The organism is Prevotella sp. P6B1 (assembly GCF_000702825.1).
In the GTDB taxonomy this organism is placed as follows: domain Bacteria; phylum Bacteroidota; class Bacteroidia; order Bacteroidales; family Bacteroidaceae; genus Prevotella.
Genome location: NZ_JNKF01000013.1, coordinates 173,015 through 288,357, shown reverse-complemented (window position 1 = coordinate 288,357; position 115,343 = coordinate 173,015). Strand labels below are relative to the sequence as shown.

Annotated in this window: 98 protein-coding genes, 3 tRNA genes and 3 pseudogenes (2 of these 104 running past the window's edge); 76 read left to right on the top strand and 28 right to left on the bottom strand. The window is 49.3% G+C overall.

What is annotated here, in order from left to right:
• The 5 genes from T495_RS0110480 to T495_RS0110460 form a co-directional block, all read right to left on the bottom strand.
• On the bottom strand, positions 1-124 hold the 5' portion of the coding sequence (locus tag T495_RS0110480; protein ID WP_033148616.1) for a phosphatidylserine/phosphatidylglycerophosphate/cardiolipin synthase family protein. The gene continues 1,112 nt to the left of window position 1, outside the view; only the first 124 of its 1,236 coding nucleotides appear in the window; it begins with the start codon at positions 122-124; its stop codon lies beyond the left edge, outside the window.
• Positions 121-3,903 (bottom strand): two-component regulator propeller domain-containing protein, encoded by a 3,783-nt coding sequence (locus tag T495_RS0110475; protein ID WP_081832094.1) that lies wholly within the window; start codon positions 3,901-3,903, stop codon positions 121-123. The genes T495_RS0110480 and T495_RS0110475 overlap by 4 nt, the downstream gene beginning before the upstream one ends.
• The gene (locus tag T495_RS0110470; RefSeq protein ID WP_028903135.1) at positions 3,900-4,850 is read right to left on the bottom strand and encodes an SIS domain-containing protein; all 951 of its coding nucleotides are present in this window, start codon (positions 4,848-4,850) and stop codon (positions 3,900-3,902) included. Before T495_RS0110470 ends, T495_RS0110475 begins: the two co-directional genes overlap by 4 nt.
• A 4-nt stretch (positions 4,851-4,854) precedes the next feature.
• Positions 4,855-5,616 (bottom strand): 3-deoxy-8-phosphooctulonate synthase, encoded by a 762-nt coding sequence (gene kdsA / locus T495_RS0110465; RefSeq protein ID WP_255327031.1) that lies wholly within the window; start codon positions 5,614-5,616, stop codon positions 4,855-4,857.
• A 74-nt stretch (positions 5,617-5,690) separates the two neighbouring features.
• Positions 5,691-8,024: a mechanosensitive ion channel domain-containing protein gene (locus tag T495_RS0110460; protein WP_081773268.1), complete on the bottom strand. Its 2,334-nt coding sequence runs from the start codon at positions 8,022-8,024 to the stop codon at positions 5,691-5,693.
• Between the two features lie 117 nt (positions 8,025-8,141).
• Here T495_RS0110460 and T495_RS0110455 point away from each other — a divergent pair, with 117 nt between their 5' ends.
• Positions 8,142-8,984 carry a hypothetical protein gene (locus T495_RS0110455; protein WP_028903138.1) on the top strand — a complete coding sequence of 281 codons (843 nt, stop codon included), beginning with the start codon at positions 8,142-8,144 and terminating at the stop codon, positions 8,982-8,984.
• Here T495_RS0110455 and T495_RS0110450 read toward each other — a convergent pair.
• Positions 8,981-9,955, bottom strand: a complete 975-nt coding sequence (locus T495_RS0110450; protein WP_033148614.1) for a hypothetical protein — start codon at positions 9,953-9,955, stop codon at positions 8,981-8,983. The genes T495_RS0110455 and T495_RS0110450 overlap by 4 nt on opposite strands.
• Positions 9,956-10,312: 357 nt before the next feature.
• Here T495_RS0110450 and T495_RS16380 point away from each other — a divergent pair, with 357 nt between their 5' ends.
• The 21 genes from T495_RS16380 (at position 10,313) to T495_RS0110345 (ending at position 36,498) form a co-directional block, all read left to right on the top strand.
• On the top strand, positions 10,313-12,592 hold the full coding sequence (locus tag T495_RS16380) for a glycosyl hydrolase (RefSeq protein ID WP_081832093.1): 2,280 nt from the start codon (positions 10,313-10,315) through the stop codon (positions 12,590-12,592).
• 50 nt (positions 12,593-12,642) lie between these two features.
• Positions 12,643-13,812: a glycoside hydrolase family 130 protein gene (locus T495_RS0110440; RefSeq protein ID WP_033148613.1), complete on the top strand. Its 1,170-nt coding sequence runs from the start codon at positions 12,643-12,645 to the stop codon at positions 13,810-13,812.
• A 6-nt stretch (positions 13,813-13,818) separates the two neighbouring features.
• The gene (locus tag T495_RS0110435) at positions 13,819-15,162 is read left to right on the top strand and encodes an MFS transporter (RefSeq protein ID WP_028903141.1); all 1,344 of its coding nucleotides are present in this window, start codon (positions 13,819-13,821) and stop codon (positions 15,160-15,162) included.
• Complete coding sequence (locus tag T495_RS0110430; RefSeq protein ID WP_369793249.1) at positions 15,159-16,436, top strand: AGE family epimerase/isomerase; 1,278 nt, start codon at positions 15,159-15,161, stop codon at positions 16,434-16,436. Before T495_RS0110435 ends, T495_RS0110430 begins: the two co-directional genes overlap by 4 nt.
• 58 nt (positions 16,437-16,494) lie before the next feature.
• Positions 16,495-18,009 carry an alkaline phosphatase family protein gene (locus T495_RS0110425; protein ID WP_033148612.1) on the top strand — a complete coding sequence of 505 codons (1,515 nt, stop codon included), beginning with the start codon at positions 16,495-16,497 and terminating at the stop codon, positions 18,007-18,009.
• A gap of 54 nt (positions 18,010-18,063) precedes the next feature.
• On the top strand, positions 18,064-18,414 hold the full coding sequence (locus T495_RS0110420) for an NADH-quinone oxidoreductase subunit A (RefSeq protein WP_028903144.1): 351 nt from the start codon (positions 18,064-18,066) through the stop codon (positions 18,412-18,414).
• Positions 18,405-19,118 (top strand): NADH-quinone oxidoreductase subunit B, encoded by a 714-nt coding sequence (locus tag T495_RS0110415; protein ID WP_033148611.1) that lies wholly within the window; start codon positions 18,405-18,407, stop codon positions 19,116-19,118. Before T495_RS0110420 ends, T495_RS0110415 begins: the two co-directional genes overlap by 10 nt.
• Positions 19,115-20,728 (top strand): NADH-quinone oxidoreductase subunit C, encoded by a 1,614-nt coding sequence (locus T495_RS0110410; RefSeq protein ID WP_028903146.1) that lies wholly within the window; start codon positions 19,115-19,117, stop codon positions 20,726-20,728. The genes T495_RS0110415 and T495_RS0110410 overlap by 4 nt, the downstream gene beginning before the upstream one ends.
• A gap of 39 nt (positions 20,729-20,767) precedes the next feature.
• Positions 20,768-21,856, top strand: a complete 1,089-nt coding sequence (nuoH, locus tag T495_RS0110405) for an NADH-quinone oxidoreductase subunit NuoH (protein ID WP_033148610.1) — start codon at positions 20,768-20,770, stop codon at positions 21,854-21,856.
• Positions 21,857-21,865: 9 nt separating this feature from the next.
• The gene (locus tag T495_RS0110400; RefSeq protein ID WP_013064037.1) at positions 21,866-22,411 is read left to right on the top strand and encodes a 4Fe-4S dicluster domain-containing protein; all 546 of its coding nucleotides are present in this window, start codon (positions 21,866-21,868) and stop codon (positions 22,409-22,411) included.
• 6 nt (positions 22,412-22,417) lie between these two features.
• Complete coding sequence (locus T495_RS0110395) at positions 22,418-22,933, top strand: NADH-quinone oxidoreductase subunit J (protein ID WP_013065044.1); 516 nt, start codon at positions 22,418-22,420, stop codon at positions 22,931-22,933.
• Positions 22,930-23,238, top strand: coding sequence for an NADH-quinone oxidoreductase subunit NuoK (gene nuoK / locus T495_RS0110390; RefSeq protein ID WP_028903150.1), 309 nt, complete (start codon positions 22,930-22,932; stop codon positions 23,236-23,238). The genes T495_RS0110395 and nuoK overlap by 4 nt, the downstream gene beginning before the upstream one ends.
• A 37-nt stretch (positions 23,239-23,275) precedes the next feature.
• Positions 23,276-25,264, top strand: a complete 1,989-nt coding sequence (nuoL, locus tag T495_RS0110385) for an NADH-quinone oxidoreductase subunit L (protein ID WP_197018811.1) — start codon at positions 23,276-23,278, stop codon at positions 25,262-25,264.
• A 4-nt stretch (positions 25,265-25,268) separates the two neighbouring features.
• Positions 25,269-26,789, top strand: coding sequence for a NuoM family protein (locus T495_RS0110380; protein WP_051651994.1), 1,521 nt, complete (start codon positions 25,269-25,271; stop codon positions 26,787-26,789).
• A gap of 20 nt (positions 26,790-26,809) precedes the next feature.
• Positions 26,810-28,249 carry an NADH-quinone oxidoreductase subunit N gene (locus T495_RS0110375; RefSeq protein WP_033148608.1) on the top strand — a complete coding sequence of 480 codons (1,440 nt, stop codon included), beginning with the start codon at positions 26,810-26,812 and terminating at the stop codon, positions 28,247-28,249.
• A gap of 262 nt (positions 28,250-28,511) precedes the next feature.
• Positions 28,512-29,054 carry an outer membrane beta-barrel protein gene (locus tag T495_RS0110370; protein ID WP_033148607.1) on the top strand — a complete coding sequence of 181 codons (543 nt, stop codon included), beginning with the start codon at positions 28,512-28,514 and terminating at the stop codon, positions 29,052-29,054.
• A 150-nt stretch (positions 29,055-29,204) separates the two neighbouring features.
• Positions 29,205-30,662 (top strand): methyl-accepting chemotaxis protein, encoded by a 1,458-nt coding sequence (locus T495_RS0110365; RefSeq protein WP_033148606.1) that lies wholly within the window; start codon positions 29,205-29,207, stop codon positions 30,660-30,662.
• Positions 30,659-32,590 carry an ATP-binding protein gene (locus tag T495_RS0110360; RefSeq protein WP_081832092.1) on the top strand — a complete coding sequence of 644 codons (1,932 nt, stop codon included), beginning with the start codon at positions 30,659-30,661 and terminating at the stop codon, positions 32,588-32,590. Before T495_RS0110365 ends, T495_RS0110360 begins: the two co-directional genes overlap by 4 nt.
• Positions 32,591-32,671: 81 nt before the next feature.
• A complete protein-coding gene (locus T495_RS0110355) occupies positions 32,672-34,039 on the top strand; it encodes a PTS galactitol transporter subunit IIC (protein ID WP_028903157.1) in 1,368 nt (455 codons plus the stop codon).
• A gap of 12 nt (positions 34,040-34,051) precedes the next feature.
• Positions 34,052-35,038 (top strand): 5-dehydro-4-deoxy-D-glucuronate isomerase, encoded by a 987-nt coding sequence (gene kduI / locus T495_RS0110350; protein WP_033148604.1) that lies wholly within the window; start codon positions 34,052-34,054, stop codon positions 35,036-35,038.
• A gap of 2 nt (positions 35,039-35,040) precedes the next feature.
• The gene (locus T495_RS0110345; protein WP_033148603.1) at positions 35,041-36,498 is read left to right on the top strand and encodes an MFS transporter; all 1,458 of its coding nucleotides are present in this window, start codon (positions 35,041-35,043) and stop codon (positions 36,496-36,498) included.
• Positions 36,499-36,559: 61 nt separating this feature from the next.
• On the opposite strand, the gene T495_RS0110340 is transcribed toward T495_RS0110345, so the two are convergent.
• The gene (locus T495_RS0110340; protein WP_033148602.1) at positions 36,560-37,324 is read right to left on the bottom strand and encodes a nitroreductase family protein; all 765 of its coding nucleotides are present in this window, start codon (positions 37,322-37,324) and stop codon (positions 36,560-36,562) included.
• Between the two features lie 304 nt (positions 37,325-37,628).
• Here T495_RS0110340 and T495_RS0110335 point away from each other — a divergent pair.
• The 5 genes and pseudogenes from T495_RS0110335 to dnaA form a co-directional block, all read left to right on the top strand.
• Positions 37,629-38,072: pseudogene (locus tag T495_RS0110335) on the top strand (ribonucleoside-triphosphate reductase); the annotation flags it as partial.
• 47 nt (positions 38,073-38,119) lie between these two features.
• Positions 38,120-38,491: a dihydroneopterin aldolase gene (folB, locus tag T495_RS0110330; protein ID WP_033148601.1), complete on the top strand. Its 372-nt coding sequence runs from the start codon at positions 38,120-38,122 to the stop codon at positions 38,489-38,491.
• A 20-nt stretch (positions 38,492-38,511) separates the two neighbouring features.
• Positions 38,512-39,741 carry an N-acetylmuramoyl-L-alanine amidase gene (locus T495_RS0110325; RefSeq protein ID WP_231495088.1) on the top strand — a complete coding sequence of 410 codons (1,230 nt, stop codon included), beginning with the start codon at positions 38,512-38,514 and terminating at the stop codon, positions 39,739-39,741.
• A 15-nt stretch (positions 39,742-39,756) separates the two neighbouring features.
• Positions 39,757-40,659, top strand: coding sequence for an MlaD family protein (locus tag T495_RS0110320; RefSeq protein ID WP_033148599.1), 903 nt, complete (start codon positions 39,757-39,759; stop codon positions 40,657-40,659).
• A gap of 321 nt (positions 40,660-40,980) precedes the next feature.
• Positions 40,981-42,402, top strand: a complete 1,422-nt coding sequence (gene dnaA, locus T495_RS0110315) for a chromosomal replication initiator protein DnaA (RefSeq protein ID WP_028903165.1) — start codon at positions 40,981-40,983, stop codon at positions 42,400-42,402.
• 77 nt (positions 42,403-42,479) lie between these two features.
• Here the strand turns inward: dnaA and T495_RS0110310 are convergent, their stop codons facing one another.
• Complete coding sequence (locus tag T495_RS0110310) at positions 42,480-44,534, bottom strand: TonB-dependent receptor (RefSeq protein WP_033148598.1); 2,055 nt, start codon at positions 44,532-44,534, stop codon at positions 42,480-42,482.
• A gap of 188 nt (positions 44,535-44,722) precedes the next feature.
• Here T495_RS0110310 and T495_RS0110305 point away from each other — a divergent pair, with 188 nt between their 5' ends.
• The gene (locus T495_RS0110305) at positions 44,723-46,051 is read left to right on the top strand and encodes an inositol-3-phosphate synthase (RefSeq protein WP_033148597.1); all 1,329 of its coding nucleotides are present in this window, start codon (positions 44,723-44,725) and stop codon (positions 46,049-46,051) included.
• Between the two features lie 106 nt (positions 46,052-46,157).
• Here the strand turns inward: T495_RS0110305 and T495_RS15930 are convergent, their stop codons facing one another.
• A complete protein-coding gene (locus tag T495_RS15930; protein ID WP_155950054.1) occupies positions 46,158-46,259 on the bottom strand; it encodes a smalltalk protein in 102 nt (33 codons plus the stop codon).
• 66 nt (positions 46,260-46,325) lie between these two features.
• Positions 46,326-46,871 carry an HU family DNA-binding protein gene (locus T495_RS0110300; protein ID WP_033148596.1) on the bottom strand — a complete coding sequence of 182 codons (546 nt, stop codon included), beginning with the start codon at positions 46,869-46,871 and terminating at the stop codon, positions 46,326-46,328.
• Positions 46,872-47,337: 466 nt separating this feature from the next.
• Between T495_RS0110300 and eno the strand changes: the two are divergent.
• A pseudogene (gene eno / locus T495_RS0110295) lies at positions 47,338-47,583 on the top strand (phosphopyruvate hydratase); the annotation flags it as partial.
• Positions 47,584-47,611: 28 nt separating this feature from the next.
• Positions 47,612-47,758, top strand: a complete 147-nt coding sequence (locus tag T495_RS15615; protein WP_081832091.1) for a hypothetical protein — start codon at positions 47,612-47,614, stop codon at positions 47,756-47,758.
• Positions 47,759-47,861: 103 nt separating this feature from the next.
• Here the strand turns inward: T495_RS15615 and T495_RS16190 are convergent.
• Together T495_RS16190 and T495_RS0110290 are read right to left on the bottom strand one after the other, a co-directional pair.
• Positions 47,862-48,128, bottom strand: a pseudogene (locus T495_RS16190) (death-on-curing protein); the annotation flags it as partial.
• A gap of 67 nt (positions 48,129-48,195) precedes the next feature.
• On the bottom strand, positions 48,196-49,632 hold the full coding sequence (locus T495_RS0110290) for a DKNYY domain-containing protein (RefSeq protein ID WP_033148594.1): 1,437 nt from the start codon (positions 49,630-49,632) through the stop codon (positions 48,196-48,198).
• Positions 49,633-50,076: 444 nt separating this feature from the next.
• On the opposite strand from T495_RS0110290, the gene T495_RS0110285 reads away from it, so the two are divergent.
• Entirely contained in the window at positions 50,077-50,553 is a 477-nt protein-coding gene (locus T495_RS0110285; protein ID WP_033148593.1) for a GNAT family N-acetyltransferase, read from the top strand.
• A 109-nt stretch (positions 50,554-50,662) separates the two neighbouring features.
• Complete coding sequence (locus T495_RS0110280) at positions 50,663-51,310, top strand: lipocalin-like domain-containing protein (protein WP_051651993.1); 648 nt, start codon at positions 50,663-50,665, stop codon at positions 51,308-51,310.
• A gap of 56 nt (positions 51,311-51,366) precedes the next feature.
• On the opposite strand, the gene T495_RS0110275 is transcribed toward T495_RS0110280, so the two are convergent.
• Both T495_RS0110275 and T495_RS0110270 read right to left on the bottom strand, forming a co-directional pair.
• Positions 51,367-51,711 (bottom strand): HigA family addiction module antitoxin, encoded by a 345-nt coding sequence (locus T495_RS0110275; protein WP_033148592.1) that lies wholly within the window; start codon positions 51,709-51,711, stop codon positions 51,367-51,369.
• Positions 51,712-51,718: 7 nt separating this feature from the next.
• Positions 51,719-52,036: a type II toxin-antitoxin system RelE/ParE family toxin gene (locus T495_RS0110270; protein ID WP_033148591.1), complete on the bottom strand. Its 318-nt coding sequence runs from the start codon at positions 52,034-52,036 to the stop codon at positions 51,719-51,721.
• 250 nt (positions 52,037-52,286) lie between these two features.
• Here T495_RS0110270 and T495_RS0110265 point away from each other — a divergent pair, with 250 nt between their 5' ends.
• The 7 genes from T495_RS0110265 (at position 52,287) to T495_RS0110235 (ending at position 58,026) form a co-directional block, all read left to right on the top strand.
• Positions 52,287-53,189 (top strand): YafY family protein, encoded by a 903-nt coding sequence (locus tag T495_RS0110265; RefSeq protein ID WP_033148590.1) that lies wholly within the window; start codon positions 52,287-52,289, stop codon positions 53,187-53,189.
• 147 nt (positions 53,190-53,336) lie between these two features.
• On the top strand, positions 53,337-53,636 hold the full coding sequence (locus T495_RS0110260) for a hypothetical protein (RefSeq protein ID WP_028903210.1): 300 nt from the start codon (positions 53,337-53,339) through the stop codon (positions 53,634-53,636).
• A gap of 10 nt (positions 53,637-53,646) precedes the next feature.
• Positions 53,647-54,039, top strand: a complete 393-nt coding sequence (locus T495_RS0110255; RefSeq protein WP_033148589.1) for a hypothetical protein — start codon at positions 53,647-53,649, stop codon at positions 54,037-54,039.
• A gap of 140 nt (positions 54,040-54,179) precedes the next feature.
• Positions 54,180-54,464, top strand: a complete 285-nt coding sequence (locus T495_RS0110250) for a hypothetical protein (RefSeq protein WP_033148588.1) — start codon at positions 54,180-54,182, stop codon at positions 54,462-54,464.
• A gap of 91 nt (positions 54,465-54,555) precedes the next feature.
• Positions 54,556-55,254, top strand: a complete 699-nt coding sequence (locus T495_RS16185; protein WP_081832089.1) for a BRO family protein — start codon at positions 54,556-54,558, stop codon at positions 55,252-55,254.
• 18 nt (positions 55,255-55,272) lie between these two features.
• Complete coding sequence (locus T495_RS0110240; protein ID WP_033148587.1) at positions 55,273-57,615, top strand: DUF3987 domain-containing protein; 2,343 nt, start codon at positions 55,273-55,275, stop codon at positions 57,613-57,615.
• Positions 57,616-57,735: 120 nt separating this feature from the next.
• Complete coding sequence (locus T495_RS0110235) at positions 57,736-58,026, top strand: hypothetical protein (RefSeq protein ID WP_033148586.1); 291 nt, start codon at positions 57,736-57,738, stop codon at positions 58,024-58,026.
• Here the strand turns inward: T495_RS0110235 and T495_RS0110230 are convergent.
• Genes T495_RS0110230 through T495_RS0110215 form a run of 4 tightly spaced genes read right to left on the bottom strand, consistent with a single transcriptional unit; the run spans position 58,010 to position 61,420 of the window.
• Positions 58,010-58,774, bottom strand: coding sequence for an ion transporter (locus T495_RS0110230; protein ID WP_081832087.1), 765 nt, complete (start codon positions 58,772-58,774; stop codon positions 58,010-58,012). The genes T495_RS0110235 and T495_RS0110230 overlap by 17 nt on opposite strands.
• Positions 58,775-58,790: 16 nt before the next feature.
• A complete protein-coding gene (locus T495_RS0110225) occupies positions 58,791-59,273 on the bottom strand; it encodes a dihydrofolate reductase (RefSeq protein WP_033148584.1) in 483 nt (160 codons plus the stop codon).
• 41 nt (positions 59,274-59,314) lie between these two features.
• Positions 59,315-60,109 (bottom strand): thymidylate synthase, encoded by a 795-nt coding sequence (locus T495_RS0110220; RefSeq protein ID WP_033148583.1) that lies wholly within the window; start codon positions 60,107-60,109, stop codon positions 59,315-59,317.
• A gap of 21 nt (positions 60,110-60,130) precedes the next feature.
• Complete coding sequence (locus T495_RS0110215; RefSeq protein WP_033148582.1) at positions 60,131-61,420, bottom strand: hypothetical protein; 1,290 nt, start codon at positions 61,418-61,420, stop codon at positions 60,131-60,133.
• A 103-nt stretch (positions 61,421-61,523) separates the two neighbouring features.
• On the opposite strand from T495_RS0110215, the gene T495_RS15265 reads away from it, so the two are divergent.
• From T495_RS15265 to T495_RS15605, 4 genes are read left to right on the top strand one after another with little or no spacing between them, the layout of a single operon-like run.
• Entirely contained in the window at positions 61,524-62,216 is a 693-nt protein-coding gene (locus tag T495_RS15265; RefSeq protein WP_155993579.1) for a DUF6249 domain-containing protein, read from the top strand.
• Positions 62,209-62,406 (top strand): PspC domain-containing protein, encoded by a 198-nt coding sequence (locus tag T495_RS0110205; RefSeq protein ID WP_033148581.1) that lies wholly within the window; start codon positions 62,209-62,211, stop codon positions 62,404-62,406. The genes T495_RS15265 and T495_RS0110205 overlap by 8 nt, the downstream gene beginning before the upstream one ends.
• A gap of 7 nt (positions 62,407-62,413) precedes the next feature.
• Positions 62,414-62,953, top strand: coding sequence for an RNA polymerase sigma factor (locus T495_RS0110200; RefSeq protein ID WP_028903292.1), 540 nt, complete (start codon positions 62,414-62,416; stop codon positions 62,951-62,953).
• Positions 62,943-63,326, top strand: a complete 384-nt coding sequence (locus T495_RS15605) for a DUF5056 domain-containing protein (protein WP_197020385.1) — start codon at positions 62,943-62,945, stop codon at positions 63,324-63,326. Before T495_RS0110200 ends, T495_RS15605 begins: the two co-directional genes overlap by 11 nt.
• Here T495_RS15605 and T495_RS0110195 read toward each other — a convergent pair.
• On the bottom strand, positions 63,238-65,277 hold the full coding sequence (locus tag T495_RS0110195) for an OmpA family protein (RefSeq protein ID WP_033148580.1): 2,040 nt from the start codon (positions 65,275-65,277) through the stop codon (positions 63,238-63,240). The two genes, T495_RS15605 and T495_RS0110195, sit on opposite strands and share 89 nt — an antisense overlap.
• A 25-nt stretch (positions 65,278-65,302) precedes the next feature.
• Positions 65,303-67,192 carry a DNA topoisomerase 3 gene (locus T495_RS0110190; RefSeq protein ID WP_051651990.1) on the bottom strand — a complete coding sequence of 630 codons (1,890 nt, stop codon included), beginning with the start codon at positions 67,190-67,192 and terminating at the stop codon, positions 65,303-65,305.
• Positions 67,193-67,301: 109 nt separating this feature from the next.
• Here T495_RS0110190 and T495_RS0110185 point away from each other — a divergent pair, with 109 nt between their 5' ends.
• From T495_RS0110185 to T495_RS0110155, 7 genes are all read left to right on the top strand, one after another.
• Complete coding sequence (locus tag T495_RS0110185; protein ID WP_033148579.1) at positions 67,302-68,618, top strand: glycosyl hydrolase family 8; 1,317 nt, start codon at positions 67,302-67,304, stop codon at positions 68,616-68,618.
• A 14-nt stretch (positions 68,619-68,632) separates the two neighbouring features.
• A complete protein-coding gene (locus T495_RS0110180) occupies positions 68,633-69,217 on the top strand; it encodes an HD domain-containing protein (protein WP_197020384.1) in 585 nt (194 codons plus the stop codon).
• 213 nt (positions 69,218-69,430) lie between these two features.
• A complete protein-coding gene (locus T495_RS0110175) occupies positions 69,431-71,548 on the top strand; it encodes a TonB-dependent receptor (RefSeq protein ID WP_231495092.1) in 2,118 nt (705 codons plus the stop codon).
• A 12-nt stretch (positions 71,549-71,560) separates the two neighbouring features.
• The gene (locus T495_RS0110170) at positions 71,561-72,790 is read left to right on the top strand and encodes a DUF4374 domain-containing protein (RefSeq protein WP_369793252.1); all 1,230 of its coding nucleotides are present in this window, start codon (positions 71,561-71,563) and stop codon (positions 72,788-72,790) included.
• 112 nt (positions 72,791-72,902) lie between these two features.
• Complete coding sequence (locus T495_RS0110165) at positions 72,903-73,991, top strand: hypothetical protein (RefSeq protein WP_028903286.1); 1,089 nt, start codon at positions 72,903-72,905, stop codon at positions 73,989-73,991.
• A gap of 2 nt (positions 73,992-73,993) precedes the next feature.
• The gene (locus T495_RS0110160) at positions 73,994-75,517 is read left to right on the top strand and encodes a sodium:solute symporter (protein WP_028903285.1); all 1,524 of its coding nucleotides are present in this window, start codon (positions 73,994-73,996) and stop codon (positions 75,515-75,517) included.
• A gap of 33 nt (positions 75,518-75,550) precedes the next feature.
• Positions 75,551-76,105, top strand: a complete 555-nt coding sequence (locus T495_RS0110155; protein ID WP_369793248.1) for a peroxiredoxin family protein — start codon at positions 75,551-75,553, stop codon at positions 76,103-76,105.
• Between the two features lie 34 nt (positions 76,106-76,139).
• Here T495_RS0110155 and T495_RS0110150 read toward each other — a convergent pair whose 3' ends face one another.
• The 3 genes from T495_RS0110150 to T495_RS0110140 are packed head-to-tail and all read right to left on the bottom strand — an operon-like array spanning position 76,140 to position 79,025.
• Entirely contained in the window at positions 76,140-77,288 is a 1,149-nt protein-coding gene (locus T495_RS0110150) for a cytochrome d ubiquinol oxidase subunit II (RefSeq protein ID WP_033148575.1), read from the bottom strand.
• Entirely contained in the window at positions 77,285-78,808 is a 1,524-nt protein-coding gene (locus T495_RS0110145; RefSeq protein WP_033148574.1) for a cytochrome ubiquinol oxidase subunit I, read from the bottom strand. Before T495_RS0110145 ends, T495_RS0110150 begins: the two co-directional genes overlap by 4 nt.
• 4 nt (positions 78,809-78,812) lie before the next feature.
• Entirely contained in the window at positions 78,813-79,025 is a 213-nt protein-coding gene (locus T495_RS0110140; RefSeq protein ID WP_028903281.1) for a DUF4492 domain-containing protein, read from the bottom strand.
• Between the two features lie 200 nt (positions 79,026-79,225).
• Between T495_RS0110140 and T495_RS0110135 the strand changes: the two genes are divergently transcribed.
• Genes T495_RS0110135 through T495_RS0110115 form a run of 5 tightly spaced genes read left to right on the top strand, consistent with a single transcriptional unit; the run spans position 79,226 to position 84,974 of the window.
• Positions 79,226-80,098, top strand: a complete 873-nt coding sequence (locus T495_RS0110135; RefSeq protein ID WP_028903280.1) for a hypothetical protein — start codon at positions 79,226-79,228, stop codon at positions 80,096-80,098.
• Positions 80,099-80,104: 6 nt separating this feature from the next.
• Positions 80,105-81,562 (top strand): TolC family protein, encoded by a 1,458-nt coding sequence (locus T495_RS0110130; RefSeq protein ID WP_081832098.1) that lies wholly within the window; start codon positions 80,105-80,107, stop codon positions 81,560-81,562.
• A gap of 46 nt (positions 81,563-81,608) precedes the next feature.
• The gene (locus T495_RS0110125; protein ID WP_028903278.1) at positions 81,609-82,601 is read left to right on the top strand and encodes an HlyD family secretion protein; all 993 of its coding nucleotides are present in this window, start codon (positions 81,609-81,611) and stop codon (positions 82,599-82,601) included.
• A 20-nt stretch (positions 82,602-82,621) separates the two neighbouring features.
• Positions 82,622-83,791, top strand: a complete 1,170-nt coding sequence (locus T495_RS0110120) for an ABC transporter permease (protein WP_028903277.1) — start codon at positions 82,622-82,624, stop codon at positions 83,789-83,791.
• The gene (locus tag T495_RS0110115; RefSeq protein WP_033148572.1) at positions 83,775-84,974 is read left to right on the top strand and encodes an ABC transporter permease; all 1,200 of its coding nucleotides are present in this window, start codon (positions 83,775-83,777) and stop codon (positions 84,972-84,974) included. Before T495_RS0110120 ends, T495_RS0110115 begins: the two co-directional genes overlap by 17 nt.
• Here T495_RS0110115 and T495_RS0110110 read toward each other — a convergent pair.
• The gene (locus T495_RS0110110; protein WP_033148571.1) at positions 84,969-87,017 is read right to left on the bottom strand and encodes a HAMP domain-containing sensor histidine kinase; all 2,049 of its coding nucleotides are present in this window, start codon (positions 87,015-87,017) and stop codon (positions 84,969-84,971) included. The genes T495_RS0110115 and T495_RS0110110 overlap by 6 nt on opposite strands.
• A 180-nt stretch (positions 87,018-87,197) precedes the next feature.
• The gene (locus T495_RS0110105; RefSeq protein WP_155993578.1) at positions 87,198-87,590 is read right to left on the bottom strand and encodes a hypothetical protein; all 393 of its coding nucleotides are present in this window, start codon (positions 87,588-87,590) and stop codon (positions 87,198-87,200) included.
• 243 nt (positions 87,591-87,833) lie between these two features.
• Between T495_RS0110105 and T495_RS0110100 the strand changes: the two genes are divergently transcribed.
• Positions 87,834-89,345: a DNA methylase gene (locus T495_RS0110100; RefSeq protein ID WP_033148569.1), complete on the top strand. Its 1,512-nt coding sequence runs from the start codon at positions 87,834-87,836 to the stop codon at positions 89,343-89,345.
• 28 nt (positions 89,346-89,373) lie between these two features.
• Positions 89,374-89,778 carry a hypothetical protein gene (locus T495_RS0110095; RefSeq protein ID WP_033148568.1) on the top strand — a complete coding sequence of 135 codons (405 nt, stop codon included), beginning with the start codon at positions 89,374-89,376 and terminating at the stop codon, positions 89,776-89,778.
• A 6-nt stretch (positions 89,779-89,784) separates the two neighbouring features.
• Here the strand turns inward: T495_RS0110095 and crcB are convergent, their stop codons facing one another.
• Positions 89,785-90,177, bottom strand: coding sequence for a fluoride efflux transporter CrcB (crcB, locus tag T495_RS0110090; RefSeq protein WP_033148567.1), 393 nt, complete (start codon positions 90,175-90,177; stop codon positions 89,785-89,787).
• A gap of 80 nt (positions 90,178-90,257) precedes the next feature.
• Positions 90,258-90,342 (bottom strand) — tRNA-Ser (locus tag T495_RS0110085).
• Between the two features lie 131 nt (positions 90,343-90,473).
• On the opposite strand from T495_RS0110085, the gene T495_RS0110080 reads away from it, so the two are divergent.
• Both T495_RS0110080 and T495_RS0110075 read left to right on the top strand, forming a co-directional pair.
• Positions 90,474-93,032 carry an endonuclease MutS2 gene (locus T495_RS0110080; RefSeq protein ID WP_033148566.1) on the top strand — a complete coding sequence of 853 codons (2,559 nt, stop codon included), beginning with the start codon at positions 90,474-90,476 and terminating at the stop codon, positions 93,030-93,032.
• Between the two features lie 197 nt (positions 93,033-93,229).
• The gene (locus T495_RS0110075; protein WP_028903270.1) at positions 93,230-93,673 is read left to right on the top strand and encodes a transglycosylase SLT domain-containing protein; all 444 of its coding nucleotides are present in this window, start codon (positions 93,230-93,232) and stop codon (positions 93,671-93,673) included.
• Positions 93,674-93,799: 126 nt separating this feature from the next.
• On the opposite strand, the gene T495_RS0110070 is transcribed toward T495_RS0110075, so the two are convergent.
• Positions 93,800-93,872, bottom strand: a tRNA-Met gene (locus T495_RS0110070).
• 215 nt (positions 93,873-94,087) lie between these two features.
• Here T495_RS0110070 and T495_RS0110065 point away from each other — a divergent pair.
• From T495_RS0110065 to coaW, 17 genes are all read left to right on the top strand, one after another.
• Entirely contained in the window at positions 94,088-94,681 is a 594-nt protein-coding gene (locus tag T495_RS0110065) for a TetR/AcrR family transcriptional regulator (protein ID WP_028903269.1), read from the top strand.
• A gap of 33 nt (positions 94,682-94,714) precedes the next feature.
• Positions 94,715-95,452: a 3-oxoacyl-[acyl-carrier-protein] reductase gene (gene fabG, locus T495_RS0110060; protein ID WP_028903268.1), complete on the top strand. Its 738-nt coding sequence runs from the start codon at positions 94,715-94,717 to the stop codon at positions 95,450-95,452.
• 9 nt (positions 95,453-95,461) lie between these two features.
• Positions 95,462-96,133, top strand: a complete 672-nt coding sequence (locus tag T495_RS0110055; RefSeq protein ID WP_028903267.1) for an RluA family pseudouridine synthase — start codon at positions 95,462-95,464, stop codon at positions 96,131-96,133.
• 4 nt (positions 96,134-96,137) lie between these two features.
• Positions 96,138-100,832 carry a translocation/assembly module TamB domain-containing protein gene (locus T495_RS0110050; RefSeq protein WP_033148565.1) on the top strand — a complete coding sequence of 1,565 codons (4,695 nt, stop codon included), beginning with the start codon at positions 96,138-96,140 and terminating at the stop codon, positions 100,830-100,832.
• Positions 100,822-103,158, top strand: coding sequence for a BamA/TamA family outer membrane protein (locus T495_RS0110045; protein WP_033148564.1), 2,337 nt, complete (start codon positions 100,822-100,824; stop codon positions 103,156-103,158). Before T495_RS0110050 ends, T495_RS0110045 begins: the two co-directional genes overlap by 11 nt.
• Before the next feature lie 89 nt (positions 103,159-103,247).
• Entirely contained in the window at positions 103,248-104,189 is a 942-nt protein-coding gene (locus tag T495_RS0110040) for a nucleotidyltransferase (protein ID WP_028903264.1), read from the top strand.
• Entirely contained in the window at positions 104,190-105,224 is a 1,035-nt protein-coding gene (locus T495_RS0110035) for a bifunctional oligoribonuclease/PAP phosphatase NrnA (RefSeq protein ID WP_033148563.1), read from the top strand.
• Between the two features lie 60 nt (positions 105,225-105,284).
• Positions 105,285-105,932 carry a DUF4827 domain-containing protein gene (locus tag T495_RS0110030; RefSeq protein ID WP_033148562.1) on the top strand — a complete coding sequence of 216 codons (648 nt, stop codon included), beginning with the start codon at positions 105,285-105,287 and terminating at the stop codon, positions 105,930-105,932.
• A gap of 21 nt (positions 105,933-105,953) precedes the next feature.
• On the top strand, positions 105,954-107,327 hold the full coding sequence (gene glmM / locus T495_RS0110025) for a phosphoglucosamine mutase (protein ID WP_028903261.1): 1,374 nt from the start codon (positions 105,954-105,956) through the stop codon (positions 107,325-107,327).
• 149 nt (positions 107,328-107,476) lie between these two features.
• A complete protein-coding gene (locus T495_RS0110020; RefSeq protein WP_028907353.1) occupies positions 107,477-107,749 on the top strand; it encodes a co-chaperone GroES in 273 nt (90 codons plus the stop codon).
• A 28-nt stretch (positions 107,750-107,777) separates the two neighbouring features.
• Positions 107,778-109,409: a chaperonin GroEL gene (gene groL / locus T495_RS0110015; protein WP_028903259.1), complete on the top strand. Its 1,632-nt coding sequence runs from the start codon at positions 107,778-107,780 to the stop codon at positions 109,407-109,409.
• Positions 109,410-109,721: 312 nt separating this feature from the next.
• The gene (sppA, locus tag T495_RS0110010) at positions 109,722-111,518 is read left to right on the top strand and encodes a signal peptide peptidase SppA (RefSeq protein ID WP_033148561.1); all 1,797 of its coding nucleotides are present in this window, start codon (positions 109,722-109,724) and stop codon (positions 111,516-111,518) included.
• A gap of 16 nt (positions 111,519-111,534) precedes the next feature.
• Positions 111,535-112,728, top strand: a complete 1,194-nt coding sequence (gene lpxK / locus T495_RS0110005; RefSeq protein ID WP_033148560.1) for a tetraacyldisaccharide 4'-kinase — start codon at positions 111,535-111,537, stop codon at positions 112,726-112,728.
• The gene (locus T495_RS0110000; RefSeq protein WP_231495087.1) at positions 112,658-113,485 is read left to right on the top strand and encodes a purine-nucleoside phosphorylase; all 828 of its coding nucleotides are present in this window, start codon (positions 112,658-112,660) and stop codon (positions 113,483-113,485) included. The genes lpxK and T495_RS0110000 overlap by 71 nt, the downstream gene beginning before the upstream one ends.
• Positions 113,476-114,540: a thiamine-phosphate kinase gene (gene thiL / locus T495_RS0109995; RefSeq protein WP_033148559.1), complete on the top strand. Its 1,065-nt coding sequence runs from the start codon at positions 113,476-113,478 to the stop codon at positions 114,538-114,540. Before T495_RS0110000 ends, thiL begins: the two co-directional genes overlap by 10 nt.
• 123 nt (positions 114,541-114,663) lie before the next feature.
• Positions 114,664-114,736: transfer RNA gene (locus tag T495_RS0109990), tRNA-Phe, on the top strand.
• An 84-nt stretch (positions 114,737-114,820) separates the two neighbouring features.
• Positions 114,821-115,343 carry the 5' portion of a type II pantothenate kinase gene (coaW, locus tag T495_RS0109985; RefSeq protein ID WP_028903255.1) on the top strand. The gene runs 302 nt beyond the window's last position, so only the first 523 of its 825 coding nucleotides appear in the window; it begins with the start codon at positions 114,821-114,823; the stop codon falls past the right edge of the window.

Below are 115,343 nucleotides of genomic sequence, written 5' to 3'. Positions count from 1 at the left end.
TTACTCCCACCTCTTTCATCTGACTCACTATCAGCGAGTCACTCGTCTGAGCTTGTCCTATTAGAGAAATCAGCAGGAATAGTATGGTAACTATTCCTGTCTGACAATGCTTTCTTATGATCATTTACGATGTTTCAGTCTATATTCGAGTGGCGTCATGCCGAATTTTTCCTTGAAGATGTTGATGAAGTTCTCGGCAGTCATGAATCCAATGTTGGATGCCAACTCACTCATATTAATATTCGTACGCTTCAACAGAATACAAGCGTGTTTCAGTCGCATGTCTCTCACGAGTTCAGCTGGGGTCTTGTTGGTCAGACTGCGTACACGATGGAAGAATGGTACACGTCCCATACCCATCGCGTTAGCCATCTCTTCCAGACTAATCTGTCCGCGACTCATATTCTGCAGTACATATTGCTCAATATTCTTCAGCAGCTGGCGGTCCATAGCATCAACCATCGAGAAATCGGCACCACCGCCTTCGTCCTCGTCGTCGGCACCCTTGATGCCTTCTGGCAGATTGCTGGTTACCGCCTGGTTGCGTGGATTCTTCACAACAGCAGTGTCGACCTTGTTCATAGGGTCATCGGCACTAACCTCAGTCAAAGCGGTTGGGCTTATCTCGCCTGCATCCATGGTCTCTGTTGCTGTGGTCATACTACTGCTCTGACCTTCGAGCTTACGTGTCTCTGCACCTTCAATCAGGTTGTTGTCCATCTGTACGGCACCCAGACCCAAAACCTTGTTGAATCGCATGGTAGCTTCCTGCATATTGAAAGGCTTAGCCAGATAGTCGTCTGCACTCAGAGTGATATTCTTTGAACGCATATCTTGTGGCGTCAGCACGGTATCTGTCATCAGGATAAACTTCATGTTCTGAGTCACGTAGTTGGTCTTCAACTGGTTACACAGATCACTACCTGTCATGCCGTACATGTCCTGCTTACAAACTACCAGGTCGCATTTCATCTGCTCTAAGTCTTCAGCAGCTTTCTCAATATCGTTATAAACGTGGAAGTTATAGACAAACTTCAGTCGGGCTGCGGCAAACTCCAGGAACTGTTCGTTATCATCAATCATGATGACTGTAAACTTGGTAGTAGGTGAGTCCATTGCAGTACGCGAACGTGTGGTTTCTGATGTCAGAACCTCGCTGGCAATCTCTGGCAGTTCAATCTCTCCCTTGCTGTTGATGGTCAGGCGATCCTGAACATTATTCTTTGCTCTCTCTTCAGGATGTTCCAGATTCATTTGCATATCGGCTACGCGAGTGATAATCTGCAGCATCTGTGAGTGGAGGGCATTCAATTGCTCTTTCTCTTCGAGCGACTTTTCTTTTTCAGAGAGGTTGCCTATGATAGATGTCATGCGAGCCATAGGTTGGCGCAAGTCGTCGCTGGCAGCTTTGATCTCCTCGCGCTGCAAGTGCAACTCTCTGATGACGGCCTCTTTTCTGTGCTTGATGGCTTTCAGTTGATTCAAACCGATACGCCAGAAATAGATAATCACTACCAATACGATGATGTAGGCAGTTATCATCCACCATGATAGCAAGAAATGGCGTTCTACATTAATCTCCAATACGCGCTCCTGATTACTAACTGCACCTTCAGCATTGATGGCTTTGACGTGCAGGATGTAATTGCCGGCTTTCAGATTGTTGAATGTCACACCATGAGTCAAAGCATCGCCATTACGCCAATCCTCGTCGCGACCTTCCATCCAGTACATGAACTGCAGGCGCTCACTCTGATTGTAGTTACCTGCGGCAAATTTAATGGTGAAGGTGTTCTGACTATGACTGAGCTCGATACGGCTGGTCTCGTTTAGAGCCTGCGATAGAATCACTTTGCCGTGATACTCATGGCCGGTTATCACTTCTTCTTCACCAATAAACATCTGTGTCAACATGACGCGAGGAAGTTCTTCTTTCTCGGCGCCATCTCTGTGCAGTACCCAGTTTACACCATACAGACCACCCAGTAGAACCTCGCCGTCCTGCTTGGTTAGGATTGAGCCAGTATTAAATTCGTTGCTCTGCAAGCCGTCGGCAGTGCTGTAGTTATACAGTCCATAGTTGTTACTGCTTTCTTCGTGATTACGCTGGATCACAATTCGACTTACCCCTCGGCTGGTAGTTACCCATATACAGTGGTTCTTGTCTTCGGCTATACCACAGATGTTATTATTACAGAGCCCTTGTTTTTCTGTCAGATAGTCCAGCTCGTCGGTCTCCAGATTCAAAATGTTCAGACCTTCGCGTGTTCCTACCCAGATAAGTCCGCGAGAGTCCTGGAAAATCTGTGTGATATAGTTGTTCGTGAAACTCTTAACATTGGTACTATTACCTGTATATACCTTCTTTTCTGTTGTCGATAGGTTCAAGATAATCAGACCTTCGCTGGTACCAATCAACAGGTTGTTGGCATTGGCATCTTTCTTGTAGAACAAGCATGTAATGCTATTGGTGCTCAGCTTTCCGTTCTCGCGTGTGTATGACGAGAATGAATTCATTCTTGGGTTGTAAACCTGAAGTCCGCCGTTGGTGGCTATCCATAGGTTACCGATTTTGTCTGTAGTCAGTGCGTTAATGTGGTCGTCAATAATGGTGCGAACACTATCTCTCGCTACAGAATAGATGGTTGATACACCATCCTTGATGCGGGTCAGTCCATTGCGCTTAGAGCCAATCCATATACTACCATCAGGTGTGTTGCCCATGCATGATACCTTCAGGCTGGCCAGCTGGCCGTTAAACCCAATCACACCTTTGTCGCTCGTACCATACCAAATGGATCCGTCGGAATGCTGAGCCATAGCTGTCACATCGCCCAAAAGATTAGACCCGAATCGGTAGATGTATTTGCCGGTATAGGCCACGCCCGATTTCTCGGTTCCAACCCAAAGAAGACCAGTGTCGTCCATATAGACACTCTGTATGCTGACATTATCAGAAATCAGCTGTTTCTCATTGATGTTTCGTGGCTGGACTGACTGTATTTCGTGAGTGTTTGGATCCATTCTGAGCAGTCCTAACTGGTCGCTACCAATCCAGATGCTGCCATTATTTCCTGCCATACCGTTGATGTTACGATCAACGCCCAAACCTGTAACGTCCAGTCTTTCGCTGATGGTGTAGTCCCAAGTGCCTTTTTTCTTGTCCCACATAACCAGAGTGCCCTGTCCGTATAGCCAGACGTTACCATTACTATCGGCATAGGCACGCAAAGATTTGGTTTTGTGGTTCTTCAGTGTTGCTGGACCCTCTGCTACCCAAATGGTGTTTTGTTGGTGCATCACGTCGCTGCAGGCTATCTTTCCATCGTCGTAGACTATCAGGGCGCCATCGTTGCATTCGCTGATTGAGCAGACTACGCCTTGTGGAACGCCTTTGGAGTCGTCAGTATATCCGAATTCGTATAACAGTTGTTGCTGCTGATTATAGCATACTACTCCCTTATTTGGGATGGCTCCCCACAGATTTTTATGCTTGTCGACATATACCACTGATGGGATAGTTTCGATACCCATACGTGCGAAAGCTTGTTTCATGTCGCGCTCAAAGCTCTCCGTTTGTGGATGATAGATACAATAACCTTGGGCCGTTTCTATCAGCAGATTGCCATCAAGTGTCTCTTGAATGGAGTTGATATAGCTATCGCTCAACGAACTACCGTTCTGCGAGTCGCTCTGGAAGTTGCGGAAAGTGTAGCCGTCGAATCGGTACAATCCTGCGGGCGTACCAAACCACATATAGCCACGCGAGTCTTTTAGTATGCAGTTTACCTGGCTGGATGTCAGGCCGTCTCGTGCTTCCAGCGTCTTAAACAGATAGTCGGCCACCACTCCTAATGGAATAAGTAGCAACAAAACGATCAGTATTTTCTTTATAGCTCTCATATCATACAAGAATAATGGTCAACTACGCCCAACAGATGATCCTCACCGTCGGTTACCAGTACTGAATGTACTTTAAATTTATTCATGATTCGTTGAATCTCTGTAATTTTCGTCTCAGGTTTTACCATCTTAGGTGTACGTGTCATGATATCACTGACAGTGCGGTCGAAGAATTCTGCCTGCCATTTCTCCATGGCACGGCGGATGTCACCATCGGTAATAAGCCCTGTAATCTTATCGTCAACCATGGCTATACCCAGCCCCAACTTACCCTTGCTGACCAGAATGATGGCTTCGCCAAGATGCATTTCCGGTGGGAGTATAGGCATATCTTCTGTACGCATAACATCCTGAGCGGTGGTCAGCAGTCGTTTACCTAATTCGCCCCCCGGATGGAACTGGGCAAAATCGCGTGGCTGGAAGTTGCGTTTCTCCATCAGTGCAATGGCCAGAGCATCACCTACAGTAAGTTGGGCGGTGGTGCTGCTGGTTGGAGCCAAATTCAGGGGACATGCCTCTTTCTCTACTTGCACATTGAGGTGGTAGGTTGAGTATTTTGCCAATAGTGATTTGGGGTTGCCGCTCATCCCGATGATGGGAATTTGCATGTGCAATACCATGGGGATGAAGCGCAGCAGTTCATCGGTTTGTCCTGAGTTTGATATAGCCAATACAACGTCGTCCTGCGTCATGACTCCCAAGTCGCCATGAAATACGTCAAGCGGATTGGTAAAGAACGAAGGAGTGCCAGTACTTGATAGGGTGGCTGCAATCTTGGCACCAATGTGGCCGCTTTTGCCCACTCCAGTAACAATTACCTTTCCTTTGCAGTGCAGTATTAAATCTACTGCCTTGTCAAAGTTCTCGTCAAGTTGCGGAATCAGTCCTAATACTGCTTCTGCCTCGTCCTTAATACATTGTATAGCTATTTCTCTTGTAGTTTTCATTATATTATGCTAATAGTTTCTTCACAAGCTCCTCCAGCTTATCGAGTTCCAACATGTTTGCTGCGTCACTCAATCCGTGATCTGGGTCGGGATGCACTTCAAAGAAGTAGCCTGTAGCGCCGAATGCTTTGGCTGCCAAAGCCATCTGTGGGACAAATCGGCGGTCGCCCCCCGTTTTACCATTGCTGCCACCAGGGCGCTGCACACTGTGGGTACAATCCATAATGACGGTTGGCACAATCTCCAGCATATCAGGGATGTTGCGGAAATCAACAACCAAATTGTTGTACCCCATCATGTTGCCGCGTTCTGTCAGCCATACTTCCTTGGCGCCGGCATCTTTAGCTTTCTGAACAGGATAAATCATATCCTTGCCCGAGAGAAATTGGGCCTTCTTGATGTTTACAATGCGCCCTGTTTTTGCGGCGGCTATTATCAGATCTGTCTGTCTGCACAAGAATGCTGGTATCTGGATGATGTCGCACACCTCACCGACAGGCTCTGCCTGACAACTCTCGTGTATGTCTGTCAGTATGCGAAGACCGTATTTTGATTTTATATCAGACAGCATCTGTAGTCCGCGGTCAATGCCTGGTCCACGGAACGAGGTGATGGAAGTACGGTTGGCCTTGTCGAATGAAGCTTTGAAGATGATATTAATTCCCAGTTGCTTGTTAATCTCAACCAACTTCTTGGCCACTGTGTCGAGAAGTTCTGCCGACTCAATGACGCATGGCCCTGCTATGATGTTTGTCATGTTGCTCATATTAATGCTGCAAAAATACGTATTTTATTCAAATCCGCCAAATTATTTGCTTAAATTCTTTATTTTTTCAATGTTTATTGATTCACTATGTGAATATCCCTCTGCGGGAATGGAATGTTGATATTGTTCTGGTTCAACGTATCGTAGATACATTTCAGAACCTCGCTGATGACATACGAACGCTTAGGTGCTTCAGCCCAAACAAACATCTTGAAGTTAATGCTGGAATCGGCCATCTCTGCTACTACGCACTTTGCACGTTTCTCTTGGTCAATAAACTCATTATGCATGTCGTTGACAGCGTCTTCTACCATGGTGGTAACTTCTTTGAGATTTGAACCGTATGCAACGCCAAAGGGAACCACAGCCAAAACATAGCCGTGGTTGCGCGTTAGGTTCTTGTAGTTCTTTGCAAAGAGCTGAGCGTTCTGAAATGTGATAACTTCACCTTGCATGGATTCAATTACCGTTGATGTGTAGCTAATAGAAACAACCTTACCCATGGTGCCGTCAACATCAATCCAATCGCCAACTTTTATACGCCCAGCCATGAGTGAGGCGCCGTAATAGATATTCTCAATGATGTCCTTAGAGGCAAAACCGATACCGGTTGACAGACCTCCTGAGATAGCCAGAAGCCAAGCTAAGCTGATGTTGAGTAGTGACAATGAAAACATGAGCCACATACCCCAAACCAGAACCTGAATCACGTTGCGCCCCATAACCTCGCGGCTGGCTGCAGTTGATGGATCGCTTATTTCATAGTGTATTCTGAGGAAAGCTAATATTGTCTTGGATATATAGCGGAATAAGAACCACATAGTAATGACCATAGTAAGTTTTGCCATGGAAAGTTTCAGGTTCTCCAGATCTATTACGTTGTATACGAATATCTTCATACACATATCGGTCAGATTGAACACCTTGGCTGCCCAATATATACTCAGCAGGACAGAATGTACCCCCATGACGGGTATGATGACTTTTTCTACAAGATAATATGCCCATGTCTTGGTGATGGGCTTCTGAGTCAGGCGCTTCCGCTTGGCATAGATTTCCAGATATCGGCTGATACAGTTGATGGTTAGGATGCAAGTTAACTGCATGATCCACCAGATTATGAGTTGTACGGCAAATAATGTGTAACCAATAAGCGAGCAGATTACTGATGTGACGAAAACAATCAGTGAAACGTAGGTGTAGAAAATATCACTACGGGGAATGTTCTGATTATGACGACGAATCACACCCCACTGCCAGAAGGCACTCAGAAATAAGATTGGTGGTAATGCTAAATTGACTAATTCGTTTGGTATCAGAATGATACGACAACCGATAACGATGAATCCTACGGCTATTAATGGGGCATAGATGCGGAAGGCACTCTTAATCTGTTCACCTTTTACGCGGAGTAGTAGTGATATGAGAATGACACCTAGCAGCCATGCGTATTCAACTAGCAGATTGGACGCCATAATCAGGAAGTTCTGACTTGTGGTGCTGATGACTAATCCTTGAATAATTGCAAAAGTAACGGTTGTCGTGGCCAGGATGATACACGTTCGTTTCTTTAGGAATTCTTCAGTTTTTAATCTGTTGGGGAGGATAAACTTGAAGAAAAGGAGATTGAGTATAATGGCTACGACTACATAAAATATAATTCCAAGGAACATGCCGAAAATCCATTGTGGACTCCATTGTGAATTAACATTGGATTGGAAGCTGTATTTCTTCTGCAGGTTGTCCGATAGTTGTTGCCAGCGACGGCTCATATTTTTCAGTAGAGTGGGGTAACTGTCTCCACCATTGATAAAAATGCTTTGTTGGATGTCATTATAGCGTTTCTGTGCGTAGTCGTTCAATTCGCTTAAACGATTCTCTGCTTTGGTGTAAAGGTATATGTTGCGGCGTAGTGTACTTGCGTTTTCTTCCAGCTTTCCACGAATGCTCTGAGCCAACAGTAAGCATGAGTCGCGGTTTTGTGCACCATATTTCGTCATGATGCGTTCAGGGATGCCTTGCAAGTGGTTTATCAAACTGTCATATCTAACGATTTCGTTTTCTGTTTTTGATAGAAAACTAGTAAATGGTAGCTGTTGACGATGAAAGTCGCGATACTGCTGCGTGGCTTCATGGCAGGCGTAGGTCAGGTCAAACACGTTGTCTTGTTGCTGTGAATAAAGCATTAATGCATTTTGGTCGGCTCGCTTCATAGTTGACATCAGTTGCAGGATCAGGCGCTTAGTTCGGTCTTTGCGTGCAGACGATCTACGATCCAACTCGTTATTGTACTGCTTTAACTCTGTGCGTAATATGCCCAGCGTTTGTTCCAAATCCTTTTCTTTAAGTACAGCTCCAGCCTCTATGATGCTTAGGGCGAAAATGCATAATAACAGTAATCGTTTCATATTCAATGCAATGTTCGTTTTACATTTTGCAAAATTACATTTTTTTTCTCGTTTTTCTGCATTTTCTCCTTTTTTTTTGCTACTTTTGCGCCAAAATCACTTAAAATTGCGTGTGTTATGATACTTATTGCTGATAGTGGTAGCACTAAAACCGATTGGATATGTCTTAATCCAGATAATATATCCACCCCGATAGAAGCTCATACGATAGGGCTTAATCCTTTTCATGTGGCAGATGACCATATTCGAAATGTTCTTAATAATGATCTGATGCCTCAATTGGGTGATGTGTCTGTTGATGCTGTGTATTTTTATGGTAGTGGGGTTCGTCCTGAGGTTGAAGGCCGTGTGGAAAATCTGTTGCGTGAATCCTTTGTTGACTCCCAGGTGGTAGAGGCTCATAGTGACCTGTTGGGTGCGGCACGTGCCTTGTGTGGTCGTAGTGAGGGGATCGCTTGTATTCTCGGAACGGGGGCTAACTCGTGCGTGTATAATGGTAAAGAAATTGTTCATAATACGCCTGCTTTGGGGTATATCCTAGGTGATGAAGGTAGTGGTGCAGTATTGGGTAAGCATCTTTTACATGATATCTATACAGGTGTACTCGACTACCAAATACGTGTGTTATTTGAACGTGAAATGGGATTTGGCTTGTCCGAAATTATCAATAGGGTCTATCGAGAGCCTCAGGCTAATCGTTTTTTGGCGTCATTATCTGAATTTATTTATCGGCACATGGATTATGAGGCCATCCGTCAGTTAGTGTACAATGCATTTAATGATTTTGTTAATTATCATCTTTCACGTTATGCGCGTCGTGATCTGACCGTTTCTTTCGTGGGTAGTATTGCTTGGTATTATCAAGAACAACTCAACCTGATACTCCAGATGCAGGGGTATCAGGTTGGCGTTATATTGAAGAGTCCCTTAGATGGACTTGTAAATTATCATCAGATCTAGTTGATGCCTAAACGCTCTACTTCAAAATCTGCTGCAGAGAACCATTGTGACTTGCAGGCTTTACCACTGAATTTTTGGTCAGTAGTTACACCATAAATAAGTGTGTCGTGTTCCTTGATTTCGACGGTGACAACAACTTTGCTCCAGCCGAATCCGTTACCCATGTTGACGTCTCTTTCTGCTGAGCCCTCAGGGGCGTTTTCCCAGATTTCACCTTCGGTATTGCCGTAATGGGGAATCTCAACAAACTTCAGGACGCTATTACTGGTTGTTTTGGCGAAAATATAACAACCGGGACCTTCGGCACGTGCGCTGCAGATGATGCGATATGTGCCGGCTTCAACTGGTTGACTCTTCTCTGCTTGATACAATTGCTGTCCGTTGGGGTTCCATGCATCCAAGTATGCAACGTCCTGGTCGCCAGTGTAATATTCTCCTTTGCGAACGTAATTGTCAAAACAATTCTCGTGTTTAGTCAGCGACCATCCGTTCTTGCTAAGGTAACTTTTGCTTAGCTCATCCATTTGAATACCCATATAGGAGTTGCGGTCTTCCTGTTTAGCCTCTAATGCATGTTTACTTTCTTTTAATACTGTTTTTGTGGTGGGTATCAATACGCATAGCGATATGCCGAAAACAGCGCCAGTGACAATAAGTTCAATTTTGCCCATGGCTTTGACTCTATTACAAGTGGTGCGGAATAGTACGTGCATCAGTGCGTAAGTAGCGGCCAGTAAAGTAGTTGTAAGTGTTACAACGTAGGTGGTCAGTATGCCTGGATTGTTGGTTTCCAACCCGTCTAGCCCGAATCTCTTAAGGGGAAAGGGAAGCTCCATGGTTTCTGGCGCCATTCTGGATCCAATAATCTCCCATGCCAGCATAATCATTGGTATGGCTGCAAATACACCAAATGCTATTGCAATGCCAGCTAAAACTTTTGTACAAATGTAAATAAGATCTTTTTTTTCCATATTTAAAATATAATATGGGGACAAAATTACATATTTATTGTGAATGTGTGTCTATGAATTTGGTTGAATTCTCTTGAAATTACATTTTTTTAACAATGTTCGACTTTTTGTTTTTTGTAATATGCCAATTTTATTGTGTTGTCTTGGTTGGTTTACTTTCTCTATCATTAGTTGTTTATTATTTCTAACTAATATGTGTATTTTACAACTTTTTTTTGGATAAGTGAATTACTTTGTCGGGAAAATGGTGGAAAAGTGTAATGATTGAGCAAAAAAAAGTATAGCAGTTTGAGAAAGTTGTAGTAACTTTGCAGCGGTAAACTTAAAATTGAATAAAACGACAATCAGTAATTAAAAATGAAAAGGCTACTTGCTTTCTTTTTCTGTGTTGGGGCGGTACTGATGCTGCAGGCGCAGATTCGTGGAAATAGTGTGGTGGTGACCGTGGTGCCCGACCATACTGACTGGCGATACAATACAGACGAAAAAGTGCATTTTACTATAGAAGTGCGCCAGGAGGGAACATTACTTAAAAACGTTGCTATAGATTATGCGATGGGGCCTGAGATGTATCAGAACATCCGCAAAAGCGTGACCCTGAAGGACGGAACCCTGAAGCTGCAAGGCACGATGACGAAACCGGGATTCTATCGTTTGGATGTAACGGCCCATGTGAACGGACAGGATTACCATGGGGCCTGTGGGGCTGCCTTTAATCCTGAAAAACTGCAACCATCGACCGTGATGCCCGAGGATTTTGAGCAGTACTGGCAAAAATCGATCACAGATGCCCGAAAAACCGACCTGAACCCCACCAAGCGTTTGTTGCCTGAGCGTTGTACCAAGGATGTGAACGTGTACGAAGTAAGCTTTAACAACGAGCGCTGGGGCTCACGTACCTATGGAATTTTATGCGTGCCCGTGCGCGAGGGCAAATATCCCGCTTTGTTGCGTGTGCCAGGCGCTGGCGTGCGTCCCTATGGTGGCGATGTATATTCGGCCTCTCAGGGTGTCATCACGCTTGAGATTGGTATCCACGGCATCCCCGTGACGATGGAGCAGGGTGTGTACGACAATCTGGGCAATGGCGCGTTGCAGGGTTACTGGGAGTTCAATATGGACAACCGCGACAAGCATTACTATCACCATGTGATCATAGGCTGTATCCGTGCGATGGACTATATCGAGCAGTATACCCCCTGGAACGGTGAGAAGGCTGGTGTGACAGGATCGAGTCAGGGTGGATTCCTGACCCTGGTGAGTGCCGGGCTGGATAAACGCATGACCTGCTATGCCCCTGTGCATGCGGCTCTTTGCGATCATACCAACTCGCTGAAAGGGACTGCCTGCGGATGGCCTCATTACTTCTACTGGAACAAAGGCAAGGGGCAGGAGAAGCAAATTGAAACATCGCGCTATTATGATGGCGTGAACTTTGCGCGACTGATTGATGGCAAGCAGAAGGGCTGGTTCTCGTTCGGCTATGACGACGATGTGGTGCCGCCAACAAGTGCGTGGGCTACCTATAATATCGTAAAGGGACCTAAGGAAATCAAACCTTATCAGGCTACCTGGCACTTCTGGCATCAGGAGCAGTGGGACACCTGGGAGGCTTGGTTGCTGAAGGAATTGAAATCGACCACCGCCACCGAGCTGGCCGACAGACTGCAGACCTTGCAGCAGAAAGGCTATATGGCAGGACACCAGGATGACCCGTTCTACGGTATTGGTTGGGCTTACGAGGATGGTAAGAGCGATGTGAAACTAACCGTGGGTGATTACCCGGCTGTGATGGGCTTTGAGTTGGGTGGCATAGAGATGGGTGACGAGAAGAATCTGGATAGTGTACCCTTTACCCGCATACGCGATGAGTTGCTGGCCCATGTGAAGCGTGGGGGTGTGGTGACCATCAGTTGGCACCCTCGTAACCCGCTGACAGGTGGCACGGCCTGGGATGTGACCAGTAATAAGGTTGTGAAAAGTATTCTGCCAGGAGGTGTGATGGCAGACAAGTTCAAGTTGTGGATGATGCGTGTGGCCGACTTTATCGAGAGTCTGAAGGATGAAGCAGGACAGCCTGTGCCTATCATCTTCCGCCCCTGGCACGAGAATAATGGCTCGTGGTTCTGGTGGGGCCAGAAACTATGTACCGACAGCGAGTTCAAGGCGTTGTGGAACCTGCTGCAGGATTATATGAACGCGCGTGGGTTCAGTAACCTGTTGTGGAGCTACTCGCCTAACTTGGATGGTGGTTGGACATTGGAGCGCTTTATGCAGCGCTACCCTGGCAACGATCGTGTGACGCTGATAGGTGAGGACGCCTATCAGTGGGGCACTGAGCAGGATTTTATCAAAGCCGTCAACAACGACCTGACCTTCCTGGCTAAGTTTGCAAAAGATAATGGCAAACTTTTGGCCATGACCGAGTGTGGCTTTAAGAATATTCCTGATGCTACATGGTTCGGTAGGGTGCTGAAGCCCCAGATGGATAAGTATCCTATCTGCTATTTCCTGCTATGGCGCAACTACGAAAATGAGTGGTTCGGTCCTGTGCCCAACACGCCTTGTGGCGATGATTATCGCAAAGCATTTAAGAATGCCAAGAACGTGATGTTCTTAGGAGAATGTGATAATTAAAAATGTAAGAATGCAAAAATGCTAAATGATAAAAATTGAAAAATTAAGATATGATCGAATTTGAACAGAAGGTGGCAGCTCTGAGAAAACATCATGAGGAGCTACTGGCCCAGAAAAACGAGCCCCTGGAGTGGGGAAATGGAATTTACGAGAAGTACAAAAATCCTGTGTTAACAGCTGAGCATGTGCCCTTGGAGTGGAAGTACGACTTCAGTGAGCAGGACAACCCGTACCTGATGCAACGTATTATGTGTAATGCCACGCTGAACGCTGGTGCCATTAAGTGGCAGGGTAAGTACTGCTTGGTGGCGCGTGTTGAGGGTGCTGACCGCAAGAGTTACTTTGCTGTGGCAGAGAGTCCCAATGGTATTGATAACTTCCGTTTCTGGGAGGAACCCATCACCATGCCAGATGATGTGGTGCCTGCCACCAATATTTACGATATGCGTCTGACCCAGCATGAGGATGGTTGGATATATGGCGTGTTCTGTGCTGAGCGTCATGACGACTCGCAGCCAGGTGAGCTGAGTGCTGCTACAGCTACTGCAGGTATCGCCCGTACCAAGGATCTGAAAACCTGGTACCGCCTGCCCGATCTGAATACCAAGAGTCAGCAGCGTAACGTGGTGCTGCATCCCGAGTTTGTAAACGGGAAATACGCCTTCTATACTCGTCCGCAGGATGGTTTTATCGACACTGGTAGCGGTGGTGGGATTGGCTGGGCGCTGGTGGATGACATCGCCCACGCTGAAATTAAGGACGAGACGATTATCTACGAGCGCAAATACCACACGATTGCCGAGGTGAAGAATGGTGAGGGACCACACCCTATTAAGACGCCTAAGGGCTGGCTACACTTGGCACATGGTGTGCGTGCCACGGCTGACGGACTGCGCTACGTGCTGTATATGTATATGACGGCTTTGGACGATCCCACGAAGGTGATTGCACGTCCGGGTGGCTACTTCCTGGTGCCTGAGGGTAACGAGTATTATGGTGATGTGATGAATGTTGCTTTTTCCAACGGCTGGATTGCTGATGAGGATGGAAAGGTGTTTATCTACTATGCCTCGGCCGACACCCGCATGCACGTGGCTACATCGACAATCGATAAGCTCATAGATTACTGTATGAACACCCCAGAGGATGGTTACTACACTGCCGCTAGTGTGGAGACTATCAAGAAACTGATTGCAAAGAACAAAAAATGTAAATTGTAAATTATCATGGCTAGTTTAAAAGAAAAAATAGGTTACGCTTTAGGCGATGCGGCGGCTGGTGGTATTACATGGAAAATTATGTCGATTGCCTTCCCGCTGTTTTTTACAAATGTGTTTGGACTGACATTTGCTGATGCGGCAACGCTGATGCTGATTGCACGTATGTTTGATGTGGTGACCGACCCGCTGATGGGTTCGCTCGCTGACCGTACACAGAGCAAATGGGGTACTTATCGTCCCTGGCTGATATTCGGGGCCATCCCCTTCGGACTTGTGTTTGCTCTGCTGTTGTATACACCCGACTTCGGATTGACAGGTAAGCGCATCTGGGCTTATAGTCTGTATCTGCTGATGATGGCCCTGTACACCGCTGTGAACGTGCCTTACGGCTCGCTGCTGGGTGTGATGACCGATGACGACAACGAGAAGAACCAGTTCTCGAGTTTCCGTATGGTAGGTGCCTATGCGATGGGCTTTATCACCCTCCTGTCGTTCCCTTACCTGCAGCGACTGGTGGGTGGTACCGAGCAGCACCAGTATGCAGTACTGGGTGCCTTCTTTGGTGTGATAGCTGCTGCCGGCACCTTGGCTTGCGGCTTCCTGACCAAGGAGCGCCTGAAGCCCGTACGTGCCGAGAAATTCGAGTTCAAGCAGTTTGGCGATCTGTTTAAGAACAAGCCCTGGATTATCCTGACACTTATCGGTATTTGTACGAACTTTTTTAATGGTTTCCGCTACGCTGTGGCTGGTTATCTGTTGGAATACTGTCTGCATGGCGATGTGACGGTGAGCGGACTGATTATCAACTACACCGTGTTTATGACCTTTGGTGAGCTGACTTGTATGATTTTCGGTGGTGTATCACCTAAGTTCACTGAGATTATCGGTTCGAAGCGTAAGGCCTTTATGGCAGCTGCCCTGATTTGTGTAGTTTTTTCGGTGGCTTTCTTCTTCGTGCCCATGGACCCCAGCTATATCTGGGTGATGGTGGCCCTGGTGGTGCTTACCTCGATCGGTATCGGCTTGTATTCGCCCCTGCTGTGGAGTATGTATGCCGATGTGGCTGATTATGCAACCGAAAAGAACGGTACCTCGAGCACCGGATTGATCTTCTCATCGGGTACCATGGCCCAGAAGTTCGGTACCGCCATCTCTGGTTCGCTGGTAGCCCTCTTCCTGGGTCTGGCTGGTGCCAGCATGATTACCGACGACATGGGTAACACCATGGTGGACCCTGCCTCGATTACCGACTCGGTGCTCTCGATGGTATGGAGTCTGTTCTCTCTGTTCCCAGCTATTATTGCCGGCCTGATTATTGTACTGACCTGGATTTATCCGATTAAGAAATGATGGGACATACAGATATCATGAAGCGAGAAATGCAGGATGTGGTGGAGAATAACATCCTGCGTTTCTGGCTCGACCAGATGATGGACTATGAGCATGGTGGCTTTTATGGTCGGATGGATGGTGAGGGTGAGCTGCACCCCGAAGCCGAGAAAGGCGCTATCCTGAATGCGCGTATCCTGTGGGCCTTCTCGGCTGCTTTCCGTGTGCTGAAACATTCGGAGTATCTGGAGGCCGCCACCCGCGCCAAGGACTATATCATTGAGCATTTCATTGATCAGGAGTATGGTGGCGTGTACTGGAGCGTGGATTGCGAGGGAAACCCGCTTGACACCAAGAAGCAGTTCTATGCCATCGGCTTTATGATTTACGGACTCTCGGAATATGCCCGTGCTACGGGCGACAGAGAGGCGCTGGACTATGCGCTTGAACTGTACGACTGTATAGAGGAGCACGCCTTTGACAGTGAGCATAACGGCTATATTGAGGCCTGCACGCGCGAGTGGGGCGAGATAGCTGATATGCGTCTGTCGGATCTGGATGCCAACTACCCCAAATCGCAGAACACCCACTTGCACATTATCGAACCATACACAAATCTTCTCAGATGCTTAAAAGAAGTGCAAGCCCAGGAAAACTGTGATTATGTGCCTGCTCTAGGTGCTGTGCTGCCTGTTGGTATCAGTGTGCCTCAACAGACCATTAGCGAGGTGAAAGGTTCGCTCAGAAATCTGGTAGATATTTTTACAGATAAGATTCTGAATAAGGAGACCAACCACCTGGACCTGTTCTTCGGGATGGACTGGACGCGAGGGGCCGGACACCTGGAGAGCTATGGGCACGATATCGAGTGCTCGTGGCTGTTGCATGAGGCCGCTCTGGTACTGGGTGATGCCAACGTGCTGGCCAAGGTAGAGCCTATTGTACAGGCAGTTGCAGAGGCTTCGGCCAAGGGCTTGCGTCCTGATGGTGCACTGATACATGAGGCCAATCTGGATACAGGGCACGTGGATGACGACCTGCACTGGTGGGTACAGGCCGAGAACGTGGTGGGCTGGTATAATATCTGGCAGCATTTCGGTGATGAAGAGGCTTTTAATCGTGCTGAAAAATGCTGGCATTATATCAAGAAACAGCTGATAGACTTTGAACATGGCGAGTGGTACTGGAGCAGGCATGCTAACGGACTGTTGAACACCACCGACGATAAAGCGGGTTTCTGGAAGTGCCCGTATCACAACACGCGCATGTGTTTGGAAATCATCGAGCGCTCGTAAAAAAATCCGCCAGAGAATTTGGAACTTTGGCGGATTTTTCGTACCTTTGCAACCAATTATGAGAAGATTGATACTATTCGTTGCAATAGCGTTGTGCTATATCGTTGATAGTCAAGCACAAACGCAGTTTAACGAGCGTCCTAAGCTCGTGATAGGAATCGTAGTCGATCAGATGCGTTGGGATTATCTAGGCAGATATTACAATCAGTATCAGGAGGACGGACTGAAGCGCCTCATAAACCAAGGATACTCGTGTAATAACTGCCTTATTAATTATCTGCCCACCGTAACTGCTATCGGACATACCAGCGCTTATACAGGTACAACTCCCGCTTTTCATGGTATTTGCGGTAACGCCTTTTACAAGAATGGCGTGAAAATCAGCAGTTGCGAGGATCACGACGTGACGACCGTGGGCAGCAACAAGAAAGATGCTTCGTCGCCCGTAAACCTGTTGGCCACCACCATTGGCGACCAGCTGCGATTGCATACCGACTTTAAGTCGAAGGTGATTGGCGTGAGCTACAAGGACCGTGCAGCCATTCTGCCAGCCGGACGTAGTGCCAGTGCTGCCTACTGGATTGATACCAAAGCCGGTCAGTTTGTCAGTAGTACCTGGTATATGCAGGAACTGCCACAGTGGGCCAAGGATTACAACGCCCAGCTGAAAAAAAACAAGGAGCTGCAGAAGGTGGGTAAGAACGTAGGACTGTATCCATTGTGTGGTCATATCACTGCTGATATGGCCATTGCTGCTTTAAAAGGCGAACAGCTTGGTAAGGGTGAAGAGACGGATATGCTGTGTATCAGCTTCTCGCAGACAGATGTCATCGGTCATGAGTATAGCACCCGTGGTGAACATACCGACGAGGCCTATCTGGAACTGGATAAGGACATTGCCAAACTGCTGAAGGCTTTCGACGAGCAGGTGGGTGAGGGTAACTACCTGGTGTTTCTGACTGCCGACCATGGTGCTGCGCATAACCATCAGTTTATGCAGGACCATAAGCTGAATGGCGGTCCCTTTAAGTGGGACGAGGAATATGTGGTGAATGCGGCTAACCGACTGGGTGTCAGATTCGGTCTGACCAAGAATGTGATTAAGGACTGTCTGGATTACCGCCTGGTACTGGACAAGGACGCAATACGTGAGCAGGGTGTTGATGAACAGAAGCTTCGCGATGGTATCGTAGAGGAGCTGCTGAATACCCCACATGTGGCTTTTGCCTGCGACTTTAAGAAGGCAGCCACAGCACCTATCCCCGCCTTTCTGAAGGAGCGCGTGCTGAAGGGCTATCACCACGACCGTTCGGGTGATATCATCTTCATGCTGGAGCCCGGCTGGTACGGCTTTAACAGCAAATACTCGTCGCCCATCGGTACCACCCATGGCGAGTGGAACCCCTACGATGCCCACATCCCCCTGCTGTTCTACGGCTGGAAGGTGAAGCACGGCGAAACCAGCCGAGAGGTACACATTACCGACATTGCGCCCACCGTTTGTCACAAGCTGCACATACAGCAGCCAAACGCCTGTGTGGGTGAGCCAATCACAGAGGTGATGGGTGAGTAACTACTTGATAATGGAATAATTAAAACATTAATAAATAATTATAGTTAGCTTTTTATGAACTTTACTTTGTTAATTACCGTCTTGGTGACGGCTATTACATTGGTGGTAGCGGCTTACGTGATGGCCAAGCTGTTGGGACCAAGGTCCTACGCAAAGGTCAAAGGTGAGCCGTATGAGAGCGGTATTCCTACCCGCGGCAGCTCGTGGTTGCCTGTTTCGGTAGGTTTCTATCTCTTTGCCATCTTGTTCCTCATGTTCGATGTGGAAACGGTGTTTCTGTATCCATGGGCTGTGGTAGTGAAGGAGTTCGGTTCGATGGCATTGCTTAGCATCGGCTTCTTCTTAGTAGTTCTGGTATTAGGCTTGGCTTATGCCTGGCGGAAAGGAGACTTGGAATGGAAGTAAGAAAGCCCCACATCAAGAGCATTCCTTACGAGGAGTGGAACGACAACGAGTCGTTGGAGAAGATTATCGACGAGCTGCATGAGGGTGGTGTGAACGTGGTTACAGGTTCGTTGGACCAGTTGATTAACTGGGGACGTAGTAACTCACTGTGGTCGCTCACCTTTGCTACATCGTGCTGTGGTATTGAGTTTATGGCTTGTGGTTGCTCACGTTACGACTTTGCCCGATTTGGTTTCGAGGTAACACGTAACTCACCACGACAGGCTGACCTGATTATGTGTGCAGGTACCATCACCCACAAGATGGCCCCAGCCCTGAAACGCTTGTACGACCAGATGGCTGAGCCAAAGTATGTGATTGCTGTTGGTGGATGCGCCATCAGCGGTGGACCTTTCAAGTCGAGCTACCATGTGGTTAAGGGTATCGAGGAGATTGTGCCCGTGGATGTGTTTATCCCTGGCTGCCCCCCACGTCCCGAGGCCATTATGTATGGTATGATGCAGCTGCAGCGTAAGGTGAAGGTAGAGAAATTCTTTGGAGGTGCTAACCACAAGCAGACCGCTGAGGAGCGCGAACTGGGCGTATCGAACGAGGAGTTGACATTCCGTAACAACCTGGGCGATCATCGCCGCGAGCCAATCGTGGTAACTGCTGTACCCGAGGATTTTGTTAAGGAGTTAAAGAAAGAGGAGGACAAGGCATGAAATTAGAATTTTTGAGTTTTGATTTTGACAAGTTCGCCTCAGAGATGCTGAACTTGAAGAGCAAGAAAGGTTTCGACTATCTTGTGACTATCGTAGGCGAGGATTTCGGTGCTGAAGAGGGGCTGGGTTGTGTGTACATTTTGGAGAACACCAACACCCATGAGCGTTGCTCAGTTAAGCAGCTTGCTAGAACTAAGGTTTGTGGTGATGGCATGTCATCGAATGGCACAGGCGAGACTGATGGTCAACTGATTCCATACATTCCTACTGTATCAAATATCTGGAAGGTAGCTGAGTTGCTGGAGCGCGAGGTTTACGATTTCTTTGGCATCGTATTCCTGGGACATAAGGATATGCGTCGCTTGTTCCTGCGTACCGACTTTAAGGGTCACCCCTTCCGTAAGGACTGGGAGTTTAACGATAAGTACACCCTTGAGGACGATGTAGAGCCTAACTACGGACTGGAGTACTATCTGGATAAGGATGGTAACCTGCAGTGCAAGCAGAATAAGCTGTTTGAGGCTGACGACTATGTGATTAACATCGGTCCTCAGCACCCTGCTACCCATGGTGTGCTGCGTTTGCAGACTGTGTTGGACGGTGAGACCGTAAAGCGTATCTATCCTCACTTTGGTTATATCCATCGTGGTATCGAGAAGATGTGGGAGGGTATGACCTATCCTCAGACACTGGCGCTGACCGACCGACTGAACTACCTGGGTGCCATGCAGCATCGTCATGCACTGGTAGGTGTGATTGAAGAGGCCATGGAGGTTGAGCTGACCGACCGTATCAAGTATATCCGTACCATTATGGATGAGTTGCAGCGTTTGGACAGTCACCTGCTGTACACTTCGTGTGTGGCTCAGGACTTGGGTGCACTCACTGCCTTCCTGTATGGTATGCGCGATCGTGAGCATGTACTGAACTGTATGGAGGAGACCACCGGTGGACGTCTGATTCAGAACTATTATAGAATAGGTGGACTGCAGGACGATATCGATCCTAATTTTGTATCAAACGTAAAGGCACTGGTGAAGTATCTGCGACCCATGATCAAAGAGTATATGGATGTGTTTGGTGATAACGTGATTACCCACAACCGACTGGAGAAGTGCGGACCAATGAGTCTGGAGGACTGTATCTCGTATGCAGTAACCGGTCCTGCTGGACGTGCTTCGGGTTGGAAGAGCGATGTGCGTAAGAATCACCCATACGATATGTACGACAAGGTAGAGTGGGAGCAGTGCACACTGACTGGTTGCGACTCTATGGACCGCTACCTGGTTCACATCAACGAGATGTACCAGAGCTTGAACATTATCGAGCAGCTCATCGACAATATTCCCGAGGGCGACTTCTACGTGAAGCAGAAGCCTATCATCAAAGTGCCCGAGGGCCAGTGGTACTACTCGGTTGAGGGTGTAGCTGGTGAGTTTGGTGTTTATCTCGACTCTCGTGGCGACAAGAGTCCATACCGCATGAAGATGCGCCCAATGGGACTTTCGCTGGTAGGTGCTTTCGACCCCATGCTGCGTGGTCAGAAGATTGCCGACCTGATTGCCACCTGTGCTGCCATTGACGTTGTAATTCCTGATATCGACCGATAGTCGAAATGTAATAATGTAAAAATGTAAAAAGTAAAGATTATGTTTGACTTTTCTATATTTACAACATGGTTCGACGCTCTCCTGCGCGATACACTCGGCTTGGGAGATTTCTGGTCGATATTGATTGAATGCGTGCTGGTTGGCGCTGGTATCCTGGCTGGATATGCGCTGATTGCCATGCTGATGATTATGATGGAGCGCTGGGTATGCGCTTATTTCCAGTGCCGACTGGGACCTACCCGTGTAGGTTTCCATGGTACCCTGCAGATTTTTGCCGATGTACTGAAGATGCTCGTGAAGGAGATCTTCTTCGTGGATCGTGCCGATAAGCTGCTGTATGCTGTAGCTCCACTGCTGGTAATCATTGCTTCGGTAGGTACATTCAGCTTCCTGCCTTGGAACAATGGTGCCAATGTGCTTGACTTTAATGTAGGAATCTTCCTGGTAACAGCCATCTCATCGATTGGTGTGGTAGGTATCTTCCTGGCTGGTTGGGGTTCGAACAACAAGTACTCGGTGGTTTCGGCCATGCGTGCTGCTGTTCAGATGATCTCGTATGAGATGTCGCTCTGCCTCTGCCTGATTACTGCTGTGATCCTGACAGGTACCATGCAGATGAGTGGTATCGTGGAGGCTCAGACAGGTGCCTTTAAGTGGTTAATTTTCCAGGGGCATATCCCTGCTATCATCGCCTTTGTGGTGTTCCTGATTGCAGGTAATGCCGAGGCTAACCGTGGCCCGTTTGATATGGCTGAGGCTGAGAGTGAGTTGACTGCCGGTCACCACACTGAGTACTCGGGTATGGGCTTTGGTTTCTTCTACCTGGCTGAGTTCCTGAACCTGTTTATCATCGCAGGACTGGCTTCGGCTGTATTCCTGGGTGGTTGGGCGCCTATCAACATTGGTGTGGATGCCTTTGATACAGTAATGAACTATATCCCCGGTATCGTATGGTTCTTTGGCAAGACCCTGCTGGTGGTATGGTTGCTGATGTGGGTGAAGTGGACTTTCCCACGTCTGCGTATCGACCAGATCCTGAAGCTGGAGTGGAAGTACTTGATGCCTCTGGGACTTATCAACCTGGTAATTATGACTGTTGTTGTGGCCCTGGGCCTATATATTAAATAAGGTATAGCAATGGAAGATAACAAAACATATTTCGGAGAAATCGGACACGGTCTGAAGACTTTGGCTACAGGTATGAAGATTACTTGGAAGGAGTATTTCAAGGATTTCTTCACCAATAAGTCGACAGAGCAGTATCCCGAAAACCGCAAGACTACACTGCACGTATCAAAGCGTCACCGTGGTCGCTTGACCTTTAAGCGCAACGAGGATGGCAGCTACAAGTGTACTGCTTGCACATTGTGCGAAAAGGCCTGTCCTAACGGAACCATCAAGATTACTGCCCACATGGCCGAGGATCCTGAGACAGGTAAGAAAAAGAAGGTGCTGGATGATTACGCGTACGACCTGGGCGACTGTATGTTCTGCCAGTTGTGTACCAATGCCTGCAACTTCGACGCCATCGAGTTTACAAACGACTTTGAGAACGCTGTGTTTGACCGTTCTCGTCTGGTACTGCACCTGAACGAGGAGGTTTACGCTGGTGGCTCGCTGCCCAATCTGATTGAGGGTGGTGCCGAATGGCAGGTCGGTAAGTTTAACACTAAAACCAAGTAACGCATTATGGGTAATACAGTTATGTTTATCATTCTCGCGGTATTCATCATTGCTTCGGCACTGATGTGTGTGACCACGACGAAGATTATGCGAGCCGCAACATTCATGTTGTTTGTGCTCTTTGGTGTAGCAGGCATCTACTTCCTGCTGGATTACACCTTCCTTGGAGCCGCTCAGATTAGCGTATATGCCGGTGGCGTTACGATGATCTATGTGTTTGCCATCCAGTTGGTAAGCAAGCGTACCCTTCAGGGTTTGGAGGAGCGAGTTAAGAGTAGCAAGATGATTACTGGCGCCCTGGCTGCTTTGGCCGGACTGGTGGTAGTAGGCCTGATTCTGCTTAAGACTGGTTTCTATACACAGGAGATTGCCGGCGTAGAGGTACCTATGAAGGAAATCGGTACTGCTCTCGTTGGTTCGGGTAAATATCAGTATGTACTGCCTTTCGAGTTCATCTCAGTATTCCTGCTGGCATGTATCATCGGTGGCTTGGTTGTAGCAAGAAAGGAGGATAAAGCATGATTCCAGTAGAATGTTATTTCGCACTGAGTGCCCTGTTGTTCTTTATCGGTGTATATGGTTTCACCACGCGTCGCAACCTGATTGCCATGCTCATCTCGGTTGAGCTGGTACTCAACGCCGTTGATATCAACTTTGCCGCCATCAACCGTTTGCTTTATCCAAACGGTATGGAGGGCATGTTCATGACACTCTTCGTGATTGGTGTAGCTGCTGCCGAGAGTGCAGTTGCCATCGCCATTATCATCAACGTGTATCGCAAGTTCAAGAGCGACAGCGTTGAGGCTATCAAGAATATGAAACGATAAGTAGTAATTGAAAATTGATAATTGAAAATTGATAATTATGTTTAGTTACACAATATTTATCATGCTTCTGCCGCTGCTGTCGTTCATTGTTCTTGGACTGGCTGGCATGAAGATGCAACATAAGGTGGCCGGACTGATCGGTACCTGCTCATTGGGAATGGTTACGATACTCTCTTATATCACCGCTTTCCAGTACTTCTTCGGACTGGACCGTGTGAATGGTGTTTATCAGACCTTTGTTCCGTATAACTTCACCTGGTTGCCTCTGGGTAACCTGCATTTTGACCTCGGTATCCTGTTGGATCCTATCAGTGTGATGATGCTGATTGTGATCTCGACTGTATCACTGATGGTTCATATCTACTCATTTGGCTATATGCATGGCGAGAAGGGATTCCAGCGTTACTACGCATTCCTCTCACTGTTTACGATGTCGATGCTGGGTCTGGTACTGGCCACCAACATCTTCCAGATGTACATGTTCTGGGAGTTGGTAGGTGTCAGCTCATACCTGCTCATCGGCTTCTATTATCCTTTGAAGCCCGCTATCGCTGCCTCAAAGAAGGCATTCATCGTGACCCGCTTTGCCGATATGTTCTTCCTGGTAGGTATCCTGACATTCGGTTACTTTGTTGATTCGTTCAGCTTTAACTTTGCTGGCGACATCGTGATGGGCCAGGGTACCACACCTTTCATCGAGGGTAACCTGGCTAAGGCTGTGGCTGCCGGTGGTTTCATCATTCCTACTGCACTGGTACTGATGTTTATCGGTGGTGCCGGTAAGAGTGCTATGTTCCCACTGCACATCTGGCTGCCCGATGCCATGGAGGGCCCTACACCTGTATCGGCTCTGATTCACGCTGCTACCATGGTTGTAGCTGGTGTGTTCCAGATCGCACGTATGTTCCCCTTGTGGATTGAGTACGCCCCACAGGCTATGAGCATTGTGGTTTGGGTGGGTGTGATCACCGCTTTCTATGCAGCTGCTGTGGCTTGTGCCCAGAGCGATATCAAGCGTGTGCTGGCCTTCTCGACCATCTCGCAGATTGCCTTCATGATGGTGGCTCTGGGTGTATCACTGCCCGGACATCATGGTGCTATCCTCGACAACCACGCTCAGCTGGGTTATATGGCTGGTATGTTCCACCTATTTACCCATGCCATGTTCAAGGCTTGCTTGTTCCTGGGTGCCGGATGTATCATCCACGCTGTGCACAGCAACGAGATGGCTTTGATGGGTGGCTTGCGCAAGTATATGCCTATCACACATATCACCTTCCTGATTTCATGTCTGGCCATCGCTGGTATCCCCTTCTTCTCGGGCTTCAGCTCAAAGGATGAGATTATCACTGCCTGCATGGAGTACAGTCCGGTGGTAGGTTGGATTATGACAGGCATCGCTGCCATGACAGCCTTCTACATGTTCCGTTTGTACTACGGTATCTTCTGGGGTACTGAGAATAAGGAGGCTCACGAGCACCATACACCACACGAGGCTCCGCTCACCATGACCATCCCTTTGATTGTGTTGACAGTGATCACCGTTGGTGTGGGTGTTTACACTACTATTGCAGGTTTTGCTGAGTGGGGCGGTTCGTTCGGTAGCTTCGTAAGTGCTGCTGGTACCGATTACACCATCCACTTCAACATGCAGATTGCTGCTACCTCTACTGTGATTGCGATCCTGAGCATCTGTCTGGCCACCTATATCTATAAAGGTGAGCAGCAGCCTATTGCCGACCGTCTGTATGCAACCTTCCCCAAGCTGCATCGTGCAGCCTACAAGCGTTTCTATCAAGACGAGATCTGGCAGTATGTTACACATCGCATCATCTTCCGTCTGGTATCTACACCTATTGCCTGGTTCGACCGTCATGTTGTTGATGGTACCTTTAACTTCCTGGCTTGGGGTGCTAACGAGGCTGGTGAGAGTATCCGTAGCTGGCAGAGTGGCGATGTTCGCCAGTATGCCGTTTGGTTCATTACGGGTTCAGTTGCTTTGACATTAATCCTTTTATGCATCTAAAGATATGAGTATATTAAGTGTTTTCGTAATAATTCCCGCCCTGATGCTGCTGGGTCTTTGGCTTTCAAAGAGCCTGAATCAGGTGCGTGGTGTGATGGTAACGGGAGCTTCGTGTCTGCTGGCCCTCTCTATTTGGTTGACCATCTATTTCATCCAGGAGCGTGCAGCTGGTAACACCGCTGAGATGCTGCTTACTTATAGCACGCCTTGGTTCAAGCCTCTGAACATTGCTTACAGCGTAGGTGTCGATGGTATTTCTGTTGTCATGCTGCTGCTGTCAAGCATCATTGTGTTCACCGGTACATTTGCCTCTTGGCAGCTCAAGCCACTCACCAAGGAGTACTTCCTTTGGTTCACCCTGCTTTCTACAGGTGTGTTCGGCTTCTTTATCTCTACCGACCTGTTCACCATGTTCATGTTCTACGAGGTAGCTCTGATTCCTATGTACCTGCTCATCGGCGTGTGGGGTTCTGGCCGCAAGGAGTACTCGGCCATGAAGCTTACTCTGATGCTGATGGGAGGTTCGGCCCTGCTCATCCTTGGATTGCTGGGTATCTACTACTTCAACGGTATCTACAGCGGTAACTATACATTCGAGCTCACTACCATTGCAGCTAACCACTGTATTCCTGGACACATCCAGAATATCTTCTTCCCATTCATCTTCATCGGATTCGGTGTGCTGGGTGCGCTGTTCCCATTCCACACATGGAGCCCTGATGGTCACGCATCTGCGCCTACAGCCGTATCAATGCTGCACGCTGGTGTGCTGATGAAGCTGGGAGGTTACGGCTGCTTCCGCGTAGCTATGTACCTGCTCCCTGAGGCTGCTCAGGATCTGTCATGGATCTTCCTCATCCTCACTACTATCTCAGTAGTTTACGGTGCTCTGAGTGCTTGTGTACAGACCGACCTGAAGTATATCAATGCTTACTCATCGGTTTCTCACTGCGGACTGGTATTGTTTGCTCTGCTCATGATGAGTCAGACAGCTGTGACCGGTGCTGTACTGCAGATGCTCTCACACGGTCTGATGACAGCCTTGTTCTTCGCCCTCATCGGTATGATCTACGGTCGTACACATACTCGTGACATCCGCGAACTGGCAGGTCTGATGAAGATTATGCCTTTCCTGGCTGTTGGTTATGTGATTGCCGGTTTGGCTAACCTCGGTTTGCCTGGTTTCTCTGGCTTCATTGCTGAGATGACTATCTTCGTTGGTTCGTTCGGTGCTCACCCACTCAGTGGCGATCCCAATACTTCGTTCCGTATGGTTGCTACCATCATCGCATGTATGAGTATCGTTGTAACAGCGGTTTACATTTTGCGTGTTGTTGGTAAGATTCTGTATGGCGAGGTAGAGAACAAGCACTTCCTCGAGCTCACCGATGCTACATGGGATGAGCGCGTGGCTGTTATCTGCCTGATTTTCTGTGTGGCCGGTCTGGGTTCGTTCCCATTCTGGGTAAGCGATATGATTTCGCCTGCAGCAGGTACAATCTTGGAGTCAATTGGTGTAATGTAAAGTAAGGAGGTAGAAAAGATATGAATTATTCTGATTTCTTACAGATGACGCCAGAGGTATTTCTGGTTATAACGTTGATTATCGCGTTCTTTGCTGACTTCTGTCTGTTTAAGAGCGAGTCGAAAACAAATATCCTTGGTTCTGCTTTGGCGGGTCCACTGGTTATCGTGCTGGGTACATGTGTCTTAGCTGCTTCAAACCATCCAGAGCCCATCAGTGCTTTTGGTGGACTGTATGTAGTCACACCAGCCATCAATGTGATGAAGGCGATCCTTACCTTCGGTACATTGGTCGTAGTTATTATGGCCCAGAAGTGGGTTGAGAGCCAGAAGCGCCTTGCTGGCGAGTTCTATATGCTGATTCTGAGTACCCTGTTGGGTATGTTCATGATGATGTCATCTGGCTCGTTCCTCATGTTCTTCCTTGGACTTGAGATGGCCTCAGTGCCTCTGGCATGTCTGGTGGCTTTCGACCGTCATCGCAAGGATTCGGCCGAGGGTGCTGCTAAGTATATCCTTGTAGCTACATTCTCAAGCGGCGTGATGCTGTTCGGTATCTCGTTCATCTATGCTGCTACAGGTACTCTGTACTTCGACGATGTGGCTCAGGCTATCAGCAACTCACCTCTGTGCATTATGGGGCTGGTATTCTTCTTCAGTGGTCTTGGCTTCAAGATTTCGCTGGTTCCTTTCCACTTCTGGACAGCCGACACCTATCAGGGTGCTCCAACTCCAGTAACCGGATACCTGAGCGTTATCTCTAAGGGTGCTGCCGCCATCACACTGTGCACCATCCTGATGAAAGCCTTCGGCCCTATGGTTGAGTACTGGAACTACCTGCTTTATATCGTTATTGTACTGTCAATCACAGTAGCCAACCTGTTTGCCATCCGTCAGAGCGAGCTCAAGCGTTTCATGGCGTTCAGCTCAATCTCTCAGGCCGGTTATATCATGCTGGCAGTAGTTGGCAATGGTCAGTTGGGCGTAGCCGCACTGACTTACTATGTGCTGGTTTACATCGTAGCTAACATGGCTGTATTCACCGTGATTAACGTGGTTGAGCAGAATAATGGTGGCCGTACCGATATGGCTGCCTACAACGGATTCTATCAGACCAACCCCAAGCTCTCGTTCCTCATGACGCTGGCTTTGTTCTCGTTGGCTGGTATCCCACCATTTGCAGGTATGTTCTCAAAGTTCTTCGTGTTCATGGCTGGTGTGCAGAATGGCGAGCCCATGGCCTATGGCGTGGTATTTATCGCCTTGGTTAACACCGTAGTATCACTTTACTACTATCTGCTCATTGTCAAGGCCATGTACATCACCAAGACCGACAGTCCACTGCCCACATTCCAGAGCGATGCTAACACCAAGATGGCCCTGGCCATCTGCACGGCAGGTATCGCCTTGTTCGGTGTAGCAAGCTGCGTTTACGAGTGGATTGCTGCTGCTGGTATCTAATCTTGAGTTTTTACTAAAATTCATAGAATTCCAGTAACTCGTAAGAGTTGCTGGAATTTGCTTTTTTTGAAAAAGTTACAACGAATGTCCGATTTTTGACGATTTAATGACTTTAATCAAGGATTTGGTTAAAAACTGTAAATTTCGAAAACTTATTAAATGCCTTTGGGTTTTTCTGCTTATCTTTGCACCGCATTTAGGATAATGGCAGGCGGTCTGTTAAGGACCAAATGTCGATGTTTAACAAAAAAAGAATTGAATTATGAAAAAGATTTTAATGACTATCGCAGCTGCTTTCGTTGCAACTGCCATGAGTGCTCAGGTTTATGTAGGTGGTAGCTTTGGTATCAACGCTTGGAATAGCCAGAAGAATGCTGGTGACAAGAGTGAGACTACTTTCAAGATTTTGCCTGAAATCGGTTACAACATCAACGATGCTTGGGCTGTAGGTACTGTTATCGGTTACGAGAGTGATAAGTGGGCTGGTGTAGAAGGTGTGAGTGAGAATGCTTTCACTATCGCTCCTTATGCTCGTTACACTTTCGCTAAGTGTGGTAAGGTTAATTTCTTTGTTGACGGTGGCTTTGGTTTCACGACTGCTTCTAAGGCTGATTGGACAGCGTTCAATGTAGGTTTGAAGCCAGGTCTGGCAGTTGCACTTTCAGAGAAGGTTAGCTTTGTATCTCACTTCGGCTTCTTGGGTTATAATGTGCTCAATCCAGAAGGCGAGAAGAACAACACCAGCAAGTTTGGTTTAGACCTCGATGGTAACAACCTCACCTTTGGTCTCTATTTCAACCTTTAAATAAAGACAAAGAAAGTACTTTGTTAAATAAAAATGAAGGAGCCTGCGCTTGAGTCGCAGGCTCCTTTTTTTGCGTGTCAGCAAAAAAAAGTGTAAAATATTTGGTCATTCGTAATTTTTTTGTATATTTGCAGCAGAATGATGTAACGAATGAAACCTAAGAAAGTACTATATATATTACTCAGTTCGTTCTCTGCTAAACTTAGTATGTGGTTGGGAATGTTTGTTGCCATGTTGTTCTTGGCAACCTTCTCGCTGATGTTCTATTATGCGCGGGAGGCTGTGAGAGAGGAGTCGTTAGGAAAGGCTGAGGATGTACTTGATAAGTTTGAGATAACCATTGGAAACACACTCCACGAGAAAGAAGTCATCGCCAAACAGGCACACTGGACTATAGAACAATGTCTTGATGATCCACGCGAGGTGGAGCATCACGTACTTCATGTTTTGGATAATATGCCTGATATTATTGGTGTAGCTGCAGCATTCGAACCAGGCACTTATCCTGATCAGCAAGGCGATTTTATGATATATTATCACAGAAATCGTGGCAAAATCGTGAAAAGCAATCAGTTTGCTGGTGAATCATATATGCACCAGCCTTGGTATGATGAAACCAAACAAAAGGATAGCGACTATTGGTCGGATCCTAAGGAAGACTATCGTACGGATGGCGAGCCGATTATCAGCTACGCTATTCCATTGAAGATGAAGGGGAAGACAGTAGGTGTGTTTGCCATCGATATATCACTCTATTGGTTGACAAGGGCGGTAGATTCGAAACGTCCTAGTTCAACGATGTACGGTTCGATGGTGACGAAGAATGGTGCATTTATCATTCACCCAGATACCACGTTGCTGAAACCTCGTGCTATGTTTAGGATGATGGATATGTTTCCTGAAAACCAATACAGCTATCTGGTCTATAAAATGCTGGGTGGCGAGAGAGGTCATGCACTGATTGATTTTAGGGGTAATACAAGTTTTGTGGTGTATAAGCCCTATGGAGATACGGAGTGGGCAATTAATATTGTATGCCCGGAAGAGGAGATTATGGGGCATTACAACCATTTGATTTCGCTGATGGGAGTCATTGTGTTCGTAGCAATTCTAACGATTGTAGCCTTCTGTTTCTTCTTTATCCACCGTCAACTAAACCCGTTGCGTGTGCTTGAAAGATCGGCCAAACGTATGAAACGCGGTCATTATAATTCCATTGTTGCACAGAGTTGGCGAAAGGACGAGGTGGGAAGCCTGACTAACAGTTTTGCTGCGATGCAACTTTCAATTAAGAAGCATTTGTCTCAGATAGATCAGCAGAAAGAGCAATTGAACCAGCAGAATAAAGCCTTGAATGAGGCTAATGATCATATTATGGAGGCTGAACGAATAAAGATAGCCTTCTTACAGAATATGACCGACCAGATGAACGAGCCGGTGATGGAGATCTCTAAGATGGTGAATACTCTGGCCGCGCATCATCAGGAGATGGAGCATGGGCAGATTGTCGAGATGTCAAACCAGATGGATGCCACCTCGCGTATCATCACCAATCTGCTTGAAAGAGTGCTCGAAGTGTCAACGCAAAAACAGGAGGAAAAGTCATGAATACACTTATCAGGCGTATAAATCGGGACCTCTCGTTGAAGTTGAGTTTGGGCATCATGTTGTTCTTAATCGTGGTGTTTTTCCTCTCGCTGGGTGTACTTTTCATGCGCTCCCGTCAGCTGGTGAGACAGGAGGCGATAGCTCGTGCCGAATTGGAGCTTGACAATATGACACAACGTGTTGACGGACTGATGAATGAAGTAGAAGCCTCTACCTATTCGGCTCAGTGGCATCTGTTGGAATTCATTCAGCCTGATTCGCTTTTGAGCTACGTACGCCGTATTGTAACGATGAATCCCAATTTCGATGGATGTTCTATTGCCACCGTTCCTGATTATTTCCCTCAAAAAGGTCGCTATTTCTCTGTTTATGCCTATCATAAGGGCGATACGGTGGTAGCTAAGATAGAGGATCCTTACGACTATTTTGACAAGTCGTGGTATAAAACTCCTGCCACATTAGGCAAAGACTGTTGGGTAGAGGCCTATTCTGAATACATTGATGGAACGGTATCACAATCGTATTCCGATATGATTGTTTCGTATTGCGTACCTTTGTATACCAATCAGAAAATGGTGGGTGTGATTTCTACCGACCTGTCGATGCCTTGGTTGTCGAGTGTGATATCTGAGTTCAAGCCTTATGCTCATTCGTATAGTATCATGCTGGGTGCAGATGGGCAGTACTTTATTCATCCCGACTCAACCAAGGTGTTGCGTCATTCTATTTTCTCTGATGCCGATGTGAATACGCAACAGGATATCATCGCTTTAGGCCATGAGATGATAGCTGGCAAGAAAGGTATCTTTAATGTGAAGATCGATGGTCAGCGTTGTGTGGTACTGTACCAACCTCTGAAACGAGCTGCTTGGAGCATTGCTTTAGTTGTATACGAAAGTGATATTCTTGCAGGCTATACCAAGCTGATTTATATCTTGATTCCGTTATTGGTGTTCGGGCTTTTAGTGATTTTGGCTTTCTGTCTGAACGTAATGACTCACATGGTGAGACCGCTGAGGCAGTTGACCGAGCAACTGAGCTATATCACCCATGGCCATTATAATGAGCCAATAGATTTCAGTCATCGTAGGGATGTAATCGGGCGTTTGCAGAATAATTTTGCCGAGATGCAACTTGCGTTGTATTATCATATAACGAACCTGCAACGTGTGAATGAGGAAACCGAAGAGATGAACCGTGAACTGAAAGAGGCCAGCAATCTTGCTCGTGAGGCTGATGAAAGGAAAAACGAGTTCTTGTTGGATATTGCTCACCAGATTCGTACACCGTTGAATATCATCAATGGTTTTACACAAGTGCTGCGCGACGATTACGAGTCGATACCACCAGAGGAAATTCAGGATATCATTGAGACGATGCAGAATAATGCGATTAGCATCAGCCGAATGACCAATATGCTGATGGTGGCGGCCAATTCAGAAAAGGGTGTGAAAATCAAGACCAACGAACGTGTGAATATCCATGATATGGTAGAGGAAATCGCTCAGATTTATGCCTCGCACCCTCCGCACACCGTTGATTTGATTACTGATGTCAGAGTACTTGATACTTTTACCGTTAAGACCAATCGGGATTTCCTGATGAAGGCCATCAATGAGCTGCTTTTCAACGCCAAGAAGTTCACGACCGAGGGCTATGTAAAGTTGGAGGTGATCGTGAGCGGCATTAAGTTGGCGTTTGTCATTGAAGATACAGGTCCTGGCATCAGCGAGTCAGATCGTGAAAAGATTTTCCTGAGTTTTTCTAAGCTCGACGTTTTCGGTGAGGGGTTAGGACTTGGCTTGCCAGTATGCCGGCGGATGGTCCGGATGTTGGGAGGTGATCTGAAACTTGACAGTGAATACGTTAAAGGCTCACGATTCTTCATTGTGATACCTAATGACGAGGGTGGAGGAGATTTACGTTAACGTTTGAGTAAAAAAAACGCAAACATTGTAGATTGGTTCGGCAAAAATGTGTATCTTTGCACCAAAATTTACTAAAAACAAATGGAGCAAGTATTCAGTTACATTATCAGCCTGGGCGCATCGGTAATGATGCCTATTCTTTTTACCATTATTGGTCTTTGTATTGGGCTGAAGTTCGGGAAGTCTTTAAAATCAGGACTTTATGTTGGTGTTGGTTTCGTAGGTCTGGGCATTGTGACCGCCCTGCTGACCAATAATTTTGGTGATCCCTTGTCAGAAATTTCAAGGTTGTATCATCTTCAGTTAGGCGTGTTCGACATGGGATGGCCAGCTGCCGCAGCTGTGGCTTACAATACAGCTGTGGGGGCATTGATTATCCCCATCTGTCTGGGTGTAAACTTCCTCATGCTCATCACCAAAACCACCCGCACCGTTAATATCGACCTGTGGAACTACTGGCATTTTGCCTTTATCGGTGCCGTTGCCTATTTCGTGATGGATCAGAGTCTGGCATGGGGCTATTTCGCCGCTATCGTCTGCTACATCAACACACTGGTAATGGCCGACCTTACAGCGCCTAAGTTCCAGGGCTATTACGAGGGTATGGAAGGTATTTCTATCCCACAGCCTTTTGTGCAGAGTTTCACCCCGTTTGCCATGCTCATCAATAAGGGCTTGGATATGATTCCTGGTTTCTCGAAGCTGGATATCGATGCCGAGGGCTTGAAGAAGAAGTTTGGTGTGCTGGGCGAGCCTCTGGTATTGGGTGTTATCGTAGGTGCGCTGATTGGTGCGCTGGCTCAGTTGGATATTAAGAAGATCCTGTTCCTGGGTGTTACTATGGGTGCTGTGATGGAGCTTATCCCACGTATCACCAAGCTGTTTATCGATGGCTTGATGCCTATCTCTGAGAAGACTCAGGAGGTGGTGAAGAAGAAGTTCAATGGTAAGAAAGTATATATTGGTATGTCGCCTGCTTTGGTGATAGGCCATCCCACTACGCTGGTAGTATCGCTGCTGTTGATACCTGTAACCTTGGGCTTGGCTGTTATCCTGCCAGGTAACGAGTTCCTGCCATTGGCCTCGTTGGCTGGTATGTTTTATGTGTTTGTGATGGTGCTGCCTTACACCAAGGGTAATGTGGTTAAGACGTTTATCGTAGGTTTGGTGGCTTTGGCCATCGGCCTGTGGTTTGTAACCGATATGGCACCGGCTTTCACTCAGGCCGCCCACACCGTGTTTGAGCAGACTGGCGATAGCGCCGCCAAGATTCCTGAGGGCTTCGAGGCAGGTGCGCTCGACTTTGCCTCAAGCCTGTTTGGCTGGACCATCTACAAGTGCGTCAATAATCTGCAGTGGATTGGTATGGGTGTGCTTACCCTCTTTACTGCAGCCATGATGTGGTTCAATCGTCAACGCATTGTGAAGGATGAGAAAAGTAATCAATAATAACATAAAACAATGAAGAAAACAATTTTTACACTGATGCTTATGGGAAATCTTGCAACGGCCTTCGGCCAGCAGAACATGACGTTCCAGACAGCTTGTCACCCTGCCGATGTTAAACACTATGACACGCAGACTCTGCGCGACCGTTTTGTGATGGAGAAGGTGATGGCGCCCAATGAGATTAACCTCACTTATTCGTACTACGATCGCTTTATCTTTGGTGGCGCTATGCCTGTAACCAAGGATTTGAAGCTGGAGACTCATCCTCAGTTGCGTGCCGACTATTTTATGCGTAATCGTGAGTTGGGCATCATCAATACTGGTGGCGATGGCGTTGTTATCGTCGATGGTCAGGAGTATCCACTTGGCTATAGCGAGGCACTCTATGTGGGGCGTGGCTGGCTTGGTAAGGATAAGAAAGGTAATGATATTGATACCAATAAGGAGGTGATTTTCCGTTCGAAAGATCCTAAGAATCCCGCCAAGTTCTATCTGAACAGTGCCACTGCTCATCAGCACTATAAGACCCAGTGGGTTACACTTGATGGCCGTAAGAATGGCAAGGTCAAGAGCCTGAAGGCAGTGATTGTAGGTACCAAGGAGAAACCTCTGGGCACCAAGGCCGAGAGCAACCAGCGTACTATCAACCAGCTGATAGTAAATACCGCCCTTGAAGAGGGCCCCTGCCAGTTGCAGATGGGACTGACCCAGTTGCAGGAGGGTAGTGTGTGGAACACCATGCCACCTCATACCCATGGTCGTCGTATCGAGGCTTACTACTATTTCAATCTGCCCGAGGGGCAGCAGATCAGTCATGTGATGGGTGAGCCTCAGGAAACCCGTGTGGTATGGCTCAAGAACGAGCAGGCTATTATGAGTCCGGAGTGGAGTATCCATTGCGCATCGGCCACCTATTACTATACCTTTATCTGGGGTATGGCAGGCGAGAACCTGAACTATAACGATAAGGATAATATTGAAGTTAAAGACCTGAGATAATTATGACACCAGTACAGACTACAAAAATGTCCAACTTCCGTTGGGTTATCTGTGCGCTGCTGTTCCTGGCAACCACAGTGAACTATATGGACCGTCAGGTTCTCTCGTTAACTTGGAAGGATTTTATTGCAGTAGATTTCCATTGGACCGATGCCGACTATGGTAAGATTACGGGTTTGTTCTCGTTGTTCTATGCCATTGCCAACCTTTTCTCGGGTAAGTTCATCGACTGGATGGGCACCAAGAAAGGTTATCTCATTGCCATCTTTGTATGGAGCACAGGTGCTGTCATGCATGCTGGCTGTGGATGGGTGGCTATGAATATCGAGGGCTATGACAGCATCGAGGCTTTGCGTATGGTGCAGGCTGGTAGCGATGCTGCTGTAGCTATTGCAACCATTTCTGTATGGTTGTTCCTCTCTTGCCGTATGATTCTTGCTGTGGGTGAGGCAGGTAACTTCCCTGCAGCTATCAAGGCCACTGCCGAGTACTTCCCCAAGAAGGACCGTGCATTCTCTACCTCTATCTTTAACAGTGGTGCATCGGTAGGTGCCTTGGCTGCTCCTGCCACTATTCCCCTCTTGGCACGTGCCTGGGGATGGGAGATGGCTTTCATCATCATTGGTGTACTGGGTTATGTATGGATGGGCTTGTGGATGTGGCTGTACGAGAAGCCACGCAGCAACAAGTTCGTTAACCAGGCCGAGCTGAACTACATTGAGCAGGATAACGACCTGTCGGAGGTTCAGAATCGTGAGACTGTAAAGGAAGAGAAAGCCATTCCATTCCTCAAGTGCTTTACTTATCGCCAGACATGGGCATTCCTTGTTGGTAAGCTCATGACCGATGGTGTTTGGTGGTTCTTCCTGTTCTGGGCGCCTGCTTACTTCAGCGACCAGTACGGCTATACCTCTGATTCGGCTATGGGTATTGCGCTCATCTTTACGCTCTACCTCATTGTAACCGTTCTCTCTATCGGTGGTGGTTATCTGCCTACCTATTTTGTTGACAAGAAGGGCATGAACCCCTATCTGGGTCGTATGCGCGCCATGCTGATATTTGCTTGTTTCCCTGTATTAGGCTTGTTGGCTCAGCCTCTTGGTGCTTATAGCGCTTGGTGGCCAGCTATCCTGATCGGTCTGCTGGGTGCAGGTCATCAGGCTTGGAGTGCCAACCTGTTCTCAACCATCGGCGACATGTTCCCCAAGAGTACCATCGGTACCATCGTTGGTCTGGGTACCATGACTGGTGGTTTCGGTTCGATGGCCATCAACATGGGTTCGGGTGAGTTCTTTACCTGGGCAGCCAATCAGGGTACCGCCTTCCAGTTCTTCGGTTTCGAAGGTAAGCCTGCTGCCTACATGGTTGTATTCTGTATCTGTGCTGTAGCCTACCTGATAGGCTGGTGTATCATGAAGGCACTGGTACCAAAGTACAAGCCCATTACGCTCGAAGACTAATTAGCATGTCATCATAAAAAGAAATGAGGGCGCCTCGGTGTGAGGGCCCTCGTTTTTTTATTTAGAACAGCTCGAAGCGTCGGGCATAGGGGAAGAACCCTTGGCGGATGAGGGCCTCGAAGAGTGTCTGCGACATCGCCTCGTTGTCTTTGCGGGTGTAGCGGATATCGGTGAAAATCTGGGCGAGTGTTTCCTTGTTGTTGATACGTACAAAGTTCTGGTTCTCTTCCAGGTTCTCCTTATAATTATAATAGGTGTCGATATCAGCAGCCAGATAATCCTGATACGTTTCCTGATGCACAAAACTCTCCAGCGGCAGACGGTCGGATAGTGCGGGCTCTTCGGCTGGCCATCCCACGGTGAGGGTAGCCACAGGCATCACCAGCTTTGGCAACTGCAGCACGTCGATAATCTGCTGGGGTTGATAAACGGTGGTGCCGAGATAGCAGTAGCCCAAGCCTTCCTCGTCCATCAGGTTGCAGAGCGTCTGCGTATAGAGCAGGGCATCGGTGGCGGCATTGATATATGAGAGGAAGTTGTCGTAGCCGGGTTCTGCGTTGCGGCATTTTGCCCAGAAGCTGGTACGGTTGAAATCAGCGCAGATGGTCAGCACCACAGGCGCCTCTTTCACCATGGGTTGGTTGAAATGGGCGGGTGCGAGCCTGGCTTTCATGTCGGCAGAGCGCGTTACAATGACACTGTAGAGCTGCAGATTTCCCATGGTCTGGGTGCGTGCAGCCTCGTTCATCAGCCGGTTCAGCAATTCCTCGCTCACGTCCTGCGAGGTGTATTTTCTAATGGTTCGTCGTGTCAATAAATTCTTCATATCTCTTAATTTTGCTTATAAAAATCTGATATTTAGTAAGTTTTGGATGCAAAAATACAAATATTTCCTCATTTATTATTAACTTTGCACACAAAAATATAAAGATATGGAAGAAAACTTGCGTAGTGAACTCATTCATCGTATAGCTCGCGAATTGACATCTGTGGGCAGGCGATCCGATAGCACGCTTAGCGAAGAGCGTGTCAATGCTATTTTGGATCAGTGCCTTCAGAAGATAGCTCCTGATGATGCGGAGTTGTTGGTCAACCTCTCTATGCAGGCTATCGATTTGTTCACGCACGAACGTCGTCCCGATGTGACCGAAGTTCGCCCACAGGAGCTCGAATGTGATGTAGTACGATTCCAGAATAACCGTGAAAAGTGGGTGGCTCTGGTAGGTTTGCTTGATGGCTATCCTTATGAGATATTTACGGGCTTGGCCGATGACGAAGAAGGTATTGTGCTCCCCAAGAATGTGGTGAAGGGAAAGATTATCAAACAGCTCAATCCCGACGGAACCAAGCGCTACGACTTCCAATTCGAGAATAAGCGTGGCTACAAGACCACCGTGGAGGGGCTCTCTGAGAAGTTCAACCCCGAGTATTGGAACTATGCCAAGCTCATCTCGGGCGTGTTGCGCTATCGTATGCCTATTGAGCACGTCATTAAGCTGGTGGCATCGTTGTCATTGAAGGACGAGAGTATCAATACCTGGAAGACGGGTGTTGAGCGTGCCTTGAAGAAGTATGCTCCCGGCAATCATGACGATTTGGAACAAGACGTTGTTGAGGAGGCATGAGACTGGCATCGGCATATATCTATCTGAATCAGGCGCGTTTCTATGCCTTCCATGGGGTGCTGCCTCAGGAGAATCGGGTAGGCGGCGAGTTCTTCGTCGACCTTCGTGTGGGCTATCCCATTGCTGAGGCTATGAAGAGTGACGAGGTGGCTGATACCTTGAACTATGCCGAGTTGTATGCCTTGGTGGAAACAGAGATGGCTAAGCCGTCGCGCCTGTTGGAGCATGTGGCAGGCCGTATAGCAGATGCCATCCAGCAGCGTTTCCCGCAGGTATCGTCTATCGATTTGAAAATAACAAAGAAAAACCCGCCGATGGGTGCCGATTGCGAAGGCGCAGGCGTGGAAATACACTATCTGAGTGAATAGTGAAGAATTAGAATTGAATAGTGAAGAGGATTAAATATATATTTGGAATATTGATGCTGTGTGGGGCTTTGGTGGCTCATGCAGGAAATACTAATCAGTTTACGCTCGTGGTCGATGCCGGACATGGTGGCCACGATACTGGTGCTGTGGGTGCTATCTCCAAGGAGAAGAATCTCACCCTGAAGTTTGCTTTGGCTTTTGGTCGCTTGGTCGAGCAGAACTGCCCTGACGTCAAGGTGGTCTATACCCGTAAGACTGATAAGTTTGTTGAGTTGTACCGCCGTGCCGATATTGCCAATCAGAACAAGGCCGACTTGTTTATCTCGATTCATATCAACGCCTTGCCCAAGGGTAGGGTGGCACGCGGATTCCAGACCTACACTCTGGGAACCAGCAAGCGTACTGGCAAGCAGACGGGTGTGCTGCAGAATCTGGAAGTGGCCAAGCGCGAAAACTCGGTGATCTTCATGGAGAAGGACTACAAGCAGACCTACCATGGCTATGACCCCAATTCGCCCGAGAGTGATATCATGTTCGAGTTCATTCAGGACAAGAATATGGAGAACAGCGTTGAGCTGGCGAAATATATGCAGAAGTATGTGTGCCAGGCCACAGGCCGCCAGGATATGGGTGCCCAGCAGGATAATCTGGCCGTACTGCGCCTCTCGTCGATGCCTGGAGCGCTGTTGGAGTTAGGCTTTATTTCGACCCGCGACGAAGAGGACTTCATGAACTCTGCCAACGCCGAGAGTCTGTATGCCCGCGGCATGTTCAATGCCTTCCTGAATTACCGTAAGCGTCATGGCGGCAATATCACCATACCTTATATGAAGATGGACGACCCAGTGCCCGAAGCTCCTGTGGCTGAGGCTAAGGTCGAACCGATAGAGGTCAAGACGGTGGCAGAGCCCGCCCCCGAGGTGGTGGCTCCCCAGCCCGTGCCGGCTCAGACACAGCCTGCCGTGAGCGCCACTCCAACCGATGCACCGATATTCAAGGTGCAGATTCTGTCGAGCTCATCGCGACTCAAGGCCACTGATGCCCGTTTCAAGGGCCTGGAGCATGTCGATTTCTATCAGGATGGCGGTGTGTATAAGTACACCGTAGGTGCATCAGCCAATTACAACGAGATTTATCGTTTGCGTAAGGAGGTGGCCACCAAGATTCCTGAGGCTTTCATTGTGGCCTTCAAGGGAGGTCAGCGTGTAGATGTGAATGCTGCCATTCGTGAGTTTAAATCAAAGAAATAATAAAGAGATAAGAATATGAAGAAGTTTTCGAAAGAAATTCGGATTGCCCTTGTGGCTGTAGCAGGAGTACTGGTACTCTATTTCGGTTTGCAGTTCTTAAAGGGAATGACGCTGTTTTCTACCGACAACCGATATTTCGTGAAGTTCCAGGATGTGAGCGGACTCTCCGTAGCCAGTCCTATCTATGCTAACGGTTATCGTGTGGGAGTGGTCGAGGGCATTGATTTCAAATACGATCATACAGGTGAGATAGTGGCCACTATTGGCGTGAATCCCCAGTTGAATGTGCCCCGGGGCAGTCGTGCAGAGATTGCTACCGACCTGATGGGCAATGTCAAGGTGATGCTTGTCTTAGGCGATGCTTCCAGTGGTATGGTGGCTCCTGGCGATACCATCAGTGGTGGTCAGCAGGTAGGCGCCATGGGAAAGGCTGCCGACATGATTCCCGCCATCCAGCAGATGCTGCCCAAGCTCGATTCCATTCTGGCCAGTGTCAATACGCTCCTGGCCGATCCAGCTATTGCCCACTCGTTGCACAATGTTGACCAGATAACATCCGATCTGACACGCACCTCGCGCGACCTGAGTCAGCTTACTGCAGCGCTGAACCAGCAGATGCCGCAGATGCTGAAGAATGCCGATGGTGTACTGGCTAATACCAACCAGATTACCAAGAATCTGAACGACCTCGACATAGCTTCGACCATGAGCAGTGTGAATACCACCCTGAAGAATGTTGAGCAGATGACTGCCAAGCTGAATAGCAAGGAGGGTACGCTGGGCTTGCTGATGCGCGACCCTGGTCTGTACAATAATCTTAATGCCACAATGATGCATGCCGACTCGTTGATGATCGACCTGAAGGCCCATCCAAAACGCTATGTACACTTCTCGGTTTTCGGCAAGAAAGATAAGTAATATAGATTTTGTCTAAATAACAACAATAGGTCGTTGGTACTTTTTTTAGTGCCTCGGCCTTGTTTTTAAAAGGTGTTTATTTACGTAACTACCTGATAATCAGAGAAGATTATATCTGCAAGAGGGCGTAGAGAGCAATGAAAGTGTGAAACATCGTAACTATCACAGTTATAAGTAGTTACAAAAAGTGTACACACGAAAGGGGATTCCCCCGATTTGCAAGTTCCGAAAAATTGTACTACCTTTGCACCACAGTTATCAACTCTACAAGCCTAAGTCTTGTATCAGTGAACATATTAAAAAAAGAATTTTTATCGCCAAATGAATAGTAATCATCAGGCGCTCTGGGACGACTGCCTACGTTTAATCCGGGCTAATGTAACTGAGCAGCAATTTAAAACGTGGTTTGCACCGATTGTCTTCGAGTCTTACTCTGAGGCAACCAATAAGGTATTGGTGCAAGTTCCAAGTATGTACGTGTACGAGTACTTGGAGCAATACTACGTATCTCTGATGGGTAAGGTACTATCGCGAGTGTTTGGCGCCAATGTCGGACTGAGTTACCGTGTCGTAGAGGTAAAGGCTCAGGAGGGCAAGGGTCATGATGTGACTACCGATGTGGATAGTGACGGCCCCCGCCTTGAGACCGCTCCTATGCGCCAGCACCTCAACAAGTCGCCTCGTGTGCTTGATGTGCCTCGTCAGCAGCAGCTCAATCCGCAACTTGACAACAAGAAGAGCTTCAACAATTACATTGAGGGCGTTTCAAACAAACTGCCCCGTACTGTTGGTCTCTCTATTGCCGAGCATCCAGGAAAATCTACTTTCAACCCTTTCTATATTTATGGCCCTTCAGGTTGCGGTAAGACTCACCTGATCAATGCCATCGGATTGAAGTGCGCTGAGACCTATCCCAACAAGCGTGTGCTCTACGTGAGTGCCCGATTGTTCCAGGTTCAGTTTACTGATTCGGTTCGTCAGAATACCACAAACGATTTCATCAACTTCTATCAGAGCATCGACGTGCTGATTGTCGATGATATTCAGGAGTGGATGAATTCGCCGAAAACGCTCGATACCTTCTTCCACATCTTTAATCACTTGTTCCGTACTGGCAAACAGATTATTCTGGCCAGCGACCGTCCTCCAGTTGACCTTCAGGGTATGAAGGACCGCCTGCTGACGCGTTTTGCCTGCGGACTGATAGCCGAGCTCGAGAAGCCCAATGTGCAGTTGTGTGTCGATATCCTAAACGCCAAATGCCGTCGTGATGGTCTGAAGATACCTGCTGATGTCATAGAGTTTATCGCTCAGACCGCCAACGGCAGTGTGCGTGACCTCGAGGGTGTGGTTAACTCGCTGATGGCTTATTCGATAGTTTATAATTCGAACATCGATATGAAGCTGGCCGAGCGTGTCATCAAGCGTGCGGTGAAGGTGGACAACCATCCGCTGACCATCGACGATATCCTTGAGAAGGTTTGTAACCACTATGGTGTGAGCCAGCAGAATGTGTTCAGCAAGAGCCGCAAGCGCGACTATGTGCAGGTGCGCCAGATATCGATGTATCTCGCCCAGAAGCACACCAAGATGCCGGCATCGCGTATTGGGCAGCTCATTGGCGGCCGCGATCACTCTACGGTGATTCACAGTTGCAACACGGTAGAGAAGCGACTCAAGATCGACAAGGCCTTTGTGGCTGAGTTAACCAGTATCGAGACATCGTTCAAACTCAAGAAATGATTGTCCGGCTCAAGCAGTCATTGTCCGAACCCAAAAGATAAGAGGCCCGCTGAAAAGCGAGCCTCGTTTTTTTTTGCCTATAGATTCAGGTTGAATCCGGCTATCAGCCATCTGCCAGGCTGGGTCACCCGTCCCAGGTCGGCATACTGCTTATCCAGCAGGTTGTTGGCCTCTACATATATTCTCCATTGCGGTTGTTGCCATGCCAGTCGGGCGTCGACCAGGGCGTAGGGCTGGTAGTTGTGCGCGTGGCCGTCGAAGTCGGTGTACTGCCCCACGCGGTCCTGCCACCTCATGTTGAGTCCTAATGTCAGCCTGTCGGTCAGGGGCAGCTGTGCGTTGGCGGTGAACTTGTGGCGCAGGTACTCGAGTGCGTATTGCGACACGATGTCCGGCTCGCGCTCTTTGTCCTGGTTGATGTAGCTGTAGCTGACATTGAGCGTTGAACGCTTGATTTTGAACTGCAGGGCTATTTCAGCGCCGATGCTGTTCAGCTTGGTGTGGTTCACGCTCTGCCACACGGCTTCGTCGCCCATCGAGGTGTCCATGATCCAGTCGATCATGTTGCGTCCGTGGTGATACCAAATCGTTAATTGACTATTGACTATTGACCATCGACCATTGACACCGACTTCTACGGCCGTCATTTCTTCGGGTTGCAGATGCGGGTCGGCCTTGTAGCCTTGCAGTTTGTAATACATCTCGGTGAATGATGGCATGCGTAGCGAGGTGTTGCATGCCGCATGGAGCCGCCACGTGGGGGTGGGGCGGTAGCTGATGTCGATGCCCGGGTAGACGGTCATGTGCTTGTTGCTCCACGTGTTTTTTACGGCCACCAGTCCGGCTGAGATAGTGAACTGCTCCAGCAGGATGTTATGCTCCAGATAGGCGCTGATGTTGGTGCGGTTCAGTCCCAGCGTGTAGTCGCGATCGGTGCCATTGATGTGGTGGGGCTTGCTGAGTGGTTCGCCCAGGTTGCCGCTCACCAGGTCCTCGTTGCGCAGCTCGGCGCCCAGGGCTGTTCGCCCGGCTTGCCAGTCGAAATAGGCGTTCAGGCTGACGCCGTACACGTCGGTACGGTTGTAGTTGAACTTCATCTTCTCCGGTTCGCCCCGATAGCCTTCGTAGCGGTCGCGGTTCTGGTTCCAGTAGATGGTGGGTGCGAAGTGCAGGCTTCCGCGCTTGGTTTCGCCCTGGATGGCAGAGTAGAGCTTGGTGGTGTGCTCGTACTGGTTGTCGGCCTGCCATTTGGGTGTGGCGTAGGCGATGCCCTCTCCCCAGCCTTTGTCGGCGATGCCCAGGTGCCAGTTCAGCCGCACGTCGTCGTCGTCGTACTGTCCCTGATAGAAGGCTTTCGAGCCGCTGAAGTCGGTGTTGAGCGTGCCTGCCTTGGCGCGGCTGTAGCCATCGCTTCGGCTGTAGCCGGCGCTCAGCTGGTTGTTCCATCTGCCTTGCTTCAGATTGGTTCTGCCGCTCACCTTGGCGTAGCCGTAGCTACCGGCTTCCATGGTTACGCTGGTGCTTGATTGCTGGGCTGGTCGCGTCACGATGTTGATGGCGCCTACCAGACTTGACGAACCGTAGATTCTGCCTGCCGGTCCCTCGATCACCTCGATGCGCACTACCTCGCTCAGGTCGATGGGCAAGTCCATGGCGTTGTGGCCCGTCTGCGGGTCACAGATGTTGATGCCGTTCAGTAGCAGGATTACCTGATCTTGCGTGCCTCCCCGGATGGAGATGTCGGTTTGTGCGCCAAGGGGGCTCCTTTGGCGTACGTCAACGCCGATGGCGTATTTCAGCAAGTCGTTAATACTTTGTACGGGCGCCTGCGCAATATCGCGGCGATCCAGTACAGTTACCATTCTCGCAGCCTGACTCTTGGTCAGTGGCGCCCTCGATCCCGTCACGCTGACTTCGTCGAGCATCATCTCGCGTGCCGTGTTTGTCGAGGCGGAGTCGGTCACCACGGGATGCGTGCTGACGCTTTCGGCAGAGGCATAGGTGAGTGTGGCTACCGAGAGCACACTGCAAACCACCTCGCGGCCCAGACAAGCAAAGAGCGAGTAGCCTTTGTTTCCGAAATGACGGAATACCAGGCGCTGGCGCTTCATGTTGAATGTTTGTTTGTACATTGTGTTAAATAACTATTAAAATGTTGTGCATTATTGCAAAACGGCTGCAAAGGTATACATTTTCCGGCAAATTTCATACATTTTAATGAAAACTATGTTTATTTTTATGGTTTCCTTTGTTTTTTCCGATTATTATTTGCACCTTTGTACCCAACTTATTAGATTTTTATTTCAACCAAACTAAGGAAATGAACAAAACAAATGTAAAGCCAGCCCAGGGGAAACTGGGTATTCTGGTAGTAGGTTGCGGAGCTGTTTCTACAACCTTCATGACAGGTGTGCTGATGGCTCGCAAGGGGCTTGCCAAACCTGTGGGTTCGATGACCCAGTACGACAAGATGCGTGTGGGCCGCGGTGCCGACGCCAAGTATCTGCATTATGCCGATATCGTGCCGCTGGCCAAGTTGGACGATATCGTGTTCGGCTGCTGGGATGTGTATCCCCAGAACGCCTATCAGGCAGCGATGTATGCCGAGGTGCTGAAGGAGAAGGATATCGAGCCCGTGCGCGATGAACTCGAGCAGATAGTGCCCATGAAGGCCGCCTTCGACAAAAACTATGCTAAGCGCCTGGACGGCGACAATGTGAAGACGGGGCTCACCCGTTGGCAGATGGTGGAAGCCCTGCGCGAGGACATCCGCCAGTTCAAGGCCCAGAAGGGTTGCGACCGCGTGGTTGTGCTCTGGGCAGCCTCTACCGAGATATACGTGCCTGTGGACGAGTCCGTACACTACCAGCTGAGCGATCTCGAGGCCGCGATGAAGGCCGACGACCGCGAGCACATCGCTCCCTCGATGTGCTATGCCTACGCCGCACTCACAGAGGGTGCGCCATTCATCATGGGTGCACCAAACACCACCGTTGACATCCCAGCCATGTGGCAGCTGGCCGAGCAGACCAGGATGCCTATCGCGGGTAAGGATTTCAAGACGGGGCAGACGCTCGTCAAGTCGGGCTTCGCTCCCATCATCGGCACCCGTTGCCTGGGCTTGAGCGGTTGGTTCTCAACCAACATCCTGGGTAACCGCGACGGACTGGTGCTCGACGAGCCTGCCAACTTCCGTACCAAGGAGGTGTCGAAGCTCTCAACCCTCGAGACCATCCTGAAGCCCGATGTGCAGCCCGACCTCTACGGTCATGGCAACGACGAGGACACCCAGTACTATCACAAGGTGCGTATCAACTACTATCCCCCGCGTAATGACAACAAGGAGGGATGGGACAATATCGATATTTTCGGTTGGATGGGCTATCCCATGCAGATCAAGATCAACTTCCTTTGCCGCGACTCCATCCTGGCGGCTCCGCTGTGTCTCGATCTGTGTCTGCTGAGCGATCTGGCTGCCCGTGCCGGTCGCTATGGCACTCAGCGCTTCCTGAGCTTCTTCCTCAAGTCGCCCATGCACGACTATACTCAGGGCGAGGAGGCTGTCAACAACCTTTATCAACAGTACACCATGCTGAAGAATGCTATCCGCGAGATGGGTGGCTACGAGGCTGATGAAGAACTGGATTAAGTTAGTTTTCTAACTTAGAATTTGGTTTTTATTTAGTTAAGAGGGGGCTGTTTGCGTGAGCAAACAGTCCCCTCGATTTTTTTTTGCGCTCTTGTGCGCGTGTGTGTCAATACCCCATGCACGAGGTGGTGCCCAGTGCAGTCAGGATTGCTGTTGCGATGGAGGCAATCATCTGCACGATAAACTTGATGGTTTCTTTCTTACTCATAACTTTGAACTTTGAACTTTGAACTGTGAACTTTCTTTAAAGCGCTGGGGCTTTCGCCCCTAAGCGCTAATCCTCGTTGCTTCCGTCGGGATTGGGCTCGCCGCCGCCGGTGTTGCCGCCGGTGTTGCCGCCCTGGTTGTCGCCGTTGGTGTTCTCGTTGTCGGGCTCCTCCACGGTGCCTGGGTCGTTGCTGGTCACGCGCTTCACCTCCTGACCGTTGCGGTCGTAGCAGGTAATCTGGATGGCGGTGTCGGCCAGCTCGTCCTTCAACTCAACTGCGGGGGTGAAGATGATGCGGCGACTGGTAATCAGTCCGGTCTTCACGTCGTTCACGTTGGCCACGCTCTTGGCGCGCAGTCCGAATCGCATGGTGCCCAGTCCTGGCAGTGCCACGCTGTGGCCCTCTGTGGCCCACGCCTTGATCACCTCGCCGGCAGCGTCCCAGCAGGCCTGCATGATACCCTTGCTCACGCCGCTGCGCATGGCTGCCTCCTTGATCACCTTCTCCTGCGAGAGCGAGGTGTAGAGTTCGGGCATCATGATGTAGCGATAGGTGCCCTCATACTTGCCGATCTTCTGCAACTTCTCCTGTGCTTTAACTTTCAATGCCATAATGCTGATTTTTTTTGGTTTGTAATAATAATTCTGAAATGCGATATTTCGTCGTCTGTGTCTCGATGCTGAGCCGGATTTGCTGCCACACGTGAGCGTATTTCTTGGTGCACGTGGGAAATGGTTCTGCCGCGTGTGGCGGTCGTCTGTCTCAATCATTTCAACGTTGCAAAGGTACGATATTTTGATTGCGGTCTGCGAATCTTTGTGCGCTAAAAATCTATCTCACCTACAGTATGTTCAGTCAATAGTCAATAGCGGTCAATAGTCAATAAGCCCCGAACACACCGCATCATACTATAGTAGTATATATATAATATATTATATATATACTACTATTTCTCTTTCCGCATTCCGTCACCCTTAATGACTAATGACTACTGACTGTTAATGACTGAAAAAGAGCTACGCAGGTGTGTCTCACGTGTGATACCTACTTCTGATTAACCGGCTTTTGTAGGTTTTCGCGGGTGCATCGACTGGCGAGAACGAGGCGCTGGAACTGCGCGATGGCGACAAAGAGCGCTATCTGGGCAAGGGTGTGCTGAAGGCTGTGGACAACGTGAACCAGGTGATTGCGCCTGCACTGAAGGGCGACTGCGTGCTGGAGCAGCGCGCCATCGACTATAAGATGCTGGCCCTTGACGCCACTCCCACCAAGTCGAAACTGGGAGCCAACGCCATCCTCGGCGTATCGCTGGCTTGCGCCCAACACCAAGTTCCTGGAGAAGGGCATCAAGATGGGCGCTGCCAACTCGATACTGATTAAAGTGAACCAGACTGGTTCGCTTTCTCGTACCGACCGTATGGCCAAGTACAACCAGCTGATACGTATCGAGGAGGAGCTGGGCAGCACAGCTGCTTATGGCTACCAGCGACTGAAGTAGAATTCATTAACTTTTTGAGTAAATCATTTATAATAAAACAACTTTTTGAAAAATGCAGATAAGCTGTGAAGCTTGTCTGCATTGTATTTTTTCTGCACGGATGCTTGCAATTTACATCTCTATTACCCTCACGACGAACTACTGAAATTTTCTCGGTAGTTGCCTCCCTTTTTAGTTCATCCGTATCATAGATGTTCTGCAAATGTACACTTATATTGTCAGAGGTACAGTCGAATAACATACCCATCGCCTTCTGGGTACACCACACAGTCTTGTCCTTATAGTATACCTCTACCCCCTGTTCCTTTCCTTCTATTTGAAAGATGAGAAACTCTGCCGTACTGTTTCTTATTTCTCTTCGTTTTGCCATTTATTGATATAACGTTTTTGTTCAATTGTTCCGTTTTACTACTTCTAAACAAAAGAAGGAGGGTCAATCATTCGCTGTCAACTCGACATTTGCCTTGACGAAGTTTTTCGAGACGCGGATTGGGCCTCCCCTGATAATAACGGTTCTTGTCGAAGGCAAATGAAATGGAGTCAACATAATCATAGCCACAAATGAAGGAGGCGACATCTACCCCATGCATTAATGAATCACGATAATATACGCGATTGCCGTCATAGGAGTAATCGAAATCTTTATTATTGTTTGACACATAATCCTTTGACACATAGTGTATCGGAAAGACCTTGAATGCCTGGGGGGTGGCTTCAGGTAAAAGACGGTTTTCATAGTAAACCCGGTTTTTGTCTGCATACCAGTCGCGATAACGTTCTACCCTGTGGATAGTCGAAAAGTCTGTGCCAACGGGCATTGCCATCAGCTCAGGATTATATACCGTCTTACCATCGGTATGGAATGTCTCATACAGGCCGTTGCCCATATTCCTGTGCTTCAAAGCATCGAGGTTTCGTATTGTTGTTCCACAATCTTGATAATAGACGCGATTTTTATCTTGTCCATAGTCATTTCCACCATCCAGCACGACAAAAGTCTTTGGGTCAGCCCCTTCTACTACCTTATTCTTGTAATACACATATTTAGCATCAGCTGCATAGAAATCATTCAAGACCCTGAACGTGCGGAAATCTCCTATAGGCACAATGTCTTTTCCTATTTCGGCTTCATGTCCAATATAATAGACATTCTGACGGTCCACAGCCCAACTGCCATCTATCTGCCTGAAACTGCCCATATCTGCAACGTGAAGAGGATTGTTCTGGTTATAATAATCGTGGTCATCATGAGCAAGATCGATAGAAATATCAAGAGAGTTGTTTTTCTCTGGTGCTACAAAAGTCTGTGGATTTGCGCCTTCGATTTTATTCTCTCTATACCAGACATACCGACTATCAGCAGAATATTCTTCGCTTAAAGCGCGGAAAGTTTTTGGATCCGCATCTTCCAGAATCTCATTACAATAATATACATGATTGATGTCTTTGGCGAATGATTCGTTTATGCGTTTGAATGTCGCTGAATCATACCCTTCAGGTTTCCTTGCTGCATATTCGCTTGAGGCTAATTCCACAAACGAGAAGAATATAATAATAGGTATCAGAGGGCATAGATAGAAAAGCCAGGTTGCCCGCAGACATTTTGACAATTGGAACCACGATCTCATTAAGGGCAGCAAATAGAGGGGATAAAGCCAAATGGTCAGCACCATACCCCAACGGCTGATTTCGTCAACAGTCGTACGGATAGGAGCATCGAAGAAGAATAAAGACCCGAAGAACAATAACGGCCACAACGTGAGCGATAGGATCATAAGCCAGAAAAATGTTTTCTGAAGACCTATAGGCTGCTCTCCCAATATGCGAGCAGCTAATCCTTTTGGTTTGGAACTATCTGTCATTTCTCGCTCCATACATTCATTTAATTAGCATTCCTATCATTTGGGCGCTATCATGACTGCTCAGCCCCATGGATACAATACCAGCGGTAATAGAGAGTATGAACAAAAACTCTATCACCCGGTAAGAATATCGAAGGAGTGATTTAATTTTCATTTCTGCTTCAATTGGAGTTTCGTGTGCAAATTTAGTATTTTATTCTTGAAGTAACAAACAATTTGGCATTTATGTGCAAAAATAGTTCAGATGCAGCACTAGGGGATAGCTTAATACCCCCTGCTTGCAGGGAGTGCCACAATTGTGGTAGCCTAATCCCACCCTTCGGATTAATGCCACAATAGGGGTAGCACAAGGATTTCCATATCTGTGTTAAAAACCAAGAACTATTTTTCAGCGCAGTATCGTTTGTTTGTTTTGATGTACCTTTGCCCGCAAATTCACAAAAACTAAGTTTGACTATGGAGGTTATATCAATAGATCGCAGTACCTACGAGCCACAGTACAAACAGGACTTTATCCAGTTGAACAAGCAATGGATAGAGACTTATTTCGGACTGGAACAGTCTGATTTGGACACCTTTGCGCATATTGACGACTGCATTATTGGGCGCGGTGGGCAGATATTCCTGGCTGTTGATGACAGTGGACAGGTGGTAGGTTGCTGTGCACTAAAACCGCATCCAGAATCAGACATCTATGAATTAGCTAAGATGGCCGTATCACCTGAGGCACAAGGCAGAGGTATAGGCTATGCCCTGGGAGAGGCATTACTCAAATATGCGCGCCAACACGACATCAAACGTATCTTCCTTGAAGGCAACACACAGTTGAAAGCTTCCATCTCCTTGTATCGCAAACTGGGATTCAAGGAAATTCCACTGAAGGGCAAAGCCTATGAACGTTGCGACATCCTGATGGAGCTCAATTTAACGTAAAGAAATGCAGATAAGCTGTGAAGCTTGTCTGCATTGTATTTTTTTCTGCACGGATGCTTGCAATAATCGCCGGAAAGTATTATCTTTGCAGAGAAAAATCTTAAATAGGATGAAAAAGAATATTTTAAGGGTAGCCGTTCTCGGTTTTGCCATGTTGCTTACAGGCAACGCACAGGCCCAGATTAATTTGGGCAATGTTTTGGGAAAAGTGGTTAAATCAGCTTCGTCCGACAGTTCATCATCGGGCGACGATCTGATTTCCAGTCTCACCACCGTTTTCTCAAATAACAAACAGGCCACGTCGAAGAACATTGTCGGTACGTGGGTGTATGCAGAGCCCGCCATCGTGCTCGAGTCGGACAATATCCTCACGAGTGCCGCCTACAAGCTGGCCGCCGGCAAGGTGGAAAGCAAGCTGCAGAGCTATCTCACGCAGTGTGGTTTCACGCCCGGCACGTTTACCATCACGTTCAATGAAGACGGCACGTTCACCGAGACCTTGAAGGGCAAGACCATGAGTGGCCAGTGGAAAGTAGTCGACTCGAAGCTTCAGCTCACCATCGCCACTATTCAGGCGCTATCGATCACCACCCAGTTGAGCGGTAAGAACATGCAGTTTGTGACCGATGCTACGAAGTTGCTGACCATGTTCCAATCGTTAGGCTCCAACTCCACAAACAGCAGCATCAAGACGATCTCCTCGTTGCTGAAGACCGCTAAGGGCATGCAAGCCGGCATCACCCTGAAAAAGCAGTGATCCCCTCGACTATAGCAGTGGTAGTCGCAAATTTTGCGACTACCATTGTTGCAGGGTTAAAATACCGCTGCGATTCTAGGTATGTCCTTTAGTCGCTCCAAGAATGATTTGTTGCGTTTTACCGATAGCAGGTTATAATTCATTTGCAGCGTTAATAATGGCGTAGCATCCAGTCCTAAAGCCTGCTCGATGAGCAGTGCCATCTCTGTGCTCAGAGGTCGTTTGGCGTTCAGCACCTCGTTCAGCTGACTGGCAGGCACGCCAATCTCAGCTGCCAGGCGGCGCTGACTGATGCCACGAAACTCCAGTTCGTCCTTAATCACTTCGCCCGGGTGAGTCAGGTAGTGCGGTTCTAAATTGTTGGCAACCATTCTGTCGTCTTTTCCCTCTACGTGTACCATATCTTTTCTATTTATAATGGTTCGACAATTCTGTTAAACTAACCACTTCTGCAATGGTTTTATCGCCTTCAAGAATTTCTCGGAATTCTAAGCGATATTGATCGTTTATCTTAACCGATGAGATACCTTCTTTGTCACCGTGTAGATGTTCGTAATGCAACCCGCCATATTTTGTCAGCCCCATCACGTTTGCCTGAGCCTTCATCAGGTCAACCACTCTGGTGTACTTTCTGACAATCTGAGGCTGGAAGCGATGTTGTTTATCGCTGGCCTTCCCATCTACGTAGAGCTCTCTTAGATAATCTTCTTCGAAAGTAACGATCATAACTTGTATATTGTTTCGGTGGCAAAGATAATACTAATATTTGATATTCACAAATTTGTGAACGTTTTTTTTCGTTTTTGATCACATTTATAGAAAAAAATCGGAAAAAAACAAGTCTTGGTTACAATTCTGGTTACAAAAAATGGTGACTCTGCTTAACGAAATCGCGCGGATTGTTTGGCGGTTTCGCTTATTTGTTGTACTTTTGCCAGCCGAAGATAGAATGATAAACTGATTATTTAAAAAACCTATGAGACCAGCGCAGATTTTCCATCAGTACATCTGGATCATCCATACGCTCAGCAGACACGGAGAGCTGACGTTTGAGGAGCTGAGCCAGAAGTGGTGCGACGATAGGGTGGCCGAGGGTAACCTGTTGGTGCGATCGTCGTTCAACCGCCATCGCGATGCCATCGCCGACATGTTCGGCATCGACATCCGCTGCACACCGAATACTTACCGCTACTATATCGCCAACCCCAGCAGACTGGGCGACGACAGTCTGGAGCGCTGGATGTTCTCAACGCTGGCGGTGCATGGCGTGCTGAGCGACAGCATGTCGATCAAGGACCGTGTGGTGCTTGAGAGTGTGCCTGCCGGCGTAGAGTTCCTGGCCACCATCATACAGGCCATCAAGTTGGGCAGGAAGATACTGATGCGCTATCAGCGCTTCGGTGCCGAGAGCTACGACAAGGTGGTTGAGCCCTATGCCATCAAGCTGTTCCGCCAGCGATGGTACCTGCTGTCGTTCACCGGTCGCCACTACGCCATCTACGCGCTCGACCGCATGCAGGATGTGCAGCTGACCGACGAGAGTTTCCTGCTGCCCGAGGGATTCAGCGCGCAGGACTATTTCGGTGAGTACTACGGCGTGATGACTACCGACGAGCCGCTGACCCACTTGGTGGTGAGGGCGCACAGGTGGGCGCCCAACTACCTGCGCACACTGCCGCTGCACCACTCGCAGCGCGAACTGCAGTCGGGCACACTGCCATCGGGCGCTGCCTACACCGACTTCTCGTTCGATATCCGTCCTACGGTCGATTTCCTGGGCGAGCTGCTGTCGCACGGCGATGGCATCGAGGTGCTTGAGCCCGAGGACGTGCGCCTGAAAATGATGGAAATGATAGATAATGCCCGAAAATGGTACTAATAACCGTTAAATCCGCACCAGAATACTTAATTTTAGTTAAAAGAAAAGGGGGTGTCCTGACTTATGGGACAGCCTCCTTTTTATTTTGCAGCCAGAATCAAATTCATAAATAACAAACTTAATATTAAAACCCAAAAGTAAACTGGTATGGAAACAAATTTGGAAGAACTTAAAGACTGGCAGGATGGCGCCCGGCGAATGCTTTCTCGCGAAATCGATAGGCTGAAAGAGGAACTGGAGCACAAGGTCAACCTGATGCGGCTGATGGAGGTTACTGACGAACTTCTCTCAGAAATCGACCGCCTTAACAGCGAACTCAGCGAAGTGAGGAGCAATGGCCCGGCTGCCGTGAGTATTATTATCGAGGAGCCGAAGGTGGTGAACGTTGCGGGCAACTACAACGACATCCACGACAACTCCTGTGTTGGTATTAACGTTAAGCAATAGTTTTACTGATATGGCAGGAAATACGATCTATGTGCAGGGTTCGTACGTGGATATCCACGACAACCAGACGGTAAACCTATCGGTGGACAAAGCGCAGCTGCGCATCGGCGACAACCAGCTGGCGCCCATGGAGAGTGATGTGCCCGACGTGTTGGCTGATAGTGAGTTGTGGCACAAGGTGCAGCAGGCAGGTTGGGTGGACGACGTCGGTCAGCCCACTGTGTCGCGCCCTGAGGCTGCGATGATAGCCGACATGCTGGCCGAAAGGCTGGGCATTGCTAATAAATGGAAGTTTTTTGAGCAGTTGTGGCATCGTAACAACATGCGTGGCGACTATAATACCGCTCTCGGCCAACGGAAGACGTTGAAATTCCAAGAACGACTTAAAACTGTTTTGGGCTGATAATCAGCTGCTTGTATCAATTAGTACCCCCTACGCGTACCCCCTGCGTAGGGGGTTTTTGTGTTTTATTCGCCGTACCTTTGCCACCGCAAGCAAGTTGCGATGGCGAGTGCCCCGTAGTTCTTTGACTTATTGATACAATGGAAACAAAAATCTTAAGAGTAGTGCGTCAGGGCGAGGCCTTCGGCGTACAGTCGGCTAAGGCCGAGGGTGGATCAATCCGGAAGTGCAACATCGTGCTGCGCGAGCTGGGGGGATCTAAGTTCGAAAACGAGTATGTGTGCGCTATGCTGGGCAATCTGGCGGCGTGCAGGTTCTACGAAGGCGATGTGGTAGCAGCCACCCTTCGTTTCTCTACCCACGAATATCAAGGGCAAGTGTTCCAGGAAATCCTTGCCACGGATATCGTAAAGCTTAATAAATAATGTATAACCCATGAGTTGGAGCCGAGGAGGATTTTCTCGAGTAAATGGCCAAGGAATCCGAAACTTCTTCTCGCTTAAACAACTCAGAATTATGAAAACAGAAATACAGGTATTTACTAGTGAAATTTTCGGCGAGATTCGTACTTGCCTGGTTAATAACCAAATCATGTTTGTGGCAAAGGACGTAGCCACAGCATTGGGGTATGCAAATACCCCGAAAGCTATTCGTGACCATATTGATGACGACGATAAGCTGACCGAACGATTCGTTCTGTCAGGTCAAGCTCGAAGCGTCATCATCATCAACGAGAGCGGACTTTACGCACTCATCCTCTCTTCGAAGTTGCCACAGGCCAAGGCCTTTAAGCGCTGGGTTACCAGCGAGGTGCTGCCACAGATTCGCCGTACGGGCGGTTACATTCCAACCCGCGCTGCTGATGGCCGCGACCTCTCAGCCGAGGAAATCCTGAACCGTGCCGATGTAATCGTTGGTCGCACCCTGCGCATGCTTAACGAGCCCGCTGAGGATACACTGACCGCTACGCAGGTGGCCAAGACGTTTAACATGGCCACCTTCGACTTCAACGCCATCCTGCGCGATATGGGCATCCAGTACCGTCGTGGTGGCCATTGGAACATCTCTGACGATCTGGCCGACCGCAATCTGGTTCGCCTGCGCACGCACGTATCCTATAGTCTGAAAGGCCAGAAGAAGGTGAAGGTCTATATGACCTGGACCATGGACGGCCTGCGATTCCTGAACGCTAAACTGGGCTATCCAAATTTCTAATTATTTTTTTATTAAGCAATGAGCACACATTTGATTTATTATAAGGATGGGGTGAAGATGATGCGCCCCGTCCGTTCGAGAGAGGAGTATATGGCGCTGCGTAATGGTGGCGAACAGCAGCAACTGGTACAGCGCATCCGTGGGGGCGAGGAGGGCTTGAAACACAAGCTCGTGCAGATGAACTACAGCTGCCTGCCCAACGACGATGGCACCTTGAAAGGCAGCACCCGTATGAGCACCACTGTTGGCATGGATATCGACCACCTGGCGCCCGATGAGATGCCCGCCATCCGTGAACGCATCCTGAACAAAAAGGAGGAGCTGGGGCTGCTCATGCTCGAGGAGAGTGCCCGTGGCGGTGGCTTCCATCTGGTATTCCGCCGAAAGCCCGAACTCGACCAGGTGGGCAACCTGAAATGGGCGAGCAATCTGCTGGGCGTCGCCTACGATGCACAGGCCAAGGACATCACGCGTGTATTCTTCACCACATCAGCCCACGAGCTGATCTACCTCGACGACAGCATCTTTGAGATTGATTTAGCAGCGGACCACAGGACTAACAGGACTGATTCCGTTGGCAATTCTCAAGAAGAAAAAGACCAGAAGTCCTGTAGTCCGCTGCGAAAAACCTTCCCCACGCAGTACCACGGCATACCGTTTGAGACGATTATCCGTAAGTACTGGGAGGTGAACAACCAGGGCTTCGAACCCACCGAGGGCGACCGCGACACGCTGACCTTCCAGTTGGCTTGCGACCTGCGCCACATCTGCGCTAAGAATGCCGACTGGCTGGATCAGGTCATCCCCTGCTACGACGGCTTCACCCCCGAAGAGAAGCGTGCGAAAATCAAGAACGCCCTGAGCTCGGAGTACAATGGATTTCCACAGCGCCTACGCAATGTACTTAATCTCTTAGCAGTGGAAAACAGGACTAACATTACTGATTCTGCCGCTGCTGATGATGAAGAAACAGAATACCAGAAGTCCTGTAGTCCGCTGCGAAAAAAATTCCCTAAGTTGCCGCAGGGTATCAAGGACAGTATCGACGCCGTGGGCCCCGATCTCGCCATGCCGGTTATCACGGCGGTGTGCCCCTGCATAGGCGCGCTCGCCACGGGTGTCAGGCTCGATGTGCACGGCCATGTGCGCGGACTCAACCTGATATCGTATATCGTGGGCGAGTTTGCCAGCAGGAAGGGCGACATCGACCCCGTGGTTGATGCCTGGATGAGCGAGGTGTCGGCACTCGACGAGATGTATCAGGCGCAGGAAGCCGAGTTCCGCCGCAAGAAGCGCGCTGCCAAAAACAAGAAGGAGCAGCCCGAGGAACCCAAGTTGCCCGTGCGCTACATACCGCTGAACAACACCGTGGCCAACCTGGCTGAACGACTGGCCAACGTGGAGGGCAAGCACGCCTTCTCGTTCACCCCCGAGGCCGACACCGTGGCGCAGAAGTGGCGGTCGGCCATGAGCGACTTCTCGGTGCTGCTGCGCCAGAGCTACGACGGCAGTAAGTACGACCGCGAGGCCAAGAGCGCCGAGGCGGTGAATGTACACATCAAGCAACTGCTGTGGAATGTGGTGATGTGCGGCACACCCGATGCCCTCTACCGTGTGGTGACCAACTATACCGATGGCTTTCAGAGCCGTATCGCCCTGTCGCAGACACCCGACAACACCTATGCGCCGCTGGAGGACAAGCCCTACGTGCTGACCAGCCGACAGACTGAGCGCATACAGCAGGTGGCTCACCTGTTGCCGCTGATGGCAGGCGCGGTGGTGCTGCCCAAGCTGGAGGCCAAGGGCCGCGAGTGGTTGGAGAAGATACGACTCGAAGCCATGATGAGCGACGACCGTGTGAAGGCCCGCGAGCGATTCCGTACCTGCGTCACCGCCCAGCGCATGGTGTGCTGCCTGATGCTCTGCAAGGTGTGCGAACAGCTCATACAGAAGCACGGACTCAACGGTGCCGAAACACAGCTGAAACAGCATCCCAACCTGTGGAAGGAGATGCTGCTGAAGACCCAGACCGCCGCCATGCTCGACCTCTATGATGTGATAGCCGACCAGCTGCTGGATAGCGCCCTCTACTTTTTCCGTGAGCGCATTGAGGCAGCCTACCGCAGTCGCGACTATGCCGGTGTGGCCAGCAGCAGGATGCGCCGCTCCAAAAACGACTCCATCTTCGAGCGCCTCGACCCGCAGTTCAGTTTCGAACAGGCCATGCAGTTCTGTATAGCCGTGAAAGGTGCCGACGTGACGCGCAACAGCGTGCAGCAGATGCTGAAGAACTGGCGCAAACAAGGGCTGGTGATGCTCACCGACGAGGGGAGGTTTAGGAAGGTAGTGAATAGTCAATAGTCAATAGTCATTAAGATGGAAATTACGAATAATCAAGCATGCTTTGTGCAGCTCTGGCGCAGACTGGAGCGCACAAGGCGACTCCTCGCAGGGCAGTACAAACGGTTCTGCATCCGCCACGTGCTCAAGGCGTGGTTCGGCCCCGAGGCTACCGACGATTTTATCTGGCTGGTGTGCAGCCGTACGGTGGTGGCCGACGAGCAGGTGTGTGGCAACGACTTGTTGCCGCCGCCGTCCCTGTATCCCCGCAAGCATCGCGAACTGCTCAGGGCCATCGTTGCTACTAAACTGGATATAGGATTGCGCCATGTGCATCTGACCGAACTCGATGCCGCCTATAGCATCGTGTTCCCCGCCAGTACGCCCATCAACGTCAATAAGAAAGCCAGGCGCATCAGCGCTCCTTGCTGAGTCGGTCAATTTTCTCTTCCAGCTGGCGCAGTTTCTCCAGCACCTCGTCGTTGTTGTCCTCGGCCATCGCATCAACGAAGATCGAATTGACGAGCGACAAACCTACCACGCCGCCCAGAAACATGAGTACCGAGAAATAGATCCTGGCAAATAGGGCCCAGCCGGCACTGCTGTGCTGGGCTATGGCGTCGGGCAGCTCGTACCACCCCTCGATAGAGAACAGGCGGAAGGTGCTGTAGAGGCTGAGCGCGGGATTGCCGAAGTACTCGGGAGCCTTCTCGGCGAAAATGGTCGACGACAGGATGCTGAACGTGAAGAGAAACACGAAGAAGGCGATAAACACAAAGAGCGTGGCCTTCGACGCCAGGCGGATGCCTGCCAGCAACCGCTGGATGTTAGGAATGAAGCGCAGCATCTTCAGGCTCTTGAACATGCGCATGGAGCGCAGCGCCAGGATGCTGTTGGTGGCCACTGTGTGAGGAACGAACGGGGCTGCCAGCGTGGGCAGTGCGATGATGAGCACCAGAAAGTCGAACTTGTTCCAGCTCTCGCGCCAATAGGCTCTCCAGCCCAGACGTGAGATCTTGGCCCACGCCTCGAACATGAACAGGATGGTGAACAGGGTGTCGCCCAGGTCGAACCAGAAGGTGTGCGGCCAGAAGCCGCCGATAAACATCAGGGCGGTGTTGACCATGATGGCAGTGAGCATCGCCCGGTCATTGCAAAGCAGGTCCTTCAGTCGTTCCATAACAGATGGTGTTTTTTTATTTGCGGATATAATCTACAAAGGCGTAGCGCTGGGCATGGCGCTCGTCGGTATCGTGCGCCTCGCGGGCCACTTCCTTCCAATCGTCCTTGTAAGGCGGGAAGAAGGTGTCGGCCTCTGCGGGCGTATCGTCGATTTCGGTCAGACACAGGCGGTCGGCCATGCCGAGAGCCTGCTCATACACGCTGGCACCGCCGATGATATACACGTCCTCGTCAGGTGTGCAGTGCTGTAGGGCCTCTTCGAGCGAGGCATACACGTCGCAGCCCTCGAAAGCCTTGGTGCTGCGGCTCAGCACGATGTTCCGGCGATTGGGCAGTGCGCCCTTGGGGAGCGACAGAAAGGTGTTACGTCCCATAATGATGGTGTGGCCCGTGGTGAGCGCCTTGAAGCGCTTCAGGTCGTTGGGCAACCAATAAATCAGTTTATTCTGGAATCCGATTGCTCTATCCTTAGCAACCGCTGCGATGATGTTGAGCATTGAACTTTGAACTTTGAGCTTTGAACTTTGAGATTTGAACTTTATACCGAAACTTCGGCTTTGATGTGGGGGTGGGGATCGTAGCCCACCAGTTCGAAGTCCTCGAAACGGAAGTCGAACAGGTTCTTCACATCGGGGTTGATAATCATCTTGGGCAGGGGGCGTGGCTCGCGGGTGAGCTGCAGCTTGGCCTGCTCAATGTGGTTCAAATACAGGTGGGTGTCGCCCGTGGTATGGATAAAGTCGCCAGCCTTGAAACCGGTCACCTGCGCCATCATCTGCAGCAGCAGGGCATACGAGGCGATATTAAACGGTACGCCCAGGAACGTATCGGCCGAGCGCTGGTAGAGCTGCAGCGACAGGCGGTCGTCGGCCACATAGAACTGGAAGATGGTGTGGCAGGGGGGTAGCGCCATCTGGTTGACCTCGGCCACATTCCATGCCGACACAATCATGCGGCGTGAGTTGGGATTGTTCTTCAACTGGTCGAGCACGTACTGTATCTGGTCGATGGTGCCGCCGTTATAATCGGGCCACGAGCGCCACTGGTGACCATACACCGGACCCAGCTCGCCGTTCTCATCGGCCCACTCGTTCCAGATGCGCACGCCGTGCTCCTGCAGGTACTTCACGTTGGTGTCGCCCTTCAGAAACCACAACAACTCGTAGATAATACTCTTGAGGTGCAGCTTCTTGGTGGTGAGCAGGGGGAATCCGTCGTCGAGATTATAGCGGCTCTGGGTACCAAAGATGCTGATGGTGCCTGTACCGGTGCGGTCGCCCTTCTGGGTGCCCTCGGTCAGGATGCGGTTCAGGATGTCTAAATACTGCTTCATATCTTATATTTTAGCAACGGACTACAGGACTTCAGGACCTTCTGTAGTTCGTATATTAATAACTTCGGGTGGTTCGGCGGGCAGGTGGGTGCTCTTGATGCGCCACGGCTTGGGGTAGAGGTTGTTGGCGCGGTTGCCGATGTTCTTCACCGGACCGAGCGGCTGTCCCTTATAAGTGATGTTGACGATGCCACGCGGTGCGCCAGCCGGAAGCACCATCGCCTCGCCGCGCAGGTATTTCAGCGCCTCGGCGTAATCTACATCCACGCTGGTTCCGCCCTTCTCGAATTCAGCCTCAAGCACTTTCAGCTTAGCCAACTGATCATGGGGGCGGTTCTTTGCTTTGCAAAGCGGCATAGCCGAGCGCTTGCGATCATTTTTCTTCCGGGGCTCGTCGCCGTCGCCGGCCTTGCGCAGGGCGCAGGCAAAGAGTCCTTCGCCACGGGTGATGCCGGGGATGAAACGATACACGGGCTTGTCGAAGCCAGGGAGCAGCGATCCGGTGATGTGCCAGGAGGGATCGGTAGGGATATCGAGCACATCGGCATCGTAGGTGTCCAGTATCCACTGGATGTTCTCCTCGTTCTCCTTGGTGTTATAGGTACAGGTACTGTATATCAGCAGTCCGCCAGGGTTCAGGCACTCCCACGCATCGGCCACAATCTCGCGCTGCAGCTGCCAGCACTTCTCCACGTTCTGCGGACTCCACTCGCTGATGGCGCCCGGGTCCTTGCGCATCATGCCTTCGCCCGAACAGGGCACATCGCACAGTATCAGGTCGAACTTCAGCTTGGCCTTGCGGAAATCGCACGGGTAGTTGTTGGTCACAATGTGGTTGGGTCCGCCCCATTTCGTCACGTTCTCCAGCAGTATCTGGGCGCGGTTGCCCATGGGCTCGTTGCTGATGAGCACGCAGTCGGCGGGCAGCACACTGCGCAGGGCTGTGGATTTGCCGCCCGGGGCAGCGCAGAGGTCCAAGGCACTTTGAACATTGAACTTTGAACTTTGAGCATTACGCAGGATGTGGGTGACGAACATCGACGATGCCTCCTGCACATAGTAGCAGCCGGCATGGAGTAGGGGGTCGAACGTGAACTGAGGGCGATCGGCCAGATAACAGCCTTCGGTGCACCAAGGCACTGGGGCCTCACAATGGTCCACGTTCCATGCGCCATGGTCAGTGGCTATCCGTGGATTCATGCGGATAGAGGTAGGCGCCTCTTCCTCAAAGGCTCCCATGAAGCGGCTGAAGCGTTCTTCGCCCATCACACGCCTCGTTTCGCTGACGAATTTTTCGGGTAATTGTACCATTTTCGATGCAAAATTAAAAAAAATCTGAGAAAAATTACTATCTTTGCAACTAATTTTATGTTTCTTACGTCAAACAGATGTAGAAATTCAAAACAAAGAAGATATGAAGAAGTATTTAATCGCAATTGCCATGGTGCTCGCGCTTAGCATGAATGCTAACGCTACTGCACAGAAACATCGCCACACACCGCGTACAGAGCAGGTGGGCGATACTGTAAAACACAATGCCGATGCCATCGAGGCATTCTCGGACACTACTGCTACTAAAAATGACAACGCTACTGCTGACGACGACAACAACAACGGTTACCGCCACCGCGTGGTTTACCAATCGGACAATGCAGACGAAGTGGTTCACGAGCTGTTCGGTGGAATGGACGGCGCAGCCTTCATGGGGCTGCTCATCCCCATCATCGCTATTGTATGTGTAGGATTCCTGATGCCTGTCATCATCGTGCTGCTGGTATTCTACTTTATCAATCGCAACCGTAAGGAGAAGTACAAGCTGGCACAGATGGCCATCCAGAACGGACAGCCCATCCCCGACGACCTGCTGAAGGAGGCGAAGAAGGACGACTGGGACAGCAACAGCTACAACGCTGGCATCCGACAGATGTTCACAGGTGTTGGCCTGACCATCTTCCTGGGCATCGTTGCAGGTCAGGTAGGATTCGGTATCGGTGCACTGGTATTCTTTATCGGACTGGGTAAGTGGTACATTGCCCGACAGGACAAGCAGAACCACGATAACATGCATAACTATAACAACAACCAAAATATACAGAATTATGAATAAGCGACTGATGAGATCAAACGATAGAGTGCTGGCAGGCGTATGCGCAGGTATTGCCGATTATCTGGGCTTCGACCCCACTATGGTGCGCATTGCCTACGCATTTCTGACATTCTTCACATGTTTCAGTGGAATACCATTCTATATAGTACTCTGGATTGTAATGCCCGAGAAACGCTTGTTAGATTATTGAAAACAGGATGGCAAGTATCAGCGACATAGCATTAGTGACACAGGTGGCGGTGTTCCACAACAAGCAGGCCTTCGAGCAGCTTGTGCGGAAGTACCAGTCGCCTGTGCGCAGGTTCTTCCTGAACCAGACACTGGGCGATGAGCAGCTCAGCGACGATCTGGCGCAGGAAACCTTCATCAAGGCCTATGTCAACATCACCAAATTCCGTGGCATGTCGAGCTTCTCAACATGGCTGATGCGTATTGCCTACAATGTATTCTACGATCAGGTGCGCGTTCAGCATCCGGCGGATGATCTCGAGGATTCGGGGGCATTGCGAAAAACGGCTTCTTCAGGCGACTCGAATATCAAGATGGACATCCACGCGGCGCTGGCACTGCTGAAACCCGCCGAACGCACCTGTATCACCCTGCAGCTGATTGATGGCTATGCCATCGACGAGATCAGCAAGATTACAGGCATCAATGAGAATACGGTGAAATCGCACCTGAAAAGGGGAAAAGATAAAATGACTAACTATTTAAGAGAGAATGGATATGGAGGATAAGAATGACATATTGCTGAAGCAGTTGTTTGAGCAGGCTGCCAAGCAGGAGATAGCGGATAACGCCTTTACCGAGCGGGTGATGATGAACCTGCCCAAGCGGAGCGTGTCGAGGGTGCGCTGTTTGTCGCGCCTGTGGACCGTATTCTGTGTGCTGACAGCAGGACTGATATTCTGGATGGCCAGTGGCTGGGCAGTCGTCGGGGGATTCCTGGCGGGTGGCAAGCAGATGCTGGTAAACACCATCGAGGTGTTCCTCATCACAGCGCCGACCACCGAGATCGAAATCAATCCTTGGACGTTGATGCTGATGCTGGGCTTTGTATTAGTCTTCCTGCCTTATCAAACATACCGTAAGTTGTCCGCAGCACTTTAAACTCGGTCCGTCGGTTCATCTGATGGCACTGTTCCTGTTGTTCCTCAGGTAGCGCGCTGATCATCTCCTCCGTGAGTACATCGCCCTCCTTGAGGAACGCGTATTTTTCAGCCACACGTTTCTTGATGCGCTTTGGATTGCTCTCGCCGTAGCCCTTGGGCGTCAGGCGGTCGGCCGCAATGCCGTGGGCTATCAGGTAGGCCACCACGCTCTCGGCACGGCGCTGCGACAGCTGCTCGTTGTAAGCCTCCGAGCCGCGGCAGTCGGTATGGGCTGAGAGCTCGATGGTGATGTTCGGATTCTCGTTCAGCAGCTGCACCAGCTGGTCGAGCGCCTGCTGCGATTCGGGGCGCAGGGTGGCTTTGTTGAAATCGTAGAAGATATTCTCGATGAGCACGGGCGCTGAGATGTTGGCCAGCGGGAACTGCAGCACATATTCTTCGGATGCCTTGACGGGGGCGACGCGTATCTGTTCCTGATGGTTCAGGAACCCCTTGCAGGTGGCTAACAGCACATAGTCGACACCGGGCTTGATCTCCTGTGTGAACGAACCGTCGCTCCTCACGCTGAGCTTCAGGTTGGTACCGTCGTTGCCCACCATGTACACCTGGGCAGCGGTCAGCTCGTAGCCGTCCTGTTCGTACACCCAGCCCTTGATGGTCTGTACAATCTCGGGATTGAAGAAACTGTAGATGTGGTCGAACCCGCGCAGGTCGCCACGGCTGGAGCAGAAGAAACCCTGATTGCGCTTGCCCTCGAAGGTCATGCCGAAGTCGTCGCCCTGTGAGTTCAAGGGCCAGCCGGGGTGATTTATCTTACGGCCATCGGTCGTAAAATAAATGTCTAAGCCGCCCAAGCCCGGGTGTCCATTGGATGAGAAATACAAGTTGCCATTGGGGCGGAAGGTGGGGAACATCTCGTCGCCTGGGGTGTTGACGGGAGCACCTAAGTTCTCGATCACGCCTGCCTCGTCGTTTTTCAGCAGTCGGCATCGCCAGATGTCGAGGCCGCCCATGCCGCCGCTCATGTCGCTCACAAAGTAGAGCCACTGGCCGTCGGGACTCACGGCAGGGTGTGCAAAGCTGGTCAGCGTGTCGTGCAGGATAATCAGCTCCTGCGGTTTGCTCCAGGAGGCGTCGCTGCGATGCGACACCATCAGGCGGGCATAGTGCGGGTAGTTAGGGTCTGTCTGGCACTGCGTGAGATACATCGTCTTGCCGTCGGGCGAGAAACAGCAGGCGCCTTCCTCGTAGGCCGAGTTCAGCTCGCCCTCTATCACCTGCGGCTTGCCCCATTTGCCTTTCTCGTCTTTCTGCGCATAGAAGATGTCGGCGCTCTTGGTGCCGGTGATGCCGTTCAGGTCGTCGCCCTGCGCTTGGTTGCGGGTGGAGGTAAAGTACAATTGGTCGTCGCTGTCGCCCGCCAGCATCGGCGCATAGTCGTCGCGTCGTGAGTTAAACAGGTCCATCTTCTTCACCGTGTAGGCCGAGCCCGTCTTCTTCCACAGTGGCGCCTGCTGAGCCGATGCTAGTCCCACCTTGGCTAACTGCAGGTGCAGGCTGTCGGCTGTCATCTGCAAACTGTCAACCGAAGCTGCAAAAGCCTTGGCGGCCTCTTTGTAGTTGCCGTTGCGCATATACAACTGGCCTAAGTACAGGTGGGTGAGCGAGTCGGATTTCTTGTAGCGCACCACGTTCTTGTAGGCGTTGATGGCTTTGTTGGTCTGGTTCAGTCGGCGGTAGCACTCTGCCAGTTTCCTGGCACGTTCGCCACGGGTGTCGCGCTCCTTGTTGGGCGTCTGACTGTACGCCTTCTTATATTGCTCGGCAGCATCGTAGTATTCGCCTACCGCCCAGTACTTATCGCCTTTCTTCACAGCCTGTTCCGCCCCGCAGCCCATGAGCAGCAGGACACAGACACTTATATATAATATGTATAGATAGCTTCGCATACCATATTATAAACGAAAAAGCAGGCTATTTATTGCCTGCTTTCTTTTTCTTCTTCAAGTCTTCGTCGGTGGTGACGGTGACTCGGCGGTTCGACGGGTCGCGCATCACCTCGTTGACAATCTCGCTGACCTGCTGTTTCAGTTCCTCGATAAACTGTCCGGCATCGTATTTCTGATGCTCTATGTCGCGTAGTTTCTTCTCCCAGATACCCGTCAGCTCACAGCTCTTCAGCAGCTCCTCACGAATCAGGTCGATGAGCTCGATGCCGGTTGGAGTGGCTATCAGGCGCTTGCGTTCGCGCTTGATGTAGTGGCGCTTGAAGAGGGTCTCGATGATACCCGCACGACTTGACGGGCGACCGATGCCGTTCTCCTTCATGGCGGCGCGCAGGGTCTCGTCCTCCACAAACTTACCCGCGGTCTCCATGGCACGCAACAGCGATGCCTCGTTGTAGAAGGCGGGTGGGGTGGTCCACTTCTCGGTGAGGGTGGGCTTGTGGTCGCCGCTCTCGCCTTTGACGAAGGTGGGCAGCGTGCGCTCTTCCTCTTCCTGCTGTTTGCTGGTCTCGCCCTCAGCCGGCTCTTCCTCCTTCTGGAGCTTGCCCTGTACCACACGCCAGCCCGGATCCAGTATCTCCTTACCGGTAACTTTGAACTCAACGGTCTCCTCGCCCTTCACCTCGCCTAATACCGTGGTGGTAGAGAACTTACAGTCGGGCAGGAACACGGCGATGAAACGTCGGGCCACCAGGTCGAACACCTTTTTCTCAAGGTCGCTCAGGTTCTGGGGAATCACGCCGGTGGGGATGATGGCATGGTGGTCGGTAACCTTCGAGGTGTCGAACACACGTTTGCTCTTCTTCAGGGCCTTGCCGCCAATGGGTTTGATAAACTCGGCATAGACGGCCATGCCATCAAACTTGGTCTGGTACAGGCCGTTGAGGGTCTGTGGACACTTGGGGTAGATGTCATCCGAGAGATACTGGGTATCCACACGGGGATAGGTGGTGTATTTCTTCTCGTAGAGCGCCTGAATCAGGTTCAGCGTCATCTCGGCAGAGAAACCGAACTTACGGTTACAGTCGACCTGTAGCGAGGTGAGGTCGTAGAGTTGAGGTGGCTGTTCCTTGCCCTCCTTCTTCTCCACCTTGGTGACCGTAAAGGGCTTGCCCTCGATGGTGGCAAAGGCTTTCTCGCCCTCTTCCTTCGAGGTGAATTTGCCTTTGGTAGCCGTAAAAGTGGTGTTGCGATACACGGTGGCCAGTACCCAATAGGGTTCGGGCTTGAAGTTCTCAATCTCTTTCTGGCGGTTCACGATGAGCGCCAGGGTAGGGGTCTGCACGCGACCGATGGACAGCACCTGACGGTTCTGACCGTATTTGAGGGTGTAGAGACGGGTGGCGTTCATGCCCAGCAGCCAGTCGCCGATGGCACGGCTCAGACCAGCCAGATACAACGGCTGGTAGTCGCCCTGGTCCTTCAGCTGGGCAAAGCCCTCGCGGATGGCCTCGTCGGTCATCGAGGATATCCAGAGGCGCTTGACCGGGCATTTGGCCTGTGCCTTCTGCATCACCCAGCGCTGGATGAGCTCTCCCTCCTGTCCGGCGTCGCCGCAGTTCACAATACTGTCGGCTTTCTGCATCAGGCCCTCAATGATCTTGAACTGCTTCTCGATACCTTTATCATTGATGAGCTTAATGCCGAATCGCTGTGGAATCATGGGCAACTGGGTGAGCGCCCAGGGTTTCCAGGCCTGTGTATAGTCGCCTGGCTCCTTCAGCGTGCACAGGTGGCCGAAGGTCCACGTCACTTGGTAGCCGTTGCCCTCCATGTAGCCGTCGCGCGAGCTGTTGGCGCCTAATATTCTTGCTATATCCCGAGCTACACTCGGTTTCTCTGCTATACAGACTATCATGCTTATTTTTGATTTTTTTCCGTGCAAAGGTACAAAAATATGTGTGATTATTAAACTTTTTGCGCGTTTTTTCGTCAAATATGACAGAATTAGTCACTTTTAATGAAGTATGAAGAAACTGTTTATTATTACTATTCTGATGGCAATCACAACGGCTGTACATGCCGAATACCGTAATGTTTTTGTAGAGTTAGGGTATCAGCCTGCTCAGGTTGATGCCAAGGTTAAGGAGGTTTTCAACGATGTGTTCCGTGGACCGAACAAGGTCTATTTCGAGGTGGGCGATAGCCTGGGCTACATCAGCGATATCAAGAACCACGACGCCCGTACCGAGGGTATGTCGTACGGTATGATGATTGCCGTACAGTTCGGCGAGAAGGATATCTTCGACCGTCTGTGGCGATGGAGCAAGAAGTACATGCAGCATCAGGATGGTAATCGCAAGGGGTATTTTGCCTGGAGCTGCAAGACCGATGGTACCCATAATGCCGAAGGTGCTGCCAGCGATGGCGAACTCTATTTCATCACTGCCCTGATCTTTGCATCCAACCGTTGGGGCAACGATACCGGCATCAACTACAAGGCCGAGGCCCAGCATATCCTGAACAGCATCCAGCCCAAGGAATATACCCCGGAGCCAAGTCCTGCGGGATTCCCAGGTTTCGGGCCTCAGCAAACCGGACCTCAGAAGATGTATCTCATCGACCCTGAGACCAATCTGATTACCTTTACCCCCGATGGCTTTGGCAATCGTTTTACCGACCCTTCCTATCACATCCCTGCCTTCTTTGAGGTGTGGGCACGTTGGGCCGGCGATGGTCGTGCCGAGCTCTGGAAAGCCTGCGCCAAGGCCAGTCGTGAATATCTTCACAAGGCCACGCATCCCGTTACAGGTCTTAATGGCGATATGAGTCAGTTTGATGGCAGCGAGATGCAGATGCCCCGTTGGCCAGGCATGCCACAGCCTAAACCCGGCGAGAAGCCTCGTCGCAACGGCAGTAACAATTTCCGTTATGATTCTTGGCGCGTTCCTATGAATATCACGCTCGACTACGAGTGGAGTGGGGCCGATGCCGAGTGGCAGCGTGGATATGGTGAGCGTATCCAGAACTTCTTCTACGCCCAGGGTGTCGATACCTTTATGGATCAGTATCGTACGGATGGCTCGCTGCCCGAGGAGGATGAGATTCTGCCTGCTGGCGGTTTCCGCAAATTGCGTCATAGCATCGGACTGGTCAGTACCGTTGCCGCCGCTTCTATCCTGACCAAGCATGCTAAGCGCAAGGAGTTTGTCGATGCGCTATGGCGAGCCAAGCACGAGCCTTTCGAGGACGGCTATTTCGATGCTTACTACGACGGCTTGCTGCGCCTGTTCGCCTTTATGCATCTTTCTGGTCAGTATCGGGTGATTGAGCCTGCAAAGTAATAATATCTTGCCATATGGGAAAAATACATGATATCATTGATACGCAGCTCGTAGATCGCGCCATCGTTTATGCTACCAAGGCGCACGAGGGAAGTGTGCGTAAGGGCACTAAGCTGCCATTTATCGTTCATCCGTTGGAGGCCATGGCCATTGTGGCTACCATCACCAGCGATCAGGAACTGATGGCGGCTGCTGTGCTTCACGATGTGTTGGAGGACACCGATGTATCGGTCGATGAAATACGTGAGCTCTTTGGCCAGCGTGTGGCCACCTTGGTGGATGCCGAGACCAGCCGCGACGTAGAAGGATTGAGTCATGTGGACAGTTGGCAGATCCGGAAGCAGTTTGCCATCGACCGGTTGGCTTCGGCCAGTCGCGATGCGCAGATTGTAGCCATCGGCGACAAACTCTCCAATATGCGTGGCATGGTCATCGAACACCGCCGGCTGGGTGAGCGTTTGTGGGAGCGTTTCAATGTGAAAGATCCTGCCCTCCATGCTTGGTACTATCGCGGACTGGTCAAGAGTCTCTCGCCGCTGAGCGATACCGATGCCTATCGTGAGTTTGTAGGTCTCGTGGTTCAAATATTTGGCGATTAGCTGTTTACGCAGTATTCCATATCATTAGAATAGATGAATGATGGGTGTTCGTTTCTCAATTGCTGGGAAACGAATACTCATTTTTAGGTATTGTGTAGTCAGCGGAATCGCAGTACCTTTGCACCCGGAAAAATTACAGGGTAAAAAGATTAAAAAAGAAAATATAGAATGCTTAAAATCAACACAACAAAAATGCTGTGCTTGGTGGGCTGTATGACCGTTAGTTACGGGGCTCAAGCACAGAACGATTTACACGATTCGATTAGTCTGCACGAGGTGCGTATTGTAGGTAAGACCAAGGCGCGTAAGATGCATGAGCAGGCTTACGCTATCTCAGTGGTTGACCTTGCTACGAAATACCAGACGGCTACTCCACTGAATAAGGTGCTGAACACCGTGACTTCGGTGAAGATCAGGGAGGAAGGCGGACTGGGTTCGAACTATAGTCTGTCTATGAACGGTTTCACTGGCAATCAGGTGAAGTTCTTCATGGACGGTATTCCCATGGATAATTTTGGCTCGTCGTTCAGTCTGGCAAATATATCAGCTAACATGGCCGACAGAATAGAGGTGTATAAAGGAGTGCTGCCCGTTTATCTGGGTAGCGATGCCTTGGGCGGTGCCGTGAATATCGTGTCGCGCCGAAACGCCAACTATCTCGATGCTACTTACTCCGTAGGTTCGTATAACACCCACCGTGCGGCTGTGAATGGTGCCTATACGGCTCAGAGCGGCTTCACCCTGCGTGTGAACGCTTTTGCTAATTATTCTGACAATGACTATCAGGTGCTGGCGCCCATCGTGAATCTGACTACCAACCAGCAGGAGGGCGAAGCCTGGGTGAAACGCTTTAACGACGGCTACCGCTCGGCTGGTCTGAAGATGGAGACGGGTGTGGTTGGCCGCTCATGGGCTGATTATCTGTTGGTGGGCGTGATTGCCTCGGCTGATAAGCGTAACGTACAGACGGGTGCCACCATGGATGCCGTGTATGGCGGGGTGAAGAACAACAACTGGAGCTTGATTCCTACCGTGCGCTACAAGAAGAACGACTTGCTGGTGCCAGGACTCTCGTTGGCGTTCTATGGCACCTATCAGATGGTGAACACCCACAACGTGGACACGCTGGCGCGCCGTTACAACTGGCTGGGACAGTATGTTGCCAGTACCAAGGCTGGAGAGGCTTATCTGACGGATGCTACCATCCGCGAGCGTCAGTGGCAGGCTCATGTCAATGTGGATTACGTGATCAACGAGCATCACTCGCTGACACTGAACAACGTGCTCTCGGCCACACGTCGCAAGAGCAACGATACGATGTATCCCGATGATGAGATGAACAATGTGCCCCAGCAGCTGACCAAGAACATCACCGGACTGGGCTACCAGATTCGCTATGCCCGTTGGAATGCCAACGTGTTTGGCAAGATGTACCGTCTGTATAGCTCTACCTACAAGCTGATGGACCAGTTTACGGCCGACCAGCGTTGGGAGCAGCTGAGCAGCCGCAAACAGCGTTATGGCTATGGTGCTGCGGCTACCTATTATATATTACCCTCACTGCAGGCCAAGGTCAGCTTTGAGCGTGCCTACCGTATGCCCGAGGCTGTCGAGATGTTTGGCGATGGATTGGTACAGAAGGCTAATCCCGACCTGAAGCCGGAGAGCAGTAACAACCTGAATGCCGGACTGCTGTACGACCAGACTTTTGGCAATCACCGCATTCAGGCCGAGGTGAACTATATTCACCGCGATACCAAGGACTTTATCCTGAAGGGCGTAAGTCTTACCAGCAATCCTACTACCAGCTACGACAATATCGGCAAGGTACACACCCGTGGTATCGAGGCCTCGCTGGGCTATAGTTATAAGCAGAACCTGCATATCAATGGTAATATGACCTACCAGAGCATCAAGGACAAGATGAAGTACGAGGTGAGTCAGAATACCTATGTGGGCGATGGCATCAGCGAGAATATCACCTATGGACAGCGACTGCCCAATATCCCTTATCTGTTCATGAACGGTCATGCCGACTATCAGTTCTTCAAGGTGGGTGGACAGGACAACGTGCTCTCGCTGAACTACGATCTGCAGTATGTACACGACTACTATCTCTCGTTTACAGGACTGGGTGCCAAAGCTACCAAGAAGGTCATTCCCGAGCAGTTGAGCCACAATGTGTCAGTAGGCTACAGTCTGAACGGCGGACGCTACAGCATCGTGGCTGAGTGTACTAATCTGACCGATGCGAAATTGTACGACAACTATCGTCTGCAGAAGCCCGGATGCTCGTTTAATCTCAAATTCAGATATTTTATCAGTAAGTAACTATTTTGCAACATCAAAGACATGAAAAAGATATATAACAACGCCCTGCTGCTGGCGCTGATGGCAGCCATCACACTGACCTCGTGCGAAGACGATCTGACTGCCGAGCAGGAGACGCCTAACGCTCCCTATGTGCTGAGCTTAGGTGTGACTTCGAGTGGTAACACCACCTATTATGTGGTATCGACCGACAATCTGATGGAAGGAACCATCAACGCTGTGGGTAAGGGTATCGAGCAGAATGGCTATCATGATTATGAGAAAGGTGGTAATAGCTTGTTCTGTATCGGTGGACTGGGGCTGACCAGCGCTACTAATGTGGTGCGTGGTGCCGACGGACTGCTGAAGGAGCAGGGGGAGTTTGTGTTTGACAACTCGCTGAATGGCTTCTGTCAGGTGGACGGCCACACCATGGTGGGACTGGAGCTGCCTGCATCGAAGGAGAGTGGTAACCGCATGACCTTCTATACGGTGGATGCCCAGACTGCCGCTATCACATCAAAAACAACTGATACAACCGTGGATTCCATCAGCACGCTCGACTGGCCCAGCATTACCGGGATGCTCTATAGTGGTGGAAACCTGTACGTGACCTACACACCGATGAATAGCATGACCTTCGAGACGGCCTATACCGACACCTGCTACGTGGCTGTGTACAGCTATCCCGACATGCAGTTCCAGACACTGATGAAAGATACCCGTATGGGCCCTGGTGGTTCTTGGGGTGCTTACAATGGGTTGATGAAGGATGAGCAGGGCAACCTGTACGTCATGTCGAATTCTGCCATCGCCAATGGCTATTCGCAGAGTACCAAGCACGCTGGCTTCCTGCGCATCAACAAGGGTGAGACAAGCTTCGATGCTGACTATTTCTTTGATTTTGAGGCACTGACAGGTGGTTTGAAACCTGCCCATGTAACCTATGTGGGCAATGGTTTGGTGTTTGCTGAGGTGAGCACACTGAACCCTCAGACCGCTGATAACCGCTGGGGCGATAAGAGTCTGAAGTGCTGCATCATCGACCTGATAAACCAGACTGTGAAGGACGTGGAGGAAATCCCTGTTCACAATGGTAACGGCGGGCGCCGTTTTGCTACCCTGTGCGAGGATGGCTATGTGTATCTGCCAGTGGCGACCAGCGAGGGCGTGTATATCTATCGTACCCATGTGGCTACAGCTCGAGCAGAGCGTGGCGCACGTGTCTCGGCTACATTTGTGGGTGGCTTTTGCCGTCTGTAACCATAGAATTAATTATTTATAGTAAGATTTTTGCGTAAAATTTTGTCTGTTTGAAAGATTTGTAGTATTTTTGCTGCCGCAAGGAACTAAATTATCGTAAAGAGATGACAAAATGAAACGTAAAACTTGCAAATTGAGACTGCTGACCGTGATGGTGACTTTGGGATTGAGCCAAGTGGTTGCCGCACAACAGAAGAGCAGTGAGATCGACTGGACTAAGGATTTTACCAGTCGTATTACTCTGAACGGTTATGCTCAGGGCGGTTGGAGCTATCAGGATCAGAATGGCCTGAAGACCAACGCCTACAACCTGAAACGCACCCTGCTGTGGGGAAAGGCGAGAATCACCGACAGATGGTCGTTTATGTTTATGCACGACTTCTCGAGTGTGGTTCAGGAGTTCTACACAGACTATCGTGTGTCGAAGGGTAACGAGCTGACTGTGCGTTTAGGACAGTTCAAGCACGCGTACACCATGGAGAACCCGATGAGTCCTACTCAGCTGGAGCTGGTTGACGTGTACTCGCAAGCCGTGCTCTATCTGGCGGGTGAAGGACCTGACCCCCTGAATGGTGTGAACTATGGTCGTGATATGGGTCTGCAGGTCTTTGGTGACTTGGCTAAAGGTGTGTTGCATTATGAACTGGCGCTGATGAGTGGTCAGGGTATCAACACGAAAGATCGCAATAACCAAAAAGACTTTATTGCTAAGCTGGAATTACGTCCTGTACAGGGATTCCGTGTGGTTGCCTCTGGCTATTTAGGCACAGGTAATGCTGTTGGTACAGCTAAATGGAATCCCGATATCCAGGTGGGTGATAACTATAAGCGCAACCGCTATAGTGTGGGTGCTGAGTATAAAACTCAGGCCTATGCTGGCAGTCAGTATAAAGAGGCACGTCCTGCTTCTATCCGTGCCGAATGGTTGGGTGGACAGGACGGCAAGGTGGGGAGCCGAGGTGGTTACGTGACAACTTGTATTCCCGTAGTGGATGCTCTCGATATCGTTGCCAGCGGTGAGACTTTCAATCGCAATACCAAGGTTGATGGCTGGGATCAGACCAACCTGACCGTTGGGTTGCAGTACTGGTTTTATAAGAAATGTCGCATGCAACTGCAGTACACACGTTGCATGTGTGGCGAGAATATCAGTAATAAGGATTATAATTGGCTTCAGGCCCAAGTTCAAGTAGCATTTTAATTATGGTTATCAAGATAGCATTTACAATCATATTTCTGGCTGTGATGATCGGGGTGGGACTCTATACCCGTAAGCAGGCCAGCAGTGTTGAAGGTTTCGTGTTAGGTGGTCGTGCCGTGGGTCCTTGGCTCACAGCCTTTGCCTTCGGAACAAGTTATTTCTCGGCCGTTGTGTTCGTTGGCTACGCTGGTCAGTTCGGATGGAAATACGGTCTGTCAAGTACTTGGATTGGTGTTGGTAACGCCGTCATCGGCTCGTTGCTGGCATGGTTGCTGTTAGGGCGTCGAACCAAACTGATGACGCAGCATATAGAGAGTCGTACGATGCCCGATTTCTTCGGAACCCGCTTTGGCGATCAGGGTCTGCGTGTGGCAGCGTCAATCATTGCCTTTGTATTCTTGATTCCTTATACAGCTGGTGTATATAAAGGTATATCAACGCTGTTTGAGATGGGATTCGGGATTCCTTATGAGTATTGTGTTGTGGTGATGGCTATCCTGACTGCTGTCTATGTGATATTGGGCGGTTATAAGGCTACGGCCATGAACGACTTTATTCAGGGTATCATTATGCTGTTTGGTATTGTGGCAGTAATCATTGCTGTGCTGAATGTGCAGGGAGGACTGGCTGCTGCGGTAGAGAAACTGGCAGATATGCCTGCCGACAATGATCCTACAATGAATGGAGGCTTTGCTTCATGGTTCGGTCCCGATCCTTGGGGATTGCTGGGCGTAGTTGTCCTGACCTCATTGGGTACTATGGGGTTGCCACAGATGGTAGGTAAATTCTATTCGATCACTGACGAGAGCGCTATCAAGCGTGGTACAGTCATCTCCACTGTCTTTGCCTTTATTGTAGCTGGTGGATGTTACTTCCTGGGAGGTTTCGGACGTCTGTTTGGCATGCCGCCCGTGTTGCCTAACGGCAAATTGGCATTCGACTCCATTGTGCCCTCTATGCTCGTAACACTACCCGATGTGCTCATCGCTCTCGTAGTGCTGTTGGTGCTGAGTGCTTCGATGTCAACACTGGCTTCACTGGTGCTTACTTCTTCGAGCACCATGACTCTCGACTTGATTTACCGCGACAAGAAATCGTTGCCAGGAGAGGTTGAAGAGGGCGAGATCAATGATATCGTTTCCGAGAAGGTAGAGCGTCGTAAGGTGGTAGTGATGCGCGTGCTCATCATGTTCTTTATCGCCATCTCCTTGCTGATCGCTCTTAATCCGCCAACGTTTATTGCCCAGCTGATGGGTATCTCTTGGGGGGCTTTGGCAGGTGCGTTCCTGGCACCGTTTATGTTGGGCCTCTATTCGCGTCGTATCACCCGCATTTCCGTATGGGCCTGCTTCGTGTGGGGAGTTGGCTTGACGTTGGTCAACATGCTGGTGGGTAATCCTATTAATCCTATTAACTGTGGCGCCATTGCTATGGTCGGCGGATTCCCTGTGGTATGGCTGGTGAGCCTGTTTACCAAGCAGTTACCCAAGCAGAAGGTGGACTACATCTTTGAGTGCTACAAGTAAGCAAATCGTAAGTTAAACAATAAAATTATTAAGATGATGAGAAAATCAGTTTTAACCGTATCATTACTGGTGGTGGCCATCTCATTGATGGCTGCATCGTGTGGCAACAAAACCAAGGTTGCTGAAAATGCTGCTCCTGCTGAGACTGTTGAAGCTCAGGTAGATGAGGCACAGGCTGAGGGATTGGCGCCTGATTTCGAATTGCCTAACCTGCAGGGCTCGACGACTAAGCTGTCAAGTCTGCGTGGTAAGTATGTTGTTCTCGATTTCTGGGGGTCATGGTGTATCTGGTGTATCCGTGGTATTCCTAATATGAAGACATACTATGCCAAGTATAAAGATAAGATGGAAATTCTCGGTGTGGACTGCCGTGATACAGAAGAGAAGTGGAAGGCTGCCGTAGCTGAGCATAACCTGCCTTGGTTGCAGGTTCGTTGCCCGGACGATAAGTTGCAGGCCATCGCTGCTCTGTATGGTATCGAAGGATTCCCCACCAAGGTTGTCATCGATCCAAAGGGAAAGTTAGTCAAGACCGTTGTAGGCGAAGATCCTGAGTTCTACACCTTCCTCGACGAACTCTTCAAATAAACAGTTATCCCCGCCAATCGGCGGGGATAATTATTTAGTATGCGTGATCATCGGATTTCAGTTCGTCTTTAGTGATTTTCTCCTTGTCAATGGCGCGCCAGGCATAGATGATGTAGGCCAGTACAAACGGTACTAAGAGCGATACATAGAACATGGTACGCAGGGTGAACTCACTCGAGCACGAGTTGGCCAGTGTGAGCGATGATTGCAGATCGGCAGTAGAAGGGTAGTAGGCTGTGTGGTTCCAAGCGCAGCAGAGCAGGAGTGCTAACACGGTGAGCACGGTGCCAATACCAGCAGGCCATATACCGCCATTGTAACCCTTGGAGAAAATGGTCTTGCCTATGCCGAAGAGCACTAGTATCACGCCAATAAGCAGCATGACAAGCAGATACCACATCTGAATCAGGTTGTTGAGGTATTTGTATGGCTCCATAAAGATGATACCCTCGTCGTTATAAGCGTAACCATCCTTTAACAACACGTGAACCAGATAAGCTACGAACAGCACGAGGAAAGGCACGGCGGCACCAATCAGTCGCACACTGCCACGCGAGCGGATATCCTCGTCAGCAACATTGTTCATCACGTAGAGTATGCCTAATACGCGTGCTAAGAACACCACTGCGAACCCCAGTACCAGTACCCAAGGGTTGAGCAGGGCATCGAGACCATGAGAGGCATTGGCCCAGGATGAGATAACGGGTGTGATTGCACCGCTATCCACCAGATTATCCTTAGCTACGATGAAGTTGGAACCCTCGAAGAAGGTGGCCACTGCGCCCCCTAAAAGCAGTGGACCTACGATGCCATTCAGTGTAAGGAAAAATTGGAACGTCTTGGACCCCAAGAAATTACCTATCTTATTTTGGAATTCGTAGCTCACGGCCTGCAGCACAAACGTGAAGAGGATAATCATCCACAGCCAGTAAGCACCACCGAAGCTGGTAGAATAGAATAAAGGGAACGAGGCGAAAAATGCACCACCGAAGGTGACCAATGTGGTGAAAGTGAACTCCCACTTACGGCCTGTGGAGTTGTAAACCAGCCGTCGCCCCTCTTCCGTGTAGCCTAACGAATAGGCTACGGAATTGGCGCCCTGCACAAACAATAGGAATACCAACAGTGCTCCTAACAGCGATACCACGAAGCACCAATAATGCTGTAAAAAGTCGTATGTCATAATTCTGGTCCTTTCTTAATTTGTTTGAGCAAGATGTTTATTTCAACCGCCAGCATGGTGGTGAAGAGAATGAGGAAGAGGCAGAAGGTGATGGCCACATTCGATGCCTGCAGATCGCTGACAGAAGCCCACGTGGGCAACATGTCCTGGATGGTCCACGGTTGACGTCCGAACTCGGCTACCAGCCAACCGCATTCTGAACCGATATAGGCTAAGGGGATGAGTGCAATAGCCACCCAATAGTGCCAGGCGGGTAGGGTGGTGATATCGCGCTTTTCGAACAGGCGTTTGGGGAACTTGTACGTGACCGCTAAGATAACTGCGAAGAACAGGATGAACAGACACCCCACACCTACCATGATGCGGAACGACCAGAAGTTGATCCATACTGGTGGCACCACATCGTTCTTGTCTTTGATGTAACCATAGCCGAAATATTTCATGTTCTCATTGAGTTCCGCCAGATAGATGCTGGCATCCTCACCTTCGGCTTTGGCCTTACGGTAGGCAGCAAGAGCCTCAATGGCTTTCTTGCCCCGCTCAATCTTCTCATCGACAGAGGGCTCTACACGGCCATCGGGCGTGGTATAGCCATTCAGAATATCGTTGATGCCAGGTACGAATCCTTGTGGATCGTTGGTGGCCATGATACTCAGACCATAAGGCACCTCGATACCCTCGACGAGCTTCAGACCTTGCGCTGTACCGCCATCGTAGAGTGCCTCCATGGCGGCAAGTTTCATAGGCTGTACGTTGGCTACGTCCATACCCGACTTGTGGCCTGTGGCTCCCGCCAGCAGAGCTGCTACTAAACCTACGCCAGCGCCTATTTTCATGCTTTCGATGGCCAGCTTGGTGTGTCGTTTCTTCAGCAGATACCAACAACAAACGCCTACACAGAAAATGGCGCCGATGATCCACGACGATGTGACGGTATGGCAGAACTTGGAGATGGCGAAGGGCGATAGGGCAACCTCGGCAAAGGATACCATCTCGTTGCGCATGGTGTCAGGATTGAATGCGCAGCCTACAGGGTACTGCATCCAGGCATTAGCTACCAGAATCCACCAGGCAGAAATGGTGGCACCAAGACCTGTAAGCCAGGTTGAAGCTAAGTGGAAGCCTGGCGATACCTTCTTCCAACCGAAATACATCACTGCCACGAAGGTGCTCTCCATAAAGAAGGCCACGATACCCTCGACAGCCAGTGGCGCGCCAAAGATGTCGCCTACAAACCATGAGTAATTGCTCCAGTTGGTACCAAACTCAAATTCGAGGATGATACCTGTGGCTACACCCATGGCGAAGTTGATACCGAACAGCTTCTGCCAGAATTTGGCAGCCTCTTTCCAGAAGTCGTCCTTCGTCTGGTAATACTTAGTCTCGACGATGCCCATGATGACCGCCAAACCCAGCGTCAGCGGCACGAATAGCCAGTGATAGATGGCTGTCAAGGCGAATTGTGCTCTTGACCAGTCAATCGTGCCGGCATCGATGTTTAAAAAAAGGTTTTGTAGCATAATATTAAGGATTTAATAACTTTGTTGCAACATACTCAGCCTCGTGCCCATCGGCATGCTGTTTCAGAAAATCGGGGAAGAAGAACAGTTTCAGGACAACGAAGATAATGAATAGTTTAATAAGGATGATGGCCCAGAGCGTCTTGCCAAGCGTCATCGAACGAAACCCATCGTAATACAAATGGAACACCTTGTTGAAAAAGTTGTTCTTACTCATACAAATTGTTCTATAATGATGTGGCAAATATACATTTTTTATCCTTATCTTCCAAATAATAAAGGTACAAACTACAAAAATTGTTCGAAAACACGCTATTTTTCTATTTTTTAATGTTGCTTAAATGTTTGAAACACAATTTTTTTTGTTATTTCAGCCAAAAATTCTAATTTTGCACCCGATAATAAATAAAGAAAGTTATGAATAAGAAAGTATTGATCCCCCTTGTTATTGTTATTCTGGCTCTGGTTGGAGCTGCAGCATGGTTGTTTTTGAATCTTCAGGAGCAGAAACAGGTGGTGCAGGATATGCAAGAGCTGGCAGAACTCGACAAGCAGGAGATGGAGAACGAATATGAGCGTTTCACTATGCAATATAGTGAAATGAAAACACAGATTAACAATGATTCTATTATTGCCCAGCTTACCCAGGAGCAGATGCGTACGCAGCAGTTGTTAGAGGAGTTGAAGCAGGTGAAGGCATCGGATGCACGCGAGATTGCCCGCCTGAAGAAAGAACTGGCTACTGTACGTGCCGTGTTGCGCGACTACGTGATGCAGATTGATTCATTGAACCGTTTGAACGAGAGTCTGAAGGCTGAGAACAGTCGTGTAAATGCCGAGTTGAATGAGCGTAACGCTCAGGTAGCAGGCTTGAATAGTGAAAAGGCTTCGCTTTCAGAGAAGGTAGCTATTGCTGCCCAGCTCGATGCTACCAATATTCAGATGCAGCTGCTCGATAAGCGTGGCAAGGTTGCTAAGAAACTGAAGGACTGCAAGCAGATGCGTGTCAGCTTCAGTATTACCAAGAACGTGACTGCATCAAATGGCAATCGTACTGTATATGTGCGTATTCAGAATCCTGGTGGTAACACCCTGAGTGGCGGTGGCAACTTTACCTACGAGAACCGCAGTTTGGAGTGCTCGGCTAAGAAAGTTATCGAGTACACCGGTGAGGAAACCCCAGTAACCGTATTCTGGAACACTACCCAGATGCTCGAAGCTGGCGACTATCGTGTAAGCATCTTCGTAGATGGAAATATGATTGGAACGAAAACATTCAGCTTTAAATAATTGGACATGAAAAAAACGATTGGAATCTTGCTGCTTTGTGCAGCCATCATGCCTGCTGAGGCTCAGCGCATCCTGAGCCTTGACAGTTGCCGGCAGATGGCTTTGCGCAATAATAAGCAGTTGGGTATTTCCAAACTGAAACAGGATGTAGCTGAGAATATCCGTAAGTCGGCCCGTACCAAGTACCTGCCTCATGTGAGTGCTATTGGTATGTACGAGTATACCAGTAAGGAGTTCTCGCTTCTGAGCGATGATCACAAAGCTGCTCTGGGAGGTTTGGGGACTACCGCTGTAGGTATGTTACAAACCACGTTAAGTCCGTTGGTAGGCTCGCTGCCCGCTGCAGCCCAACAGAAGATGGCACAGGAACTGGCACAGGTGGCTAATGGCTTGAACCAGAAAGGACAGAGCGTTGCCGATGCCTTCCGTACCGATACCCGTAACGTCTTTGCAGGTACGGTCCTGGTTACCCAGCCGATCTTCATGGGTGGTGCTATCGTGGCTATGAATAAGATGGCCGACATAGGCACCGAGATGGCCCGTAATTCGATGGATGCTCGCCGTCAGGCTACGCTTTACCAGATTGACCAGGCATATTGGCAGGTGGTATCGCTCCATCACAAGAAGCAGTTGGCTGAGAGCTATCTGGAGTTGGTGAAGAAGTTTGATAGCGATGTTCATAAGATGATCGACGAGGGTGTGGCTACGCGTAGCGATGGTCTGAGCGTTGATGTGAAGGTGAACGAGGCTGAGATGACCCTGACAAAGGTGGATGATGGTCTGGTGCTCTCTCGCATGCTGCTCAACCAGTTGTGTGGTCTGCCGTTGAACGAACCTGTCATCCTGCAGGATGAGCAGTCGGAGAATATCGCCGTGGTAGAGCTCACACCACAACTCGATGTGGAGCGTGCGGTGACTTATCGTCCTGAGCTCAAGTTGTTGCGGAATACGGTCGACCTGAGCAAGCAGACCACTAATGTGCTGAAGGCAGGCAATCTGCCTCAAGTTGCGTTGATGGGTGGTTATGCTATCAGCAATCCTAATGTGCTTAATAGTTTCGAAAAGAAGTTCGCCGGTTTCTGGCATGTGGGTGTTGTTATCCGTGTGCCTGTTTGGAACTGGGGCGACGTGATGTATAAGGTACGTGCCTCTAAGGGTGCTACCGCCATTGCCAACCTCGAGCTCGATGAGGCGCGCGAGAAGATTGAACTGCAGGTGAATCAGATTACCTTCAAGGTTGATGAGGCTAACAAGAAACTCACCATGGCCTTGAAGAATATCCAGCGTGCCGATGAGAATCTACGTACAGCCAACTTGGGATTTCAGGAGGGTGTCATCTCGCCTACAGTGGTGATGGAGGCACAGACCGCATGGATGCAGGCTCAGTCGCAGAAAATCGATGCCGAGATAGAAGTGAAACTCTCGCAGGTTGATCTGCAGAAAGCTCTTGGAACGTTGGAATAGTGAAAAATGAAAGAGTGAATAGTGAATAAAAAAGAAATAAGATAATATGTCAAACGAACAAGCTAAACGCCAGCATAACAACATCCTGCTCGCCATCGCCGGTTTTGCAGCAGTGGTGATTATCGTGGCATTGATTGGATTCTTTGCTTTGGGTCGCGATCCAGAGTTAATCCAGGGACAGGTTGAAGTGACAGAGTATCGTGTATCGAGTAAGGTGCCTGGACGTATTCTGGAACTCCGTGTAAAAGAGGGTGACTATGTGAAGGTGGGCGATACACTCGCTATTCTCGATGCGCCTGAGGTGCGCGCCAAGATGGAGCAGGCACAGAGTGCCGAGAGTGCAGCTGCCGCCTTGGAGTTGAAGGCACAGAATGGTGCTCGCAAGGAGCAGATTCAGGGTGCTTTCTCTGTACTCCAACAGGCGAAGGCTGGTCTTGAGATTGCTGAGAAATCGTACAACCGTGTGCAGCGTTTGTTCGACGAGGGCGTGATGAGTGCCCAGAAGCGCGATGAGGCCTTTGCCAACTATAAGGCGATGGAGGCACAGGTGAAAGCTGCTCAGAGTCAGTACGATATGGCTGTGAATGGTGCTCGTCGCGAGGACAAAATGGCTGCTGCCGCTCAGGTGGGCCGTGCCCGTGGTGCTGTGCAGGAGGTTAGTTCGTATATCAACGAGACGGTACAGATAGCTCAGGTAGAGGGTGAGGTCAGTGATGTCTATCCTAAGGTAGGCGAGTTGGTTGGCACTGGTTCGCCCATCATGTCGATTGCAGTGATGCAGGACATGTGGGGTACCTTCAACGTGCGCGAGGACCAGCTGAACGGCATGCAGGTTGGCTCCGAGCTTGATGCTTTTGTACCTGCCTTCGACAAGACTATCAAGATGAAAGTCTACTACCTGAAGGATCAGGGCTCGTATGCTGTCTGGAAGGCTACTAAGGCCAATGGTCAGTTCGACCTGAAGACCTTTGAGGTGAAGGCCCGTCCTGTTGAGAAAATGGAGGGTCTGCGTCCAGGCATGAGCCTGATTGTTAAGTAATAAAGCTATAAGCATTAAGCGTGAGATACTTAGTTCAAATCTGGCAGATCGCACAGCGCGAGATGAAGATTCTGGTCAAGAATCCCATCTATGGCTTCTGTATGCTGGTGTTCCCGTTGCTGGCGTTGTTCTTCTTTACATCGCTGCTCGACGAGGGATTGCCTCAGGACCTGCCTGTGGGTGTGGTTGATCTTGATAACACATCGACTACCCGTGCGTTGACCCGTAAACTCGATGGTTTCCAGAACTCACGCGTGGTAGCTCATTACCCATCGGTAGCAGAGGCCCGCCATGCCATGCAGGAGAATGAAATCTACGGTTTCCTGTATTTTCCCAAGGGTACTACCAGCAATCTGATGTCGGCCCGTCGCCCCAAGGTGTCATTCTATTATAGTAATGTGTCGCTCTCCGGCGGCTCGATGGTGATGAAGGATATGAAGACAGTTACCACACTTGGCTCGGCAGCTGTGGGTATGGCAACGCTGCGTGCCAAAGGTGCTACCGACAGGCAGATTCAAGCTTTCTTACAACCCATCCGTATCGATCTGCATCAGGTAGCCAATCCCTGGAGCAATTATAATATGTATCTATCTACGGTGTTTGTGCCGGGTGTGATGATGCTCTTTATGTTCCTGATATCAGCCTATTCACTGGGTATGGAACTCAAGTTTAATCGTGGTAAGGAGTGGATTGAGAAGGCCGATGGTCATATCGTGGTAGCCATCCTGGGCAAGTATTTGCCACATGTGGTGGTATTCCTGCTGCTGATATTGTTCTATCAGTTCTACATCTATCATGTGCTCCACTTCCCACATCTGGGAAGTTGGCTGATGATTATCCTGCTGTCGGTGCTCAGCGTGTTCGGCTCTATCGGTTTTGGCATCTTTGCCTTTGGCCTGATGCCTTCGTTGCGTATGTCTATGAGTATCTGTTCGTTGTGGGGCGTGCTCAGTTTCTCGCTGGCTGGCTCTGCTTTCCCAGCTATGGGTATGGATGCTCCGCTACAGGCGCTCACGTGGCTTTTCCCATTGCGTCATTACTACATGCTGTTTCAGATTACGGTGTTCAACGGCTATCCTATTATCGATGCCTGGTTCCATCTGGTGGCGCTAATAGGCTTTACGCTGATGCCTTGGTTTGTTATCAGTAAGGTTAAAAATGCTATGCTTACATATGTCTATATTCCATAGAATCATACAGGCTATTAATGATGCCGCCTTTATCTGGCGACAGGAACTCAAGCAGGTGCTCCGCGATGAGGGCGTGCTGATGTTCTGTATCATTGTGCCGCTGGTTTATCCGCTGCTTTACTCGTGGGTGTATAATAACGAGACTGTGCATGATGTTCCGGTTGTGGTGGTTGATTTGTCGCATACACATCAGTCGCGCCAGTTCATCCGTATGTGCGATGCCTCGCCCGATGTGCATATCGTCAGCTATGCTGTTGACATGGATGAGGCTAAGAGTCTGGTGAGTCGACAGGTGGCAAAGGGTATCTACTATATTCCTGAGGATTTTGCGACGAAGCTGAATCGCATGGAACAGGCAACCATCAGCGTGTATTGCGATATGGCGCTGATGCTGACCTATAAGGCTGTCTACCAGACGGCGATGGCTGTGAGTACAAAGATGGGGGCAATGATGCAGGTGGCTTTGGCGGGCAACTATACCACTCGTGAAGATGTGATAACGGTGAGTCCGCTCGAAGTGGAGGAGGTGGCCGTTTTCAATCCGCAGGGTGGCTACGGTACCTCTGTGCTGCCGGCTGTGCTGATGCTGATTATCCAGCAGACGCTGGCGCTTGGTATCGGTTTGGCCGCAGGTACGGCCCGTGATACCAATCCTTATGGCGATCTGGTGCCTGCGCATCCCGCTTATTCGGGCATCTACCGTATTGTGGGCGGTAAGGCTCTGTGCTATCTGATGGTTTATGCTGTGATGGGTGCTTATCTCGTAACAGTGGTACCTCGGATGTTTCATTTCATACAGTTGGCGCCTTGGCAGCATCTGCTGGCGCTGATGATGCCTTACCTGTTGGCCTGCATATTTTTCGGGATGACTGTTTCGTGCTTAGTGCGCTATCGTGAGAATGTGATTTTGCTGATGGTATTTATCTCGCTGCCTCTGCTGTTTATGACGGGTGTGTCGTGGCCCCAGAGCAATATCCCAGGTGTGTGGCAGGGCGTGTCGTGGTTATTCCCCAGCACCTTTGGCGTCAGGGCTTATCTGCGACTGAACACCATGGGTGCCAGTGTAGGCGATGTGGCTACAGAATTGAGATGCTTGTGGATTCAGAGTGCAGCCTATTTCGGTACTGCTTGTCTGGTGTATGGGCACCAGCTACGCGAGTCGCGTCGTCATGCTGCTTTATAGTGGCAGTTTCATGACGAAGCGTGCACCGCTGCTGTAGTTGGTGTCGAGTACGATATCGCCGTCCATGTGTCGCGCTAACGTGCGAGCTATCGATAGTCCGATACCAGTACCATCAGTATATTCATCCAACTGTACAAACTCCGTAAAGATGTTTTCTGCCTGCTCGACAGGTACACCGATACCGTTGTCTTCCACTGCGAAGATGGCGTAGCCTCGTTCGGTATCTACGTTCACGCTGAGCAGTACGTTTGCCTTACTCTTAGGTTTGTTACCATTCTTATAAGCCAAAGGGTGAGTAAACTTCTGTGCGTTGTCGAGCAGCAGCGCCAGCGCCTTTGTAGCCGACTTGAGGTGGGTGGTGATATTGATATTCTCAGTACGAGCGCCTAACTGCAGGTTGAAGTCCAAATGGCTGGCGTTCTTGATACCCGATTGCTGTACGGCCTGATAAGCCACATCGGCAGGGCTTACCATGTCGTTACATTCATCGCAGGCTCGGGCATTCACCAGACTCAGATCCAGCATTTTATCTACCAGTCGGGTAATGCGTTCACTGTTCTCTACAATTTTCCGGCTGATGGATTGCAATTCTTCTGAGCTGATTTCAATATCGGGTGCTGCCAGTACCTGTGAGAAGCCTGACAACACGTTGAGTGGTGTGCGCACCTCGTGCGATATCTGGTGGATAAACTTGGTCTTCATGCGCTCCGATTCCTCGGCACGTTCGTTGGCCAGCATCAGTTTCCGATTGGTTTCATTCAATTCGTTGAAAGCCTTGCGACGCTGCATCAGGAACAGGTGCAGCATGATGATGAGTACCAGACTGACGCCTATCACCCACAGCATCTGCTGGTGGGTCAGCTTGGCTCGTTGCTCGGCTATCTGGCGCTCTTTTCCCTCCGTGTCGTAGACTGTCGACAGCAGATCGGCATCGATGATTTTCTGTCTGATCAGGGCTGAGTCGTAGGCTTCGGCTATCTGGGTGGCTACGCGCAATGCAGAGTCGCGATGACCTGCCAACAGGTTCACATGGAATTTAGGCAACATAAATCTGCCGATATTCTCCAGGTCGGGCTCGTAGCCGCTTTCGATCATAAATTGGTCCAGCTGTGTCATGTTGCGCGCAGCCTCCTCATAGCGATGAGTTGCCATCAGGTAGCGGGTGCTGTTGATGATGTTTGTGGGCAACTGGGCAGCCTTGGTAGACTGATACACGTCGAAGTACTTTTCTGCCTCGTCGTATCGTCCTTGGGCGTGCGCCAGCATGGCTTTGCAGTAGCTTATTTCCATCTTCATCTCATCGATGTACACGGAGTCGGGTTGGGGTAGGGCGAGCGCTCTCGCGTAGAGCGTATCTTCTCTAAGTAGCCAAGCGTTCACCTCATCAAACAGATTGCGGCGCATATACACAGTAGCGATGGCGTTCATGGTCTTCTGGCATTCACGAAGATCCAGCGCGCCGTGATTTGTTTCCAGACGTTTGTACATACCCTGTAGCGACTTCTGGAAATTCTTAGCAGCTTCTACGTTCTGCCCTAAGCACAACTGGCATTCGCCAATCATCTGGGCTATGTCGTGGTGGTCGGCAAACGAGGGGTGACCTGCTGCGCGTAGTTTCTGGTCGGCTATGTGTGCCTGGCGCAATGCACGGTCGTAGCGGCGCATGTCGCATAGCAGTCTCACATAGTCTTTATAGGAATACATATATGATTCTAAATCTGCCTGAGTGCGCAACTCCTTTACGTTGATATTGGCTAACTGGTAGTACAGGTTGAGCGATTTACGGTATTGTCCCATCAGGTTGTAGGCGATGGTTTTGTAGAATATGCACCTTACCTTCGGTAGGTCGCCGCTCTGTTCAAAGCTATCGCATAGTGCCAGCAATCGTAGCCACTGACGTGCGTCTCCCACGTCCGAAACAATCGAGTCGGCAGTGTTATAGCCATCGGCATCAGCATAATTGGTATATTTATGCTTCGAACAACCTGTTATTGCTATCAGAATCAATCCGATGATTATCAGTGATTTATACGCTTTTGTCATTATAAGTTCTTCTATTTGTCTGCAAAATTAATCAAAAATACCGAATTATATAGTATTTTTATCGATTTTTTTTGTTGCAGATACATGAGGTGTAATCATTGTCATCAAATCCCCCAAATAAACGAAGTCCCGACCTGCATTGCAAGCCGGGGCTTCTTTGGGAATTATTTAGAATGGCTCTTAAGCCACGAAGTGCTTGATGTTGCGAGCTGAAGTCTTATTGGCGTCGTAGCAGACTGTCAACATCCGAGTGCGCGGATTCCAGCTGGTTCCCATCACCCCCTTCATGTTCTCGACCTTGGCTGCAAGCTTCTTATGAGAGTTGTGATGACTTACCTTAAAGGTGCAGGTCTTCACTTTGGGACGATAGGCGTGGCTCTTCGGGATATTGAAGTGGGTAGTCTTTTTATCAACCTTGTCGAAGTGCGAACTCTTCTTATCGTTGTTCACTATCACAACAACTTTGTCGTTCTTACCGTGGTTGTTGTTCTTCTTATAATGACCGGCCATTGCTGGCATTGCAAATGTAATGCTCATCATCATGATTGCGATTACCTTATTCATCTTCTTCATAATCTTCAATTTTAAATTGTTCAACTTTCGTTCTGTGTTCAGACTCTTATGTTCTGGATCACGGTGCAAAGTTATGGCTATTCTTTGGAATTTGAAAATGAAAAGTCCTATTCTGCGATTCCAGAATCCCTAAACCTTTGTGGGGATTTCCCTTGACAAGTCATAAAAACGTAGTTAAAATGAGTCTGTTTTTTTATAATAGCTACTATTTTCCGGCTATTATTTTGTATCTTTGCACACGAGATGCAACAGCTGCAACGGACTTATATTGCCATCGACCTGAAGTCGTTCTATGCTTCAGTGGAGTGCGTGGACAGAGGGCTTGACCCGCTGACCACAAATCTTGTCGTGGCTGATGTAAGCCGGACAGAGAAAACTATTTGTCTGGCTGTTTCCCCGTCGCTGAAAGCATACGGCATAGGTGGACGTGCGCGATTGTTCGAGGTGGTTCAGAGGGTTCGCGATGTCAACAACGAGCGCAAAAAGGCTGCTGGCTGGAGAATGACAGGCAAATCATTCAACGACCTGGAACTGCAGGCACATCCAGATCTTGAACTCGACTACATCGCAGCATCACCCCGTATGGCTCACTACATAGAGGTAAGTACCAAAGTCTATCAGACTTACCTGAAATATGTAGCTCCTGAAGATATACACGTCTATAGCATCGATGAGGTGTTCATGGATGTGACGGCTTATCTGAACAGTTATAAGATGACGGCTCATGACTTGGCTATGAAGATGATTCGTGATGTGCTGGCCACTACAGGTATCACTGCAACAGCAGGCATCGGTACAAACATGTATCTGGCTAAGGTTGCGATGGATATTGTGGCCAAGATGATGCCTGCCGATATGGATGGCGTGCGTATTGCCGAATTGGATGAAATGTCGTATCGCCGTGAACTATGGGATTATCGTCCTCTTACCAAGTTCTGGCGTGTGGGACGTGGTATAGCCGAGAAACTGGCTATCTATGGCATTGATACGATGGGAAAGATAGCCCGGATGTCAATACAGAACGAAGGGCTGCTTTACCGTCTCTTTGGTGTGAATGCGGAACTACTGATAGACCATGCCTGGGGATGGGAACCGAGTACGATGGAGGCTGTGAAAGCATATCGTCCTGAAACCAACTCCTTCAGTAGCGGACAGGTGCTACAGGAACCTTACACATTCAAGAAAGCCCGTGTGGTGATACGTGAAATGGCCGAAGGAATGGCACTCGACCTCGTAACGAAGCGTCTGGTGACAGATCAACTGGTGCTGACTATAGGTTATGATGCAGAATGTATGACACGTTCTGAGATTTGCGGGAAGTATCATGGTGAGGTTAGCACCAACTACTATGGAAAGGCTGTGCCAAAACATGCCCATGGTACGTTTAACTTCGAGAGACCTACATCATCATCGCGGCTCATCATGGATGGGGCAACAGAATTGTTTGATCGCCAGGTGAATCCTGATATGCTGATCCGTAGGCTTAACCTGACAACAAATCATGTAGTATCGGAGGCATTGGTATCGACGCAGGATAAAGTTCCGCAACAGCTTGATCTCTTCACCGACTACGAAGCATTAGAGAAGCAGCGTCAGGAAGAGCAGGCCAAGCTCGACAAGGAGCGAAGAATGCAGGAGGCACAGTTGAAAATCAAGAAACGTTTCGGCAAAAATGCTATCCTTCGAGGTCTGAACTTCGAGGAAGGGGCTACGGCCAAGGAGCGCAACGAGCAAATAGGAGGACACAAGGCGTAGACAATTACTATTTGACAATTTACAGTTTATGGAAAGTTACGACGATATCATCAATCTACCGCATTATGAGCCAAAGCATCATCCAAGGATGTCTATGTGGAACCGTGCAGCCCAGTTTGCACCCTTTGCTGCATTGACTGGCTATGATGATGCCATTCTGGAATCCGGTCGTTTGACGGATAAATGGATAGACTTGGGAGATTCTGGCAATGAAGAGCTGGACCGAAAGATGGAGTTGCTATTATCCAAGATTTCTGAACAGCCTTATGTTATAATCGAGTATTTCGTGCCAGACAAGCATAAGGATGGAGGCTCCTATCAGTCCTACACTGGTAATGTAAAGCGCATCGATGAGTATGAGCATGCAATTGTAATGACTGATGGAAAAAGAATACAACTTAGGATGATTATAAATATATCAGTTATTCTCTAAACATTATCATTTCACAATTTGATAACCGACGATCACAGCAATTAGCCCAAGGGCGAGGCTGAGCAATGTATATAGTACGGCGGAAAGCATCGCTCCGTCGCGACCTAACAGCAGATTCTCATTCATAAACGTAGAGAACGTAGTGAAACCACCACAGAAGCCAGTCACTAACACCAGCTTCGTTGTTGATGAAATCTGTCCTCCAAGCGACAGCCCTGAAAGCAGACCAATCAGAAAACAGCCAATGACATTGACAGCCATTGTACCCCAAGGAAAGGCTACGGGTAGGCGGTCAAAGACCGGGAATGAGACTCCCCACGATTGTACAACTTTGCCAACTATATAACGTGCGCCACCTCCAAAGAAGCTGCCAATGCAGACTAAGAATAATTCCTTCATGCTATAAACTTAAACTATCAACATCTCACTTGATATATACAGAAAATCCGCATAACTTATTTGTTATGCGGATTTATCAGCGGAGAGAGAGGGATTCGAACCCCCGGTGCCTCTCAGCACGGTAGTTTTCAAGACTACTGTAATCGACCACTCTACCATCTCTCCAGAGCTCTTCTGTCTTGAAAGCGGGTGCAAAGGTAAGGAGATTTTTTGGAATAAACAAATTTTTCGCCAACTTTTTATAAATAAATTGCAAAATTAGTGGTTTTTCGCCCGAAAATGCGTACTTTTGCAGCGTGATTTATCCAAATAACTTTGAGCATAAGCTCGGATTCGATGAGATTAGAAAGCTGCTGAAGGCACGTTGCCAGAGCACGCTGGGGCAGGAGAAGGTCGACGAAATGGTTTTCTCGACCGATGCCGTTGTAGTGAACGAATGGTTGACGCAGGTGCGCGAGTTCCGTAGGTTAACGGCTGAGCACGATGATTTCCCTATGCAGTACTTCTTTGACGTGCGCGAGAGTATTGCGCGCATACGTCTGGAGAACACCCATCTGGAGGAGGATGAGGTGTGGGATTTGCGCCGCTCATTAGAGACAATCGCTAACATCGTGCGCTTTCTTCAGCGTGATGGCGATGAGAAAGCTAATGGTGAGGTGGTGTATCCCTATCCGGCACTCTACCGTCTGACCGACGGCGTGGCTACATTCCCTGCCATGATTCGTCGCATCGACTCGATACTGGATAAATTCGGCAAGATCAAGGATTCGGCTTCGATGACTCTGGCTGGCATCCGACATGATTTGGAGAAAACGCAAGGTAGTATCTCGCGTACATTATATACGATACTGCATGCTGCTCAGCGTGACGGCCTGGTGGACAAGGATGCCGCACCCGCTATGCGTGACGGACGACTGGTGATACCTGTGCAGCCACAATTGAAGCGTCGTATCAACGGTATCGTGCACGATGAGAGTGCTACAGGTAAAACCGTGTTTATCGAGCCTACCGAGGTGGTTGAGGCTAATAATAAGGTGCGCCAGTTGGAGGCCGAGGAGCGTCGCGAGGTGATTCGTATTCTGACTGTGTTTACTGATGAGGTTCGCCCGCATGTGCGCGAGATAATCGACTCGTATCAGCTGTTGGCGATGATCGACTTGATTCAGGCCAAGGCCAAATGGGCAGAACTCACTGCCGCCTTCGAACCAGAGGTTAAGGGTGCCCCCGTGATCGACTGGATTCGGGCCATCCACCCCTTACTACAGCTGTCGCTGGTAAAGAAGGGTGGGCGAGTGGTACCACTGGATATCACGCTGACGCGCGAAAAACGTCTGTTACTTATCAGTGGACCTAATGCCGGTGGAAAATCAGTGTGCCTGAAGACGGTAGGGTTGCTGCAGTACATGCTGCAATGCGGACTGCCCATCCCTGTAGGCGAGCGTTCTACCACGGGTATCTTCGAGAGCATCATGATTGATATAGGTGATGAACAGAGTATTGAGAATGATCTAAGTACCTATTCTAGTCACCTGATGAATATGAAGCAGATGATGAAGTATGCCGGCGAACACTCGCTGCTGCTCATCGATGAGTTTGGTAGCGGTACCGAGCCTACCATCGGTGGCGCCATTGCCGAGGCTATGCTTAAGCAGTTCTGGAAGAAGAAAACCTTCGGTGTCATCACAACCCACTATCAGAACCTGAAGCACTTTGCTGAGGATCATGAGGGTGTGGTGAATGGAGCTATGCTCTACGATCGTCATGAGATGCAGGCTCTGTTCCAACTCTCAATCGGACAGCCTGGTTCAAGCTTTGCCATCGAGATAGCCCGCAAAACGGGTATCCCCGAGGAGGTAATCAAGGATGCCAGTGATATCGTAGGTCAGGACTATATCCAGAGTGATAAATATCTGCAGGATATTGTGCGTGATAAGCGTTACTGGGAGGGCAAACGTCAGACCATCCATCAGCATGAGAAGAAACTGCAGGCCAGTGGTGAACGGTTAGAGGCTGCCGTGGAAGAGATTGAGGCAGAGCGCAAGGCGATTCTGCGTAAGGCCAGAGAGCAGGCTGAGGAGCTGTTGCGTGAGAGCAATAAGAAGATAGAGAACGCAATCCGTGAGATACGTGAGGCGCAAGCCGAAAAGGAGCGCACCCGCAAGATACGTGAAGAGCTGGATACCTTTAAGGAGGAACTGGCTCAGGTGGATACTCGTGCCACCGATGAGGCTATCGCTAAGAAGATGCGTCAGATTCAGGAGCGTAAGGAGCGTCGCGAGAAGCGCAAGGCCGAGAGACATGAACAGCAATCTGCTCATACGGAGCAACCTAAGACGGCAGCTGCGCCTAAGGCGAGTGCACCGCTGGCGGCTGGCGATACCGTGCGTATCAAAGGACTGACCTCGGTGGGTGTCATCGATAGTATTGATGGCGCCAAGGCGGTTGTAATCTTTGGTGGCATGAAAACCAAGATGCGCTTGGAGCGTTTGGAGCATGCGGAGAAACCTAAAACGGCGACTACCAAGGCTGAAGAACGTAATCAGAATATAGCAGGATCGTATGGTGTAGTATCGAAGGATACCCGCAACGTGATTGATAACCGTAAACTCAACTTCAAGCAGGATATCGATGTGCGTGGCATGCGTGGCGACGAAGCTATCAATGCCATTACCTATTTTATTGATGATGCCATACTGGTGGGAGTAAGTCGTGTACGCATTCTCCATGGTACTGGTACAGGCGTACTGCGACAGCTTATCAGACAGTATTTAGGTACTATCCCCAACGTGTCGCATTTCCGTGATGAACACGTGCAGTTTGGAGGTTCAGGCATTACTGTAGTCGACTTGGAATAGCCGTTTTGTGAAAATTGTTAATTTATTGACGTATGTCACTCATACTTCCCAATAAATGTTAAAAGACTTTAACATTAGGATTGTCTATCGAAATAATTCGTATATTTGCACCGGAAATCGACGTGAAGTCGCTTCAAAGTGAAGAAGAAATCTAAAGGATAACGCGGTCTGAAAAGGCCGCCTAAAGTATAGAGAATATGATTCAATTTAGTAAGAAGGCAGTTCTTTGCCTGATGGCTCTAATGCTGGTGTGCATGACTACTACTGCAGGAGGAAAGACTACGAAGAGCAATCAAACGTCAGGCTTTGACTGGAATCCAGTGATGGATGCAATTATTTTAGTAGAGAGCGAAGGGAATCCCCGAGCCGTGAGTGGAAACTCAGTAGGCGCGATGCAGATTACTCCGATTTTCGTAAAAGAATGCAATAATATTCTGAAGAAGTTGAAGAGTAATAAGCGATACACTTTAAGCGATCGCTATAGTGTAGAGAAATCGAAGGAGATGTTCCTGTTAATCCAAAAGTACTATAACCCAGAGAACAACGTCGAGAAGGCTATACGTTCTTGGAATGGAGGAGTTAAGTACAGTGTCAAGGCTACTAACAAGTACTACCGTAAGGTGCTGGCCAAGATGAAATAGAAGGATCCTTATAATCCGATTGTCAAGGATATAACCCTGACGATCGGGTATTTTGTTTTTATGCCTTTGGTTTTCTTTGGTTGCTACAAAAAATTAAGCCCGACATCTGTCGGGCTTTCTACAGAGTTGCGGAGGCAGGATTCGAACGTGCGACCTCCAGGTTATGAGCCTGGCGAGCTACCAACTGCTCCACTCCGCGATGTTAATTTTCGGTGGCAAATCAGGTCGTTTTCTGTTTTGCGGGTGCAAAGGTACGACTATTTTTTGAATTGACCAAATTTTCGAGCTATTTTTTTATAAAATTGTTGTTTTTGTAATATTTTTGCCCGTTTTTCTTGTGTAATTCAAAGAAATAGTTTACTTTTGCACACTGTAGAAATGTGTGCAATTTTAAATTTTTAGGAGGAAACAGTCATGTCGATATCCAAAACAAGACAAAAGCTGGTAGATGTAGCCCGACAGCTATTTGCTAAAAACGGGCTTGAGAATACGACGATGAACGATATTGCATTGCAGTCGGGCAAAGGTCGCCGTACACTCTATACCTATTTTAAATCAAAGGAGGAAATCTACTACGCCGTTATCGAGAGTGAGTTGGAGCGACTGAGTGATAAACTTGATGAAGTGGCTGCTCGTAAAATCCGCCCACAGGACAAGATTATCGAACTGATCTACACCCATCTCAGTATGATTCGTGAAACGGTAGTGCGCAACGGTAACCTGCGTGCTGAGTTCTTCCGTAATATATGGATGGTGGAGAAAGTGCGCCGCCATTTCGATGATGCAGAGATTGAACTGTTTCGTAAGGTGTATGCCGAAGGCAAGGAGGATGGCGAGTTTGATATCGATAATGTCGATCTGGTGGCAGACATTACGCACTACTGTATCAAGGGTCTTGAGGTGCCATATATCTATGGGCGTATTGCGCACGGTATGAAGGAGGAGGATACCAAGCCCCAGGTTGCCAAGGTGGTTTATGGTGCGCTTGGTAAGATTCAGAGAAAGTAAAACATTACACATTATTAATAATAGAAAATAATTATGGGATTATTAGAAGGTAAGACAGCGCTGATTACAGGTGCTGCACGCGGTATCGGAAAGGCTATCGCACTGAAGTATGCCTCTGAGGGCTGTAACATCGCATTCACCGACCTACAGGTGAACGAAGAAACTGAGAAGGAAATCGCCGCTCTCGGCGTTAAGGCAAAGAGCTACGCTTCTAACGCTGCCGACTTTGCACAGACTGAGGAAGTGGTTAAGGCTGTGAAGGAAGAGTTTGGTTCTATCGATATTCTGGTTAACAACGCTGGTATCACCAAGGACGGTCTGATGCTGCGCATGACCGAGCAGCAGTGGGATGCTGTTATCGCCGTTAACCTGAAGAGTGCCTTCAATTTCATCCACGCTTGTGTACCCGTCATGATGCGTCAGCGTGGTGGTTCTATCATCAATATGGCCTCAGTAGTGGGTGTTCATGGTAACGCTGGTCAGGCTAACTATGCCGCTTCAAAGGCTGGACTTATTGCTCTGGCTAAGAGTATCGCACAGGAAATGGGTCCAAAGGGTATCCGCGCCAACGCTATCGCTCCTGGATTCATCGAGACAGCTATGACTGCTGCTCTGCCTGAGGATATTCGTAAGGAGTGGTGCAATAAGATTCCTCTGCGTCGTGGTGGACAGGTTGAGGATATCGCCAACGTAGCTACCTTCCTGGCTTCTGATATGTCAAGCTATGTTAGCGGTCAGGTTATCCAGGTTGATGGTGGTATGAACATGTAATTGACGGTTATGGAAGTCGTATACGAAGACAACCATATTATCATCGTAAACAAACAGAGTGGGGAGATCGTACAGGGTGATAAAACTGGCGATCGCCCCCTTTCTGATTTGGTGAAAGACTATATCAAGGTGAAATATGCCAAGCCAGGAGCTGTTTTCCTGGGTGTGGTACATCGTCTCGATCGTCCTGTTTCAGGACTTGTGGTCTTTGCCAGAACCTCTAAGGCATTGCCCCGACTTAACAAGATGTTTGCCGAGGGCGAGGTACACAAGACCTATTGGGCCATTGTGAAGAATACACCCAAACAGTTGGAGGGCACACTCGAGCACTGGCTGGTGCGTAACGAGAAGCAGAATAAGAGTTATGCCTACGATCGTGAGCGCCCCAACGCTAAGAAGGCCATCCTGAAATATCGTACAATAGGTCGCTCGGACAACTATACCTTGTTGGAAGTGCAACTTATGACGGGTCGTCATCACCAGATCCGCTGTCAGTTGGCAGCCATGGGCTGTCCTATCAAGGGCGATTTGAAATATGGTGCGCCTCGTAGCAATCCCGATGGCAGCATCTCCCTGTTGTCGCACCGAGTGGAGTTCGTTCATCCTGTATCCAAAGAAACCATATCTGTTGAAGCCCCATTACCCGACGATCCGTTGTGGAAGGCTATAGCACCTAAGTAAAATCATGAAGAAAGTCCTGAAGTGGTTGGGCATAGCGGTCTTGACACCCATACTGATTTTAGTGATAATAGCCGCGCTGATTTACTTGCCACCCGTACAGAACTGGGCGGTGAAGAAGGTAGCTGCCATCGCGTCGGAGAAAACGGGCATGGACATCACGATACAGCACGTGAATCTGGAGTTCCCGCTCGATCTGGGTATCGAAGGTTTCCGTGCGTTGCATCCTAATGACTCGATAGCCAATCAGATGGACACCATCGCCGATGTCAAGAAGATGGTATGCGACGTGCGTCTGTTGCCGCTTCTAAAGAAACGGGTGGTTATCGATGAGCTGTCGTTGACACAGGCAAGCATCAATACCAATGGCTTTATCGGCGACTTGCGTGTGAAGGGTGAGTTGCAGGAACTATGGCTGTCGTCCAAGGGCATCGACCTCGATCAAGAAACTGTTGAGGTAAATGGTGCTCGACTATCAGAAGTCCGACTGGATATCGCCCTGAGCGATACAGCGGCTGTTGACACCACCGAATCGACAATGAAATGGGTTATCAATGCCGATTCAGTGCGTATCCTGAAGTCAGACTTCATGGTTCATCTGCCTGGTGATACTCTGAATGCTCAGGCCTATATGGGTAGGGCGGTGGCCCGCAAGGTGTTGGCCGATTTGGGACAGAGCATCTATAAGGTTGGCAGTCTGGATTGGTTGGACGGCCGCCTGAACTATAATAACCGCTACGAGCCAGAGGTAAGCGGTCTGGACTATAACCATCTGGCATTATCGGACATCAATCTCCGACTGGAATCCATTGAATATATCGAACCGAATACCTCGCTGATTATAAAGGACCTGCAAGCCAAGGAGAAGAGTGGTCTGCAGATCAGCCACTTGTCGGCGAAGGTCACCATGGATGATAAGCGGGTGGCCATCCCACAGTTGAAGCTGAGAACACCTGATACGGAGATCGAAACCGAACTTGCCATGGACTTCAATGCCTTTGATGAGCAGCAGCCGGGCGGCATGAAGTTCCGTTTAAATGCCCAGATAGGTAAGCAGGACCTGATGCGTTTCATGGGTGATATGCCGCAGGCTTTCGTGCGCAGCTATCCCAACCATCCTGTCAGCATCAAAGGCTCTGTTAATGGTAATATGCAGCATATGACCTTTACCGGACTTGATGTCAATCTGCCTACAGCTTTCCGCATGACTGCCAATGGTACGGCTTCTAATGTGACGGATATCACAAAGATGAAGGCCGACATCAGTATGCATGCCAGAACTGAGAATATGAATTTTGCTTTGGCATTGGCCGATCCTGCTATGATGCGTAACTATCGGATACCTTACGGTATGACACTCGATGGCACGCTGAAGACCGAGGGTACGCGTTATGCTACCAACTTGGTAGCTACCGAAGGGGCAGGGACCATCAAGCTGAAGGGTAGCGCCAGCATTCCTGTCAATACCAATGGCGACTTGCTGACTGAACTGATGAGCTATGATGCTGACGTGAGCATCAACCGTCTTAATCTGCATCACTTCATGCCGCGCGATTCTATCTATATATTTACTGCCGATGTGAAGGCAAAAGGCAATGGTACCAATTTTCTGTCGAATAAGAGTAAACTGACTGCCGATGTCAAGGTACACCAGTTGCAGTATGGCAGTTGGAATCTGAAGAACCTCACAGCTGAGGCCACATTGGCCAATGGCCATGCATTGGCAAAGTTAGTAGGCTATAACGAATTGTTGCAAGGCACCATCGGTGTAGATGCGTTGCTGAACACCAGAAAACTGATGGCTACTATCAGCGCCGATCTTGATAAGGCCGACCTCTACCGTATGCGTTTGGTGGAAAATCCACTCTCGATAGGACTTTGTGGTTCGGTGGATGTGGTGTCGGACATGAAACTCACCCACCGTGTGACTGGCCTGATGGACGAAATCTATATCGCCGGCAAGAAAGAGACCTTGCGTCCTGATTTCATCGGACTACATATCAACACGACCGTTGATACCGTGATAGGACGTATCCAGAGTGGCGACTTTATTGTGAAATTTGATGCCAGTGGCAACTACGAGCGGCTGCTGAAACATCTGACCATGTTGGGCGACTCGGTGATGACGCAGCTCGACAAGCGTATCATCGATCAACCTGCCATCAAGCGCCTGTTGCCCGATATGAAACTGCATATTGAGAGTAAACGCGACAATCCGATGGCCAGTCTGCTGAAGGCGATGGATATCCAGTTTAAGGAGATGATGGTTGATGTGAGCACTTCGCCCACAACGGGTATCAACGGCAAGAGCTATCTCTATTCATTAATATATGATAGTACGCGTATAGACACCATCCGACTGAATCTGACGCAGAAAGGCGAACGTCTGACGTATCAGGGCCAGATACGGAATAACCGTCGTAATCCACAGTTTGTATTCAACACCCTTATCGATGGCACCATCCATCAGCATGGTATCTTAGCGGGGTTGCGCTATTACGACCAGCACGATAAAATGGGTGTCCGTCTGGGGGTAACGGCAGAGATGGAGAGTGATGGCATTCGCTTTAAACTGCTGCCGGAGCAACCCACCATTGGCTATAAGGTGTTCAATCTGAATAAGGATAACTATCTGTTCATGGGGCGTAACAAGCGTCTGCAGGCAAAGGTTGATCTGATAGCCGACGATAAAACGGGTATCAAACTCTATACGGAGAATCAGGATTCTACCATGCTGCAGGATATCACCTTGAGTATCAACCGACTGGATCTGGGTGAACTGACATCTGTAATCCCGTATCTGCCGCGTATCACGGGTAAGCTGAATGGCGACTACCACATTCTGCAGGATCAGAACGAGAATATCTCTATAGCCAGTGATATGGGGGTGCAGCAGATGACTTACGAAGGATCGCCCATTGGTAACCTGAGCACTGAGCTGGTTTATCTGATGAAGGAAGACGATACTCACGCTGTTGAGGCCCGATTGATGCTCGACGATGTGGAGTTTGGTATGCTGAGCGGTATCTATAAGAACGAAGGTGAGGGCTTTATTGATGCTGATTTCAAGATGACACGACTGCCGCTGTCGTTGGTCAACGGTTTCGTACCTGATCAGTTAGTAGGCTTGGAAGGCTATGGCGAGGGCAATCTGACTATCCGTGGTACCACCAGTCATCCTGAGGTGAATGGTGAGATGTATGTCGACTCGGCTTATCTGGTCAGCATCCCTTACGGCATCCGTATGCGGTTTGATGATGATCCTGTACGTATTGTAGGTTCTAAACTGATGCTTGAGAATTTCGGACTTCATTCGAGCAATAACGACCTGCTGAACCTGATGGGTAGCATCGACTTCTCAGACATGGATCATATCATGATGGATATGCGTATGCGTGCTCGTAACTTCCTGCTGATTGATTCGAAACAGCGGCCTAATAGCGTGGCATGGGGTAAGGCCTACGTGAACTTCCTGACTCGTTTGCAGGGACCATTGGAGGAACTGAATATGCGTGGCCGACTGGATGTGTTAGGCTCAACGGATATGACCTATTTGTTGCTCGACTCGCCGTTGAGTACAGATACACGACTGGATGAGCTGGTGAAATTTACGGATTTCAGCGACTCAACAATAGCTGTTGTTACCCGTCCGGCTCCATCAGGATTGAATATCGACCTGACAATCAATGTATCACAGGGTGCTCATATCGTCTGCGACCTCAATGCCGACGAGAGTAACTATGTGGATCTGATGGGAGGTGGCGACTTGCGTATGTTGTATAACTCGGAGGGTATCAACCTGACAGGACGTTATACGCTGTCGAGTGGTGAGATGAAATATTCATTGCCCGTCATCCCACTGAGGACTTTCCACGTGAAGGAAGGCAGCTATGTGGAGTTTACGGGCGACCCGATGAACCCCAAGTTGAACATTACAGCCGTGGAGCGCACCAAGTCGAATGTGACTAACGAGGCGGGTGTGAGTCGAACTGTGCAGTTCGATTGCGGTGTGATCATCACCAAGACGCTGAACGATATGGGACTTGAATTCATTATCGATGCCCCTGAGGACCAGACTGTGAGCGGCGAATTGGCTACCATGTCGAAAGAGGAGAGGGGAAAGATGGCTGTGGCCATGCTCACTACAGGCATGTATCTGGCCGATGGTAATACTGGTGGCTTCTCGATGAACTCGGCTTTGAGTTCGTTCCTGCAGAGTGAGATTAATAGTATTGCGGGGTCGGCTTTGAAGACACTCGACCTGAGTGTTGGTATCGATAACTCGACCGATGCCTCGGGTATGATGCATACTGACTATTCATTCAAGTTCGCCAAACGATTCTTCAATAACCGTTTGAAGGTAGAGTTAGGTGGAAAGGTATCGTCAGGAAACAGCGATGCCATGAGTGGCGGACAGAACCAGTCGTTCTTCGATAATGTGACCATGGAATATCGATTGAATCAGGATGCTACTAAGAATCTGAAGCTGTTCTATAACCAGAATGTTTACGACTGGCTTGAAGGTTATACTGGCGAATATGGTCTCGGCTTTGTTTGGCGTAAGAAGATGAACAGTCTGCTTGATGTGTTGACCTTCTGGAAGAAAGACCAGCCAGTGATGATGCCACGACCCACCACGCCTCGTGACACCGTGCGGACAGATAGTGTGCGACCCATAAACAGAGAACGTCATGCTAAGTAAAGTCAAGTATATTGCCATGGTGCTTTGTCTCGCTTCCTGTTCGATGACAAAGAATATCCCCGAAGACGATCAGCTCTTCACGGGGCTGACCAAGATGGCCTATGACGATGAGAGAGAATATGATGTCGAAGCCTACAACGACCATTTGGAAACCACCAAGGCCGAATTGGAGGCTGCACTTGCCACCGAACCGAATGGATCGCTGTTTGGTAGCAGTTATTTCACGGTTCCCTGGTCGTGGCATCTATGGGTATATAATAAGTTCTCGGGCAAGGATTCTGGTTTTGCCCGTTGGATGACCAAGACCTTTGGTAAGGCCCCCGTACTGATGAGTCAGGTGAACCCAACGCTTCGCAGTAGCGTGGCTAAATCGGTGTTGCGTAATAACGGTTTCTTCCGTGGTGATGTGACTTATGAACTGGTGCAGCAAAAAAATCCCAAGAAGTGTAAGATTGGCTATACCATCCATCTTGATTCACTCTTCACGCTCGACTCTGTGAGCTATGTCAACTTTCCTGCACCTATTCAGGCACTGATTGATTCTACCTGCGACGAAAGTATGATTAAGAGCCAGTCGCCCTTTAGTATCAACCATCTTGATGCTGAGCGTTCACGTATCAGTAGTCTGTTGCGTAACAATGGCTATTATTTTTATAACTCCAGCTACGCTTCGTATCTGGCTGATACCTTTGCGGTTGATAACAAGGCACAACTGCGATTCCAACTGGCGCAAGGTGTCCCCGATGCCGCCCTGCATAAATGGTATATCGGTAAACTCGATGTAAACTTCCGTAAGACGGCTCGCGAACAGTTGAATGATTCTGTAAAACGTCGCTATCTGACGATACATTTCAATGGTAAGAAGTCGCCTATCATGCCGCGCGTAGTACTCAGGAATCTACGTCTGCGTCCGCGCCAGGAGTTCAGCTATGAGAAGTATATGGAGTCGGCCAGTAAGATTAACGCTACGGGTGTGTTCAGCAGTACCGACTTCCAGTTCACCCCTCGTACCGATTCTGATACCCTCGACCTCCGATTGAATTGCACTTTCGATAAACCCTACGACTTCTATATCGAAGGCAATGCCATTGGTCGTACCAGTGGGCGATATGGCCCTGAGTTGAAGGTTGGTCTGACGCGCAGAAATGCCTTCCGAGCCGGTGAGAAACTAGACCTGAACCTGCACGGCTCTTACGAATGGCAGAAGAGTGCCAATGCAGATATGAACAGTTATCAGTATGGTGCCGACATGTCGTTGGAGTTCCCCCGAATCATCGCTCCTTTCTATAATAGTGACCGCATCCGTCGCGATAAGAATGGACGCCCCATTCGTCGTCGTTTCTACTCATCGCCAACAACCTATGCCAAAGTGTCGGTTGACGTGATTCGTCGTCCGGAATACTACAAGATGCACATTGTTTCTGGTGAGTGGACCTATCGCTGGCAGTCATCGGCCAATAGTCGTCATGAGTTCTCGCCCCTCACGCTGAAGTATCAGTATATGAACAGCCATACGGATAAGTTCGACTCTGTTATTGTGGCTAATCCGTATCTGGCAGCTTCGATGGAAGACTGTTTTACGCCCAAGATGCGCTATACATATATGTACACCAGTCCGGCTACGAAGCGTCATCCCATCCGTTGGGAGTTTACCGTTGAGGAGTCGGGTAATCTGTTGTCGCTTTGGGATTATGTAGGTGGACATGCTTTCAACGAGAAAGGCAAGACGCTTTTTAAGACTCCTTATTCGCAGTTCCTGCGATTCGAGACTGATTTCACCAAGACGTGGACGCTCTCTTCTACGTCACGTTTGGTAGGTCATGTTAGTGGCGGTGTCCTCTATAACTATGGTAACAGTAGCGAGGCGCCATATAGTGAATATTTCTATGCAGGCGGTGCCAATACCATTAGAGCCTTTGGTGTGCGTGAGATCGGTCCCGGTGCGTTCGATGGTACAGGATTGGGTCGCCAGCTGGGTTATCTCGTTCAGAATGGCGAGGTTAAACTCGTGGGTAATCTGGAGTATCGCACCCAGCTGTTTGGCGATTTGAACGGGGCTATATTCCTCGATGCAGGTAATGTGTGGGATTTTAATGATGATTTCGTTACCGATGGAGGATTCCCAAAATCACTCAAGGCACTTGTCAAGCAGACAGCTCTGGGTACGGGTCTGGGAATCCGTTATGATATGGGCTTCCTCGTGATTCGACTCGATTGGGGATTGGCCATCCACTGCCCTTACGAGACTGGCAAGTCGGGCTATTTCAATGTGCCCAGCTTCAAAGGTGCGCATACGCTGCATTTTGCTGTCGGCTATCCGTTCTAATACGTATTTTTTTCGATACTTTTGTTTTAAAGTCCAAAATATTTTGTATCTTTGCACGCAAATTAATATAACTCGATAAAAAATAGCTTATGAAACCAACTTTATTTCTGCTTGCTGCTGGTATGGGAAGCCGTTACGGCGGTCTGAAGCAGCTTGACGGTCTGGGTCCTAATGGCGAGACCATCATGGATTACAGTATTTACGATGCCATCCAGGCTGGATTTGGCAAGATTGTATGGGTTATCCGTAAGGACTTCGAAGAGCAGTTCCGTACACAGATTCTCGCTAAGTACGAGGGAAAAGTAAAGTGTGAGCTTTGCTTCCAGGCGCTCGATGCACTGCCCGAGGGCTTCAGTGTTCCTGAGGGTCGTCAGAAGCCTTGGGGTACAAACCACGCTGTGCTCATGGGTAAGGATGTGATTAAGGAGCCATTCTGTGTCATCAATTGCGACGACTTCTATAATCGCGATGCATTTATGGTTATCGGAAAGTATTTGGCTAACCTCCCCGAGGGTGCTAAGAACCAGTATGCCATGGTAGGTTTCCGTGTTGGTAACACCTTGTCAGAGAATGGTACTGTGGCTCGTGGTATCTGCTCAAAGAACGATAAGGGTCATCTGACAACAGTTGTAGAGCGCACAGAGATTGTTCGTTGTGCTGCTGATGGTTCGAATGCAGGCGCTGCCAGCGAGCCAATCCGTTTCAAGGACGAGGATGGCAAGTGGGTAGAGGTTGCTGATAATACACCTGTATCGATGAATATGTGGGGTTTCACTCCTGATTACTTCGAGTATTCAGAGGCTTACTTCAAGGAGTTCCTCAGCGATCCTAAGAATATTGAGAACCTGAAGGCTGAGTTCTTTATACCTCTGATGGTCAACAAACTGATCAACGATGGTACTGCTACTGTTGAGGTTCTCGATACCACCAGCAAGTGGTTCGGTGTAACCTATGCAGCTGATCGCGATGCTACTGTTGCTCGTATCAAGCAGCTCGTCGACGAGGGTGTATATCCTAACAAGTTGTTTTAAATGAACATCGACATATTAAGTCAAGATCAGCTGGCCCTGATGGACCAGCTGATTTCTGATGCAAATACCATACTTGTAGTTTGTCACAAGAGCCCAGATGGCGATGCTATCGGTTCGTCGCTGGCTTGGGCAGAGTTCCTGCGTATGCGTGGAAAAGATGTTACCGTGTTGGTGCCCGACCAGTATCCTGACTTCCTGAAGTGGTTGCCAAATACGGAAAAGATTGTGCGCTATGATAAGCACACGGAGAAGGGCGATATGCTGTTGAAAATTGCCGATTTGGTGTTCTGTCTCGACTTCAATACGCCCAGTCGTGTAGATGAGATGGAGCAGGCACTGGTGAACAGTCCTGCCAAGAAGGTGCTTATCGACCATCACCTGAGGCCCGATGTGGAAGCCGATCTGGTGGTATCGCTTCCAGAGGCGTCCAGCACCAGCGAACTGGTGTTCCGTATTGTCTGGCAGATGGGCGCTTTCACTCAGCTCGACAAGGCGTTCGCCGTACCAGTATATTGCGGTATGATGACTGATACAGGCGGTTTTATTTACAACAGCAGCCGTCCTGAAATCTATTTTATCATCAGTGAGTTGCTCACTAAGCGTATCGATAAGGACCGTATCTATCGTAATGTTTATCACAACTATTCAGAGGATCGTATCCGTCTGATGGGTTATGTGATGTACGAGAAACTGGTATATCTACCAGATTATCATGCTGCGTTTTATTCGCTCACGCGCGATGAGCTGAAACGCTTTAATTTCATCAAGGGTGATGCCGAGGGACTGGTGAATATCCCCCAGCAGATAAAGGGATTGAAACTCTCAATCTCCCTGCGCGAGGATACTGATAAGCCTAACCTGGTGTGGGTGAGTCTGCGTTCGGTTGATGATTTCCCCTGTAATCTGATGGCAGAGGAGTTCTTTAATGGCGGTGGACACCTGAATGCATCGGGTGGACGATTGGAGACATCCATCGAAGAGGCTATTGAAATCACCAAAAAGGCGATTTATGCGTATCAAAACAAGTTAAAGTAGCCTAATATTGATGTTGTTTACGAAATAATTCGTATTTTTGCACCGTCAATCGATATAAAAATGAAGAAGATACTATTTATCATGATAGCTTTTGCCGCTGTTCTCAGCAGTTGTAACGACTACGAGACCTACGGCGATAAGAAGGAAAAAGAGCGTAATGCGATAGCAAAGTTTATTTCAGACTCTTCTATCGTAGTGATCAGCGAGGATCAGTTTAACCAGCAGGGTTATACAACTAATATTGCGCGCAATGAGTTTGTAAAGCTCGATAAGAGTGGTGTTTACATGCAGATTGTACGTGAGGGTTGTGGCACCAAACTGCAGGATGGCGAGAACACCCGTTTGGTGTGCCGTTTCTCTGAGTTTGATATCCTCGAGGACACTATTACTATCTGCAACAATAATCCGAACTTGTCATTGAATGGAAGGTCGGTAGTCGCGTTGCCCGATATCATTCAGGTATCGCGCAGTAGTGGCTCTTTCACAGCTTCGTTCGAGAGTGGTGTCATGTATACTGTCTATGGCAGTTCATCAGTTCCTTCCGGTTGGCTGGTGCCCCTGACTTATGTGAAAGTGGGTCGTCCACAGTCGTTAACCGATGAGTGTGCCAAGGTACGTCTGATTGTACCTCATTCTCAGGGTCATGCTACTGCATCGAGCAATGTCACACCTTGCTATTATGAGTTGACCTTTCAGCGAGAATCATAACGATTTATTTTCCTAATTAATATGACACTGATCAAATCTATTTCCGGTATCCGTGGTACTATCGGCGGTCATACCGGTGACACGCTCAATCCTTTAGACATTGTTAAGTTTACCACAGCCTACGCCCAGTTTATTGGGGGAAAAAAGATAGTCGTAGGCCGCGATGGTCGTATCTCTGGTCTCATGGTTCGCAACGTGGTTGTTGGAACCTTGATGGGCATGGGTTACGATGTAATTGATATTGGCTATGCCACGACTCCAACAACCGAGTTGGCAGTACGTATGGCAGGTGCCGATGGTGGTATCATCATCACCGCCTCACATAACCCCCGTCAGTGGAATGCCCTCAAGTTGTTGAACCGCGAGGGTGAGTTCCTGACAGCTGCCGATGGCGCAGAAGTACTGCGTATGGCAGAGGCTGAGGACTTTGATTATGCTGAGGTTGATCATCTGGGTACTTGTACCGTTGACGACTCGTATAATAAGCGCCATATTGACTCTGTGCTTGCCTTGAAGCTGGTTGACCGTGAGGCTATCAGCAAACGTAAGTTCCGTGTATGTGCCGATACCATTAACTCGGTAGGCGGTATTATTCTGCCAGAGTTGTTCAAGGCTCTCGATGTGGATTTCGAGATTCTGAATGGTGAGTGTACTGGCGACTTCGCTCACAACCCAGAGCCATTGGAGAAAAACCTGCATGGCATCATGGATAAGATGAAGAAGGGTGGCTTCGATTTGGGTATCGTGGTTGATCCCGATGTTGACCGTTTGGCCTTTATCTGTGAAGATGGTACCATGTTTGGTGAGGAGTACACACTCGTGTCTGTAGCCGACTATGTTCTGAGCCACACTGTTGGAAATACCGTTTCAAACCTCAGCTCAACTCGTGCTTTGCGCGACGTGACTGAGAAACATGGTGGTAAGTACACCGCTGCAGCCGTTGGCGAAGTGAATGTGACTACCAAGATGAAGGAGGTAGGCGCTGTGATTGGTGGCGAGGGCAATGGTGGTGTCATCTATCCAGAGAGCCACTATGGTCGTGATGCTCTTGTTGGTATCGCTCTTTTCCTGTCGAGTCTGGCTCAGAAGGGCTGTAAGGTGAGTGAGCTTCGTGCTACCTTCCCTGACTATCAGATTGCCAAGAATCGTATCGACCTCACACCAGAGACCGATGTTGACGCTATCTTGGTCAAGGTCAAGGAGATGTTTGCCAAGGACAGTAGTGCTGTTGTTAACGATATCGACGGTGTAAAGATCGACTTCCCAGATCGTTGGGTACACCTGCGCAAGTCAAACACCGAGCCTATCATCCGTGTTTATAGCGAGGCTCAGAGCATGGATCAGGCCGACGACCTGGGTAAGCAGCTCATGCAAGTAGTTTACGACATGCAGTAATACCTTATATATAAAGGATATCATAAATCCTCTTGCAGACAGATGCAAGAGGATTTTTTTTGTGACAAAGTGGCATATTGTCAGTGTTTGGCACACTTTTGGCAGAACGCATGGCAGAAAATAAGTTTAAAATTAAAAATATAAGCATTATGAACATCAAACCATTAGCAGACCGCGTGTTGGTATTGCCAGCACCTGCAGAAGAGAAGATTGGCGGTATTATCATTCCTGACACTGCAAAGGAGAAGCCCCTTCATGGTACTATCAAGGCTGTAGGCCAGGGCACCAAGGATGAGGCAATGATTCTGAAGGAGGGTGATGAGGTGCTTTACGGAAAGTATAGCGGCACTGAGCTCGAGTTCGAGGGAACCAAGTATCTGATGATGCGTCAGAGCGACGTACTCGCAGTGATTGAAAAATAATTGTTAAATTATTAAATTTCGAAAGATTATGGCAAAAGATATTAAATTCAATATTGACGCCCGCGATGCGATGAAGCAGGGTGTTGACCAGTTGGCTAACGCAGTGAAGGTAACACTTGGTCCTAAGGGCCGCAACGTGGTTATCGAGAAGAAGTTCGGTGCTCCTCAGATCACTAAGGACGGTGTATCTGTAGCAAAGGAGATTGAGCTCGAGGATAAGTTTGAAAATACTGGTGCTCAGCTCGTTAAGAGCGTTGCTTCTAAGACTGGTGACGATGCTGGTGACGGTACAACTACAGCTACCATCCTGGCTCAGGCTATCGTTTCTGAGGGACTGAAGAACGTAACCGCCGGTGCTAATCCTATGGACCTGAAGCGTGGTATCGACAAGGCTGTTAAGGCTGTAACCGAGCACATCGCTAAGAGTGCTGAGCAGGTAGGCGACAATTATGATAAGATTGAGCAGGTAGCTACTGTATCTGCTAACAACGATAAGGAGATTGGTGAACTGCTGGCTGAGGCAATGCGCAAGGTTAGCAAGGACGGTGTCATCACCATCGAGGAGAGCAAGAGCCGCGATACCCACATCGGTGTGGTTGAGGGTATGCAGTTCGATCGTGGTTACCTCTCAGCTTATTTCATCACTGACAGCGAGAAGATGGAGTGCGTGATGGAGAACCCATACATTCTGATCTACGATAAGAAAATCTCTAACATCAAGGATTTCCTGCCCATCCTGCAGCCTGCTGCTGAGAGCGGACGCCCACTGATGGTTATCGCTGAGGATGTTGACTCTGAGGCTCTGACCACACTCGTTGTAAACCGTCTGCGTGGCGGCTTGAAGATCTGCGCTGTTAAGGCTCCTGGCTTTGGCGATCGTCGTAAGGCTATGCTCGAGGATATCGCTACACTGACTGGTGGCGTAGTTATCAGCGAGGAGAAGGGTCTGAAGCTTGAGCAGGCTACACTCGATATGCTGGGAACTTGCGATAAGGTAACTGTTTCTAAGGACAACACCACTATCGTGAATGGTGCTGGCGACAAGCAGCTCATTCAGGATCGTATCGCTCAGATCAAGAAGGAAATCGAGGTTACTACCTCTTCATATGATAAGGAGAAGCTGCAGGAGCGTCTGGCCAAGTTGGCTGGTGGCGTAGCAGTACTCTATGTAGGTGCTAACTCTGAGGTTGAGATGAAGGAGAAGAAGGATCGTGTTGACGATGCTCTCTGCGCTACCCGTGCTGCCATCGAGGAAGGTGTTGTAGCTGGTGGTGGTACGACCTACATCCGTGCTCAGGAGGCGCTTAAAAACCTGAAGGGCGACAACGCCGACGAGCAGACCGGTATCAACATCATCTGCCGTGCCATCGAGGAGCCTCTGCGTCAGATTGTTACCAACGCCGGTGGCGAGGGTGCAGTAGTTGTTCAGAAGGTTCGTGAGGGTAAGGGTGACTTCGGTTACAATGCCCGTCTCGACAAGTACGAGGATCTGCGTGAGGCAGGTGTTATCGATCCTGCTAAGGTGGCTCGTGTGGCTCTGGAGAATGCTGCTTCTATTGCTGGTATGTTCCTCACTACAGAGTGCATCATCTGCGACAAGCCTGAGAAGGAGCCCGCTATGCCAATGGGTGGTGCCCCAGGCATGGGTGGTATGATGTAATTTTGTAAAGCTAACATAACAAATTAGGGGATGGATTATATAATCTGTCCCCTTTTTTAGTTAATTTAAAATATTTGCTGTATTTTTATGCTCGAAACATTTGCGGGTTCAATGAAAACCCGCTAATTTTGCAAACGCAAATAATAATTTTTTTGATTTGTTTTAGTAGATTAGTTTTTAAGTAGTTTGTTTTTTTTGAACTGGCTGTCGTGATGACATCCAGTTTTTTTTTAGTTTTTCGCAGAAAATATTTGTTTTATGAGAAAAAGTTGTTATCTTTGCAATCTGTTACGTAACCAATAAACGACTATTATGAAGCAATTTCTGAAAATGACTCTAGCCACCGTTTGTGGTATTGTAGTCTTCAGTCTTGTGATGGGACTGTTTTTCGTTATCTCAATAGTAGGGATGGTGGCGAGTGATTCGGCATCAACCAAGGTGAGAGATAACTCTGTTTTTGTGCTCAAGCTGAACGGTGAAATCAATGAACGTGCCGAAGCAGAAACACCTTTCGACAATCTTTTGGGAGTAGATGGTTCTGGTTCTATGGGGCTCGACGATCTGATTGCCAGCATCCGAAAGGCAAAGAACGAGGAACACATCAAGGGTATCTATATTGAGGGTGGTTCTGCTGGTTTCGATAGCCCAGCCACAGCTCAGCAGTTGCGCGATGCCCTGCAGGATTTTAAGAAAAGTGGCAAGTGGATTGTGGCTTATGCCGACCAGTATGCGCAGGCTTCTTACTACGTGGCTACTGTAGCCGACAAGATTTACCTGAATGATGAGGGTGCTGTCGATTTGCGTGGTCTTGGTGGAAAGAATATGTATTTTAAGGGACTTTACGACAAACTGGGCGTCAAGTATATGGCTGCCAAAGTTGGTAAATATAAGAGTTATGTAGAGAGCGACACACGTTCAGATATGAGTGAATACGATCGCGAACAGCGTGAAGCTTATCTGAATGGTATCTGGAACTACTGGCTGAAGGAGATGGCTGATGGTCGTAAGGTGAATGCTACCGAGCTGAATAAGCTGGTGAACGACAGTTTGCTGGCATTTACACCTGCCGATGCACTGGTAAAGGCCAAGTTGATTGATAAGGTGATGTTCCCTGAGGAGATTAAGGCTGAAATCCAGAAGCGCCTGAAGCTCGACAAGGACGATGAGATTTCTCAGCTCACCTTGTCGGATATGATGAATGTGAAGTCGAAGAAGAAGGACAAGGGCGAAGAGATTGCTGTTTATTATGCATACGGTAGCATTGTTGATAGCGAGGCTCAGAATCTTCTGAGCGGTGGTGGTCATTGCATAGTCGGTAAGTCGACAGCAGAGGATCTCCGTAAGCTGGCTGACGATGATGATGTCAAGGCTGTTGTCTTCCGTGTGAATTCTGGTGGTGGTAGTGCTGTTGCCTCTGAGCAGATCCGTCATGCCATCAAGATGTTGAAGGCCAAGAAGCCTGTTGTGGTTTCTATGGGTGGTGCAGCAGCATCGGGTGGCTACTGGATTAGTTCTGCTGCTAACTATATCTATGCTGAGCCAACAACTATCACCGGTAGTATCGGTATCTTTGGCTTGATCCCAAACGTGAGCGGTCTGCTCACCGATAAGTTGGGGGTAACCCTTGATGGTGCGAAGACCCATCAGTTTGCCGGTTACGAGAATGAACTGGTTATGGGTAAGGATACTGACGAGATTATGCGTCAGTTGCAGAACTATATCAATCGTGGTTATCAGAACTTCCTGACTATCGTGTCCGAGGGTCGTGGCATCAAGCCAGAGCAGGTTCATGAGATAGCTCAGGGGCGTGTATGGCTTGCCAGCGATGCCCTGAAGATCAAGTTGGTGGATAAGTTGGGTAGTCTCGACGATGCTGTGAAGAAGGCTGCCGAGCTGGCCAAGTTGAAGGAGTATCATACTGCCAGCTATCCTGGTCAGACCAGTTGGTTGGATCAGTTCCTGGCTAAGGAGAGTAAGGGCTCTTATCTGGATTCTGAGCTCCGCGAGCTGTTGGGCGATGCCTATCTGCCGCTGATGCAGATTCGCTATGATATCAAGAACAACAGTCGCGTTCAGGCTCGTATGCTTGACGATATCCGTGTGAAATAGTGAATAGAGAAAAGTTTTGGAAGGCGATTTTATAACAATCAATAAAAAGCTGTTAGGCTTAGCCTGGTTCTATGGCTTGGGCGTAGGTATCAGGAATCTGCTGTTCGAGATGGGCATCTTGAGGAGCCGTTCCTTTAGTACCCCAGTCATCTCTGTAGGCAATATCACTGTGGGTGGTACGGGCAAAACCCCGCATGTTGAGTATCTTATCCGTTTGCTAAAAGATAAGCTTAACGTAGCAGTGCTCAGTCGTGGCTATAAGCGCAAGAGTAGGGGATATATCCTCTCGGATGAGAACACCTCAATGCATATGATTGGCGATGAGCCCTACCAGATCAAGCAGAAGTTCCCCGATGTCACTGTGGCTGTGGATAGAAAGCGTACGCGTGGCATTAGCAGGCTCACTGCTGATGACAGTGGCTTGGATATCGATGTGGTATTGCTCGACGATGCTTTTCAGCATCGTTATGTCAAGCCTGGCATCAATATCCTGCTGGTTGATTATCACCGTTTGGTTATTTATGACTGTCTGTTGCCGGCTGGTAGGTTGCGCGAGCCCGTCAGGGCTAAGGACAGGGCTGATATCGTGATTATCACCAAGTGCCCCAAGGATCTGAAGCCGATGGAGTTCCGTGTTATCACTAAGGCCATGAAACTCTATCCCTATCAGCAGTTGTACTTCTCTACCTTGGAGTATGATGCACCACAGCCTGTGTTCAGGAATGTGGCCATCCCTACTGGCTCTATTGGTCTGGATAGCCTTGCAGGACTGTCAGGTAAGAATATTCTGCTCCTCACGGGTATTGCTTCACCAGAGCAGTTAATGCACGACCTGCAGGAGTTCGATTCGCAGATCACGCCGCTCACCTTTGCTGATCATCACAACTTCAATCGTAAGGATATTGAGACTATCAATAATGCCTTTGCCTCACTGCCCGAACCACGTCTGGTGCTGACAACCGAGAAGGATGCCACGCGCCTGCAAGCTACTGAAGGGCTGAGCGATGACGTGAAGAAACATCTGTATATGCTGCCGCTGCGTATTGCCATTATGCAGGATCAGGAAGAAGAATTCAATCAAAAAATTATAGGATATGTATACAAAAATTCAAGAAACAGCATCCTGGCTAAAGGAAAGAATGACCACAAGTCCAACAACAGCGATAGTGTTGGGGACAGGCCTCGGACAATTAGCTTCAGAAATAACTGATATATACGAGTTTCCTTATCAGGAAATCCCCAACTTTCCCGTATCAACTGTTGAAGGCCATTCCGGTAAGTTGATTTTCGGTAAGCTTGGCGGTGTTGATATCATGGCTATGCAGGGTCGTTTCCACTTCTACGAAGGCTACTCGATGAAGGATGTCACCTTCCCTGTTCGTGTTATGTACGAGTTGGGCATCAAAACCCTCTTCGTATCTAACGCTGCTGGTGGCATGAATCCTGAGTTCAAGATTGGCGACCTGATGATTATCACCGACCATATCAACTTCTTCCCCGAGCATCCGTTGCGTGGAAAGAACTTCCCCACCGGTCCCCGATTCCCGGATATGCACGAGCCATACGATCATAATCTGATAGCTGAGGCCGATGCAATCGCTGCCGAGAAGGGTATCAAGGTGCAGCACGGTGTATATGTTGGTGTTCAAGGTCCTACCTTTGAGACCCCTGCAGAGTATCGTATGTATCGCATCCTTGGTGGCGACGCCGTAGGCATGTCAACCGTGCCCGAGGTGATTGTGGCCCACCATTGTGGCATCAAGACCTTTGGTGTCTCTGTGATTACCGACCTGGGTGGCTTTGATGTCCCCGTTGAGGTGAGTCACGAGGAAGTGCAGGAGGCTGCCAACATGGCGCAGCCGCTTATGACGGCTATCATGCGCGAGATGATTGCGCGTTCAGAGCGTATCGAAGCTCATAATAAAGAACAGTTTAACACAGATCACCCAACAGAAGGATGGAAATAGCAAAATTAGGAGAATTCGGTCTTATCGACCGTTTGACAAAGGATATTGAGATAAGGAACGACAGCACCAAGAAAGGTGTGGGCGACGATTGCGCCGTATTAAGCTATCCCGACAAGGAGGTGCTCATCACCACCGATATGCTGATGGAGGGCGTACACTTCGACCTTACTTATATAGACTTGAAGCATCTGGGCTACAAGTCGGCTATGGTGAATATCAGCGATGTGTTCGCCATGAATGGCACACCACGCCAGATGACCGTTTCGCTGGCCATCAGCAAACGCTTCTCGGTTGAGGATATCGAGGAGTTCTATACCGGCCTGCGTTTGGCATGCGATAAGTGGGGCATCGACGTGATTGGCGGCGATACCACCTCTTCTTATACAGGTATGGCCATCAGCATCACCTGTATCGGTGAGGCCCGTAAAGAGGATGTCGTTTACCGCAATGGCGCCAAGGATACCGATCTTATCTGCGTGAGTGGCGACCTGGGTGCCGCCTATATGGGCTTGCAGCTGTTGGAGCGTGAGAAGAGTGTTTATTATCAGCAGGTGGAAGAAGCACGTAAGAAGAACGATAAGCGCGCTCTTGAAGAACTGGCTCACTTCCAGCCTGAGTTCAGTGGCAAGGAGTATCTGCTGCAGCGCCAGTTGCAGACCGAGGCCCGTGGCGATATTATCCAGAAGTTGCGCGAGGCTGGCATCCGTCCTACAGCCATGATGGACGTGAGCGACGGTCTGTCAAGCGAGCTGATGCATATCTGTAAGCAGAGTGGGGTAGGTTGTCGTATCTACGAAAAGAACATTCCAATCGACTATCAGACCGCTGTGATGGCCGAAGAAATGAACATGAACGTCACAACTTGCGCCCTGAATGGTGGCGAAGATTACGAATTATTGTTCACTGTTCCTATCGGCGATCATGAGAAAATCGAGCAGATCGACGGAATCAAGCTTATTGGCCATATCACCGATGCAAAGTTCGGTCAGGTACTCGTAACTCGTGATAATCAGGAGTTTACATTGAAAGCACAGGGCTGGAACCCCCTTGCATAGGCATAGCGCACAAAAAAATAATTTGTAAAAAAGTGCTAAAAAGTTTGGTGGGTTCAAAAAATAGTCGTACCTTTGCACCCGCAAAACAACGAAAGGATGTTTGCAAAACGAATTTGAAATGTTGGTGCCTTAGCTCAGTTGGTAGAGCATCGGACTGAAAATCCGTGTGTCCCCGGTTCGATTCCTGGAGGTACCACTCCTCCTTTCATTAGCCCGGTCTTGCAGTAATGCAGCCGGGTTTTTTCGTATATAAAGGTCAAAGTTCAAAATTCAAAGTTCAATGGGAATTGTTATTGGTATCGATGTTGGTATTTCAACGACCAAGATTGTTGGAATCAAGAATGGTAAGGTGTCGGCCCCTATCAGTATCACTGCTGCCGATCCGGTTACGTCGCTTTTTGGTGCCTTTGGCAAATATCTGCACGATAATGATATCGATTTGAAGGATGTCGAGCAGGTAATGCTTACTGGTGTAGGCTCCGCCTATATCGATCAGCCCATTTACGGCCTGCCTACAGCCAAAAGTCAGGAGTTCGTGGCCGATGGCCTTGGAGCCCGTTTTGAGTCGAAGCTCGACCACACTATTGTGGTGTCGATGGGTACAGGTACATCGTTTGTGAAGTGCGACGGCAACGAGATGCGCCATATTGGTGGTATCGGTGTTGGTGGAGGTACGCTGGCTGGTCTGGCCCGTCTCATGCTTAATACCAGCGATATCAAACAGGTGGCTACGCTGGCCAAGCATGGCAATATCCGTAATATCGACCTGACCATTGGCGATATCAGCGCCGTTCCAGTGCCTG

Excerpts from the sequence above, each read along its gene's own strand:
- T495_RS15615 (WP_081832091.1), top strand. The coding sequence starts at position 47,612 with ATGGGCGCTGCCAACTCGATACTGATTAAAGTGAACCAGACTGGTTCG.
- T495_RS0110455 (WP_028903138.1), top strand. The coding sequence starts at position 8,142 with ATGATACTTATTGCTGATAGTGGTAGCACTAAAACCGATTGGATATGT.
- T495_RS0110030 (WP_033148562.1), top strand. The coding sequence starts at position 105,285 with ATGAAGAAGATACTATTTATCATGATAGCTTTTGCCGCTGTTCTCAGC.
- T495_RS0110395 (WP_013065044.1), top strand. The coding sequence starts at position 22,418 with ATGGGTAATACAGTTATGTTTATCATTCTCGCGGTATTCATCATTGCT.
- T495_RS0110155 (WP_369793248.1), top strand. The coding sequence starts at position 75,551 with ATGATGAGAAAATCAGTTTTAACCGTATCATTACTGGTGGTGGCCATC.
- T495_RS0110065 (WP_028903269.1), top strand. The coding sequence starts at position 94,088 with ATGTCGATATCCAAAACAAGACAAAAGCTGGTAGATGTAGCCCGACAG.
- T495_RS0110275 (WP_033148592.1), bottom strand. The coding sequence starts at position 51,711 with ATGGTACACGTAGAGGGAAAAGACGACAGAATGGTTGCCAACAATTTA.
- T495_RS0110205 (WP_033148581.1), top strand. The coding sequence starts at position 62,209 with ATGAATAAGCGACTGATGAGATCAAACGATAGAGTGCTGGCAGGCGTA.
- T495_RS0110215 (WP_033148582.1), bottom strand. The coding sequence starts at position 61,420 with ATGGTACAATTACCCGAAAAATTCGTCAGCGAAACGAGGCGTGTGATG.
- T495_RS0110045 (WP_033148564.1), top strand. The coding sequence starts at position 100,822 with ATGCTAAGTAAAGTCAAGTATATTGCCATGGTGCTTTGTCTCGCTTCC.
- T495_RS0110470 (WP_028903135.1), bottom strand. The coding sequence starts at position 4,850 with ATGAAAACTACAAGAGAAATAGCTATACAATGTATTAAGGACGAGGCA.
- T495_RS0110270 (WP_033148591.1), bottom strand. The coding sequence starts at position 52,036 with ATGATCGTTACTTTCGAAGAAGATTATCTAAGAGAGCTCTACGTAGAT.
- T495_RS0110285 (WP_033148593.1), top strand. The coding sequence starts at position 50,077 with ATGGAGGTTATATCAATAGATCGCAGTACCTACGAGCCACAGTACAAA.
- nuoH (WP_033148610.1), top strand. The coding sequence starts at position 20,768 with ATGTTTGACTTTTCTATATTTACAACATGGTTCGACGCTCTCCTGCGC.
- T495_RS15265 (WP_155993579.1), top strand. The coding sequence starts at position 61,524 with ATGAAGAAGTATTTAATCGCAATTGCCATGGTGCTCGCGCTTAGCATG.
- T495_RS0110345 (WP_033148603.1), top strand. The coding sequence starts at position 35,041 with ATGACACCAGTACAGACTACAAAAATGTCCAACTTCCGTTGGGTTATC.
- T495_RS0110160 (WP_028903285.1), top strand. The coding sequence starts at position 73,994 with ATGGTTATCAAGATAGCATTTACAATCATATTTCTGGCTGTGATGATC.
- T495_RS0110240 (WP_033148587.1), top strand. The coding sequence starts at position 55,273 with ATGAGCACACATTTGATTTATTATAAGGATGGGGTGAAGATGATGCGC.
- T495_RS0110365 (WP_033148606.1), top strand. The coding sequence starts at position 29,205 with ATGAAACCTAAGAAAGTACTATATATATTACTCAGTTCGTTCTCTGCT.
- fabG (WP_028903268.1), top strand. The coding sequence starts at position 94,715 with ATGGGATTATTAGAAGGTAAGACAGCGCTGATTACAGGTGCTGCACGC.
- T495_RS0110410 (WP_028903146.1), top strand. The coding sequence starts at position 19,115 with ATGAAATTAGAATTTTTGAGTTTTGATTTTGACAAGTTCGCCTCAGAG.
- T495_RS0110075 (WP_028903270.1), top strand. The coding sequence starts at position 93,230 with ATGATTCAATTTAGTAAGAAGGCAGTTCTTTGCCTGATGGCTCTAATG.
- T495_RS0110360 (WP_081832092.1), top strand. The coding sequence starts at position 30,659 with ATGAATACACTTATCAGGCGTATAAATCGGGACCTCTCGTTGAAGTTG.
- groL (WP_028903259.1), top strand. The coding sequence starts at position 107,778 with ATGGCAAAAGATATTAAATTCAATATTGACGCCCGCGATGCGATGAAG.
- T495_RS0110000 (WP_231495087.1), top strand. The coding sequence starts at position 112,658 with ATGACCACAAGTCCAACAACAGCGATAGTGTTGGGGACAGGCCTCGGA.
- T495_RS0110110 (WP_033148571.1), bottom strand. The coding sequence starts at position 87,017 with ATGACAAAAGCGTATAAATCACTGATAATCATCGGATTGATTCTGATA.
- T495_RS0110425 (WP_033148612.1), top strand. The coding sequence starts at position 16,495 with ATGAGAAGATTGATACTATTCGTTGCAATAGCGTTGTGCTATATCGTT.
- glmM (WP_028903261.1), top strand. The coding sequence starts at position 105,954 with ATGACACTGATCAAATCTATTTCCGGTATCCGTGGTACTATCGGCGGT.
- T495_RS0110135 (WP_028903280.1), top strand. The coding sequence starts at position 79,226 with ATGAATAAGAAAGTATTGATCCCCCTTGTTATTGTTATTCTGGCTCTG.
- T495_RS0110400 (WP_013064037.1), top strand. The coding sequence starts at position 21,866 with ATGGAAGATAACAAAACATATTTCGGAGAAATCGGACACGGTCTGAAG.
- T495_RS0110180 (WP_197020384.1), top strand. The coding sequence starts at position 68,633 with ATGGGAAAAATACATGATATCATTGATACGCAGCTCGTAGATCGCGCC.
- T495_RS0110380 (WP_051651994.1), top strand. The coding sequence starts at position 25,269 with ATGAGTATATTAAGTGTTTTCGTAATAATTCCCGCCCTGATGCTGCTG.
- T495_RS16380 (WP_081832093.1), top strand. The coding sequence starts at position 10,313 with ATGAAAAGGCTACTTGCTTTCTTTTTCTGTGTTGGGGCGGTACTGATG.
- T495_RS0110150 (WP_033148575.1), bottom strand. The coding sequence starts at position 77,288 with ATGACATACGACTTTTTACAGCATTATTGGTGCTTCGTGGTATCGCTG.
- T495_RS0110420 (WP_028903144.1), top strand. The coding sequence starts at position 18,064 with ATGAACTTTACTTTGTTAATTACCGTCTTGGTGACGGCTATTACATTG.
- T495_RS0110050 (WP_033148565.1), top strand. The coding sequence starts at position 96,138 with ATGAAGAAAGTCCTGAAGTGGTTGGGCATAGCGGTCTTGACACCCATA.
- T495_RS0110140 (WP_028903281.1), bottom strand. The coding sequence starts at position 79,025 with ATGAGTAAGAACAACTTTTTCAACAAGGTGTTCCATTTGTATTACGAT.
- kduI (WP_033148604.1), top strand. The coding sequence starts at position 34,052 with ATGAAGAAAACAATTTTTACACTGATGCTTATGGGAAATCTTGCAACG.
- T495_RS0110355 (WP_028903157.1), top strand. The coding sequence starts at position 32,672 with ATGGAGCAAGTATTCAGTTACATTATCAGCCTGGGCGCATCGGTAATG.
- nuoL (WP_197018811.1), top strand. The coding sequence starts at position 23,276 with ATGTTTAGTTACACAATATTTATCATGCTTCTGCCGCTGCTGTCGTTC.
- sppA (WP_033148561.1), top strand. The coding sequence starts at position 109,722 with ATGAAGCAATTTCTGAAAATGACTCTAGCCACCGTTTGTGGTATTGTA.
- T495_RS0110125 (WP_028903278.1), top strand. The coding sequence starts at position 81,609 with ATGTCAAACGAACAAGCTAAACGCCAGCATAACAACATCCTGCTCGCC.
- T495_RS0110055 (WP_028903267.1), top strand. The coding sequence starts at position 95,462 with ATGGAAGTCGTATACGAAGACAACCATATTATCATCGTAAACAAACAG.
- T495_RS15605 (WP_197020385.1), top strand. The coding sequence starts at position 62,943 with ATGGAGGATAAGAATGACATATTGCTGAAGCAGTTGTTTGAGCAGGCT.
- T495_RS15930 (WP_155950054.1), bottom strand. The coding sequence starts at position 46,259 with ATGAGTAAGAAAGAAACCATCAAGTTTATCGTGCAGATGATTGCCTCC.
- T495_RS0110265 (WP_033148590.1), top strand. The coding sequence starts at position 52,287 with ATGAGACCAGCGCAGATTTTCCATCAGTACATCTGGATCATCCATACG.
- T495_RS0110225 (WP_033148584.1), bottom strand. The coding sequence starts at position 59,273 with ATGCTCAACATCATCGCAGCGGTTGCTAAGGATAGAGCAATCGGATTC.
- T495_RS0110220 (WP_033148583.1), bottom strand. The coding sequence starts at position 60,109 with ATGAAGCAGTATTTAGACATCCTGAACCGCATCCTGACCGAGGGCACC.
- T495_RS0110340 (WP_033148602.1), bottom strand. The coding sequence starts at position 37,324 with ATGAAGAATTTATTGACACGACGAACCATTAGAAAATACACCTCGCAG.
- nuoK (WP_028903150.1), top strand. The coding sequence starts at position 22,930 with ATGATTCCAGTAGAATGTTATTTCGCACTGAGTGCCCTGTTGTTCTTT.
- T495_RS0110255 (WP_033148589.1), top strand. The coding sequence starts at position 53,647 with ATGGCAGGAAATACGATCTATGTGCAGGGTTCGTACGTGGATATCCAC.
- T495_RS0110450 (WP_033148614.1), bottom strand. The coding sequence starts at position 9,955 with ATGGAAAAAAAAGATCTTATTTACATTTGTACAAAAGTTTTAGCTGGC.
- folB (WP_033148601.1), top strand. The coding sequence starts at position 38,120 with ATGAGACTGGCATCGGCATATATCTATCTGAATCAGGCGCGTTTCTAT.
- T495_RS0110095 (WP_033148568.1), top strand. The coding sequence starts at position 89,374 with ATGGAAAGTTACGACGATATCATCAATCTACCGCATTATGAGCCAAAG.
- crcB (WP_033148567.1), bottom strand. The coding sequence starts at position 90,177 with ATGAAGGAATTATTCTTAGTCTGCATTGGCAGCTTCTTTGGAGGTGGC.
- T495_RS0110040 (WP_028903264.1), top strand. The coding sequence starts at position 103,248 with ATGAAACCAACTTTATTTCTGCTTGCTGCTGGTATGGGAAGCCGTTAC.
- T495_RS0110300 (WP_033148596.1), bottom strand. The coding sequence starts at position 46,871 with ATGGCATTGAAAGTTAAAGCACAGGAGAAGTTGCAGAAGATCGGCAAG.
- T495_RS0110415 (WP_033148611.1), top strand. The coding sequence starts at position 18,405 with ATGGAAGTAAGAAAGCCCCACATCAAGAGCATTCCTTACGAGGAGTGG.
- T495_RS0110460 (WP_081773268.1), bottom strand. The coding sequence starts at position 8,024 with ATGAAACGATTACTGTTATTATGCATTTTCGCCCTAAGCATCATAGAG.
- T495_RS0110250 (WP_033148588.1), top strand. The coding sequence starts at position 54,180 with ATGGAAACAAAAATCTTAAGAGTAGTGCGTCAGGGCGAGGCCTTCGGC.
- T495_RS0110435 (WP_028903141.1), top strand. The coding sequence starts at position 13,819 with ATGGCTAGTTTAAAAGAAAAAATAGGTTACGCTTTAGGCGATGCGGCG.
- T495_RS0110280 (WP_051651993.1), top strand. The coding sequence starts at position 50,663 with ATGAAAAAGAATATTTTAAGGGTAGCCGTTCTCGGTTTTGCCATGTTG.
- kdsA (WP_255327031.1), bottom strand. The coding sequence starts at position 5,616 with ATGAGCAACATGACAAACATCATAGCAGGGCCATGCGTCATTGAGTCG.
- T495_RS0110370 (WP_033148607.1), top strand. The coding sequence starts at position 28,512 with ATGAAAAAGATTTTAATGACTATCGCAGCTGCTTTCGTTGCAACTGCC.
- thiL (WP_033148559.1), top strand. The coding sequence starts at position 113,476 with ATGGAAATAGCAAAATTAGGAGAATTCGGTCTTATCGACCGTTTGACA.
- T495_RS0110290 (WP_033148594.1), bottom strand. The coding sequence starts at position 49,632 with ATGGAGCGAGAAATGACAGATAGTTCCAAACCAAAAGGATTAGCTGCT.
- T495_RS0110375 (WP_033148608.1), top strand. The coding sequence starts at position 26,810 with ATGAATTATTCTGATTTCTTACAGATGACGCCAGAGGTATTTCTGGTT.
- T495_RS0110475 (WP_081832094.1), bottom strand. The coding sequence starts at position 3,903 with ATGAGAGCTATAAAGAAAATACTGATCGTTTTGTTGCTACTTATTCCA.
- T495_RS0110430 (WP_369793249.1), top strand. The coding sequence starts at position 15,159 with ATGATGGGACATACAGATATCATGAAGCGAGAAATGCAGGATGTGGTG.
- T495_RS0110100 (WP_033148569.1), top strand. The coding sequence starts at position 87,834 with ATGCAACAGCTGCAACGGACTTATATTGCCATCGACCTGAAGTCGTTC.
- T495_RS0110145 (WP_033148574.1), bottom strand. The coding sequence starts at position 78,808 with ATGCTACAAAACCTTTTTTTAAACATCGATGCCGGCACGATTGACTGG.
- T495_RS0110200 (WP_028903292.1), top strand. The coding sequence starts at position 62,414 with ATGGCAAGTATCAGCGACATAGCATTAGTGACACAGGTGGCGGTGTTC.
- T495_RS0110165 (WP_028903286.1), top strand. The coding sequence starts at position 72,903 with ATGAAACGTAAAACTTGCAAATTGAGACTGCTGACCGTGATGGTGACT.
- T495_RS16185 (WP_081832089.1), top strand. The coding sequence starts at position 54,556 with ATGAAAACAGAAATACAGGTATTTACTAGTGAAATTTTCGGCGAGATT.
- T495_RS0110020 (WP_028907353.1), top strand. The coding sequence starts at position 107,477 with ATGAACATCAAACCATTAGCAGACCGCGTGTTGGTATTGCCAGCACCT.
- T495_RS0110115 (WP_033148572.1), top strand. The coding sequence starts at position 83,775 with ATGTCTATATTCCATAGAATCATACAGGCTATTAATGATGCCGCCTTT.
- dnaA (WP_028903165.1), top strand. The coding sequence starts at position 40,981 with ATGAATAGTAATCATCAGGCGCTCTGGGACGACTGCCTACGTTTAATC.
- T495_RS0110035 (WP_033148563.1), top strand. The coding sequence starts at position 104,190 with ATGAACATCGACATATTAAGTCAAGATCAGCTGGCCCTGATGGACCAG.
- T495_RS0110305 (WP_033148597.1), top strand. The coding sequence starts at position 44,723 with ATGAACAAAACAAATGTAAAGCCAGCCCAGGGGAAACTGGGTATTCTG.
- T495_RS0110195 (WP_033148580.1), bottom strand. The coding sequence starts at position 65,277 with ATGCGAAGCTATCTATACATATTATATATAAGTGTCTGTGTCCTGCTG.
- T495_RS0110260 (WP_028903210.1), top strand. The coding sequence starts at position 53,337 with ATGGAAACAAATTTGGAAGAACTTAAAGACTGGCAGGATGGCGCCCGG.
- T495_RS0110440 (WP_033148613.1), top strand. The coding sequence starts at position 12,643 with ATGATCGAATTTGAACAGAAGGTGGCAGCTCTGAGAAAACATCATGAG.
- T495_RS0110230 (WP_081832087.1), bottom strand. The coding sequence starts at position 58,774 with ATGGAACGACTGAAGGACCTGCTTTGCAATGACCGGGCGATGCTCACT.
- T495_RS0110130 (WP_081832098.1), top strand. The coding sequence starts at position 80,105 with ATGAAAAAAACGATTGGAATCTTGCTGCTTTGTGCAGCCATCATGCCT.
- T495_RS0110310 (WP_033148598.1), bottom strand. The coding sequence starts at position 44,534 with ATGTACAAACAAACATTCAACATGAAGCGCCAGCGCCTGGTATTCCGT.
- T495_RS0110175 (WP_231495092.1), top strand. The coding sequence starts at position 69,431 with ATGACCGTTAGTTACGGGGCTCAAGCACAGAACGATTTACACGATTCG.
- T495_RS0110105 (WP_155993578.1), bottom strand. The coding sequence starts at position 87,590 with ATGAAGAAGATGAATAAGGTAATCGCAATCATGATGATGAGCATTACA.
- T495_RS0110190 (WP_051651990.1), bottom strand. The coding sequence starts at position 67,192 with ATGATAGTCTGTATAGCAGAGAAACCGAGTGTAGCTCGGGATATAGCA.
- T495_RS0110185 (WP_033148579.1), top strand. The coding sequence starts at position 67,302 with ATGAAGAAACTGTTTATTATTACTATTCTGATGGCAATCACAACGGCT.
- T495_RS0110320 (WP_033148599.1), top strand. The coding sequence starts at position 39,757 with ATGAAGAAGTTTTCGAAAGAAATTCGGATTGCCCTTGTGGCTGTAGCA.